The organism is Bradyrhizobium sp. CIR18, assembly GCF_014198295.1.
In the GTDB taxonomy this organism is placed as follows: domain Bacteria; phylum Pseudomonadota; class Alphaproteobacteria; order Rhizobiales; family Xanthobacteraceae; genus Bradyrhizobium.
In genome coordinates, this window is sequence record NZ_JACIHF010000015.1 from 1 (window position 1) to 114,344 (window position 114,344).

Annotated in this window: 103 protein-coding genes and 2 pseudogenes (1 of these 105 running past the window's edge); 65 read left to right on the forward strand and 40 right to left on the reverse strand. The window is 64.4% G+C overall.

The features are described 5' to 3' along the window. Window positions 1–129 precede the first annotated feature (129 nt). The gene (locus GGD65_RS32230; RefSeq protein ID WP_183237887.1) at window positions 130–930 is read right to left on the reverse strand and encodes an SDR family NAD(P)-dependent oxidoreductase; all 801 of its coding nucleotides are present in this window, start codon (window positions 928–930) and stop codon (window positions 130–132) included. A 249-nt stretch (window positions 931–1,179) separates the two neighbouring features. Here GGD65_RS32230 and GGD65_RS32235 point away from each other — a divergent pair, with 249 nt between their 5' ends. The 4 genes from GGD65_RS32235 to cyoD are packed head-to-tail and all read left to right on the forward strand — an operon-like array spanning window position 1,180 to window position 5,027. Continuing rightward, a complete protein-coding gene (locus GGD65_RS32235) occupies window positions 1,180–2,013 on the forward strand; it encodes a cytochrome ubiquinol oxidase subunit II (RefSeq protein WP_183237888.1) in 834 nt (277 codons plus the stop codon). After that, window positions 2,003–4,003 (forward strand): cytochrome o ubiquinol oxidase subunit I, encoded by a 2,001-nt coding sequence (gene cyoB, locus GGD65_RS32240; RefSeq protein WP_183237988.1) that lies wholly within the window; start codon window positions 2,003–2,005, stop codon window positions 4,001–4,003. Before GGD65_RS32235 ends, cyoB begins: the two co-directional genes overlap by 11 nt. Then, a complete protein-coding gene (locus GGD65_RS32245; RefSeq protein WP_018322692.1) occupies window positions 4,003–4,644 on the forward strand; it encodes a cytochrome (ubi)quinol oxidase subunit III in 642 nt (213 codons plus the stop codon). The genes cyoB and GGD65_RS32245 overlap by 1 nt, the downstream gene beginning before the upstream one ends. Next, complete coding sequence (gene cyoD / locus GGD65_RS32250; RefSeq protein ID WP_018322693.1) at window positions 4,641–5,027, forward strand: cytochrome o ubiquinol oxidase subunit IV; 387 nt, start codon at window positions 4,641–4,643, stop codon at window positions 5,025–5,027. The genes GGD65_RS32245 and cyoD overlap by 4 nt, the downstream gene beginning before the upstream one ends. 219 nt (window positions 5,028–5,246) lie before the next feature. Here the strand turns inward: cyoD and GGD65_RS32255 are convergent, their stop codons facing one another. Next, complete coding sequence (locus tag GGD65_RS32255) at window positions 5,247–6,035, reverse strand: thermonuclease family protein (RefSeq protein WP_179735506.1); 789 nt, start codon at window positions 6,033–6,035, stop codon at window positions 5,247–5,249. 200 nt (window positions 6,036–6,235) lie between these two features. Between GGD65_RS32255 and GGD65_RS32260 the strand changes: the two genes are divergently transcribed. From GGD65_RS32260 to GGD65_RS32275, 4 genes are all read left to right on the forward strand, one after another. Continuing rightward, a complete protein-coding gene (locus tag GGD65_RS32260) occupies window positions 6,236–7,834 on the forward strand; it encodes a GMC family oxidoreductase (protein ID WP_018322695.1) in 1,599 nt (532 codons plus the stop codon). A 7-nt stretch (window positions 7,835–7,841) separates the two neighbouring features. Continuing rightward, window positions 7,842–8,288 carry a hypothetical protein gene (locus GGD65_RS32265; RefSeq protein WP_092259814.1) on the forward strand — a complete coding sequence of 149 codons (447 nt, stop codon included), beginning with the start codon at window positions 7,842–7,844 and terminating at the stop codon, window positions 8,286–8,288. Between the two features lie 92 nt (window positions 8,289–8,380). Continuing rightward, on the forward strand, window positions 8,381–9,400 hold the full coding sequence (locus GGD65_RS32270) for a S1C family serine protease (protein ID WP_183237889.1): 1,020 nt from the start codon (window positions 8,381–8,383) through the stop codon (window positions 9,398–9,400). 59 nt (window positions 9,401–9,459) lie between these two features. Beyond that, a complete protein-coding gene (locus GGD65_RS32275) occupies window positions 9,460–11,190 on the forward strand; it encodes an FAD-dependent oxidoreductase (protein WP_183237890.1) in 1,731 nt (576 codons plus the stop codon). A gap of 202 nt (window positions 11,191–11,392) precedes the next feature. On the opposite strand, the gene GGD65_RS32280 is transcribed toward GGD65_RS32275, so the two are convergent. Then, window positions 11,393–14,869 carry an indolepyruvate ferredoxin oxidoreductase family protein gene (locus tag GGD65_RS32280; RefSeq protein WP_183237891.1) on the reverse strand — a complete coding sequence of 1,159 codons (3,477 nt, stop codon included), beginning with the start codon at window positions 14,867–14,869 and terminating at the stop codon, window positions 11,393–11,395. Window positions 14,870–15,033: 164 nt separating this feature from the next. Between GGD65_RS32280 and GGD65_RS32285 the strand changes: the two genes are divergently transcribed. From GGD65_RS32285 to GGD65_RS32295, 3 genes are all read left to right on the forward strand, one after another. Next, a complete protein-coding gene (locus GGD65_RS32285) occupies window positions 15,034–15,981 on the forward strand; it encodes a hypothetical protein (RefSeq protein WP_177237265.1) in 948 nt (315 codons plus the stop codon). Window positions 15,982–16,228: 247 nt separating this feature from the next. After that, window positions 16,229–16,927 carry a cysteine hydrolase family protein gene (locus GGD65_RS32290; protein ID WP_018322701.1) on the forward strand — a complete coding sequence of 233 codons (699 nt, stop codon included), beginning with the start codon at window positions 16,229–16,231 and terminating at the stop codon, window positions 16,925–16,927. Window positions 16,928–16,937: 10 nt separating this feature from the next. Further along, the gene (locus GGD65_RS32295; RefSeq protein WP_179735519.1) at window positions 16,938–18,605 is read left to right on the forward strand and encodes a regulator; all 1,668 of its coding nucleotides are present in this window, start codon (window positions 16,938–16,940) and stop codon (window positions 18,603–18,605) included. Between the two features lie 78 nt (window positions 18,606–18,683). Here GGD65_RS32295 and GGD65_RS32300 read toward each other — a convergent pair whose 3' ends face one another. Beyond that, entirely contained in the window at window positions 18,684–19,688 is a 1,005-nt protein-coding gene (locus tag GGD65_RS32300; RefSeq protein ID WP_179735521.1) for a helix-turn-helix domain-containing protein, read from the reverse strand. A gap of 260 nt (window positions 19,689–19,948) precedes the next feature. Between GGD65_RS32300 and GGD65_RS32305 the strand changes: the two genes are divergently transcribed. Beyond that, a complete protein-coding gene (locus GGD65_RS32305; protein WP_183237892.1) occupies window positions 19,949–21,511 on the forward strand; it encodes a hypothetical protein in 1,563 nt (520 codons plus the stop codon). Between the two features lie 34 nt (window positions 21,512–21,545). Beyond that, complete coding sequence (locus GGD65_RS32310; protein ID WP_246783486.1) at window positions 21,546–22,070, forward strand: hypothetical protein; 525 nt, start codon at window positions 21,546–21,548, stop codon at window positions 22,068–22,070. A 2-nt stretch (window positions 22,071–22,072) separates the two neighbouring features. Here GGD65_RS32310 and soxA read toward each other — a convergent pair whose 3' ends face one another. The 7 genes from soxA to GGD65_RS32345 all read right to left on the reverse strand — a co-directional run bounded on the left by soxA (window position 22,073) and on the right by GGD65_RS32345 (window position 28,251). Then, a complete protein-coding gene (gene soxA, locus GGD65_RS32315) occupies window positions 22,073–22,852 on the reverse strand; it encodes a sulfur oxidation c-type cytochrome SoxA (RefSeq protein WP_183237893.1) in 780 nt (259 codons plus the stop codon). After that, window positions 22,849–23,166, reverse strand: a complete 318-nt coding sequence (gene soxZ, locus GGD65_RS32320) for a thiosulfate oxidation carrier complex protein SoxZ (protein ID WP_179735525.1) — start codon at window positions 23,164–23,166, stop codon at window positions 22,849–22,851. The genes soxA and soxZ overlap by 4 nt, the downstream gene beginning before the upstream one ends. Beyond that, window positions 23,166–23,633, reverse strand: coding sequence for a SoxY-related AACIE arm protein (locus GGD65_RS32325; protein WP_183237894.1), 468 nt, complete (start codon window positions 23,631–23,633; stop codon window positions 23,166–23,168). The genes soxZ and GGD65_RS32325 overlap by 1 nt, the downstream gene beginning before the upstream one ends. Before the next feature lie 8 nt (window positions 23,634–23,641). Beyond that, window positions 23,642–24,082, reverse strand: coding sequence for a sulfur oxidation c-type cytochrome SoxX (gene soxX / locus GGD65_RS32330; RefSeq protein ID WP_183237989.1), 441 nt, complete (start codon window positions 24,080–24,082; stop codon window positions 23,642–23,644). Window positions 24,083–24,278: 196 nt separating this feature from the next. Then, window positions 24,279–25,550 (reverse strand): NAD(P)/FAD-dependent oxidoreductase, encoded by a 1,272-nt coding sequence (locus tag GGD65_RS32335; RefSeq protein ID WP_183237895.1) that lies wholly within the window; start codon window positions 25,548–25,550, stop codon window positions 24,279–24,281. A gap of 52 nt (window positions 25,551–25,602) precedes the next feature. Then, window positions 25,603–27,789 (reverse strand): xanthine dehydrogenase family protein molybdopterin-binding subunit, encoded by a 2,187-nt coding sequence (locus GGD65_RS32340; RefSeq protein ID WP_183237896.1) that lies wholly within the window; start codon window positions 27,787–27,789, stop codon window positions 25,603–25,605. 12 nt (window positions 27,790–27,801) lie between these two features. Further along, window positions 27,802–28,251, reverse strand: coding sequence for a (2Fe-2S)-binding protein (locus tag GGD65_RS32345; protein ID WP_183237897.1), 450 nt, complete (start codon window positions 28,249–28,251; stop codon window positions 27,802–27,804). A gap of 324 nt (window positions 28,252–28,575) precedes the next feature. On the opposite strand from GGD65_RS32345, the gene GGD65_RS32350 reads away from it, so the two are divergent. Together GGD65_RS32350 and GGD65_RS32355 are read left to right on the forward strand one after the other, a co-directional pair. Then, window positions 28,576–30,192: a B12-binding domain-containing radical SAM protein gene (locus GGD65_RS32350; protein WP_018322713.1), complete on the forward strand. Its 1,617-nt coding sequence runs from the start codon at window positions 28,576–28,578 to the stop codon at window positions 30,190–30,192. Between the two features lie 263 nt (window positions 30,193–30,455). Next, window positions 30,456–32,651, forward strand: coding sequence for a hypothetical protein (locus tag GGD65_RS32355; protein WP_183237898.1), 2,196 nt, complete (start codon window positions 30,456–30,458; stop codon window positions 32,649–32,651). 39 nt (window positions 32,652–32,690) lie between these two features. Here the strand turns inward: GGD65_RS32355 and GGD65_RS32360 are convergent. Continuing rightward, window positions 32,691–34,078, reverse strand: a pseudogene (locus tag GGD65_RS32360) (MFS transporter). Between the two features lie 173 nt (window positions 34,079–34,251). On the opposite strand from GGD65_RS32360, the gene GGD65_RS32365 reads away from it, so the two are divergent. Beyond that, entirely contained in the window at window positions 34,252–35,313 is a 1,062-nt protein-coding gene (locus tag GGD65_RS32365) for an isocitrate/isopropylmalate dehydrogenase family protein (protein ID WP_183237899.1), read from the forward strand. Between the two features lie 190 nt (window positions 35,314–35,503). After that, on the forward strand, window positions 35,504–35,683 hold the full coding sequence (locus tag GGD65_RS32370; RefSeq protein ID WP_183237900.1) for a hypothetical protein: 180 nt from the start codon (window positions 35,504–35,506) through the stop codon (window positions 35,681–35,683). 11 nt (window positions 35,684–35,694) lie between these two features. Here the strand turns inward: GGD65_RS32370 and GGD65_RS41240 are convergent, their stop codons facing one another. From GGD65_RS41240 to GGD65_RS32385, 3 genes are all read right to left on the reverse strand, one after another. Next, window positions 35,695–35,979: a hypothetical protein gene (locus GGD65_RS41240; RefSeq protein ID WP_092259778.1), complete on the reverse strand. Its 285-nt coding sequence runs from the start codon at window positions 35,977–35,979 to the stop codon at window positions 35,695–35,697. Further along, complete coding sequence (locus GGD65_RS32380) at window positions 35,979–36,410, reverse strand: pyridoxamine 5'-phosphate oxidase family protein (RefSeq protein ID WP_183237901.1); 432 nt, start codon at window positions 36,408–36,410, stop codon at window positions 35,979–35,981. Before GGD65_RS32380 ends, GGD65_RS41240 begins: the two co-directional genes overlap by 1 nt. A 124-nt stretch (window positions 36,411–36,534) precedes the next feature. After that, on the reverse strand, window positions 36,535–36,711 hold the full coding sequence (locus GGD65_RS32385; RefSeq protein WP_183237902.1) for a hypothetical protein: 177 nt from the start codon (window positions 36,709–36,711) through the stop codon (window positions 36,535–36,537). 131 nt (window positions 36,712–36,842) lie between these two features. On the opposite strand from GGD65_RS32385, the gene GGD65_RS32390 reads away from it, so the two are divergent. From GGD65_RS32390 to GGD65_RS32410, 5 genes are all read left to right on the forward strand, one after another. After that, window positions 36,843–37,121, forward strand: coding sequence for a hypothetical protein (locus GGD65_RS32390; RefSeq protein WP_183237903.1), 279 nt, complete (start codon window positions 36,843–36,845; stop codon window positions 37,119–37,121). A gap of 699 nt (window positions 37,122–37,820) precedes the next feature. After that, complete coding sequence (locus GGD65_RS32395; RefSeq protein WP_183237904.1) at window positions 37,821–39,455, forward strand: hypothetical protein; 1,635 nt, start codon at window positions 37,821–37,823, stop codon at window positions 39,453–39,455. A gap of 62 nt (window positions 39,456–39,517) precedes the next feature. Continuing rightward, on the forward strand, window positions 39,518–40,561 hold the full coding sequence (locus GGD65_RS32400; RefSeq protein WP_183237905.1) for a TAXI family TRAP transporter solute-binding subunit: 1,044 nt from the start codon (window positions 39,518–39,520) through the stop codon (window positions 40,559–40,561). Next, on the forward strand, window positions 40,558–41,187 hold the full coding sequence (locus GGD65_RS32405; protein ID WP_246783487.1) for a hypothetical protein: 630 nt from the start codon (window positions 40,558–40,560) through the stop codon (window positions 41,185–41,187). The genes GGD65_RS32400 and GGD65_RS32405 overlap by 4 nt, the downstream gene beginning before the upstream one ends. A gap of 24 nt (window positions 41,188–41,211) precedes the next feature. Further along, on the forward strand, window positions 41,212–41,829 hold the full coding sequence (locus tag GGD65_RS32410) for a hypothetical protein (RefSeq protein ID WP_246783488.1): 618 nt from the start codon (window positions 41,212–41,214) through the stop codon (window positions 41,827–41,829). Between the two features lie 57 nt (window positions 41,830–41,886). On the opposite strand, the gene GGD65_RS32415 is transcribed toward GGD65_RS32410, so the two are convergent. Then, the gene (locus tag GGD65_RS32415) at window positions 41,887–42,630 is read right to left on the reverse strand and encodes an SDR family NAD(P)-dependent oxidoreductase (RefSeq protein WP_183237991.1); all 744 of its coding nucleotides are present in this window, start codon (window positions 42,628–42,630) and stop codon (window positions 41,887–41,889) included. Window positions 42,631–42,775: 145 nt separating this feature from the next. Here GGD65_RS32415 and GGD65_RS32420 point away from each other — a divergent pair, with 145 nt between their 5' ends. From GGD65_RS32420 to GGD65_RS32435, 5 genes and pseudogenes are all read left to right on the forward strand, one after another. Beyond that, window positions 42,776–43,546 carry a methyltransferase domain-containing protein gene (locus GGD65_RS32420; RefSeq protein WP_183237906.1) on the forward strand — a complete coding sequence of 257 codons (771 nt, stop codon included), beginning with the start codon at window positions 42,776–42,778 and terminating at the stop codon, window positions 43,544–43,546. A 198-nt stretch (window positions 43,547–43,744) separates the two neighbouring features. Next, complete coding sequence (locus GGD65_RS32425; protein ID WP_183237907.1) at window positions 43,745–44,746, forward strand: DctP family TRAP transporter solute-binding subunit; 1,002 nt, start codon at window positions 43,745–43,747, stop codon at window positions 44,744–44,746. A gap of 153 nt (window positions 44,747–44,899) precedes the next feature. Continuing rightward, window positions 44,900–45,376: pseudogene (locus GGD65_RS41035) on the forward strand (TRAP transporter small permease); the annotation flags it as partial. Between the two features lie 219 nt (window positions 45,377–45,595). Then, window positions 45,596–46,876, forward strand: coding sequence for a TRAP transporter large permease subunit (locus GGD65_RS41040; protein WP_246783491.1), 1,281 nt, complete (start codon window positions 45,596–45,598; stop codon window positions 46,874–46,876). A gap of 199 nt (window positions 46,877–47,075) precedes the next feature. Next, complete coding sequence (locus GGD65_RS32435) at window positions 47,076–49,004, forward strand: alkyl/aryl-sulfatase (protein ID WP_183237909.1); 1,929 nt, start codon at window positions 47,076–47,078, stop codon at window positions 49,002–49,004. 103 nt (window positions 49,005–49,107) lie between these two features. On the opposite strand, the gene GGD65_RS32440 is transcribed toward GGD65_RS32435, so the two are convergent. After that, window positions 49,108–50,178: a glycosyltransferase family 4 protein gene (locus GGD65_RS32440; protein ID WP_018322729.1), complete on the reverse strand. Its 1,071-nt coding sequence runs from the start codon at window positions 50,176–50,178 to the stop codon at window positions 49,108–49,110. A 273-nt stretch (window positions 50,179–50,451) separates the two neighbouring features. Between GGD65_RS32440 and GGD65_RS32445 the strand changes: the two genes are divergently transcribed. The 4 genes from GGD65_RS32445 to GGD65_RS32460 are packed head-to-tail and all read left to right on the forward strand — an operon-like array spanning window position 50,452 to window position 56,327. Continuing rightward, window positions 50,452–52,215, forward strand: a complete 1,764-nt coding sequence (locus GGD65_RS32445; RefSeq protein WP_018322730.1) for an ABC transporter ATP-binding protein — start codon at window positions 50,452–50,454, stop codon at window positions 52,213–52,215. A gap of 58 nt (window positions 52,216–52,273) precedes the next feature. Continuing rightward, window positions 52,274–54,478 (forward strand): amylo-alpha-1,6-glucosidase, encoded by a 2,205-nt coding sequence (locus GGD65_RS32450; protein ID WP_183237910.1) that lies wholly within the window; start codon window positions 52,274–52,276, stop codon window positions 54,476–54,478. A gap of 20 nt (window positions 54,479–54,498) precedes the next feature. Further along, window positions 54,499–55,017, forward strand: coding sequence for a PRC-barrel domain-containing protein (locus GGD65_RS32455; protein ID WP_183237911.1), 519 nt, complete (start codon window positions 54,499–54,501; stop codon window positions 55,015–55,017). 23 nt (window positions 55,018–55,040) lie between these two features. Then, complete coding sequence (locus GGD65_RS32460) at window positions 55,041–56,327, forward strand: MFS transporter (protein WP_018322733.1); 1,287 nt, start codon at window positions 55,041–55,043, stop codon at window positions 56,325–56,327. Between the two features lie 78 nt (window positions 56,328–56,405). Here the strand turns inward: GGD65_RS32460 and GGD65_RS32465 are convergent, their stop codons facing one another. The 4 genes from GGD65_RS32465 to fixL form a co-directional block, all read right to left on the reverse strand. Next, on the reverse strand, window positions 56,406–57,104 hold the full coding sequence (locus tag GGD65_RS32465) for a helix-turn-helix domain-containing protein (protein WP_026202804.1): 699 nt from the start codon (window positions 57,102–57,104) through the stop codon (window positions 56,406–56,408). 103 nt (window positions 57,105–57,207) lie between these two features. Further along, entirely contained in the window at window positions 57,208–57,624 is a 417-nt protein-coding gene (locus GGD65_RS32470; RefSeq protein ID WP_183237912.1) for a response regulator transcription factor, read from the reverse strand. 73 nt (window positions 57,625–57,697) lie between these two features. Then, window positions 57,698–58,315 carry a response regulator FixJ gene (gene fixJ / locus GGD65_RS32475; RefSeq protein ID WP_018322736.1) on the reverse strand — a complete coding sequence of 206 codons (618 nt, stop codon included), beginning with the start codon at window positions 58,313–58,315 and terminating at the stop codon, window positions 57,698–57,700. Between the two features lie 17 nt (window positions 58,316–58,332). Further along, the gene (gene fixL, locus GGD65_RS32480; protein WP_018322737.1) at window positions 58,333–59,850 is read right to left on the reverse strand and encodes a sensor protein FixL; all 1,518 of its coding nucleotides are present in this window, start codon (window positions 59,848–59,850) and stop codon (window positions 58,333–58,335) included. A 200-nt stretch (window positions 59,851–60,050) separates the two neighbouring features. On the opposite strand from fixL, the gene GGD65_RS32485 reads away from it, so the two are divergent. The 10 genes from GGD65_RS32485 (at window position 60,051) to ccoS (ending at window position 69,474) form a co-directional block, all read left to right on the forward strand. Continuing rightward, window positions 60,051–60,884: a universal stress protein gene (locus tag GGD65_RS32485; protein ID WP_179739622.1), complete on the forward strand. Its 834-nt coding sequence runs from the start codon at window positions 60,051–60,053 to the stop codon at window positions 60,882–60,884. Window positions 60,885–60,918: 34 nt separating this feature from the next. Then, a complete protein-coding gene (locus GGD65_RS32490) occupies window positions 60,919–61,344 on the forward strand; it encodes an HPP family protein (protein ID WP_092259746.1) in 426 nt (141 codons plus the stop codon). Window positions 61,345–61,564: 220 nt separating this feature from the next. Continuing rightward, window positions 61,565–63,214, forward strand: a complete 1,650-nt coding sequence (gene ccoN, locus GGD65_RS32495) for a cytochrome-c oxidase, cbb3-type subunit I (RefSeq protein ID WP_183237913.1) — start codon at window positions 61,565–61,567, stop codon at window positions 63,212–63,214. An 11-nt stretch (window positions 63,215–63,225) separates the two neighbouring features. Then, complete coding sequence (gene ccoO, locus GGD65_RS32500; RefSeq protein WP_018322741.1) at window positions 63,226–63,960, forward strand: cytochrome-c oxidase, cbb3-type subunit II; 735 nt, start codon at window positions 63,226–63,228, stop codon at window positions 63,958–63,960. A gap of 13 nt (window positions 63,961–63,973) precedes the next feature. After that, entirely contained in the window at window positions 63,974–64,138 is a 165-nt protein-coding gene (locus tag GGD65_RS32505) for a cbb3-type cytochrome c oxidase subunit 3 (protein WP_018322742.1), read from the forward strand. 6 nt (window positions 64,139–64,144) lie between these two features. Beyond that, on the forward strand, window positions 64,145–65,020 hold the full coding sequence (ccoP, locus tag GGD65_RS32510; RefSeq protein WP_018322743.1) for a cytochrome-c oxidase, cbb3-type subunit III: 876 nt from the start codon (window positions 64,145–64,147) through the stop codon (window positions 65,018–65,020). A 112-nt stretch (window positions 65,021–65,132) separates the two neighbouring features. Further along, complete coding sequence (ccoG, locus tag GGD65_RS32515) at window positions 65,133–66,599, forward strand: cytochrome c oxidase accessory protein CcoG (RefSeq protein WP_183237914.1); 1,467 nt, start codon at window positions 65,133–65,135, stop codon at window positions 66,597–66,599. Between the two features lie 15 nt (window positions 66,600–66,614). Beyond that, window positions 66,615–67,106 (forward strand): FixH family protein, encoded by a 492-nt coding sequence (locus tag GGD65_RS32520; RefSeq protein ID WP_183237915.1) that lies wholly within the window; start codon window positions 66,615–66,617, stop codon window positions 67,104–67,106. Between the two features lie 11 nt (window positions 67,107–67,117). Continuing rightward, window positions 67,118–69,307, forward strand: a complete 2,190-nt coding sequence (locus tag GGD65_RS32525; protein ID WP_183237916.1) for a cation-translocating P-type ATPase — start codon at window positions 67,118–67,120, stop codon at window positions 69,305–69,307. Then, a complete protein-coding gene (gene ccoS, locus GGD65_RS32530) occupies window positions 69,307–69,474 on the forward strand; it encodes a cbb3-type cytochrome oxidase assembly protein CcoS (RefSeq protein ID WP_018322747.1) in 168 nt (55 codons plus the stop codon). Before GGD65_RS32525 ends, ccoS begins: the two co-directional genes overlap by 1 nt. Here the strand turns inward: ccoS and GGD65_RS32535 are convergent. Together GGD65_RS32535 and GGD65_RS32540 are read right to left on the reverse strand one after the other, a co-directional pair. Beyond that, on the reverse strand, window positions 69,471–70,673 hold the full coding sequence (locus tag GGD65_RS32535) for an MFS transporter (protein ID WP_183237917.1): 1,203 nt from the start codon (window positions 70,671–70,673) through the stop codon (window positions 69,471–69,473). The genes ccoS and GGD65_RS32535 overlap by 4 nt on opposite strands. An 87-nt stretch (window positions 70,674–70,760) precedes the next feature. Then, window positions 70,761–71,243 carry a cupin domain-containing protein gene (locus tag GGD65_RS32540; RefSeq protein WP_026202806.1) on the reverse strand — a complete coding sequence of 161 codons (483 nt, stop codon included), beginning with the start codon at window positions 71,241–71,243 and terminating at the stop codon, window positions 70,761–70,763. Between the two features lie 238 nt (window positions 71,244–71,481). On the opposite strand from GGD65_RS32540, the gene GGD65_RS32545 reads away from it, so the two are divergent. Together GGD65_RS32545 and GGD65_RS32550 are read left to right on the forward strand one after the other, a co-directional pair. After that, on the forward strand, window positions 71,482–71,766 hold the full coding sequence (locus GGD65_RS32545) for a hypothetical protein (protein ID WP_026202807.1): 285 nt from the start codon (window positions 71,482–71,484) through the stop codon (window positions 71,764–71,766). An 85-nt stretch (window positions 71,767–71,851) separates the two neighbouring features. Then, the gene (locus GGD65_RS32550; protein ID WP_183237918.1) at window positions 71,852–72,568 is read left to right on the forward strand and encodes a peroxiredoxin-like family protein; all 717 of its coding nucleotides are present in this window, start codon (window positions 71,852–71,854) and stop codon (window positions 72,566–72,568) included. A gap of 17 nt (window positions 72,569–72,585) precedes the next feature. Here GGD65_RS32550 and GGD65_RS32555 read toward each other — a convergent pair whose 3' ends face one another. Continuing rightward, window positions 72,586–73,467, reverse strand: coding sequence for a LysR family transcriptional regulator (locus tag GGD65_RS32555; protein WP_183237919.1), 882 nt, complete (start codon window positions 73,465–73,467; stop codon window positions 72,586–72,588). A 180-nt stretch (window positions 73,468–73,647) separates the two neighbouring features. Here GGD65_RS32555 and GGD65_RS32560 point away from each other — a divergent pair, with 180 nt between their 5' ends. From GGD65_RS32560 to GGD65_RS32570, 3 genes are all read left to right on the forward strand, one after another. Next, the gene (locus GGD65_RS32560) at window positions 73,648–74,472 is read left to right on the forward strand and encodes a 3-hydroxybutyrate dehydrogenase (protein ID WP_183237920.1); all 825 of its coding nucleotides are present in this window, start codon (window positions 73,648–73,650) and stop codon (window positions 74,470–74,472) included. Between the two features lie 58 nt (window positions 74,473–74,530). After that, window positions 74,531–75,679, forward strand: coding sequence for a patatin-like phospholipase family protein (locus GGD65_RS32565; protein ID WP_092259969.1), 1,149 nt, complete (start codon window positions 74,531–74,533; stop codon window positions 75,677–75,679). A 91-nt stretch (window positions 75,680–75,770) separates the two neighbouring features. After that, the gene (locus GGD65_RS32570; RefSeq protein WP_183237921.1) at window positions 75,771–76,721 is read left to right on the forward strand and encodes an oxygenase MpaB family protein; all 951 of its coding nucleotides are present in this window, start codon (window positions 75,771–75,773) and stop codon (window positions 76,719–76,721) included. A gap of 200 nt (window positions 76,722–76,921) precedes the next feature. On the opposite strand, the gene glgA is transcribed toward GGD65_RS32570, so the two are convergent. Then, window positions 76,922–78,337 (reverse strand): glycogen synthase GlgA, encoded by a 1,416-nt coding sequence (glgA, locus tag GGD65_RS32575; RefSeq protein WP_183237922.1) that lies wholly within the window; start codon window positions 78,335–78,337, stop codon window positions 76,922–76,924. Between the two features lie 192 nt (window positions 78,338–78,529). Here glgA and GGD65_RS32580 point away from each other — a divergent pair, with 192 nt between their 5' ends. The 8 genes from GGD65_RS32580 to GGD65_RS32615 all read left to right on the forward strand — a co-directional run bounded on the left by GGD65_RS32580 (window position 78,530) and on the right by GGD65_RS32615 (window position 87,533). Next, window positions 78,530–79,726, forward strand: coding sequence for a CaiB/BaiF CoA-transferase family protein (locus GGD65_RS32580; protein ID WP_183237923.1), 1,197 nt, complete (start codon window positions 78,530–78,532; stop codon window positions 79,724–79,726). 131 nt (window positions 79,727–79,857) lie between these two features. Continuing rightward, window positions 79,858–81,402 (forward strand): ABC transporter substrate-binding protein, encoded by a 1,545-nt coding sequence (locus GGD65_RS32585; protein ID WP_183237924.1) that lies wholly within the window; start codon window positions 79,858–79,860, stop codon window positions 81,400–81,402. A 7-nt stretch (window positions 81,403–81,409) separates the two neighbouring features. Continuing rightward, window positions 81,410–82,360, forward strand: coding sequence for an ABC transporter permease (locus GGD65_RS32590; RefSeq protein WP_183237925.1), 951 nt, complete (start codon window positions 81,410–81,412; stop codon window positions 82,358–82,360). Next, the gene (locus GGD65_RS32595) at window positions 82,347–83,219 is read left to right on the forward strand and encodes an ABC transporter permease (RefSeq protein WP_183237926.1); all 873 of its coding nucleotides are present in this window, start codon (window positions 82,347–82,349) and stop codon (window positions 83,217–83,219) included. The genes GGD65_RS32590 and GGD65_RS32595 overlap by 14 nt, the downstream gene beginning before the upstream one ends. Further along, window positions 83,216–84,208 (forward strand): ABC transporter ATP-binding protein, encoded by a 993-nt coding sequence (locus tag GGD65_RS32600; RefSeq protein ID WP_018322760.1) that lies wholly within the window; start codon window positions 83,216–83,218, stop codon window positions 84,206–84,208. The genes GGD65_RS32595 and GGD65_RS32600 overlap by 4 nt, the downstream gene beginning before the upstream one ends. Continuing rightward, window positions 84,205–85,176, forward strand: coding sequence for an ABC transporter ATP-binding protein (locus GGD65_RS32605; RefSeq protein ID WP_183237927.1), 972 nt, complete (start codon window positions 84,205–84,207; stop codon window positions 85,174–85,176). Before GGD65_RS32600 ends, GGD65_RS32605 begins: the two co-directional genes overlap by 4 nt. A 75-nt stretch (window positions 85,177–85,251) precedes the next feature. Then, on the forward strand, window positions 85,252–86,319 hold the full coding sequence (locus GGD65_RS32610) for an alcohol dehydrogenase (RefSeq protein ID WP_018322762.1): 1,068 nt from the start codon (window positions 85,252–85,254) through the stop codon (window positions 86,317–86,319). A gap of 134 nt (window positions 86,320–86,453) precedes the next feature. Then, on the forward strand, window positions 86,454–87,533 hold the full coding sequence (locus tag GGD65_RS32615; RefSeq protein ID WP_183237928.1) for an isocitrate/isopropylmalate dehydrogenase family protein: 1,080 nt from the start codon (window positions 86,454–86,456) through the stop codon (window positions 87,531–87,533). Between the two features lie 66 nt (window positions 87,534–87,599). Here the strand turns inward: GGD65_RS32615 and GGD65_RS32620 are convergent, their stop codons facing one another. The 4 genes from GGD65_RS32620 to GGD65_RS32635 form a co-directional block, all read right to left on the reverse strand. Beyond that, entirely contained in the window at window positions 87,600–87,887 is a 288-nt protein-coding gene (locus GGD65_RS32620) for a hypothetical protein (protein ID WP_018322764.1), read from the reverse strand. Window positions 87,888–87,990: 103 nt separating this feature from the next. After that, window positions 87,991–88,812 (reverse strand): enoyl-CoA hydratase, encoded by an 822-nt coding sequence (locus tag GGD65_RS32625; RefSeq protein WP_183237929.1) that lies wholly within the window; start codon window positions 88,810–88,812, stop codon window positions 87,991–87,993. 271 nt (window positions 88,813–89,083) lie between these two features. Then, the gene (locus GGD65_RS32630) at window positions 89,084–89,455 is read right to left on the reverse strand and encodes a helix-turn-helix domain-containing protein (protein WP_020608151.1); all 372 of its coding nucleotides are present in this window, start codon (window positions 89,453–89,455) and stop codon (window positions 89,084–89,086) included. A gap of 29 nt (window positions 89,456–89,484) precedes the next feature. After that, on the reverse strand, window positions 89,485–90,534 hold the full coding sequence (locus GGD65_RS32635) for a LysR family transcriptional regulator (protein WP_183237930.1): 1,050 nt from the start codon (window positions 90,532–90,534) through the stop codon (window positions 89,485–89,487). Window positions 90,535–91,015: 481 nt separating this feature from the next. Between GGD65_RS32635 and GGD65_RS32640 the strand changes: the two genes are divergently transcribed. Then, window positions 91,016–91,282, forward strand: a complete 267-nt coding sequence (locus tag GGD65_RS32640; RefSeq protein ID WP_018322768.1) for a hypothetical protein — start codon at window positions 91,016–91,018, stop codon at window positions 91,280–91,282. Window positions 91,283–91,488: 206 nt separating this feature from the next. After that, entirely contained in the window at window positions 91,489–92,220 is a 732-nt protein-coding gene (locus GGD65_RS32645) for a cytochrome c biogenesis CcdA family protein (protein ID WP_183237931.1), read from the forward strand. Between the two features lie 58 nt (window positions 92,221–92,278). Here the strand turns inward: GGD65_RS32645 and GGD65_RS32650 are convergent, their stop codons facing one another. The 8 genes from GGD65_RS32650 to GGD65_RS40480 form a co-directional block, all read right to left on the reverse strand. Then, window positions 92,279–93,334 carry an ABC transporter substrate-binding protein gene (locus GGD65_RS32650; protein WP_091965682.1) on the reverse strand — a complete coding sequence of 352 codons (1,056 nt, stop codon included), beginning with the start codon at window positions 93,332–93,334 and terminating at the stop codon, window positions 92,279–92,281. 4 nt (window positions 93,335–93,338) lie between these two features. After that, a complete protein-coding gene (locus GGD65_RS32655) occupies window positions 93,339–93,584 on the reverse strand; it encodes a hypothetical protein (protein ID WP_246783489.1) in 246 nt (81 codons plus the stop codon). 81 nt (window positions 93,585–93,665) lie between these two features. After that, window positions 93,666–94,424 carry an ABC transporter ATP-binding protein gene (locus tag GGD65_RS32660; protein WP_183237932.1) on the reverse strand — a complete coding sequence of 253 codons (759 nt, stop codon included), beginning with the start codon at window positions 94,422–94,424 and terminating at the stop codon, window positions 93,666–93,668. Next, entirely contained in the window at window positions 94,421–95,227 is an 807-nt protein-coding gene (locus GGD65_RS32665) for an ABC transporter permease (RefSeq protein ID WP_183237933.1), read from the reverse strand. Before GGD65_RS32665 ends, GGD65_RS32660 begins: the two co-directional genes overlap by 4 nt. Further along, window positions 95,224–96,045 (reverse strand): ABC transporter permease, encoded by an 822-nt coding sequence (locus GGD65_RS32670; RefSeq protein ID WP_038947001.1) that lies wholly within the window; start codon window positions 96,043–96,045, stop codon window positions 95,224–95,226. The genes GGD65_RS32665 and GGD65_RS32670 overlap by 4 nt, the downstream gene beginning before the upstream one ends. Before the next feature lie 151 nt (window positions 96,046–96,196). After that, window positions 96,197–97,018 (reverse strand): FadR/GntR family transcriptional regulator, encoded by an 822-nt coding sequence (locus tag GGD65_RS32675; RefSeq protein WP_018322775.1) that lies wholly within the window; start codon window positions 97,016–97,018, stop codon window positions 96,197–96,199. Window positions 97,019–97,184: 166 nt separating this feature from the next. Then, entirely contained in the window at window positions 97,185–98,642 is a 1,458-nt protein-coding gene (locus GGD65_RS32680; RefSeq protein ID WP_183237992.1) for a sensor histidine kinase, read from the reverse strand. 292 nt (window positions 98,643–98,934) lie between these two features. Further along, a complete protein-coding gene (locus GGD65_RS40480) occupies window positions 98,935–99,207 on the reverse strand; it encodes a DUF1236 domain-containing protein (RefSeq protein ID WP_312017756.1) in 273 nt (90 codons plus the stop codon). A gap of 359 nt (window positions 99,208–99,566) precedes the next feature. Between GGD65_RS40480 and GGD65_RS32690 the strand changes: the two genes are divergently transcribed. The 3 genes from GGD65_RS32690 to GGD65_RS32700 all read left to right on the forward strand — a co-directional run bounded on the left by GGD65_RS32690 (window position 99,567) and on the right by GGD65_RS32700 (window position 102,481). Next, window positions 99,567–100,565 (forward strand): TRAP transporter substrate-binding protein, encoded by a 999-nt coding sequence (locus GGD65_RS32690; protein WP_092259690.1) that lies wholly within the window; start codon window positions 99,567–99,569, stop codon window positions 100,563–100,565. 84 nt (window positions 100,566–100,649) lie between these two features. Beyond that, window positions 100,650–101,165, forward strand: a complete 516-nt coding sequence (locus GGD65_RS32695; RefSeq protein WP_018322779.1) for a TRAP transporter small permease — start codon at window positions 100,650–100,652, stop codon at window positions 101,163–101,165. Continuing rightward, complete coding sequence (locus GGD65_RS32700) at window positions 101,162–102,481, forward strand: TRAP transporter large permease (RefSeq protein ID WP_092259688.1); 1,320 nt, start codon at window positions 101,162–101,164, stop codon at window positions 102,479–102,481. The genes GGD65_RS32695 and GGD65_RS32700 overlap by 4 nt, the downstream gene beginning before the upstream one ends. A 52-nt stretch (window positions 102,482–102,533) precedes the next feature. Here GGD65_RS32700 and GGD65_RS32705 read toward each other — a convergent pair whose 3' ends face one another. Then, on the reverse strand, window positions 102,534–103,808 hold the full coding sequence (locus GGD65_RS32705) for a serine hydrolase (protein ID WP_183237934.1): 1,275 nt from the start codon (window positions 103,806–103,808) through the stop codon (window positions 102,534–102,536). A 159-nt stretch (window positions 103,809–103,967) separates the two neighbouring features. Here GGD65_RS32705 and GGD65_RS32710 point away from each other — a divergent pair, with 159 nt between their 5' ends. Together GGD65_RS32710 and GGD65_RS32715 are read left to right on the forward strand one after the other, a co-directional pair. Beyond that, window positions 103,968–104,885 carry an intradiol ring-cleavage dioxygenase gene (locus GGD65_RS32710; protein ID WP_018322782.1) on the forward strand — a complete coding sequence of 306 codons (918 nt, stop codon included), beginning with the start codon at window positions 103,968–103,970 and terminating at the stop codon, window positions 104,883–104,885. Window positions 104,886–105,274: 389 nt separating this feature from the next. Beyond that, entirely contained in the window at window positions 105,275–105,424 is a 150-nt protein-coding gene (locus tag GGD65_RS32715; RefSeq protein ID WP_177237258.1) for a hypothetical protein, read from the forward strand. An 834-nt stretch (window positions 105,425–106,258) separates the two neighbouring features. On the opposite strand, the gene GGD65_RS32720 is transcribed toward GGD65_RS32715, so the two are convergent. Both GGD65_RS32720 and GGD65_RS32725 read right to left on the reverse strand, forming a co-directional pair. Continuing rightward, the gene (locus GGD65_RS32720) at window positions 106,259–107,995 is read right to left on the reverse strand and encodes a bifunctional protein-serine/threonine kinase/phosphatase (protein ID WP_183237993.1); all 1,737 of its coding nucleotides are present in this window, start codon (window positions 107,993–107,995) and stop codon (window positions 106,259–106,261) included. Between the two features lie 60 nt (window positions 107,996–108,055). Continuing rightward, the gene (locus GGD65_RS32725; RefSeq protein WP_026202814.1) at window positions 108,056–108,895 is read right to left on the reverse strand and encodes a formate/nitrite transporter family protein; all 840 of its coding nucleotides are present in this window, start codon (window positions 108,893–108,895) and stop codon (window positions 108,056–108,058) included. A gap of 673 nt (window positions 108,896–109,568) precedes the next feature. Here GGD65_RS32725 and GGD65_RS32730 point away from each other — a divergent pair. From GGD65_RS32730 to GGD65_RS32745, 4 genes are all read left to right on the forward strand, one after another. Continuing rightward, window positions 109,569–110,888 carry a CmpA/NrtA family ABC transporter substrate-binding protein gene (locus GGD65_RS32730; RefSeq protein ID WP_179739543.1) on the forward strand — a complete coding sequence of 440 codons (1,320 nt, stop codon included), beginning with the start codon at window positions 109,569–109,571 and terminating at the stop codon, window positions 110,886–110,888. A gap of 61 nt (window positions 110,889–110,949) precedes the next feature. Next, window positions 110,950–111,846 (forward strand): nitrate ABC transporter permease, encoded by an 897-nt coding sequence (gene ntrB, locus GGD65_RS32735; RefSeq protein WP_179739540.1) that lies wholly within the window; start codon window positions 110,950–110,952, stop codon window positions 111,844–111,846. A 13-nt stretch (window positions 111,847–111,859) separates the two neighbouring features. Next, window positions 111,860–112,654, forward strand: coding sequence for an ABC transporter ATP-binding protein (locus GGD65_RS32740; RefSeq protein ID WP_018322789.1), 795 nt, complete (start codon window positions 111,860–111,862; stop codon window positions 112,652–112,654). 336 nt (window positions 112,655–112,990) lie between these two features. Then, window positions 112,991–114,344 carry the 5' portion of an MFS transporter gene (locus GGD65_RS32745; RefSeq protein WP_018322790.1) on the forward strand. 26 nt of this gene lie beyond the right edge of the window, so 1,354 of the gene's 1,380 nt are visible here — the first part of the coding sequence; it begins with the start codon at window positions 112,991–112,993; its stop codon lies beyond the right edge, outside the window.

The following is a 114,344-nucleotide window of genomic DNA, read 5'->3' on the forward strand; positions in this document are numbered from 1 at the left end:
GGGCGAACACTACAGACTTGGCTGGCAATTGCCGTGACCGCGCCCCTCTCTCCTCATGTCCTCAGCCTCCAAGACCGATAACGCAACAGGCCCCTTGCGGGAGAGGGTGGCGCACCGCACCGGCAGCTTCTAACCCCGTCTCACGCTGGCCCCACCATCCACCGGTAGCGTCACGCCCGTAATGAAGTTTGCCTCATCCGACGCCAAAAACAGCGCAGCGTTCGCGACGTCCCATCCGGTGCCCATTTTCTTGCGCAGCGGCACCTTGCTGTCGCGTTCGGCCTCGACCTCGGCGCGGGTCTTGTGCCATTCGCGGGCGCGGGTGTCGACGGCCATCGGGGTGTTCATCAGGCCGGGCAGGATGACGTTGGCGCGGATGCCGTATTCGGCGTTCTGGTAGGCGAGCTGTTCGGTGAAGGCGATCATCGCCGACTTCGTCGCCTTGTAGGCGACGTAAGGATAATTCGTGATCGCCGCCATCGAGGAGATGTTGATGATGGCGCCGCTTCCTTGCGCGCGCATGATCGGGATCACTTCTTTTGCCGCCAGAATGCAGCTTTTCAGATTGATGGCGACGACGCGGTCGAACACTTCCTCGGTCAGTTGCAGCAGCTCGGCATCGCCGCCGGACAGGCTGACACCGACATTGTTGTGCAGCACGTCGATCCGGCCCCAGCGCGACTGGGCGTCCTTGACCATCGCCTTGATGTCGGCCGACTTCGTGACGTCGGCCTTGAAGGCCGCGGCGGTGCCATGTTTCGCGGTGATCATCGCCACCGTTTCCTGCGCCGATTCCAGATGATGATCGACGCACAAGACCTTTGCGCCTTCGCGCGCGAAGGTCAGCGCGGTGGCGCGGCCATTGCCCATGCCTTCGCCGGGGCTTTGCCCGGCTCCGACGACGATGGCGACCTTGTCCTTCAAGCGCATCTCGGTTCACTCCCTGATCCCGTATTTCTCATTATTTTCGTGCAGATTAGCAATCCTCCCGACCGGGGAGAAGGGCGCGGCTTCTGCGTTCATGTCATTGACATCGCATGGAATTGCATGTTGCGCGGGCCCAACGCGCATGGCTGGCCCTTGCGGTTCAGGAACCGTTCTGAGGCCGCCGCGTTTGTTGCGGAGCCTTTCCCGCGCTAGGCTCTGTCCCGGGGCTTCCCAACCGCCAGTGGCTTGCCGATGAATCTGCTCGACCCACAAGGGCCCGTGGCTGCGGCCAACAGCACCATTCTGGTCGATTCCGTCTTCATCATGCTCGTGATCGTGGTGCCGACCATTTTCGCGATTCTCGGCTTTGCGTTCTGGTTTCGCGCCTCGAATCCAAAAGCGCGCTACCAGCCCGACTTCGTCTATTCCGGCCGCGTCGAGATGGTGGTGTGGGCGATCCCTGCGCTCACCGTCATCCTGCTCGGCGGCGTCGCCTGGATCGGCTCGCATCAACTCGATCCCGCAGCACCGGTGCCGGGGACCGGAAGCCCGGTGCGGATCCAAGCGGTTTCGCTCGACTGGAAATGGCTGTTCATCTATCCGGACCAGCGCATCGCCACCGTCAACACGCTGACCGTGCCGGCCGGCGCCGAGCTGAACTTTCAGCTGACGTCGTCGAGCGTGATGAACACGTTCTTCATCCCGCAGCTCGGCAGCATGATCTACACCATGAACGGCATGGTGACGAAGCTGAACCTGCGCGCCGACAACGAAGGCAAGCTGCAGGGGTTGTCCGCGCATTTCTCCGGCGACGGCTTTCCCGACATGATGTTCGACGTCAACGTCGTCTCGCCGCTCGCCTTTCCTGAATGGGTGGCGACCACGGCGAAGACCGATGCCGTGCTGAATGAGGACAGCTACAAGAAGCTGATGCAGCAGGGCGTCGAGAAGGGCAGGCCAATCTATCGCCTGGAAGATCCCCGCCTGTTCGACCTGATCGCGACTCAGCACATTCCGCCGGCACCGGGGCCGGAGCTGCTCTCCGATGCAGGCCGTCCGCACAGTGGAGGCCATGATGCTCGGTAAGCTCGATTGGTCGGCCATTCCGTTCGATCAGCCCATCCCGCTGGTCGCGGGCGCAGTGGTGCTGGTCGCGATCCTCGGCGTGCTGACCTGGGTCGTGGTGAAGGGGCATCTGCCCTATCTCTGGAGCGAATGGATCACCAGCGTCGATCACAAGCGCATCGGCGTCATGTACATCCTGCTGGCCTCGGTGATGCTGCTGCGCGGCGGCAGCGACGCCATCATGATGCGGATCCAGCAGGCCGTCGCCTACCAGTCGCAGGGCTACCTGCCGCCGGAGCACTACAACCAGATCTTCTCGGCGCACGGCACCATCATGATCTTTTTCGTGGCGATGCCGTTCGTGATCGGGCTGATGAACCTGATCGTGCCGCTGCAGCTCGGCGTGCGCGACGTCGCTTTCCCGACGCTCAATTCGGTCGGGTTCTGGCTGACCGCGACCGGTGCGCTGCTGGTCAATCTCTCGCTCGTGATCGGCGAGTTCGCGCGCACCGGCTGGCTCGCCTTTCCGCCGCTGTCGGAGCTGTCCTATTCGCCGGGCGTCGGCGTCGACTATTACGCCTGGTCGCTGCAGATATCCGGCGTCGGCACGCTGGTCGCCGGCATCAACCTTGTCACCACGGTGCTGAAGCTGCGCACCAGGGGCATGAATTATTTGCGCATGCCGATGTTCTGCTGGACCACGCTGGCCTCGAACCTCCTCATCGTCGCGGCCTTCCCGATCCTCACCGCCACGCTCGCGATGCTGCTGCTCGACCGCTACCTCGGCTTCCACTTCTTCACCAACGAGGCCGGCGGCAACGTCATGATGTTCATGAACCTGATCTGGGCCTGGGGACATCCGGAGGTCTACATCCTGGTGCTGCCGGCGTTCGGCATCTTCTCCGAGGTGGTCTCGACCTTCTCCGGCAAGGCGCTGTTCGGTTATCGCTCGATGGTGCTTGCGACCATGGCCATCTGCGTCATCTCCTTCATGGTCTGGCTGCATCATTTCTTCACGATGGGGGCAGGGCCGGACGTCAACGCCATCTTCGGCATCGCCAGCATGATCATCGCGGTGCCGACCGGCGTGAAGATCTACAATTGGCTGTTCACGATGTATGGCGGCCGCATCCGCTTCGCGACGCCGATGCTGTGGGCGGTCGGCTTCATGGTGACATTCATCATCGGTGGATTGACCGGCGTCCTGCTCGCGGTGCCACCCGCAGACTTCATGCTTCACAACAGCATGTTCCTGGTGGCGCACTTCCACAACGTTATCATCGGCGGCGTGTTGTTCGGCGCCTTCGCCGGCTTCGAATACTGGTTTCCCAAGGCGTTTGGTTTCCGCCTCGACGAGCGCTGGGGCAAGCTGGCGTTCTGGTTCACCTTTCTCGGCTTCTTCATCACCTTCATCCCGCTCTACATCGCCGGCATGCTCGGCATGACCCGGCGGATGCAGCATTATGACGTCGCGGCGTGGCGGCCCTGGATGATCGTTGCAGCAATTGGCATGGCCGTGCTCACGATCGGGGTGATCTGCCAGATCATGCAGCTCGTGGTCAGCATCCGCAACCGCGAGGCGCTGCGCGACCGTACCGGCGATCCCTGGGACGGCCGCTCGCTGGAATGGGCGACCTCGTCGCCGCCGCCGGTGTTCAACTTCGCCTTCAATCCCGATGTGCGCGGCGAGGACGCCTATTGGGACATGAAAGTCCATGCCCAGCAGCAATCGCTCGAACGCGACAGGCCGGAATATCAGGACATCGAGATGCCCCGGAATTCCCCGACCGGCTTCGTCTGCGCGTTCTTCGCCACCGTCATGGGCTTTGCAGTGATCTGGCACATCTGGTGGATGGTGATTTTGGGCGGTCTCGGCGCGTTCGCGACCTTCGTCGTTTTCGCCTGGCGCGACCATGACGAATACGTCATTCCCGCGGAGGAGGTCGCAGCGATCGACCGCATCAATCTCGAGGAACGACGCAGCCTTGTCAGCATGGCGGGGGCGGTCTGATGACGATGACTGCGACCGCCGGCCACGCGCATGCCGATCCCCATCACATCGGGCTCGTCATCGAGCATCCCGGACCCGCTTCGAAGCGGATCGTGACCGCCTACGGCTTCTGGATTTTCCTGCTCTCCGACATCGTGATGTTCTCCTGCTTCTTCGCGGCCTACGCGGTGCTGTCCGGGCAGACGGCCGGCGGCCCGAAGGGCTCGGAGATTTTCGAGCAGAGGAACGTCGCGATCGAGACCGTGTGCCTGCTGTTGTCGAGCTTTACCTGCGGCATGGCCAGCATTGCGGCCGATGTACGCAACCGGTTCTGGTTCTATCTCGGGATGACCGTGACCTGCGTGCTCGGGCTGATATTCCTCGTCATCGAGTTCCGCGAATTCGCCGATCTCGTCGCGCGCGGCTACGGCCCGTCGCGCAGCGCGTTCCTTACGGCGTTTTTCTCGCTGGTCGGCTGCCACGGCCTGCATGTCTCGGCCGGCGTGCTGTGGCTCCTCACCATGATGGCCCAGGTGTTTGCCAAGGGCTTCCGCGCCGACGTCCTGCGCCGGATGATGTGCTTTGCGCTGTTCTGGCACGCGCTCGACATCGTCTGGGTCGGGGTGTTCTCCGTCGTCTATTTGCTTGGGAGTGCCGCATGAGCGATCAGAGCCACGCGCGGAGCGACCACGACCTCGCGCCGGGCGAGGAAGAGCAACACAGTGTCGGCACCCGTATTCTCGGCTACGTCGTCGGCCTTGTCCTGGCTCTGCTGCTCACGGCGACGTCGTTCTTCATCGCCGGCACCGATCTGGTCTGGCAGCCCTCCATCCCGGTCGCGTTGATCGTGCTGGCGATCGCGCAGATGGGGGTGCATCTGGTGTTCTTCCTGCACATCACGACCGGTCCCGACAACACCAACAACGTGCTGGCGCTGGCCTTCGGCCTGCTGGTGGTCTTCCTGGTGGTGGGCGGCACGGTCTGGATCATGGCGCATCTGAACGCGAACATGCCGCCGATGGACCAGATCATGCGGATGCAGTGATAGCACCGCCCAAAAAAGAAGAGCCGCTTGTTGTGACAAGCGGCCCAAGTCTAGGGAGGAAACGCCCAAGCAAGGCAATCAGGCCGGAGCCGGATTGCTGCCAAGGAAACGCCCGCGCAAGCGCTTGCGTACCTTTATCAGTGCAGCAACTCGCGAAGGGGTTCAATTCCGGATCAATACGGTCATGGACTACTACTCACGGATGCGTGAGGGAATTTTTCACTTCGGCCGGCGGCAATTGTAGGCCTTGCGGAAGCCGGCCGCCTGGGCATCGTCCTCCGAGCAGAACCAGCGGTCCGGCTTGGTGGTCGCGGGGTAGCTCGGGCAACCCCGCAGATGATAGATGCCGATGTTGCCGGTGACGCGTGCGCGCACCGCGAGCTTTCCCTTGATGCTGCAACTCGGCGGCATCGTCAGCTCCTCCGGGAACAGCACGGCGCGAATTTCCTTGTCGCGGTCCGGACGGCAGGCGGCGCCCAGCAGTGCGCCGTCCTTCTTGCCCGCGCGGAAGTCTTGCGGCGCAACAAAACAGCCCTTCCAGATCCCGGCGGCGGCCGACTTGGCCTCGGCCACGGCCGGCTTGACGTTCGCCTTGATCGGCTCGCGGGCGACGGCAAAGCCGAGCTTGACCAGCTGCTCGTTCAGGCTGGCCTTGTCGCCCTCGGCCGTGCAGATCGCCCGGTGCCGTTTGCCAAAGCTCTTCTCCGGCCCGACATCGTCACAGCGCACGGAGCGCTTGTTGATCAGCTTCGCCAACTGGTCGCGAGCCTCGATGCCGCAGGTCCAGGAATCGGCGTGGTCGTCGATGCAGACCTGGTCGAGCTCGGGCGCGTCGACGCCGTCAAGCCGGTAGGTGACGTCGCCAAGCTGGATGGAGTTGCCGTCGCGGACTGTCGCGGCGGCGGTCAGCGCGGAAGCCGGCTCGGAAGACGCCAGGACTCCGGACAAGGCGAAAAACAAAACGAGCGCAAAAGCGCGGGCGGCGGCAAAGACATTTCGGAAGGACATGCGGTCTCGCTATCGATTGCTCGTGCGCCTGTTCCTAGCATCCGGATGTGGCGATACCAATGGTCTGCACCCTGCGAAGTGCGACATTCCGGCCCCGCGGCTTTACTCCCCGCCCGCTCTGACCCTATCGTTCGCAGGCCTTGCGGACCGTGCAGGCCGAATCGCCCGGGAAGCGGCGAGGGCGGGAGGAAAAGGTTGCGATGAAAGACCCCGTGGACGTCCTGATCATCGGCGCCGGCGCTTCGGGCGCGGCGGTGGCGTGGTCGCTGGCCGAGACCAAGATGCACATTCTCTGCCTGGAGCAGGGCGGCTGGATGAACCCGGCGGAATATCCCAGCACGGGCCGGGACTGGGAGGCCAAGTTCTACGGCGAGTGGTCGTCGAGCCCGAACGTGCGCGGCCGGCCCGAGGACTATCCGATCAACGACGACAATTCGCCGATCAAGGTCGTGAACTACAACGCGGTCGGCGGCTCCACGGTGATGTACACCGCGCACTGGCCGCGGCTGCATCCCTCCGATTTCAAGGTGAGGACGCTGGACGGCGTCGCCGACGACTGGCCGATCGATTACGACGCGCTGACCCCGTTCTTCGAGGAGAACGATCGGATCATGGGCACGTCGGGCTTGTCAGGCGATCCGCTCTCGCCGCTGACGCATCCGCCGATGCCGCAACAGCCGCTCGGATTGTCCGGCGCCATCATCGGCAAGGCCATGAACAAGCTCGGCTGGCACTGGTGGCCGTCGGATACGACGGTCGCGACGATGGACTATGAGGGCCGGGCGCGCTGCATCAATCTCGGCCATTGCACGCCGGCCTGCGCGCAAGGCGCCAAATCTTCCACCGACATCACCTATTGGCCACAGGCGATCCGTGCCGGCGTCGAGCTGCGCACCCATTGCCGGGTACGTGAGATCACCACCGACGAGAGTGGCATGGCCTCCGGCGTGGTCTATTACGACAAGGACGGCGTCGAGCAGTTCCAGCCCGCGCATGTCGTCATCATCGCCTGCAACGGCGTCGGCACGCCGCGGCTTTTGCTGAATTCGGCGTCAAACCGCTTTCCGAACGGCCTTGCCAATTCGTCGGGCCTCGTCGGCAAGAATTTGATGTTCCATCCCTATGCGCAGATCTACGGCTATGTGAAGGAGCCGACCGATAGCAACCGCGCGCCGCCGACCTGCCTGTGGAGCAAGCAGTGGTACGACACCGACCCTTCGCGCGGCTTCGTGCGCGGCTATGGCGTTCAGTTCGTGCGCGGGGCCGGACCGGTGTTCGAGGCTGTCGTCAGCGAGCAGAAGGGCATTCTGCCCTGGGGCGAGGATCATCACCGCGTCTTCCGCAAGCTGAACGGCCACCGGCTCGGATTTTCCGCGATCTGCGAGGATCTGCCGGAGGAGCATAATCGCGTCACGCTCGACCCGGTCCTGAAAGACAGTCACGGCATTCCCGCGCCGAAGATCGACTACACGATCAGCGAGAACAGCCGGAAGATGATGGAGCATGCGTTGGCGCGCGGCCGGGAGATTTTGGAGACCGCGGGCGCCACCGACATCTGCATCAATTCGCCGATCCCCTGGGGCGGCTGGCACCTGCTCGGTACCGCGCGGATGGGCACCGACCCGGAGCGCTCCGTGGTCAATGAATGGGGCCGCACGCACGACGTCAAGAATCTCTTCATCGTCGACGGCAGCATCTTCGTCACGTCGGGCGGCGTGAACCCGACCTCCACCATCCAGGCCCTCGCGCTCTACATCGCCGACCAGATGAAGCAGCGCCTCGCCAATTTGTTTGATTAAGGCCGCCATGTCCGCAGACAATCTCACGCGCACCCAACGCGACGACCTCCGCAGCATCGCCGCGATGATCGTTCCCGCCAGCGACGAGTACAAGGTGCCCGGCGCGGACGATCCCGCGATCCAGGCAGATATGCTCGCAACGCTTGGCCGCGATACCAAATTGGTCGCGGCCGCGCTGGATGATCTGGCGCGGCTGGCAGGAGCGCCGCTCGCCGAGCTCGATGCCACCAGACGCGATGCGGTGGCGCAGGAGTTTCGCAAGCACGGCGGCGTCGCCGCCGCGACGCTCGTCCGTGTCGTGCTGCAATGCTACTACCGCGACGACCGCGTGCTGGGTTCGCTGGGGATCGAGCTACGGGCGCCATTCCCGAAGGGCCATGTGCTTCCGGATGGGGACTGGTCGCTGCTCGATCCGGTGAAGGCGAGGGCAGGCACGCTGCGGCGGGCGCCCTAGCCATCTGGGCAGTCCAGCCCTGCGCGCCCGACGGGCACCTTGCGCGGCCGGGCACAGGCCACCATCTGTGTGAGCCTTCAAGGACTCTTGCCATGCTGGATTTCACCTCTGATATCGTCGATGACGCCGCGTCATCGCGAACGACAGCATCTGCGCCGGCCGATGACCGGGCGTTGCTGGACGCCTATTCCAATGCCGTGATCGATGTGACCGACCGGGTCGGCCCCGCGGTCGTGCGTGTCGAGACCGGGCCAAAAGTGCCGAACGGCCGTGAGCGCGGCGGGCTCGGCTCGGGCATCGTGATCTCGCCTGATGGCCTCGTCCTCACCAACAGCCACGTGGTCGGCATGTCGAAGGAGATCCGGCTGCGCGACGTCGAGGGCCATGTCGGCGAAGCCCAGGTGCTCGGCGTCGATCCCGATACCGATCTTGCGCTGCTGCGCGCCAACGGCGTGCGCCATTTGCCCTATGCCGCGCTCGGCAATTCCAAGACGCTGCGCCGCGGCCAGCTCGTGATCGCGATCGGCAATCCGCTCGGTTTCGAATCGACCGTGACCGCCGGCGTGGTCTCGGCGCTCGGCCGCTCGATCCGCTCGGTGAGCGGGCGCACCATCGAGGACGTGATCCAGACCGACGCCGCGCTCAACCCTGGCAATTCCGGCGGCCCGCTGCTGTCGTCGAATGCCGAGGTGATCGGCATCAACACTGCCATCATCAACGGCGCTCAAGGCATCTGCTTCGCGGTTGCCAGCAACACCGCGCAATTCGTGCTGTCGGAGATCATCCGTCACGGCTATGTCCGTCGCGCCTATATCGGCGTCGCCGGACAGACCGCGCCGATCCCACGGCGGCATGCGGTGCTGGCCGGCATCGAAAACAAGATGGGCGCATTGCTCGCGCAGATCGAGCCGGAGGGTCCGGCGGCGAAGGCGGGCCTGTTGCCTGGCGACGTCGTCATCAGGCTCGACGGCGTTGAGATCAACGGCGTCGACGATTTGATCCGCGTGCTCGACCGCGACCGCATCGGCCGGCGGCTCGCCATGAACGTGCTGCGGCTCGGCCGCCTGCGGGCGATCGATATCGACCCGATCGAGCGCAAGCCGCAGCGCTAGCGCCGAAGGGGCGAGGCGAGGTATGACGGTGTCATGCCTCGCCTTCGGAAACCCGCCGCATGATGCCGGCGCATGAGACCTACGACGTCATTGTCATCGGCGCCGGTGCCGGCGGCATGACGGCGGCGGCCGTGGCCGCTGCGCAAGGCCTGCGCGTGCTGGTGATCGAGAAGACCGCGTTCGTCGGCGGCACCACCGCCTGGTCCGGCGGGATGGTCTGGATTCCGGCCAATGCCAGGATGAGGGAGGCCGGGCTCTCCGACAGCGTCGCGGATGCCGTCCAGTATCTGTCGAGCACGGTGCCCGAGCCCGCCAATGCCGGCCTGCGCGCCGCCTTCCTCGCACGCGGGCCCGAGGCGATCGCCTATCTCGAAGCCAACACGGAAGTTCGCCTCCAGCCGGTGAAGGCCTGTCCGGATTGTTATCCGGAGCGGCTGGGCGCAACCGCTGGCGGCCGCGTGCTGGAGTCGGTCGGTTTCGACGGCAGGCGGCTCGGCGGCGCTTTTGCGCGATTGCGGCCACCGTTGCCGGAGTTCACGCTGTTCGGCGGGATGATGGTCGATCCTCGCGACGTTTCGCATTTGCGCAGTGTTGGAACATCGCTGCGCTCGACCCTGCGTGCGGCGCGGCTGATCTCTCGATATGCGCTGCAGCGGCTGCGGAGCCGGCGCGGCACGTCGCTGTATCTCGGCAACGCACTTGCCGCGCAGCTCTATGCTTCGCTGCTGGCGCGGCAAGTTGAAGTTCTCTTCAGCGCCGACGTCGAAGACCTCTCGATGCAGGGCGACCGCGTCAGTGGCGTGGTGATCCGTCACGGCTCGCGCGACCGGCCGATCGCAGCGCGCCGCGGCGTGGTGCTGGCAACCGGCGGGTTCTCGCACGACGCCGTATTGCGCAAGCGCTTTTTCCCGGCGGCGGCTGGATTCGTCTCGGCGACCAGCCCTTCCAGCACCGGCGACGGACTTCGGCTGGCGGCAGCGACTGGTGCCGCGCTCAATGCGGATGCGACCAGCCCGGCCTATTGGGTGCCGGCCTCGCTATTCCGCCGCGCCGACGGCAGCCGCGGCGTGTTCCCGCACCTTGTGACCGACCGCGCCAAGCCCGGCGTGATCGCCGTCAATGCCGCGGGCCGGCGTTTCGTCAACGAGGCGCTGTCTTACCACGAATTCGTGCTGGCCATGCTGCGCGACGGCAATGCCGAGCCGGACCGGCCGTTCTATTTGATTTGCGATCGCCGGTTCCTGTGGGCTTACGGCCTCGGCCGGATCAGGCCGGCCACGCGGGGCTATCGGCGCTATGTGGCGAGCGGCGAGTTGATCGAGGCGCCTGATATCGCGGGGCTCGCGGCGAAGATCGGCATCAAGCCGCGGGTGCTGGCGGCGACGATCGCGAGCTACAACGAAGGCGCGAAGGAGGGGCGCGATGGCGAATTCGGCCGCGGCAGCACCATCTATCAGCGCCACCTCGGCGATATCAGCCACAAGCCTAATCCCTGCGTCGCGCCCATCCTCCGCGCCCCGTACCTCGCGATGCGCATCCATCCGGCCGATCTCGGCACGGCCGTCGGCATGAAGGTCGATCCGCAAGCCCGGGTGCTGCGCGCGGACGGCACGCCGATTGCGGGCCTTTATGCCTGTGGCAATGACATGGGTTCGATCATGAACGGGAATTATCCGGGACCGGGCATCACGCTGGGGCCGGCACTGGTGTTTGGATATATCGCAGGAAGGCATCTGGCGGAGGGAAGCGTCACACGTGAGACCGCTGCAGGCGTGTCGGCGTCGGTTTAGCTATTTCCACCGCTGCCATGCTCCGCGAAAGCGGGGCATGCAGTACGCCGCGGCCCATCGGTTCAATCACAACCGCCTCGGAGCTGGATCGCCCGGTCTATACATCAAGCCGGGCGATGACACTGAGTATGCGGCGAGACTCTGGATTGCTTCGTCGCATGGCTCCTCGCAATGACGGGGAGAGAGCCTGCGTTCTTAGCCGCTACTCCGCCGCCGCCGCAAAACGGCTGTTCTCCAGTTCCGCCTCCAGCCGTGCCGTCTCGGCCGCCGCCAGCTTGATGTTGGTCTCCTTGACGTGGCCGAAGCCTCGGATCGTCTCGGGCACGCGCGCGAGGCGTGCCAGCAGCGGGATCTGCTCTGCCTTCAGCCCGGCCATCCGCTGATCAATCATCGCCAGATAATCCTCAACCAGCTTGCGCTCGGTCCGGCGCTCCTCGGTGCGGCCAAACGGATCGAGGGCGCTGCCGCGCAGGAACTTGAGCTTGGCGAGAACGCGGAAGGCATGGATCATCCAGCCGCCGAACTCCTGCTTCTGCAGCCGGCCCGTCGACTTGTCGCGCTTGGCGAAGATCGGTGGTGCCAAATGGTATTTCAGGGTGAAGTCGCCGTCGAATCTCTCCGAGACCTTCTTCGCGAAGCTGCCGTCGGTGTAGAGCCGGGCGACCTCGTACTCGTCCTTGTAGGACATCAGCTTGAACAGATTTTTCGCGACGGCCTCGGTCAGCTCGGTTGACGCGGGAGAGGCGAATGTTTCCGCCTTGCGTACCTTGGCGACGGCCGCGAGATAGCGGTCGGCATAGGCCTTGTCCTGATAGCTGGTCAAAAACTCCGTGCGCGTCGCGACGATGTCGTCGAGCGACTTCGTCGCCGCCGACGCTCGGCTCTTGAACTGCAGCACGCTGCGCACTCGCGACATGTCGTGGGCGGCCTGGCGGCCCCAGGTGAAGGCGAGCTTGTTCATCTCGATCGCGGCGCCGTTGATTTCGATGGCGCGCAGCAGCGCTTCCAGCGACAGCGGGATCGCGCCCTTCTGGAAGGCAAAACCGAGCATGAAGGGGTTGGTCGCGATGCTGTCGCCCATCAGCGCGGCGGCAATGCCCGTGGCGTCGATGATGTCGAGGTTCTTGTCGCCGACGGCGTCGCGCAGCACGGTCTGCATCGTGCCCATCTCGAAGTCGAGATCGGGGTTTTGCACAAAGCTCGCGGTCGGCTGCAGATCGGCGTTGATGTAGGCTTTGGTCACGCCACGTTCGGCGCGGCTGAGCGCGGTGGGGCCGGCCGAGACGATCATGTCGCAACCGAGAATGACGTCGGCGCCGCCCGTGGTGATGCGGACCGCGGCGATATCCTCCGGCTTCGGGGCGATGCGGACATGGCTCATCACGGCGCCGTTCTTCTGCGACAGGCCGGTGAAGTCGAGCGCCGAGCAGCCGCGGCCGTCGACATGGGCCGCCATGCCGAGCAGGGCGCCGATGGTGATGACGCCGGTGCCGCCGATGCCGGTGACGAGGATGTTGTAGGGCGCGTCCAGCTCGCGTGCGGGCGGCAGCGGCAAATCGGCGAACAGCTGGCCGGAATCGACGGCCGAAGTCTTCATGCGCTTGAGCGAACCGCCATGGACGGTCACAAAACTCGGGCAAAAGCCCTCGACGCAAGAAAAGTCCTTGTTGCAGTTCGACTGGTCGATCTGGCGCTTGCGGCCGAACTCGGTCTCCAGCGGCTGCACCGAGACGCAGTTGGAGGCCTGCGAGCAGTCGCCGCAACCTTCACAGACCAGCTCGTTGATGAAGGCGCGCTTGGCGGGATCGGGATAAAGCCCGCGCTTGCGGCGTCGGCGCTTCTCCGCGGCGCAGGTCTGGTCGTAGATCACGACGGTGAGACCCTTGATGTCGCGCAGCTCGCGCTGCACGGCATCGAGCTCGCGGCGGTGATGGATGGTCGCGCCTTGCGGGAAGTAGTTCCCTTGCGGATACTTGCCCGGATCGTCCGAGACGATTGCCAGGCGCTTGATGCCCTCGGCCCAGACCTGATGCGCGATCTGCGCGACGTTAAATGCGCCTTCGGCGGGCTGGCCGCCGGTCATCGCGACGGCGTCGTTATAGAGGATCTTGTAGGTGATGTTGATGCCGGCGGCCGATGCCGCGCGGAGCGCCAACAGCCCGGAATGGGTGTAGGTGCCGTCGCCGAGATTCTGGAAGATGTGCGTCTCGCTCGTGAAGGGCGACTGGCCGATCCAGTTCACGCCCTCGGCGCCCATATGCGAGATCAGATCGGTGCGGCGGGTCGGCATGCTCAGGGCCATGCCGTGGCAGCCAATGCCAGCCATGGCGCGGCTGCCTTCAGGCACGCGGGTCGAGGTGTTGTGCGGACAACCCGAGCAGAAGAACGGCGTGCGAGCCAGCTTGATCTGCGTGCCGGTGGTGACCGGATTGTCGAAGGCCTCGAGCCGCGCGAGGCGCTGCTCCAGCACCGGGCTGTGATGGCCGAGCTTGCGCAAGCGCGCGACCAGCGCGCCGGCGACGATGGTCGGCGTCAGCTCGCCCTCGCTCGGGAGCAGCGGCGCGCCGCTTTCGTCGCGCTTGCCCGTGATCGTCGGGCGCCGCGATGCATCGATGTTGTAGAGGATGCGCATCAGCTGGTCTTCGATGAAGCCGCGCTTCTCCTCGACCACGAGCACGTCTTGCAGACCCTCGGCGAAACGCTTGGCGCCGCTTTCTTCCAGCGGCCAAGTCAGGGCAACCTTGTAGATGCGAAGACCGAGGTCCTGCGCGTCCTTGTCGGTGATGCCGAGATCAGCCAGCGCCTGGCGCAGATCGAGATAGGCCTTGCCGGTCGCGACGATGCCGAGCCGCGCAGGCTTGGAATCGAGCACGATGCGGTCGAGCTGGTTGGCGCGGGCGAAGGCCTGCACCGCCGCCATTTTCGGGCCGAACAGGCGCCGCTCCGCTTCCAGCGGCGGATCGGGCCAGCGGATGTTGAGGCCGCCGGGCGGCATCTCGAAATCGTCAGGGAGCACGATCTTGATGCGTTCAGGGTCGCTGTCGATCGACGCCGAACTCTCCACGGTTTCGCTGATCGCCTTGAAGCCGACCCAGCAGCCGGAGAAGCGCGACAGCGCAAAACCGTAGAGGCCGAGATCGAGATAGTCCTGCAGCGTCGCCGGATTGATCACCGGGATCAGCGCAGCTGCGAACACCTGCTCGCTCTGATGCGCCAGCGTCGAGGACTGGCAGCCGTGGTCGTCGCCGGCCAGCGCAAGCACGCCGCCGTTGAGCGAGGTGCCGGCGGCGTTGGCGTGCTTGAGGGCATCGACCGAGCGGTCGACGCCTGGGCCCTTGCCGTACCAGATGCCGAATACGCCATCGACCTTGGCGCCCGGAAACAAGCCGACCTGCTGGCTGCCCCAGACCGCAGTCGCCGCCAGATCCTCGTTCAGGCCAGGGACGAAGGCGATGTCATGCTGCTGGAGGTGCGACTTCGCGCGCCACAGCGCGTGGTCGTACATGCCGAGCGGGGAACCGCGATAGCCGGAGATGAATCCGCCGGTGTTGAGGCCCTGGAGCCGGTCGCGTTCGCGCTGCAACATGGGCAAGCGAACCAGAGCCTGTGTGCCGGACAGGAAGATCCGCTTCGATTCGAGCCGGTATTTGTCGTCCAGCTCGACCTGCAACAGCGTCATTTCGGCAGTCCTTGTGTGGTAGTCCGGCGAGGGATTTTGCGCCGCGGGAGGCTTGCGGCTTTGCGAAGCGAGAGATGCCAGTCAAGAGCATGGGCCGGCGAAGTCAATATCGCTGGCCGCATCCGTGGCGCTCCTGCTAGTCATGGCTTCCAGTGGAGAACATCATGGCTGCAAACGCATTCGACACCGAGATCACAGCGACGGCCGAGGCCCTGATTGGACCGTGGCGCCAGCCGCGTCAGATGCTGCAAGCGCAAACCTACGACGCGCACGCGTCCATTCACGACGACGCCACCGCGCAGAAGCTCGGCTTCAAGGGCGGCACCATCGAAGGCCCGACGCATTTCAGCCAGTTCGCTCCGCTCTGCGCGCAGCTGTGGGGACACACCTGGTTCGAAACCGGCTGCCTGTCCGCGCATTATCGCAGCGTCTGCTATGAGGGCGAGGAGGTGCAGGCGATTCTGTCGAAGCCACTGCCCGGGACAAGCCAGTGCCAGATCCAGATGGTCAAGCGCGACGGCACCGAGGTGCTGCGCGGCACGGCTTCGGTCGGTGAACCGCACGCAGCGACTGCGCTGGAGGCGCGCCTCGCCGAGCTCAAGCCGCTCGCCGATCCCGTCATCCTGCGCGACGTCAAGGTGGCGCAGACCGGCAAGCGACAGACGGTCCGCATGGCGTTCGATCAGACCATGGGCGACCTCTACCCGTTCTCGCTGCGGCAGAAGCTCGCCGTCATCACCGAGAATTCGCCGTACTATTCCGGCGCCGACAACCCCTGGGGCAGACCGATCATCCCGATGGAGATGCTGAGCGTGCTGTTCCAGTATCGCTCGAAGGACGATCCGCTCCCGGCCAAGGGCCCGGCCGTCGGCCTGTTCGCCGATCAGGAGATCCGGCTGATCAAGGGCCCGCTCTTCGAGGGCGAGGAGTACGAAGTCGAGCGCGAGGTGGTCGCGCTCTCCGGCAGCCGCCGCACCGAAAGCGCCTGGGTCAGGACACGCGTGTTCGACAAGGCGGGCACCATGGTGGCCACCATGCTGCTGAACATGGCGACGATGAAGGACTCCTATGCGCCGTACGAGGAAGAGTATCGGCAGCTGTATGGGGCGTAGGAGCGATGGCTGCACCCTCTCCCCTTGTGAGGGGAGAAGGGAAGAATGCTGCCAATCGGCCGCCCATCCTTTAAGCAGATGCACGCGGCGAAGCCGTCGCACAGGGAATATGCAGACGCCGATCGCTTGCGTAACCTTCTGACTACACAACGAATTCCCTCGCGTCCGGCGCTCCACCGCAATTGTACACAATGGCACGGCGCTTGCAGAACTCCGGCAAAGAGAGTTCTCGCGAGGGGCGGGCGTCATGCTGGACTCGAGCAAGTCGACATTGGGCGTCATCAGCGCCGAGCCCGAGCCGATCAGGCTCGACTGGCCGAGCACCGCGCTTCTCATCATCGACATGCAGCGCGACTTCATGGAGCCCGGCGGCTTCGGCGAGACGCTCGGCAACGACGTCAGCCAGCTTGCGCGCGCGGTGAAGCCGATCGGCACCGTGCTGACGGCGGCGCGCGACACCGGCATGCTGGTGATCCACACCCGCGAGGGCCATCTGCCCGATCTCTCCGACGCGCCGCCGGCGAAAGTCGAGCGCGGCGCGCCGTCTTTGCGCATTGGCGACCCCGGTCCGATGGGCCGCATCCTCATTCGCGGCGAGGCCGGTCACGACATCATTCCCGAGCTCTATCCGCTCGACAGCGAGATCGTGATCGATAAGCCCGGCAAGGGCGCGTTCTACGCCACCGAGCTCGGCGACGTGCTGGAGAAATACGGCATCGAGAATCTGCTGGTGTGCGGCGTCACCACCGAAGTGTGCGTCAACACCACAGTGCGCGAGGCCAATGACCGCGGCTACCGCTGCGTCGTCATGTCGGACGGCTGCGCATCCTACTTCCCCGAGTTTCACGAGATGGGCCTGAAGATGATCAAGGCCCAGGGCGGCATCTTCGGCTGGGTCGCAACCTCAGCCGCAGTTCTGGAGGCAATGAAGGTTTCGACCACATAGGGGTATTGTCATGAGCACATTGACGGGGACGGCCGGCAAATCTGACTTGAACAAGTCCGAGTTCAAGCCGGCGCTATGGACATCGGGCGACTGGAACGCGTTTTTCGGCTTCGGCACCAACATCCTCGTCAACATGCTGGTGCTCACGGGGCTGCTGCGCTTCGTCTTGAAGATGCCGGACAGTCTGGTGTTCGGCCGCATCCTGCCCGCGCTAGGGCTGATGATGTGCCTCTCGACCTTCTACTACGCCTACCTCGCCTACCGTTTGGCGCAGAAGACCGGCCGCAACGACGTCTGCGCGTTGCCCTCGGGCGTCAGCGTGCCGCACATGTTCATCGTCACCTTCGTGATCATGCTGCCGATCACGCTGAAGACCGGTGACCCGCTCAAGGGCTGGTCGGCCGGCCTCGTCTGGGTGTTCTTCCAGAGCTTCATTCTCATGATCGGCGGTTTCATAGCGCCGTTCATCCGCAAGATCACGCCGCGCGCGGCGCTGCTCGGCACGCTTGCCGGCGTCTCTGTCACCTTCATCTCGATGCGGCCGGCGCTTGAGATGTATATGACGCCGCAGATTGGTCTCGTCTGCTTCGCCATCATCCTGGTGAGCTGGTTCGGTGGCGTGAAATATCCGCGCGGCATTCCCGCAGGCCTCGTCGCGATCGCAGTCGGCATGATCATCGCCTGGGGTTCGAACCTGTTCGGTCTTGGCCTCGGTGGACTTAGCGTCAAGGGTGTCGGCGATGCCTTCGCCAATTTCGGCTTCTCGGTGCCGATTCCCGCCGTGGGCTACGTGTTCTCCGGCTTCGAATTCCTCGGCATCATCCTGGTCACCGCCATTCCGTTCGGCATCTATGACCTCGTCGAAGCCATGGACAATGTCGAGAGCGCGGAAGCCGCCGGCGACGAATATCCAACCACGCGGGTGCTCACGGCGGACGGCGTCGTCAGCCTGATCGGCTGCCTGATGGGCAATCCCTTCATCAACGCCGTCTATATCGGCCATCCCGGCTGGAAGGCGATGGGCGGCCGTATCGGTTACTCCGCCGCAACCGGCATCATGGTGATCGTGCTGGCCTGGTTCGGCATCATCTCGGTGCTGCTGGCCCTCGTGCCCGTGGTCGCGATCTCGCCGATCCTGCTCTACATCGGCATGCTGATCGGCGCCCAGGCGTTCCAGACCACGCCGGTCAAGCACGCGCCCGCGATCGTGCTGGCGCTGACGCCGCATCTGGCCGCCTGGGCCAAGCTGCAGATCGACACGATGCTGGGCTCGACCATGAATGCGGCGGCAACCGTCGGCGGCATGGCCGCCGACAAGGCCGACGCGGTGAAGGCTGCCGCGATCGCCGCGCTGCCGCAGCAGGGCGTGTTCTACCACGGACTGGAGGTGATGGGCGGCGGCTCCATCCTCGGCGGCCTCATCCTGGGCGCGATCGGCGTCTTCATCCTCGAGCGCGACTTCGAGAAGGCATCAGGCTTCGCGCTGGTCGGTGCGGTCCTGACCTATTTCGGCTTCATGCATGGCGAGGCCGTCGGCATCGGCGGCGGATTCGGTGTCACGCCCGCCGTTGCGCTGGCCTACGCCGCGATGGCCGCCGGCCTGTTCGCGGCCAGCAAGCTTGGCGCCGGCGGACACTATGCCGCCCATCCGGAGATGTCGGCCGCGCCGGCGGAATAGGAGAAGCGAAGCGGAGATTGCGGCCGGGCGGCGATATGCTGCCCGGCCGTTTCCTTTCAAGCCGCACGACAAGGCAAGTCAACCGAGCTGGTTGATCCACTCGCGGAATAGCTCCGGGCCAGCGTCGACGGCAGCTGCGAGATCGCGGGAGTCGCGCGCTGCGCGCGGCGAGTAGCCGAAGCGTTGCCGGAAGCTGCGGCTGAAATGGGCCTGGCTCACGAAGCCGAATTCAGCTGCGATCTCCGCATTCCAGCGGTCTTCGTCGGCGTCATCCAGCAGCACATGGATCGCCTCGAGCCGCCGTCCGCGGATGTAATCGGCGACGCCCGCCAGCGGCGTGAAGACCCGATAGAGCACCGAGCGCGACACGCCGATCTCGCGGCAGATGGTTGCCACCGAGAGATCGGGGTGACCGAGGTTCTGATCGATGAAACGGCTGGCGCGATGAAGGATGGCGATGTCGCGCCGGGCGAGCCCTTGCTCGCGCGGCCGCGCGGCCATGCCGAAACATCCGCGCAGCAGCCCGAGCGTCGTCTGGACCGCCTCGGGCGCCTCGTTCCCGTCCATCGCCGGAAGCCGTCGTCGCAGCAGTCCCATCTGATCGGCGAGCACGCGGCCGGCGGCGCCGTCGAGGACGAGCCCGTGCAGGTCGAGACCATCGGGCGCGGCGTTGACGATTGCATCGCGCTCGACGTCGAGGCTGATCGTGTCGGTCGCCGTGGCGATGCCGTCGAAGCGCCGGGTCAGGTCGAGCACTAGCACCTGGCCGGGGCCGGCCGAGATCGGCTCGCCGTCGACCTCGCCGCTCCAGGCGCCGCGACGGAGCAGCAGCAGCGCGAATGAGTTGCGGCCATCGGCCTTTGCCAGCGCGGCGGTGCGGGTGAAGCGCACGGGCCCCATCCTGGTGGATGCGGTCACCAGGCCGCCCAGCAGCCAGGCCTCGGCCAGAACCTCGAAGTCGTCGCTGGACGTGCCTTCGGGGACCGACACCTCGTAATGGGTGAGAATCGCGCGGTAGCGATCGAGCCGCTCGGCGGCGGGTAGCTCCGCTGTATCGAACCGCAGATACGGAATTTTCGTCATGCCAGGCCGCTCCCTCCGGCAGTTGGTCTGCAAATTGGGACGATCAGGCAAGTTTCCACGCCGTCGAACCGCAGTCTCCGGACATGAATATTCATATTATCGCGCGCGGGCCAGACGTGAGTGTTTGCCGGCCCGCGCAATTTGCAATGACGTGAAGGTGAGCGATGGATAGGCGAGGGGCGGGTCTTGCGGTGCGGTTGGCCGAAGGGCGGACCGGCGAGACAGCGGGACGAACGCGGGGGGAAGCGACGCGGCGGCAAATGTGGCCGGCTGCGATCTGTGTCGTGGTGGCGCTCGCGCTGGCCGCGGTCGTCGACGTGTCATCCGCGCAGGCACAGTTCGTCTGTACCGACGCCAGCAACAGCACCGGCGGCGCTGTCGCCGTTGCCGCCGGAAGCACGGCGTGCGGTGCCAGCAGCACGGCGGGCGGTGCATCCGGCACGGCCTATGGCGCCTCCAGCACTGCCTCTGGCTATAATGCTCTCGCCGTCGGCGCTTCTAGTCAGGCGACCAACGTGCAGACCACCGCGATGGGATTTGGCGCCCTCGCGATCGGTCAGCACGCCTCCGCCGCCGGCGCGCAGAGCGCGGCGACCGGCTACGAGAGTACCGCCTACGGCTATGTGAGCAGTGCGACCGGCAATCAAACCGTGGCCGTTGGCGCCAACAGCAGTGCACCCGGCTGGTACTCGACGGCGGTGGGTGCCGCCTCCCGGGCGTCCGGCGACTTCGCAACTGCGACCGGTGGCCGGAGCACCGCGACTGGCCTCGCCAGCTCAGCTTACGGCGCGGACAGCTACGCGTATGCCGACAGTTCGGTGGCGGTCGGATCGTGGGCGGTCGTCAACGCCGGCAGCACGAGCGGAACGGCTGTCGGCAACAACACCACGGTGACCGGCGTCAACAGCACCGCGGTCGGTGCGTTCAACACCGTCACCGGCACCAACAGCGGTGCATTCGGCACGGGTCAAACCGTGCGCGGCAATGGCAGCTACGCCATCGGCGACCCCAATACGCTGAACGGCAATGGCAGCTTCGTGCTCGGCGACAACAACACCGTCAACGGCACCAACCAGACCGGCCGGGGCGACAACGTCAATGTGGTCGGCTCCAACAACGCGGTGGCCGGCACGGCGAGCGCTGCCGGATCCTCCGTGTTCGGCTCCGGCAACACCGTCAATGCGTCCAATGCGCTGGTGATGGCGAACGCGGGGACCGTAACCGGCGCGGGCGGCATCGCAATCGGCAACACCGTTTCGGTCACTGGGGCCAATGCCTTCGCTGTCGGCAACAATTCCAGCGCCGGCTTTGCCAATTCCGCCGCCTTCGGCAATGGCGCCACAGTGACCCGCGCCAACCAGCAGACGTTCGGGACGACCGGCAACACCTACACCATGGCCGGCATCACCTCGTCGGCCAGCAAGGCTGCGCAGAGCGGCACGACCCAGCTTGTCACTTCCGATGGCGCCGGCAATCTCGCGACCACGACGCTTGCCAATCTCGGCATCGCCTCGGCCAGCGATCTCAGCGCCATCAATGGCCAGCTCGCCAGCATCAACGGCCGCCTCGACGACCTCAGCAGCCGGACCAGCAAGGTGACCAGCGGCGTCGCTATGGCCTTTGCCATGGCCGGCGTGCCGACGCTGCTGCCGAATGAGAGTTTTGCCGTGACCATGAACTACGGGACCTTCGAGCGGGCCAACGGTCTCGCGTTCAACGCGGCACTACGTCTCAATCAGAACATGCAGTTCAACGGCGGAATAGGTTACGGACCCGACCAGCGGGTCGCCGGCGGACGCGTCGGCTTGCGCATGGGCTGGTGAGTGTATGGTCGTATCGCCACGATTGATCGTAGGCATGATCCTCATCGCAGCCTGCGCACCCATGCGTGCGGAGACGCAATCACCGCCTTCCGGCTTTGCGGATCGTTGGGCGGTTCAGCCCGCCGCGGCCCCGACACGACAGGGCGGGCCGCAGGTCACCGTCGAGCAGGCACTCTATCTGATCCGCTCCTCGCTCCTGACGTTGAATGACGCCAATCGCTCCGGCAATTATTCGGTGTTGCGCGACCTTGCCGCACCTGAATTCCAGGCCAGGAATAGTGCCGCCGATCTCGCGCTTGCGTTCTCCGACCTGCGGGCCCGCAAGTTCGACCTGTTTGGAGCCGCACTTCTCGCCCCGCGATTGTCGGCGGCACCCAACGTCAATGGCCGCGGCATGCTGCGGCTCAGCGGCACCATTCCGACGAGGCCGTTGCAGATCGATTTCGATCTGATGTTTCAGGATGTCGGCGGCAGCTGGAGGCTCCATGGACTATCGGTCGCGACACCCGCGGCTGCGGCCGAAGCCACCTCGCCGCAAGCGGAAGCCTCAAAGCACTAGTCTCAGGGCCGGACGGCCGGCGTCTCCATCGGCAAGCCGCGCGCCCGCGACATCAGATAAAGCTCGAGCGCGACCAGCTCGGGCGAGCCGTAATCATAGGCCTGGGCGCGGACGCCGCTCATGCAGCTGCGCAGCCGTCGCTCCAGCGATCCCAGCGTTTGCCATTCGAGGCGGTAGAGCGGATAGCCGGTCGGCTGTCCCTGCGTGATCGGCGCGCCCGCAAGGCGCTTGTCGAAATTGTCGTCGTGGCAATTGGTGCAGGCGAGGTTGAGCTGGCCCTCGCGCTGCATGAAGAGGTCGCGGCCTTGCTCCACGAAGGGCTTTGCTTGCGGATCGTCGCCGGCAGTGATCGCGACACCGCGCGATTGATGGGCGACGAAGGCGGACAGCGCCAGGAGCTCGCGGCTCTCGTAGGGCAGTGGCGACGCCTGCTGATTATTGGAGCGGCAGAGATTGATGCGCTGGTCGAGCGTGACGGGGCGACTGAGCGCCTTGTCGAAGGCCGGGTAGCGTGCGGCAACACCCTTCATGCTGGTGCGTGCATCGCCATGACAATCCGCGCAGGCTTTCTCGGCTCTGCCGGTCTTCTTGTCCCATAGCTGTTCGCCATCGAGCACGAACAGCATGCCGGGATTGGAGGTGTCGTCATCCTGCATGGCGCGCGTGTCCGGGCCCATGAAGGAGTAGCCGGATCGGCGCGCATCGGGCAGGATCTCACCGGCGAGCAGGGCAGGCGCTGCGGCGAACAATGCGGCCGCTGCTATCGCGCGCCAAACGCTCATTCGACAATGATCGATGCCGACGCGGTGGAGGAATAGCCGTTGTCGCCGATCCACTCGAACTCGAACTTGCCGCTTTCCCTGGCGACCGTGAAGAACGACAGATAAGGATTGGCCGCGATCGCCGGAAACAGATCGGCGCGGAAGATCTCGGCGCCGTTGTAGCGGCAGGAGAAGCTCGTGATGATGTCGCGCGGCACCAGCTTGCCGTCTGTGGTATGGCGGAAGCCTGTTTCCATGATGTGCGAGGTCAGCGTGCGGATCTCGATGACGTCGCCGCGCTTCGCCTTCGCGGGAACGTTGATGAGCGCGGCCATCAGTTCATCTCCTCGGTGCAGGCGGCCAGCGTCACGACCACGTCGGCGGCGACCTGCCAGAACGTGTCGTCGGACAGGCGGGCGATCGCCACCACCTTCTGGGTGTCGGCGAGGCGGATGCGTGTCGCGACCTGAGCGCGGCCGGTGGAGGGGCCGAAATAGAAATTGCCGATGTTCGGCTGCGGGTTCTTCTCGTTGAAGACGTGGATGCTCTTGACGTGGTCGTCCGCCGTCATCGGGCTTGCAACGCTCACCGTCATCGGCACGGTGTTGCCGTTCTCGACCAGCGGCGGAATGTCGAGCTTCACCCTGCCGGTGCGAATTGGTGCTTCGCCGACGACATTGCGGATTGCGGTGTTGAGCATCGCGGGCGTCGCGTGAAGCGGACGCAGGGTCACGATCGGGATCGTCCCGGCGGCCGTCACGCCTCCGGCGAGGCTCAGAAATTGTCGTCGCGTGGTTGGCATGAACAGTCCTAGTCGCGAAGCGTTGCAAGAAAAGCCACGATGTCCTCGATCTCCGCCGCCGATAAGATCGGCCTGCCGGCAAAATTGCGTCCGACTCGCACGAGGTCGCCGTTGCGATAATAGGACGGCATGATGGTGTCCGGGTTGAAGCGCGCCGCATCGACCAGCCGAAGCCGTAACTGGCTCGCCGACCATCGGTTCCCGACCCCGGTGAGGTCGGGCGCGAGATCTCCCTGGAACCGCGTTTCGGGGAAGGGGCCGGAATGGCAGAGGATGCATGTCGTGGTGCGCGCCAGCACCAGCGCGCGACCGCGCACGGCATCGCCTGGCGCGCCCGTGAGAGAAGCCGGGATGCCTTCGCCTACGATCTTGTAGGGCGCGAGTTCGTCTGCCTTGGCAAGCGAGGACAGGGCGAGGCTCGCCGCGATGAACGCAGCAACCGCAGAAATCGGACTGGGTGCACGGTGCCGCCGCGAACTCCGCTTACCTCTCCCGCTTGCGGGAGAGGTCGCCGCGCAGCGGCGGGTGAGGGCTTTTTCCTCTTGGGGAGTCTCGCGAGTGGAGACACCCTCTCCCCAACCCTCCCCCGCAAGCGGGGGAGGGAGCGCACCTAGCTCGTGGCGGCAACTTGGTCCCATCATCGCTCTAACCAAAGACGTCCGCCGTGATGATTTGAAACCAGCGCTCGGCTTCGGTCGCCTCGCGGGCGCGCAATTCGCGCGGGGCATCGACTGGGCTCGTCGCGCCGCCCTCGACCTCGGCAAAGATGTCGCCTTTCGGCTGATAATTGCCTGCAAGCAAAAATCCATAGCCTGGCGCGACGGTGTTGTAGCAGACGCCGGTCAGCCGTGGCGTCTCGGGTGCTCGGCCCGCGAGCAAAGCGACGATGGCAGCGGCGCAAGCCTTGCCTTGCCCGCTTGCGGCCGAGGCCGATTTGGGAATGCCGCCGCCGAGGCAGGCGTCGCCGATGACGTGGATGTTCTTGACGAGCTTCGACTCGAAGGTCACGGGATCGATCGGACACCAGCCGGTGTGGTCCGCCACGCCTGCGATCTCGGCAATGCGTCCCGCGCGTTGCGGCGGAATGACATTGGCGACATCTGGCGTGTAGTTGCCGAACTCGGTGACAATGGTCATGGTCGCCGGATCGACCGAGGTCACGCGGCCGCCTTGTGACAGCGCGATGCGCTCGATCATGTCGCCATAGAGTTCCTTCCACGCCCTCTCGAACAGCCGCTGCTGGGAGAAATTGTCCTTGGCGTCGAGGATCAGAACTTTCGAGCGTGGCTTGTTCGTCTTCAGGTAATGCGCGATCAGGCTGGCGCGCTCGTATGGCGCGGGCGGGCAACGCGAGGGATTAGCGGGGATTGCGATCGCGACGGTGCCGCCGTCAGCCATTGCCTCCAACTGCCTGCGCAGCAACAGCGTTTGCGCGCCGGCCTTCCAGGCGTGCGGCATCTTCTCCGATGCGGCGTCGTCATAGCCGGGCAGGGCTTCAAAGTGGAAGTCGATGCCGGGCGAGAGCACGAGGCGGTCATAGGCAAACGTGGCGCCATCGGCGGCCGTCACGCTGCGCTTTTGCGCATCGACGGCCGTCGCGGCCTGAGCAGCGACGGTGACGCCCTCGGCGGCGAGCCTGTCATAGCCGAACTGCTGCGCGTCGATCTCGCGCAAGCCGGCGATCACCTCGTTGCTGAAGGGGCACGACGTGAAGGTCCTGTTCGGCTCGATCAGCGTCACCTGCAAGCCCGCCTGCGCGCGCTTGAGCGCCCGCGCGCAGGCCGCTCCACCAAAGCCGCCGCCGACCACGACGATGCGGCCTGCGGATTGCGCGCGCAGGATCGAGGGGACGACGAACGATGTGGCCGCGGCGGTGATGCCGAGAACGGCATTCCGCCGTGTCACCGGCGCATTCATGAATCTTGTCCGCAAAATGCCGCGGCGGCCGTCGTGGCCGCCGCGGCTGTGCTTAGGCGAAGGTGATATTCTGGTCCCGCAGCGGCACGGAGCGGATGCGCTTGCCGGTCGCGGCGAAGTACGCATTGAGCACCGCCGGCGCTGCGACGCCGATGGTGGGCTCGCCGACGCCGCCCCAGAACCCGCCGCTTGGCACCATCACCGATTCAACCTTCGGCATCTCGTTGATGCGCATCGAGTTGTAGGTGTCGAAGTTGGTTTGCTCGATCTTGCCGTCCTTGACGGTGCAGCCGCCGTAGAACAGCGCGGAGAGGCCATAGACGAAGGACCCCGCGATCTGCCGCTCCACCTGCGCCGGATTGACGACGTAGCCGGGATCGGTGGAGGCGACGATGCGATGCACCTTGATCTTGCTGCCGTCAGTCACCGAGATTTCGGCGGCGCCGGCGACATAGCTGCCATAGCCCATGACCTGGGCGATGCCGCGATAAACGCCCTGCGGCGCCGGCGTCGTCCAGCCGATCTTCTCGGCGACCGCGTTGAGCACCGCCAGATGCTTGGGATGGTTGCCCATCAACTTGCGGCGGAATTCGAGCGGGTCCTGGCCTGCGGCCTGGGCCAGCTCGTCCATGAAGCATTCCATGTAGATGGCGTTGTGATTGACGTTGACGCCGCGCCAGAAGCCGGGCGGAACGTGCGGGTTGCGCATCGCATGCTCGACCAGCAGGTTCGGCACCGAATAGCCGAACGCCGCTTCGCCGGATTGGGCGACGCCCTGGAAGGCGGCCGGATCCATGCCGTTCTGCAGCGCTTCGGGGCGCAGCGAGAACAGGATTGATTGCCCGGACAGGCGGTAGTGCAGCGCGACCAGATTGTTGTTGGCATCGAACGCGCCGGTCATCTTGCACTGGGTGATCGGGTGGTACCGGCCGTGCGCCATGTCCTCTTCGCGCGACCACAACAGCTTGACCGGGGTGCCCGGCGTCTCTTTGGCGATCATCACGGCCTGGCGGACGTAGTCGGTCTGGCCGCGTCGGCCGAAACCGCCCCCTAACATCACCTTGTGCACGTCGCACTTGTCGGCCGGCAGGCCGGAAGCTTCGAGCACCGCCGCGAACGCCGCCTCGCCATTCTGCGTGCCGCACCAGACCTCGCATTTGTCCGCGGTGTAGAGCGCGGTGGCGTTCATCGGCTCCATCGTGGCGTGGTTCTGGTAGGGATAGGAGTAGACGGCCTCGACCTTCTTGGCGGCGCCGGCAATCGCGGCCTTCGCATCGCCGTTCTTGTTGCCGACATAGGCCGGCTGGTCGTTGTTGAGGCCTTCGGCCAGCCACTTCGCAATCGACTCACTCGAGACCTTTGCGTTGTCGCCCTCGTCCCAGACGATCGGCAGCGCCTCCAGCGCGGTCTTGGCGTGCCACCAGGTGTCGGCAACGACCGCGACCGCGGTATCGCCGACCTTGACGACTTTCTTGACGCCTTTCATGCTGGCGATCTTGGCTTCGTCAAAGCTCTTCAGCTTGCCGCCGAACACCGGGCAATCCTTGATCGCGGCATTCAGCATGCCCGGCAGCTTGATGTCGGCGCCGTAGATCATGGCGCCGGTGGTCTTGTCGACGGTGTCGAGCCGCTTCACGCCCTTGCCGATCAGCTTCCAGTCCTTCGGATCCTTCAGCTTGACGTCCGCCGGCGGCGACAGCTTGGCGGCGGCCTCGGCGACCTTGCCGTAGGTCGTGGTCCGGCCCGACGGCGTATGGGTGATGACGCTGTTCGCGGCCGCGCATTCGGAGGCCGGCACCTTCCATGCATCGGCGGCGGCCTGGATCAGCATCACCCGCGCGGTGGCGCCGCCCTTGCGGACATAGTCCTGCGAGGAGCGGATGCCGCGGCTGCCGCCGGTCGAAAAATCGCCCCAGACGCGCTTGCGGGCGACGCTCTGGCCGGGTGTTGGATATTCGGTCGTGACCTTGGTCCAGTCGCATTCGAGCTCCTCGGCGACGAGCTGGGCGAGGCCGGTGAGTGAGCCCTGGCCCATTTCGGAGCGGGCGATACGGATCACGACGGTGTCGTCGGGCCTGACCACGACCCAGGCGCCGATCTCCGGCGAGCCGTCGGCGGCACGGACCACGGCGGGCCCGCCGAAGGGGAGGTCGAGGCCGATCGCAAGGCCGGCGCCGAGCGTGGCGCTGCCGATGACGAAGGCGCGGCGGTTGAGCCGCGGCGAGATATGCTTATTCATGTGGGGATTTCCTTACGCGCTTGCGATCGTGTGGATCGCTTCGCGCACCTGCTGGAAGGTGCCGCAGCGGCAGATATTGGTGATGGCCTCGTCGATATCGGCGTCGGTCGGCTTCGGCTTCTCGCTCAGCAGCGCCGCCACCGCCATGATCATGCCGCTCTGGCAATAGCCGCATTGCGGCACGTCCTGGGCGATCCAGGCCTCCTGCACCTTGTGCAGCGCATCGCCGGAGGCGAGCCCCTCGATGGTGGTGATCTTCTTGCCCTCGGCTTCGCTGACCGAGACGCCGCAGGAGCGGGTGGCGACGCCTTCGATGTGAACCGTGCAGGCGCCGCATTGTGCAATGCCGCAACCGTATTTGGTGCCGGTCAGGCCGGCATTCTCGCGAATCGCCCAGAGCAGCGGCGTATCCGGCTCGATGTCGAGAGTGAAGGTTTTTCCGTTGATTGTTAGGTTTGCCATCGCAGTCCCCTGATTGGCCCAATCCACCGATTGAACTCAGGGGCGCAATGTGTCCGGCAAACTGGAACTGTTCAAATCAACAGTCCGAGGGGTGAAATGCGAAAATTACGCCGCTGAGGGAAGATTGTGGGGAGGGTGGTGTTTTGTCTCGCCCTCCATCATGGTTGATTCGGTCGTCCTTCCGCGGGCGCCAATCCATGGGTCTGAGGCGACGCCAGCTGTGAACGCCGGTTCCACTCGAGGCCATGGCGACAGTTTGTCCCTTTTGCCGGGGTGCAAGACGCAGGCGCTTTGGTACACTGCGCCGACGCCAGAAGGAGTTCCATGAACGTGCCGAGTCCCAACGTACTGATGCTGTACCCGCTGTTCTCGGCAGAGTCCTTCTGGACCTTTGGCGAATCCTGCAAGGTATTGGGCGTAAAGCGCCCGGCCGCTCCTTTAGGCCTGATCACCGTTGCCGCGATGCTGCCCGAAAGCTGGACGGTCCGGCTGATCGATTGCAACACGGCGCCCTTCAATGACGAGGATCTCGCCTGGGCCGATGTCGTCTTCACCGGCGGGATGATGCCGCAGCAGGCCGACACGCTGCGCCTGATCGAGCTCTGCCGCGCGGCCGGCAAGCCGGTGGTCGTGGGCGGTCCCGACCCGACTTCAAGCCCCCACATCTATGAGCGGGCCGACTTCCGGGTGCTCGGTGAGGCCGAGAGCGTCATCGACGAATTCATTGCGGCCTGGGAGGGTGGCGCGCGGAGCGGCACCTTCACCGCACCGAAATTCCAGGCGGACGTGACCAAGACGCCGGTGCCGCGTTTCGACTTGCTCAAGTTCGAGGACTATCTCTATCTCGGTGTGCAGTATTCGCGCGGTTGTCCGTTCACCTGCGAGTTCTGCGACATCATCGAGCTCTACGGCCGCGTGCCGCGGACCAAGACGATCGAGCAGATGTTCGTCGAGCTCGATAGGCTCTATCAGATGGGCTACCGCGGCCATCTCGACTTCGTCGACGATAATTTCATCGGCAACAAGAAGTCGCTGCGGCAATTCCTGCCTAAGCTCGCCGAATGGCAGCGGACCCACGGCTATCCGTTCGAATTGTCGACCGAAGCCTCGGTCAACCTGGCCGATGATCCCGAGCTGTTGGAGTTGATGGGGGCGGCGAATTTCTTCGCCATCTTCGTCGGTATCGAGAGTCCGGATCCGGCAACGCTGGTCGCGATGCGGAAGAAGCAGAATACGCGGCGCAACATCGCCGAGAGCATCCACAAGATCTACGCCGCCGGCATGCTCGTCACCGCTGGCTTCATCGTCGGTTTCGACAATGAGAAGGTCTCCATGGCGGACGCCATGATCGATTTCATCGAGGAAGCGGCGATTCCCGTCAGCATGGTCGGGCTGCTCTATGCCTTGCCGAACACGCAGCTGACGCGCCGCCTGGAGCGCGAAGGCCGGCTCCACGCGGGCCACGATGTGGCGCCGACCATCGGCGCCGATCAGTGCACGGCTGGAATCAATTTCGATCCGGTGCGCCCGCTCCGCGACATCCTGACGGACTACAAGCGGGTGCTGGAGCACGTCTACAGCCCGGCTGCCTATTCAGGACGCGTCGACCGCCTCATGACGCTGCTCGACCGGTCCCGGCAGCGCCACGAGCTCGCCGAAGGCGATATCCGCGCCAAGCTCGGTGCGATGGAGACGGTGCACAAGGTGGTCACCGCCCTTCCCGAGGCGCGTGGACCGTTGTGGCAAACTTTCATGAACTGCGCCAAGCGCGACACGACATCCGCGCGCATTGCCGTGCAGATGATCGCAGCCTATGCCCATCTCGGACCGTTCTCGCGCAAGGTCATCGCCGCCATTGACGCGCGCCTGGCGGCGCTGGACGAGCAAATCCCGAGTCCAGCCGTAGCTGTGGGCGCGACCGAGGCTCGACATCTGGCCTGACATCCGGAGAGCGATGGAACCGCCCACGACGCTTTGATGCGCTGCCCGGCGTGCCGTCGGCGATCAAACTGGCTGTCATGTGTGAGATCCCGGCTTGACAGCAGGACAACCTCAAGCTGATCGTCGTCAGGACGACCCGGGCCCGCCGCGATTTCGGCGTCTGGACGTTCCGCGCGGGCATTTTGAGTTGGCCCGCGAGGCTCAGTGCTCGTCTGCCATTGCGACCGACGTCATTGCCGGAAAAGCTCTAGCGGGGTTGGGCCATGTTCAGGAAGGTGATCCGCTGGTCGGTTGCGCTGATTGTCGTGGCGGTGCTGGTCTTCGCATATCTGCCTTCCTTCATCGCCGATTCCATCTACAAGAACGTCGACGACATCACCGATGGCGAGATGCCCGCCACCGTTACGGCCTTTCAATCGGGGCCGGACGTCGTCAGTACCATCGGTGGCAGTGGCGAGGGCCTGAACTGCAGCCTGCCGCCCTGGGCTAACATATTTTTCGACGGCGGCAGGGATTCCAACCAGAAGCGCCATCTCGTCCTGCAGCGCTTCAGGCAGGCGTGCGTCTTTCACGACCTGTGCTATCGCCACGGCCTTGCGACCTACGGCTATAACCAGAACGATTGCGACCGCATTCTGCAGAACGCGGCTTTTCGACTCTGTCTCTACATACGAAACGGCAGCCAGGAGAGCAGCGCGGCGCGCTGTCAGACCGACTCCAAGATGGTTCTGGCCGGCGTGAGCATCGGCGGATACGACGCCTATCGCGGCTGGGACCGATCGACCTATTTCGAGTTCGATTCGGACCCGTCGCGGTCGAACGGATTTCTGGTCAGCCGTGTGGTGAATCATCCGTTCAAGGCGGCCGCGCCGGCCAAATACGGCAGCGACCCCGATCAGGTCATTCTCATGTTCGAGAACGTCCGCTCCAATCTTGCGGTGACCTGCATTACCTGCGCGAGTGTTCCCGTTCTCGAGTGGACGACCGATCCCAACGCCGTCAGCGCCGAGTTGCGCTCGGTCGGCGTGACGCGGTTGCCGGAAGCGCTGCTCAAGCGCGAGCCCATGCTGTCCGAAACCATGCCGGTCTGGTTGCCGCCGCGCCGTCGACACGCGGCGCCGCATCTACTGGTCGACGGAGCGGGCAAGGACCATCTGATCTGGATGAGCCGGAACAACCCGCAGGACAGCATGTCCTGTATCGTCGGCGCCGATCCGGCGCGCCTCCTCACCAATACCCTGCCGGTCCGGGATCTCTGCTCCGTCGATGCGGGCCCGTCGCTCAGCAGGGTTGAGGTCGACATGTTCGCGACCTCTCCGCTTCCGATGGAAGTGCCCGGAAGTCCGGATCTCGTCTACGCGACGTCGATCAGCACACAGAAGACAAAGGAGCAGCATCTGAGCTTCTGCTCCCGCTCTGCGTCCAGGAAGGTCGAGGAGTCCGGAGGCGACGACCGGTCCAAATGCGTCACCTTCCCCGAAACGGAGGTTCGCAAGGGCGCGGCGCTCGGTGCATTCCAGAACTTTCCGCTGGTTCGCGCCGGACAGCAGATCTATTTCGCGCGGGACATCGATCAGCGGACGGATTCGCTGTTGACCGCCGCCTGGCAGCGCGCCTTCGGCAACAGCTTCTCGCCCGACGGTGCCTTGCTTGTGATTGACGTTGCGCCGCCGCTCGCCGCCAAAGGGCCTCTCTCGGCCAAGCTGAAGAAGATCGTCCGGTTCAACATCGACGATCGCTTCGATCCGATGATGCCGATCACGCGCAAGGCGGATGATTTGCGATTCCTGAGCCTCGAGGCGTCGAAGTCGAGTGTGCACCTTCGCACGATCGATTTCGCCAGGGACAACCCTTCCGTTGGCAATGCGCGGCTGACGATGGGCGACGGGGACGTGGACCTGGACCGCTCGTGGGCGGAGAGGCCCATGCTGGTGCTGGAGACCAGGGAGGCGCGACCGAGGACCAAGCTGGTGTTCTCCCGTGGGGAAATAGCGATCGAACCGGGCAAGCCCGACGTGTCCCGCGCGACGACCGAAGTGTTGACGCTGCAGACCCTGGTTTTCGAACGCGATGCCGCCGCGCCGTCGGATGCGCCGTTCGTGAAATCGGCCGGAGCTGCTTGCCGGGTCGTCTATGAGTTCGAAGCGAACCACACCGATTGGCCGTGCTATCGCGCTTTCGACCCCGACCGCGCGATGCGAGCCTCGCCAGCGACGCGGATGCAGGCCTCCCAGACGCTGGTTGGGCGGTTCAGCCAAGGCGGCGGCCATGGCCTCGCATTTCCCGATCTCTGCCTGAAGTCGGAGCCGATCATCCTGACGCCGCAAGGAGGCACGTTTGCGCCCCTGAGCGAGACCGCGGGCTGGAAAGGCCCGCCAAAGCTGACACGGACGATCAAATGCGAGCCGCTCGATGCCGCGGCAATCGTGAGCCGTCCCATCGCGCAGAAGGCTCCGTGAAGGCGGGTCGGCCGATTGAGGCGCGCCAACGCGTCCGGTCTACTTCACCGCCAGCCGCAGGAAGCTCATCACGCTGCCGAGTGCGGGAAAGCCGGCGCCGAGCGCCAGCGCGACGGTTGCGCCGTCGTGACCGGCCAGCGCGAAGCAGAGCGCCGCGAGGGCCGCCCCCTTGTCTGTCCCGTCAGGCGCGCGGTCGCGACGATGCCCGAGGCGCTGCCGCTGCGGTGCGGCGGCGCACTTGACATCACCGCCTTCATGTTCGGCGCCTGGAAGAAACCGAAGCCCATGCCGCAGATCACCATCCGCCAGATGATGTCGGCAATGGCGGGGTTGGCCGGAAGGGTCGCGAGCAGCGCCATGCCAAGGCCGAGCAGCACCAGGCCGATGCCGCCGAGCAGGCCGACCGCGTGGCGGTCGGACAGGCGTCCCGCGATCGGCGCCATGATGCCGACCACCAGCGGCCACGGTGTCATGAAGAAGCCGGTCTCGACCTGCGAGCGGCCGAGCACGTCCTCGAAATAGAACGGTAGCGAGACGAAGGCGAGGCCCTGCACGGCGAAGGAGCACACTGCGGTCGCGGCCGACAACGCGAACATCGGCCGGCTGAACAGGTCGATCGGCAGCATCGGCGCCGGATGGTCGGCGTGGCGGCGCGTCAGGATAAAGCCGAGCGCGAGGGCCGTGACCAGCTCGATGATCACGACCACCGGCGACAGATTATGCGCGGCACTGCCGATGCCTGTGATGAACAGGCCGAGGCAGGCCGACGCCAGGATTGCGCCGAGAAAGTCGAACCCGTGATCGGCGCGCGGCGTCTTCGGCAGCATCGCAACGCCGATGCCGATCGCGACGAGGCCGAACGGGATGTTGACGGCGAACAGCCACGGCCACGGGCCGAGGGCCAGGATGGCGGAGGCGATCGTTGGCCCGAAGGTGAAGGCGGTCGCGACCACAAGCGCGTTGTGGCCAAAACCGCGGCCCAGCATCCGGCCGGGATAGACGAAGCGCACCAGCGCGGTGTTGACGCTCATGATGCCGCTGGCACCCAGCCCCTGCAGCATGCGTGCGACCAGCAAACTGTCCAGCGACCACGCCACCGCGCAGAGCAGCGAGGCGATGGTGAACAGGATGAGGCCGCCGAGATAGATGCGCTGGTGTCCGACGATCTCGCCGAGCGCACCCAGCGGCAAGAGCGTTGCCACCAGCGCGATCTGGTAGACGTTGACCACCCAGACCGACTGCTCCGGCGAGACATGCAGATCGGCAGCAATGGCGGGCAGGGCGATGTTGGCGATCGCGGTGTCGAGCGAGGCCATCGCCAGCGCGGTGAAGATCGCGGCGATCGCCCAGCGCCGCTGCGCGGCGGGGAGGCCGTCAGAGATGGTGTGGTCGGGCTCGCGCGCGGCGGCAGGTAACGTGATCGTCATTGCGTTGGCGCGTGGCTCCGGCGGCGCGGCTCAAATCGGTCATTTCGCATGTACTACGGCGGGGCCGCCTACCACAGGCATATGCTTGCATGCTGTGTATGCGCGAAGGTGAGGCGATGACGGCTCGCGCTGGCGTATGATCGCGCCGCGGCTGCAAAAGTCAGGGGATCGCCATGCAAATCGTCGTTCTGCCCGGTGACGGCATCGGACCCGAGATCACGACCGCGACATCGGGCGTGCTGCGCGCGGCCTCAGAGCGCTTCCAGCTCAATTTGCGTCTGGAGGAGCAGGCGGTCGGGCATGCGAGCCTGAAGCTATCAGGCACGACCGTGCGCCCCGAGCTGCTCGACATCGTCCGCGCCGCCGACGGCCTGATCCTGGGTCCGACAGCGACCTTCGACTTCAAGGACGAGGCTCATGGCGAGATCAATCCGTCGAGGTACTTCCGCAAGAACCTCGACCTCTACGCCAATATCAGGCCCGCGCGCACCTATGCGGGGCGGCCCGGGCGCCTCGGTGATTTCGACCTCGTCGTGGTCCGCGAGAACACCGAGGGGTTCTACGCCGACCGCAACCTGGAGCAGGGCAATGGCGAGATGCTGGTCACGCCCGACGTGGTGATCTCGCTGCGAAGGATCACACGCCTCTGCTGTGAGCGCATCGCGCATGCCGCATGCCGCCTCGCGATCAAGCGGCGCAGGCACCTCACCATCGTGCACAAGGCCAATGTGCTCAAGATCGGTGACGGCATGTTTCTCGAGATCTGCCGCGCGGCGGCGAAGGCCTATCCAGGACTGAGCGTCGACGACATTCTGGTCGATGCCATGATGGCGCATGTGGTGCGCAGTCCTGATCGTTTCGACGTCATCGTGTCCACCAACATGTTCGGCGACATTCTGTCCGATCTTACCGCCGAACTTTCGGGGAGCCTCGGCCTCGGCGGCTCACTGAATGTCGGCGAGCGCTACGCGATGGCGCAGGCCGCGCACGGCTCGGCGCCCGACATTGCCGGACAGGACGTCGCCAATCCCGTCTCGTTGATCCTGTCGACCGCGCTGCTGCTGGCCTGGCACGGCGAGAAGACTGGTGCGGTCCGCTATGAAGAGGCCGGGCACGCGATCGAGGCGGCGGTGGCGAAGGCGATTGGCGAGGGCAGGGCGACGCGGGACATCGGCGGCAAGCTCGGCACGATCGCGGCAGGAGCGGCGATTGCGGAGATTCTGCAGGCGGAGTGAGCGGTGCTTGCACACTTTCCTCGGGGCCCAAGACAAAAAGTCGAAAAACAACCCCATGCACAGTAGAAGTCGCCTTGATTGATAAGGGATTTTCGAACCGCCTTGCGACGGCAGTCGCGGCTGCGATCAAGTTGACCCGTCGGGCAAAACACTGGCAGGATGCTAACGTGCTAGCGATCCCGAAAAAGACGTGGACGCCGGTGAACGTGCGACGCCGCCTATCAAGGCGGGCCACGTATCGGCTTGGCAAGCGCTGACCTACGATATCGCGCGCCGATCGCGGTGCCGCTGCCCGGGCCGGCCCGCCAAGGCTCTTGACCTCGTGATCTCCGAAAGTTTTCTGACCGGTGCCGATCAGGTGATGGACTGAAGTACGTGGGTTCACGGCAGAAGCGTCATGAACTCGTAGACGACTACGGCAGCGCCGAGACAGCGCCGCCAGGGATTCACGCCGCGGAAGACCTCGTCGGCGCCCCAGACGACGAGTCCGCCCTTCATGACGATCGTCAAGCCGACGCTGACTTTGCCTGCGGCAGGCCAGATCCAGAGCAGAACGCCGGCAACGAGGACGATCCAAAGAAGAAGATTCGGCCACTGCGCGATGGTGATGGCACCTGTTTCGCGGCTCCGGAAGAACCAATCAGCGAATCGCCGTACCGAGCCGATCAGAGCGCAACCTCACCCTCTTCACGGCCCTTCCAGTAAGTGATGCGGTTGGCTTTGACCTTGATCAGCACGATGCCCGGCGTATCAATGCCGTCGTCGAACCATTTGTCGAGATCGCTCGTCCAATGCTGTTGGAATGCCGCCTTGTCCCGGATCAGTTCGGCCGTCCCCTCGACGGCGACATAGATCCCCTTCGAGAACAGGCCCGCTTCCGACGAAAAGCCGAGCGCGACTTTCGGATTTCGCCTGATGTCCGAGACGGTGCGGGTCCGGTCATGGGCAAAGTAGTAAGACGTGCCGTCGTAGGCGACATCGCCGTTGTTGCTCATGGGGCGGTTGGCGATTTCGCCGTTCTCGGTGTGGGTCGAAAGAATGGCGATGTCGATGTCGGCCATTTCCTTCGCGATCTCGGCGAGCGATGTCTTGGACATGAATTTTTCCTCCAGTGGGGCTGGAGCAACGGCGGGATGAGGCTACGCGTTCCTCGCGTTCTACTCGTTGGAAACGCAAAACCGCCCCCGACATCAGTCGGAGGCGGTTTCGAATTGAATCGGATCAGTGGCCCGTGCCGGGCTTGGTGGTCTTCGGGAGCTTGCCGTCTTCCATGCGGCCCTCATTGCGAAGATCGCGCCCCTCTTGAGCCTTGCGCTGGCTCTCGGGATCCTTGCCGTGCTCGTTCATCTCTTCCTTGATGTAACCGGCGCCTTCCTTGATCTTGCCTTCAACGCTCATGATCTTCTCCTTCCATACAGGCGATAACGCGTTGGCGGACTTGGCGTTCCGGTATCATAACGGCGCAGATTGCGGGGAACCGAGTTGTGCCTTCGAACGCGCAGAATGGTAGAGCGCTTGCGAAACTCATCGTGCTGAGTGCTGAACGTTCGTCAACGGTGTCGCTGCGCATTGATGGCGTGGCTCGGACTTTCCGAGCTGTGGCGCTGGTGCACGACAGGCGCACTGCTCACTTATTTCCGCTGCACGGATCACGTCATCAGATGGCAGCTCATGAGAGCCATCCGTTCAATTTCGTTTCGCTCTTCATCGTCCACGGAGTGGTTGCTGCCATGGGAGTGACGATTTGCGCCATGCAGTGGCTGTTGATCCGCAGGTGGTGGTTGAAGAAGCCGGCGGCGGATCAGTGATCGTGCGCGCGCCTCTTACGAGCATCATCGGCCGCTTTTGAAGGCAAGGAAGATGCTCGGCGCGCTGTCGCCGACATTGTTGTCGGTGCCTCCTGCACGCACTCCCGCACTGTATTGCCTTAGCAGGCTCGCCCAGGCTGGGCCGGGAGATCGGGTAGTTCCGAATGATGAATTGCGCGAGGTCGCGACAAGACGGCTAGTAAGAAATCGGCGGAATAAGCGATGTGGAGGTCAACGCTCGGGGTGGAAAACCGTCACTCGAACGCAAGCCCCAACGCCAACCAGGTCGCAAGAGACAAACAGACGCCAATTCCCAAATAGGGCAATGCAAGGCGCATCGGTCACTCCTCAGCTCCGAGACGCGAAAACGCCGTCAGCTTCGCATGTTCGCCGTGCACTGCCCATATTCCATACGATGTACGAGGGTTGGTTTGCCGTGGACGACAACGTACCCGACCGCGCAATGAAGACGATGCCAACAGGAAGCAGACGTGCCTGATTTGACGCCCCTTTCAGGCCGGACCCGGCTGATTTAATTTGACTCCGCATTTGGTTCAAAATATATAATTTATTTAATTATTTAATTGTGGGGCTGATGCCTGCCAAGTCCTTTCGATCTCAGGATTTTCTTCCATGCCGAACCGCGAAACAGGCGGAGCAATCGCGCCGCTCTAGCCTTTATCTAAAGAGGCGTGATCGATGCGCCGACCGATTGATACTGCACCCAGGGACGGAGAAGACATCTGGGTGGAAGATGCGACCGGGGTCGTTGACGTCGCTCGCTGGTCGCCTCAAGCAGGCAAATGGGTCTCCAAAGACGGTGCTCCAATCAACGCCGAGCCGACCCATTGGTATCCCGAAGCTGAGGACATTGACCCAGAGGGCGAACCATCGGGCAATCCGCTCGCGGCGGCTGTCATTTTGCTTCCCGCGATCCTGGTTGGAGCGGCCTTACTGGGTGTGTTCGATACTTTCAGCGCACGAACGATGCCGGAAATGGCGCAAATCGGCGGCGAGAATGCCCTCCGCGTCGACCGACGGCCGGAAATAGGGGCGAGGTCGCAAGCGCTCCTTCAGCGCGAAGCGAACGGAGACCTAACGTACACGGTGCCGGCGGGCATGGTGCAGCCTGAGCCATGGCCCGATCGAGATGCTCTGCACAGTCATGCGCGCGCCAGTGAACCGGACGGGGCGCGCAGGGAACTTGAGGAGGCGGTCCAGCAGGCGCACGCGGAAAAAATTGCGGCGGACGAGTTGCGGCAGTCGCTGCAACAGGAGCAAGCGCGCAACGCTGCGCTTGCGAACGAAGTTGCCGAATTCCGCCGGCAGGTCGATGCCCGCGACGCAGAATCGCGGAAGGCGGAGGATGTGGCCGCGCAACAAAGAGAAGCGGCGCAACGGCAGATCGCGGAACTAGAGCAGTCTCTGCAGCGCGAGCGGGAAAATAGCGCCGTCCGCGCAAGGCAGCTGAACGCCGCACAGTCAGCGGCGGCGAGCGCTGAGCAGGAACGCCACGAGGCGCAGTCGCGCGCCGCCGCGCTCGCGAGCGAACTCGCCGGAATGCCTCGCCGCTTGCCTGTGACGGAAGCTGCGACTGCGGAGGAAAGCCCGGCGGAGGGGCTGGAGATTGCGGAACTGCGGCAGTCCCTGCAGCAAGAGCAGGAAAAGAACGCCATTCTGGTCACGGAAGCCAAAGCAGCGCAGGCAGCAGCTGCCGATGCCGATCAACAACGCCGCGCTCTCGAAGCGGCTCAGGCGCACGCCGCTGCGCTGGAGAGCGAACTTGCCGAAGTGCGCCGGGAGATCGAAACCCGCAACGCGCAATTGCGCGATGCCGAAAATGCGGTCTTGCAGCAGAGACAGGCAGCGAAACGAGAGATCAGTGAGCTGCGACAGTCGCTGAAACAGGAGCTGAGCAAAACCGAGGCCAGGGAGAGAGATCTTGCATCGGGGTGGCGCTCCACCCATGAGCGCGCCCTTGCCGAGCAAGCAAATGACGCGCCGGTCCTGCCGGCGACGCGGAGCGTGGAAGTGGCGGAGCCACCGACCGCCGCAGTCCAGAACGAGGCGGAGGCCCGTTTGCTCCCGCGTGCCAGGGCGCTGCTCGATCAGGGAAATATTGGTGCAGCACGCATTGTCCTCGAGCTCGCAGCAGAGAAAGACATTGCGCAGGCAAGTTTCATGCTCGCCGAGACCTATGATCCGGCGGTTCTTTCCGCCTGGGGTACTTATGGGACTCGCGGCGAAGCGGCCAAGGCGCGCGAATTCTACGCGAAGGCACACAGGGGTGGTATTCGCGAAGCGAAGGAACGGCTGGATGCGCTCCGACCCTGAGAATGGGATTCTTGCAGTCCGAGACACGAAAGCTTGCGGCGGCTGAGCCGGAAGGGAACGACATGAACAATGCGCCAAAGTCACGCTCGTTGCTCCTGCTCGCTTGGTTGGTGCCGGTCGCTATGATGCTTCAAACGGCCTGCCTGGAAGCGCAAACGGCGAGAAATGCCAAGGCCGATGCACAGCTCGACCGACGGCCGCTTCCGAAAGAGAACGAAAAGGACCGGATGAACGCCTGGACGGTCGGGCTCGCCGGGGGCCTGCTCGAGGGCGCGCCGATCCGCCTCGCCGCAGAAATGGCTCGCGTCGTCGACGACGGAGCAGACCTGCATCTTCTGCCGATCGTCACCCGGGGGGCCACCGACAATCTGAACGCGCTGCTCTATTTGCGCGGCGTCGATACTGCCATCATCAACTCCGACGCGCTCGAGGAGTATAAGATTCAGGTACCGCAGATCCGGAGCCGCATCACCTATCTGCTCAATCTCTTCCCATCCGAGCTGCACATCTTTGTGCGGCCTGAGATCACAAGCCTGCAGGATCTTGTCGGCAAGAGGGTGAACTTCAACACCCTGGGCACCGCGGCCGCCTATTCAGGGCCACTGATCTTCAGCCGCCTCGGGATCGATGTCGAAAAGACATTCATCCCACATCAGGTTGCCCTGGAGCAGATGCGCAAAGGCGAAATGTCGGCCGTTGTGTTCATCACGTCGAAACCCGTCGATGCCTTCGTAAAGGGCCGCTGGGAGGCCGGATACAAGTTCCTCCCGATCCGTTACGACAAGAAATTCGAGGACTATTATCTGCCCGCGACCTTGGACGCCAATGAGTATCCTAATCTGATCAAGCAGGGTGAGCGGGTCTCGACCATCGCGGTCCCGACAGCGCTTGTCGCTTTCAACTGGCCGCCAGGCTCCAATCGCTACCAACGCGTGGCTCGCCTTGTCGAGTGCCTGTTCTCGCGCATCGACCGGCTGCAGGCACCAGGCTTCGATCCGAAATGGCAGTCGATCAATCTTGCGGCATCCGTCCCGGGTCTTACCCGCTTCCAGGCCGCGCAGGAATGGCTGGATCGCAAAGCGCGCAGCGTACAGGCGAGGCCATGAAGACTGCCGCTCCGCCGCTCGCTGTCGCCTTCAACGTCGCCTGCGGTATCGCCTACGCGCAAAGTACGAGCGATCCCATGGAAACACTGAGGGCTTGTTCGGCGATGGAGGGACAAGCCCGGCTGGAATGTCTGCAAGGCTTATCGCGCAAGATTCCGCCGTCCAGCCGGAGTAGCCGGGATGCCGGCTGGATCGTCAGCGAGACGACTTCGCCAGTCGATTATCTGCCGGTCGTCACTGCCACGGCCACTTCTGTCGGCCGCTCGGACGGTGCCGCGATGCAGCTCGCAATCCACTGCCGCAGAGGCCGCACGGAAGTCATCGTCGCCGGACCGGCGCTGTCACGCAGCGCCAACGAATACGTGATCTCCTTTCGGCTGAATGCGGATACTCCAATGCAACTCGCAGCAGCGTCGCCGTCATTCGGCTCCGGCGTCGCTTTCGGGGGCGACGTCGTAAAATTGTTGAGCTCACTACCCGACGACGGTCACATCGTCGTGAGCCTTTTCACCCGCACTGGCCCGGCGCAAGACGGACAATTCCTGCTCAGCGGATTCGAAAACGTGCGCAAGAAAATGGCGGCTGCATGCAAATGGCCACATGTCGTCACCAGGCCAGGTAGGTGATGGTCAGGATATGGGAGACACGAGATGATCAATCCAAAATTGGCGCTGGCAGTCATAGGCGGCTTGACGATAGGGCTTCTGGTCGGACCAGGCGCGCAGGCGCAGCAGGACAACCAGTGGTTCCCGCAGGCGCGCGAGAAGAGCCAAGCGAGCAACGCGAAGCATCCGGGTGGACAGAAGCAGGTGAGCAAGCCGCGGCAGATTCACGCGATCAGGCAGGATCATCCCAACAACACGAAGATGGCTCAGGCTACAAAAACCGAGAGCGCGAAAAAGTCGCACCGGCTGGTGCTGCAGGTCAATTCCAACGAACCTGCGATGATGAACCTCACGCTCAACAATGCGAGCAACGTCGCGCAATATTATCGCGATCTCGGTGAACCAGTGTCGATCGAGGTCGTCACCTTTGGTCCCGGCCTTCACATGCTGCGCGATGACACCTCGCCGGTAAAGCCGCGCATCGAGGTGCTCGCGATGAGCCATCCCGAGATCTCCTTTAAAGCTTGCGGCAACACGCAGGAAAACATGCGCAAGGCAGAGAACAAGGACATCAACCTGATCCCACAGGCAACGGTCGTGAAATCCGGCGTTGTCCGCGTCATGGAGCTGCAGGAGCAGGGCTGGAGCTACGTCAAACCGTGAGGTCTGGCAAACCGGACATGGCGAGCGTTCGCGGGTCGTGGATACAGGAGCCCAGCCCTAGAACTGATACCGCCGCAGCCCCCCGTCCACCGGGATCACCGTCCCGGTGATGTACCGCGCCACCGGCGAGGCCAGGAACACCGCCAGCGCGGCCAGATCTTCCGGCTCGCCCCAATAGCCGACCGGGATTTCCTCCTCGGCAAAACGCTCCCGATAATCCGGCGGATAGTTGCGGCGGATCTGCTCGCTCATGATGCGGCCGGGAGGGATGCAGTTGATGGTGATGCCGTGCTCGCCGATCTCGCGCGACAGGCCCTTGGCCCAGGCGTGCACGGCGGCCTTGGCGGCGAACGCCGCGTTGAGCCCCTCGGGCTCGGACTTGCCGGTGATGTTGACGATGCGGCCCCATTTGCGCTCGATCATCTGCGGCAGCAATGCATGCGCGATGCGGCGGTAGCTGGTGAAGTTCAGCGCGATCGCCTCGTCCCATTTGCTGTCGGGTGCATCGACCGGCAGCGGCCGGCTGCCGCCGGCATTGTTGATGAGGATGTCGACATGGCCGAGCTCCTTCACCGCAAAGGCCGCGATCCGCTCTGCCGCGTCCTTCGCCATCACGTCCTGCTCGAGCGGCGTGATCAGCCCGGAGCCTTCCTCCTTCACCAGCTCGGCGAGCAGATCGGTGCGCCGCGCCACGCCGACCACACGCACGCCTTCGGCGGCGAGGCCCTTGGCGATGGCGCGGCCGATGCCGATGCTCGCGCCGGTGACGACTGCGGTTTTCGATCTGAGCCCGAGGTCCATGGTCACACGCTCTCTTGTTTGGTTCTTGCTTATTGCCGTTCGTTTCCTGCCCGTCCCGCGGGCCTTGCGAATTGCCTGAGCGGGACGAGCAGTGGTAACCAACAGCGACCTTGAAGGAAACACGAAAAAGAAAAGGCGCTGAGCGATGGCCTGGGATCCGCAGCAATACTTAAAATTCTCCGGCCACCGGCTCCGGCCCGCCGTTGATCTCTTGATGCGGATCCCGGATTTTGGCCCGCGCAAGATTGCCGATCTCGGCGCCGGCGCCGGCAACGTGACAAAACTCATCAAGGAGCGCTGGCCGGAGGCGAGCGTGACCGGCGTCGAGGGCTCCGCCGAGATGGTTGCCGCCGGCCGCAAGGCTGCACCCGATGTCGAATGGTCCCACGAGGACCTCGGCCAATGGCGCCCCGCCAGGCAATACGACTTGATCTACTCCAATGCCGCACTGCACTGGCTGCCCAATCATGCGGCGCTGTTTCCATCGGTCATGGAGAAGGTGAAGCCTAGCGGCATGCTTGCGGTGCAGATGCCGCGCAACTTTCTGGCGCCGTCGCATGTGCTGATCGGCGAGACCGCGCTCGATGGTCCGTGGCGATCCAAGCTCGAGCATCTCGTGACGCCGCCGCCGGTCGAGGGGCCGGCCTTCTATCACGATCTTCTTGCGCCGATGTCGGCCGACATCGACATCTGGGAGACCGAATATCTGCAGGTGCTCGAAGGCGAGAACCCCGTCAAGGAATGGACCAAGGGGACCTGGCTGACGCGCTGTCTCGACGTGCTCGCAGGCGAGGAGAAGATCGCATTCGAAGCCGCCTATGGCGCGCGGGTTGCGAAGGCCTATCCGAAGAATGCGGCGGGGCAGACCCTGTTCCCGTTCCGCCGCCTTTTCATGGTTGCGCAGCGCAAGAGCTGATGCTCTGCCGCAATGCGACATAAGCGCTCGTTCCCCTGGACAGAAGCAGGTGCCGGGTTGCGTAGACAGCGCTCGTCAAGATAGCTTGGCTGCGGCAAATTGGGCTTAGGTCTAGTTGTTCGGCCTGCGGATTGCTGCCACTACTCAAACCGGAAAACAAAAAAGCACCCGGTTTGTCGAGGTTGTTGGGAGGTCTTCATGCGCAAACTGCTTCTTGCGGTCGCGGCGGCCGCGCTGATTCTGGCCCCTGCCGCTGCGCTGGCCCAAACTCCGATCGTCATCAAGTTCAGCCACGTCGTCGCCAACGACACCCCGAAGGGGAAGGGCGCACTGAAGTTCAAGGAGCTCGCCGAGAAATACACCGACGGCAAGGTCAAGGTTGAAGTCTACCCGAACTCCACGCTCTACAAGGACAAGGAGGAGATCGAGGCGCTGCAGCTCGGCTCCGTGCACATGCTTGCCCCTTCGACCGCGAAATTCGCGCCCCTCGGCATCAAGGAGTTCGAGGCGCTCGACCTGCCCTGGCTGTTCAAGGACGAGCAGACCTATTCCAACGCGATGAAGGGCACGGTCGGCAAGTGGCTGTTCCAGAAGCTCGAGACCAAGGGCATCACCGGGCTCGCTTACTGGGACAATGGTTTCCACATGGTCTCTTCGAATCGCCCGCTGATGAAGCCGACTGACTTCCAGGGACTGAAGTTCCGCATCTCCGGATCGAAGGTTGCCGACCAATATTTTCGCCTCGTCGGCTCGATCCCGCAGATCATGGCGTTCTCCGAAGTTTACCAGGCGCTGCAGACCGGCGTGGTCGACGGCTGCGAGAACACCGCATCCAACTATCTGACGCAGAAGTTCTACGAGGTGCAGAAGGACATCACTGTCTCCTATCATGCACACCTGCAGTATGCTGTGATCGTCAACTCGAAGTTCTGGTCGGGCCTCCCGCCCGATATCCGCACCCAGCTCGACAAGGCGATGGCGGAGGCGACTGACTACACCAACTCGATCGCCCGCCAGGAGAACGAGGACGCGCTGGCCGAGATCAAGAAAACGGGAAAGACCAATCTGCATTACCTCACCGATGCCGATCGCAAGGCCTGGCAGGAGGCGATGCAGCCGACTTATAAATGGGCAAAGGGACGGGTCGGGCAGGAGGTGCTCGATCTCATCGCCAAGGAACTCGACGTCAAGATGAACTGACGGCTGCGGCCCAATAAGAACAACACCAACGGTCGGGGGTGATCGCACTCCCGGCCGTTTCGCTCTTGAATGACGACCTGATGCTGGGGGACCAAGTTGTTGCGTGTGCTGAATCGTTTTCTCGACCATCTCGAGGAATGGCTGATCGCGACGATGATCGCGGCTGCGACGTCGCTCATCTTCGTCGCCGTGCTGCACCGTTACGGCGCCGGGCTGTCGATCGATATCGCCAAATGGGCGGAAGCCCGAAACCTGACCTTCCTGGCCGTTCCGGCGCGGGCGACGTTCACCTGGCTTGCTGCGCTCGACTTGTCCTGGGCGCAGGAGCTCTGCATCTACATGTTCATCTGGATGGCCAAGTTCGGCGCCGCTTATGGCGTGCGGACCGGCATCCATGTCGGCGTCGACGTGCTCGTCAACATCCTTCCGGGCGGATCCCGCCGGCGCGTCATCACCTTCGGTCTGTTGTGCGGCGCGCTGTTCACCGCCATTGTCGCCTATTTCGGGGCCGCGTTCGTCGGCCAGATGTGGCAGACCGGCCAGCAGTCCAATGATCTGGAAGCACCGATGTGGATGGTGTATCTCACCATCCCGCTCGGCTCCGGCCTGATGTGCTTCCGCTTCCTGCAGGTCGCCTGGTCGTTCCACCGCACCGGCGAGCTGCCGCATCACGACATGGCGGGCGTCGAGGGTGTCGAGGCGGATCCGGTGCATCCGGCGCCGGTCACGCATAGTCAGGTCGTCCGGGACGAGCGCAGCCCGCTCGGCTGGATCCTGATGCTGCTGCCGGTCCTGATCGTCGCGCTGTGCTTCGCGCATGCGGGTCACGTCATCACGCTGCCGCAGGGCTTGCGCGTCCTCATCGTGTTCGCGCTTCTGCTCTCCTTGATGCTGACGGGCATGCCGATCTCGATCGCGCTCGGTCTCACCGTGCTCAGCTTCATGTTCACACTGACCGACGTGCGAACGGAATCGGTGGCGCTGAAGCTGTTCACCGGCATCGAGAATTTCGAGATCATGGCGATCCCGTTCTTCATCCTCGCCGGCAACTTCCTGACCCATGGCGGGGTGGCGCGACGGATGATCACCTTCGCGACCTCGCTGGTCGGCCATTGGTACGGCGGTCTGGCGCTGTCGGGGGTGGTCGCCTGCGCGCTGTTTGCCGCCATTTCCGGCTCGTCGCCGGCGACCGTCGTGGCGATCGGCTCGGTGATCCTGCCGGCGATGGTCGCGCAAGGTTTCCCGAAGCGGTTCGGCGCGGGCGTGATTACGACGTCGGGCTCGCTCGGAATTCTGATTCCGCCGTCGATCCCGATGGTTCTCTACGCCGTCTCCACCAACAGCTCGGTCGGCAAACTTTTCATCGCCGGCATCGTGCCGGGATTGGTCCTGGCCACGCTGCTCGGCGCCACCACATTTTACCGGGCCTGGCGCAACGACTATCCGCGGATGCCGAAGGCAACGCTGTTCGAGCGCTTCGATGCCTTCCGCAAGTCGATCTGGGGCATCCTGCTGATCGTGATCGTGATCGGCGGCATCTACAGCGGCCTGTTCACGCCGACCGAAGCTGCCGCCGTCAGTGCGGTCTACGCCTTCATCGTCGCGGTGTTCATCTATAAAGACCTGAAGCTGAGCGACGTGCCGCGGGTGCTGCTGTCGTCGGCGAATCTTTCGGCGATGCTGCTCTACATCATCACCAACGCCGTCCTGTTCTCGTTCCTGATGACCTACGAGAATGTGCCGCAAGCGCTGGCGCAATGGATGATCGACCAGGGCCTGGGGTGGATCGGCTTCCTGCTCCTCGTCAACCTGCTGCTGCTGCTGGCGGGCAACGTGATGGAGCCGTCCTCGATCATCCTCATCATGGCTCCGATCCTGTTCCCGGTCGCGATCAAGCTCGGCATCGACCCGATCCATTTCGGCATCCTGATGACAGTCAACATGGAGGTTGGCCTCTGCCATCCGCCTGTCGGCCTCAACCTCTACGTGGCGTCCGGCATCGCCAAGATGGGCATCACCGAGCTCACGGTCGCGGTGTGGCCATGGCTGCTGACGATGCTGGGATTCCTGGTGGTGGTGACGTACTGGCCGGGCCTGTCGTTGTGGCTGCCGCGGCTGCTGGGGATGTAGCATTCGCCGTCCCCTTTCCCTTGTGGAAGAGGGACGCGTCGTAGCCCGGATGGAGCGCAGCGCAATCCGGGGCCTCCGTATCAGCGGATAGATTCCCGGATTGCGCTTCGCTCCATCCGGGCTACGCGTCCTCCATCGCCGATAGTAATCGCCTGCCAGATGCGGTTAGATGCCGCGCAACCGGCGGGGAGGAGCAAGCATGACAGAACCCAGCAGCGAGCCAAAGGACGCGACGCCGTCCGTCATCGCCCAGCAAGCGGCGATGCTGAACGCGCTGCCGTTTTCCGACACGCGGGATTTCGACGACGCCGCGCGCGGCTTCCTCGGCACGATCGAGAATGCGACGATCACGAACCCGCAAGGGCGGACGGTCTGGAGTCTCGCGCCTTACGGCTTCCTGTCCACCGAAGAGGCGCCACCCACGGTCAATCCGAGCCTGTGGCGGCAGTCGCGTCTCAACATGCAGCACGGCCTGTTCGAGGTCGTGCCCGGTGTCTACCAGGTGCGCGGGCTCGACATCGCCAACATGACGCTGATCGAAGGCGACAGCGGCGTCATTGTCGTCGACACGCTGACCTCGATCGAAGGTGCCCGCGCCGCGCTCGATCTCTATTTCAGGCATCGCGGCCTAAAGCCCGTCGCGGCCGTCATCTTTACCCACACCCACACCGATCATTGGGGCGGCGCGCGCGGCGTGCTGGAGGAAGACGCACTCGCCACTGGCCGCGTGCCGATCATCGCGCCGAACCTGTTCATGGAGCACGCCGTCTCCGAGAACATCATCGCGGGCCCCGCGATGCTGCGCCGAGCGCAGTACCAGTTCGGGCCGCTGCTCGCCAAGGGGACGCGGGGGCAGGTCGATTGCGGGCTCGGCAAGTCGATGGCGGCAGGCTCCGTCGCGCTGCTGCGCCCGACCGATTTGATCATGGCGACCGGCGACAGGCGCGTCATCGACGGCGTCGAATTCGAATTCCAGATGGCGCCGAACAGCGAAGCGCCGGCGGAGATGCATTTCTTCATCCCGCGCTACAAGCTGTTGAACCTTGCCGAGAACTGCACGCACAATTTCCACAATCTGCTGCCGTTCCGCGGTGCCGACGTGCGCGACGCGCTGGCCTGGTCAAAATATCTGGGCGAGGCCTTGCAGCTCTGGGACGGCAAGGCGGAGGCGATGTGCGGCCAGCATCATTGGCCGGTGTGGGGAGCTGAGCGCATCGGCACGATGATCCGGCAGCAGCGTGACCTCTACAAATTCGCGCATGACCAGACCATCCGCCTGATGAATCACGGCCTCACCGCGGCCGAGATCGCCGAGACGATCCAGCTGCCGAAGAGCCTGGAAGGCGCCTGGCACGGCCGCGGCTATTACGGCCACATCCGGCACAATGTGAAGGCGATCTACCAGAAATATCTCGGCTGGTACGATGCCAACCCGGTCAATCTCGATCCGCTGCCGCCGGTGGAGTCAGGCAGGAAATACGTCGAGTATATGGGCGGGGCGGATGCGATCCTGGCGCGGGCACGTGCGGATTTCGACAAGGGTGAATTCCGCTTCGTCGCCCAAGTGCTCGGCCATCTCGTCTTCGCCGAGCCTGACAATGCGGCGGCGCGCGCGTTGCTCGCCGACACGCTGGAGCAGCTCGGCTACGCCGCCGAAAGCGCGACCTGGCGCAACGCCTATCTGTTCGGTGCGCAGGAATTGCGCCAGGGCATGCCGAAGGTGCCGGCGCGCCCGCCGATGCCGCGCGAGACGCTGGCGGCGCTGCGCACCTCGCAGCTCTGGGACGTGCTCGGCATCCGCCTCAACGGCCCCAAGGCCGAGGGCAAGCACATCGTGCTGAACTGGAGTTTTTCCGATACCGGCGAGACCTTCGTGCTCAATCTGGAGAACTGCGCGCTGACCTACACCGAGGGCGTGCAGGTGGAGGGCGCCAATGCCAGCTTCACGTTGACGCGCGCAACGCTCGACGAGGTGATCGCCAAGCTGACGAGCTTTCCGGAAGCCGTCGCTGCAGGGAGGGTCAAGCTGTCGGGCAACCCGATGAAACTCGCCGAGCTGATGGACCTGATGGACGAGTTTCCCAGGATGTTCGAGATCGTGGAGCCGAAGCGGGCGGTGGTGAGGTAGGGAAGGCCGTGTTGACGCGCCGAGGACGTCACACTCCGCCGTCGTCCCCGCGAACGCGGGGACGACACTGTTGGTTGGTCTGCGACGCCGTTGGTTGGCTAGCTTACTCCGCGCTGCTCACCAGCTTGATCCGCGGCGACTGTTCCTCGGCGAGGCTGCGGTAGGCGGCGAGGTAATCCAGCGCCATTCGCCGCGCCGTGAAACGCGTCTCGAACTGTTTGCGGATCGCGGTGCGGTCGAGTTGCGGAAGGCGATTGACGACGCCGGCTGCGCTGAGGATGTCCTCGACGACGAAGCCGGTCAGCCCCTCGTCGATGATCTCCGGCACCGAGCCGCGGTTGAAGGCGACCACCGGCGTTCCGCAGGCCATGGCTTCGATCATCACGAGGCCGAACGGCTCCGGCCAGTCGATCGGCAGCAGAAGGCCGAGCGCGCCGCTCAAAAAGTCCGACTTCTCGTGATCGCTGATCTCGCCGATGAACTCCACCAGGGGATTGTTCTCGATCATCGGCCGGATCAGCTCGTCGTAGTAATCCTGGTCGGCACGATCGACCTTGGCCGCGATCTTCAGCGGAATGCCGCAATGGGTCGCGATCTTGATGGCGCGGTCGACGCCCTTCTCGGGCGCGATGCGGCCGAGCACGGCGAGATATTCCTGTTTCGCCGGCTTCGGCGTCAGCAAATTCTCCGGAAGACCGTGATGAATCGTCGTCACCCAGTTCGCCTGCGGCACCGGCCGTCGCTGCGCATTGGAGATCGAAATGACGGGCATCTTGGAGAAGGTGTTGAACACCGGCTGATGCTCCGGCAGGTCGAGCCGGCCGTGCAGCGTGGTCAGGAACGGCGTCGGCTGGCGGTGGAACAACGACCACGGATAATAGTCGAGATGGAAGTGGAGGAAGTCGAACTCCTCGTCGTCACATTTTTGCCGCACGCGCTCCAGCAGCACCATGTGGAGGGCGTTTGGATCGCGCACGGAACCGTCGAGACGGAGCGCCCTCGGCCACAGTGCATCCAGCTTGGCCGAGGTCTGTGAATCGCCGCTGGCGAACAAAGTCACGTCGTGCCCAAGGGCCACCAACTCTTCCGTCAACCAATGCACCACCCGCTCGGTGCCGCCATACAGCTTGGGTGGAACAGCCTCCGTCAACGGAGCTACCTGCGCGATGCGCATCTCACCATCTCCTTGCGATCATAAAGGTTGAAACCCCCCGCCAGTACGGCACCGGCATGCCAGACAAGGGAACGTTCCCGCACTTGCGAAGTTCCTTCCTCCGAACGTTACATCTTCGACACGTCCGCGGGTCGTCTCGATGCTGCCACGACATCTTCTCAGATCGTCCGCATCCGCATGTCGTGATCGCCCGGCCCGGGAACCGAGGCGACGAGGTCGATGTTCAGTCGATCAGTAACAAAACGAAAATCAGCATAACGGGGCGATAGCCATATGGATCATCTTTCTGGATACGCGCGCAGGCCATTTGCCTTTGTCTTGCGCTATCTTCGGATGCGAATCGCATCGCATCTGGTGATCCTGGCCGCGGTCGTTGCAGCGGTTGCCTGCTCCGTAGGCACCCAATACGGGGTCAAATCGCTCGTCGACGCCTTGTCAGCGGGTCCTTCGCAAGGCGGCGGCGTATGGCTGGCATTCATTTTACTCATGTCGCTGATCGCCGCCGACAACTTCCTGTGGCGGATCGCGAGCTGGACGGCGAGTTTCACCTTCGTTCGTGTCACGGGCGATTTACGGCGTGACATATTTCGTCATCTGACCGGACACGCGCCCAGCTACTTCTCGGACCGGATGCCCGGCATGCTGACGAGCCGCATCACCGCGACGTCGAACGCGGTGTTCACGGTCGAGAACATGTTCGTCTGGAACGTGTTGCCGCCCTGCATTGCCACAATTGCGGCAATCGCCCTGATTGGAACCGTCAGTCCTTACATGGCGCTTGGCCTGATCGTGATTGCTGGCGGCATGGTGGTTGCGATGTTCCGTCTCGCCGCCGCGGGCAAGCCGCTGCACGACGACTTCGCCGACAAGGCCGCCGTGGTCGACGGCGAGATGATCGACGTCATCAGCAACATGCCGCTGGTCCGTGCCTTCTGCGGTATCGGCCACGAGCACGAGCGGTTCGACGCGACGGTGAACCGGGAACTGACCGCGCGGAGCCGCAGCCTGCGTTATCTGGAAAAGCTGCGGCTGCTGCATGCCGCAGTGACCGTGCTTCTGACGATCGCGCTGATGGCCTGGGCAGTCACGCTCTGGCAGCAGGGCGAGGCGACGACCGGCGACGTGGTGCTGGTCTGTACGCTCGGTATCTCCATCCTGAGCGCGACGCGCGACCTTGCGGTGGCGCTGGTCGATGTCACCCAGCACGTTGCGCGACTGACCGAGGCGATCGCCACGCTGCTGGTGCCGCACGATCTGCGCGATCACCCCGACGCCGAGCCGCTGGTGAAGAGCGGCGCGGCGATCGCGTACAATAACGTCACCTTCGGCTATCCCGGCGGCGAGAAGATCTTCGAGCGCTTCAGCCTGCGGCTCCAGCCCGGCCAGCGCGTCGGCCTGGTTGGTCAATCCGGCGGCGGCAAGTCTACGCTGTTCACGCTGCTGCAGCGCTTCTACGACACCGATGAAGGCAGCATCACGATCGACGGACAGGACATTTCGAAGGTCACGCAGCTCAGCCTGCGCGAGGCGATCTCCGTGGTGCCCCAGGATATTTCCCTGTTCCACCGTTCCATCCGCGAGAACATCCGCTATGGTAGGCCGAACGCGACCGATGACGAGGTACTGCGCGCGGCGATCGCGGCGCGCTGCGATTTCGTCGAGAGCCTGCCTGATGGCCTCGACACCATGGTCGGCGACCGCGGCGTCAAGATGTCCGGCGGGCAGCGCCAGCGCATCGCCATCGCGCGCGCGTTTTTGAAGGATGCGCCGATCCTGCTGTTGGACGAGGCGACCGCCGCGCTCGACAGCGAATCGGAGGAGGCCATCCGCGAGGCGCTGTCCCGCCTGATGCGCGGCCGCACGGTGATCGCGATCGCGCATCGGCTGGCGACGCTGCGCAATTTCGACCGCGTGGTGGTGTTGAGGGCCGGCAAGATCATCGAGGACGGCGCGCCCGACCGACTGATGCAGGGTCACGGTCCCTACCGTGAGCTGGTGACGCAGGAGATGAGCCGGCTCGCGAAGTTCGCCGCGTAAACCCAACAGTCGCGTTCGCGTTGGTTGCGTTTCGAAACAAGGCGCAGGGGAGCAGCTCATGGCAGCCGAAGCCGTAACCAAGATCATCTCCGTGTCGCAGACGGTGGAGGCCGTCGCGGAGCAGACGTTCTACATTCCGATGACGGGGCCCGCCGCGCGGCCGCGGCGGTCCCTGAAACATGACGACACCTTTATCGTGCTCGACAGCCATGGCGACATCGGCGCGTCGGCCGGCGGGCCGGACGGCTTGTTTCACTACGACACCCGCTATCTGGCGCGGCTGGAGCTCGTGCTCGACGATCTCCAGCCGCTGTTGCTCGGCTCCAACCTGCGCGACGACAATTCGGCGCTCACCGTCGATCTCACCAATCCCGACATCTACCGGCAGGGCCGCCTCGTCTTCCAGAAGGACCTGCTGCACATCGTGCGCACGATTTTCCTGTGGCGCGGCACGGCCTATCAGCGCATCGGCGTGCAGAACCACGGCGACGGCCGCGCCAGTTTCGAGCTGACGCTGCTGTTCGACAACGACTTTGCCGATCTGTTCGAGGTCCGCGGCGAGCGCCGTCCGCGCCGCGGGACCGGCACGAGCAAATTGCTCGGGCCGACCGACGTGCTGTTCGAATATCGCGGCCTCGACGACACCGAGCGCACTACGGGCCTGCATTTCGACCCGCGTCCGACGCGGCTGTCGGTGAATGCCGCGACCTGGCAGCTCGAGCTTGACCCTCATGAATCGAAATCGCTGTTCGTAGCCGTATCCTGCAACCGTCCGGTCGCCGAGAAGCCCGCACGCTTCTTCAGGGGCTTGCTCGCCCATCGCCGCGAGATGCGCCGGTCCACGATGGGCGCCGCCAGCATCGAGACCTCTAATAACATCTTCAACGAGGTGCTGTGCCAGGCCATGGCCGACCTCAACATGCTGATGACGGAGACGCCGCAGGGGCGTTATCCCTATGCCGGCATTCCCTGGTACTCGACGACGTTCGGCCGCGACGGCCTGATCACCGCGCTCCAGATGCTGTGGGTCGATCCGCGCGTCGCCAAGGGCGTCTTGCGCCGGCTCGCGCATTTCCAGGCCAAGGCGACAGATCCGCTCGCCGATGCCGCGCCGGGCAAGATCCTGCATGAGATGCGCGGCGGCGAGATGGCGGCGCTGCGCGAGGTGCCGTTCGCGCAATATTACGGCAGCGTCGATTCGACCGGGCTGTTCGTCCTGCTCGCCGGGAGCTATTTCGAACGGACCGGCGACGAGAAGACCTTGATCGAATTATGGCCGGCGATCGAGGCGGGGCTGGCCTGGATCGACGGTCCCGGCGATCCCGACCAGGACGGCTTCGTCGAATACCAGCGCGCGACCGAGAAGGGGCTCGCCAACCAGGGCTGGAAGGACTCCTACGACGCGATCTTCCATGCCGACGGCCAGCTTGCGGAAGGCAACATCGCGCTCGCCGAAGTCCAGGGCTACGTCTATGCCGCCAAGCTGCTCGCCGCGCGTTGCGCGCTGCGGCTCGGCAAGCCGGACCGCGTGCGCAAGCTCGAGACCGAAGCCAGGACGCTGGCCGAGCGCTTCGAGAAGGCATTCTGGTGCGAGGAGCTCGGCACCTACGCGCTCGCCCTCGACGGCAGGAAGCGGCCCTGCAAGGTGCGGACTTCGAACGCCGGCCAGGTGCTGTTCAGCGGCATGATCCGCGAGGACCGTGCCCGCCTCGTCGCCGCCGATCTGATGCGGCCGCATTTCTTCTCGGGCTGGGGTATCCGCACCGTCGCGCAGGGCGCAGTGCGCTACAACCCGATGTCATATCATGATGGGTCGATCTGGCCGCACGACAACGCGCTGATCGCGCTCGGGCTCGCGCGCTACGGCCTCAAGCATTCGGTCGCTCATGTCTTCAAGGGGCTGTTCGACGCCGCCACCTATATGGACCTGCGCCGGCTACCCGAATTGTTCTGCGGTTTCCGGCGCGAGAAGCGGCGCGGCCCGACGCTCTATCCGGTCGCCTGCGCGCCGCAGGCCTGGGCCAGCGCGACGCCGTTCACGCTGCTGGAGGCGGCGCTCGGCATCGAGTTCGACGTGGCGCGCAGCGAGATTCGCCTGCGCAACCCGCATCTGCCGGCGTTCCTCAACGAGGTGATCCTGCGCGATCTCAGGCTCGGCGAATCCAGCGTCGATCTTCGCGTCAGCCGCCACGGCGACGACGTGGCGCTGGAAGTCTTGCGCACGCGCGGCCAGATCCAGGTGTCGATCGTGCTGGCGCGCTAGCGGCGCGCGGGGAGAGTGTCATGCGTGCGGTCGGAGCGTTGTTCCTTGGCATAGCCATCGTCGCGGGCCTGGCGGCGGCCACGTCGCGCGCCGCAGAGGAGCCGCCTGCAGGGCAGAGCGAGGCGAAAGCGCCGACGGCACCGTCGCCGACCTCGGCCGTCCCTGTCACGCCGAAGGACGCAGCGCCGCCGCCGTCGGTGACCATCATCGGCGCGAGCGAGGCCCATGGCGTGCTCGGCCGCGACGTGCGTAGCGCCGCGGATGAAGACATGGGCCGCATCGTCGACGTCATCGTCGACCGCGGCGGCCATGTCCGCGCCGCAGCCATCGATTTCGGCGGATTTCTCGGCGTCGGCAGCCGCAAGATCGTGGTGGATTGGAACGCATTGCGCTTCGGCAAGATTGCCAACAAGAAAGACAGCATCACGCTGGAACTGACCAAGGCGCAGGTCGCGGCCGCGCCCGAATACAAGGAAGACACGCCGATCGTCGTGCTCGGCGCATCCGGCAGCCTTCAACCGCTGCAAGCGATCCAGTGAGGTGCCGGGAGGGCTGACCGCCTGTGCTGTTGTCGAGGAAGCCGAACCATGCAGATCGTGACGGCCGCGCCGAGCAGGACAACGTCGCCGCGCCATCGGCCGCGGGCATTCCTGCGCCGTCGCGCCAGAGCCTGCGCGGCCTCGACTGGTTCATCTTCTTCCTCGCCGACGTGCAGACCGGATTCGGTCCCTTCATCGCGGTCTATCTGACGACCCAGAAATGGACCCAGGTCGAGATCGGCCTCGTGCTGTCAATCGGTGGTATCGTCGCGTTGATCGGGCAAATGCCGGGCGGGGCGATCATCGATGCCGCGAAATCGGAGCGACTGGTCGCCGCCCTCGCGATCGCGACCATCGGCGCTTGCGCGCTGGCCTATGCGGCGATGCCGATCTTTCCTGTGGTGGTGGCCGCGGCCACCTTGCACGCGGCGGCGAGCTGCGTGCTGGGGCCGGCGATTGCGGCGATCAGCCTTGGTCTGGTCGGCCCGTTCGCGATCGGCGAGCGGCTCGGCCGCAACGCGCGCTTTGCCTCCCTCGGTAATGGCGTTGCCGCGGCGGTGATGGGTACCGCGGGCTATCTGTTGTCGAGCCGCTCGGTCTTCCTGGTCACCTTCCTGCTCGCGATCCCCACCCTGATCGCGCTCTCGCGCATCCGTGAGAATGAGGTCGATATCGCCCGCTGTCATGGCGAGATGCCGCGCGAATCGGCGGATCGCGGCGACACCAACATCTGGCACCTGATCCGGCAGCGTCCGCTCATCGTCTTCGCGCTCAGCGTGCTGCTGCTGCAACTCGCGAATGCCGCGATGATGCCGCTGATGGCGAGTGCAGTGACGGCGCGGTCCGCCCAATGGGCGACAGTGCTCGTCGCCTTTTGCATCGTCGTTCCGCAAGCGATCGTGGCGCTGCTGTCACCGACGGTCGGCCGCAAGGCGCAAGCGTGGGGCAGGCGGCCGCTGCTGCTGATCGGGTTCGGTGCGCTGGCGATTCGCGGCCTGTTGTTTGCGACCGTGCGCGATCCGTATCTGCTGGTCGCCGTGCAGGTGTTTGACGGCATCACCGCGGCGGTGTTCGCGGTGATGATTCCGCTGATCGTGGCCGACGTCGCCTTTGGCAGCGGCCATTTCAACCTGGCGCAGGGCATCGTCGGCACCGCAACCGGCATCGGCGCGTCGCTGAGCACGGTGCTCGGAGGCTATGTCAGCGACAAGTTCGGCAATGCGACCGCCTTCATCGGGCTGTCGGGTGTGGCCGCGACCGGGCTCTTGCTGATTCTCTTCGTGATGCCGGAGACGCGGCGCACGGCATGACTCGAGGCCGAAAGAAAAAGGCCGGCCGAAACGCGTTCGGCCGGCCAAGTGGGTAGGAGGAGGAAGATCAGGCGAAGCTCAGGCGTCGAGATGTTGCAGGCGCTGGCGGTTGCGCAGCACGATCTGGCGGGCGCCGGAGAAGCCCAGAATGCCCTGGGCGTGGAGCTGCGACAGCGCGCGAGACACGGTTTCGAGGGTGAGGCCGAGATAGTCGCCGATGTCGCGGCGGCACATCGGCAGCGCCATCATGCCGGCAACGGCGAGGCGGCGGTCCATTTCGAGCAGGAAGGTCGCAACGCGCTCCATCGCGGTCTTGCGCCCCAGCAGCAGCATGTGGTCCTCGGCATGGCGCAGCTCGGAGGCGGTCATGGCCCAGAGCTTGCGGGCGACCTGGACATCGGTGCCTGCGGCCTTCTCGAGGCTGGCGCGCTTCACGAGACGCACGGTGGTGTCGATGATGGCTTCGGCAGCAAGGCGGTGAGCGGGACCGGATTCGAGGCCGAACACGTCGCCGGGAAGATGGAAGGCGCCGATCTGGCGGCGGCCGTCGGACAGGAGCTTGTAGCTGCTCACTGCGCCGGACACGACCTGGTAGACATATTCGGCCGGCTCGTCCTCGCCATAGATCTCCTCGTCCTTGCGATAGGAGAACTCGGTGGCGACGAGGCCGACATGGCCGGTGATGGCGCCGAACTGGTCGGTGACGGGATGGCCGGGGGCGATCTTGCCAACAATCTGGGTGTTGATCGCCTGGGTGTTGAGGGTCTGGGTGAGCATCTGCGCCATCTCCGTTGTGATGACGCTTTGGTACGCGGTATCGGGGGCTTCGAAAATTTCGAGCGATATCTTAAGGGGGTCTACCTACGTAGAATCCCGTAGGTCACGCGCGGGGGCGGTCCTGAATGGCGCGGCGAATGCGCTTGATCAGGGTTTCGTCGAGAAGCGGCTTCAAAACCACGTCTTTGACGCCCGCCGCAGCCGCACGGGTCGAGATGTTCTCGTCCGGATAGCCGGTGATCAGGATCACGGGGGCGCCGCGGTCGGCCTCGCGCAGGCGGCCCGCAAGCTCGATGCCGTTGATGTCGGGCATCTTGTAGTCGATCACGTAGCAGTCCGCCCCGCGCGCGCCGCCGGCGTTGAGCAGCGCGGTGCCGCTCCTGAAGGTCCGCACGGCAAAGCCGTCGGTTTCCAGCAGGAACCGCAGAGAGCCCAGGACGGCGGCATCATCATCGACCACGTAGACGGTGGGGAGCGCTGAGGACGACGGCCGCTCGTAATGTGAACCGACCTCGATCATGCTGCTTGGCTAGCACGGCGCCGGGAAGGGGCCTTGACTTGGCTCAATCCCGTTTGCCCCTATCCGACGTGCCTCAATCGTTGAGCATGCCGGCGCGCATTGCGAGGCGGACCAGCTCCGACAGGCTGTTGGCCTGCATCTTGGTCATGACGTTGGCGCGGTAGACCTCGATGGTGCGCGGGCTGATGTCGTATTCGCGGGCGATCAGCTTGTTGGACAGGCCCGCGATCAGCCCCTCCATGACCTGGCGCTCCCGGGGGCTCAAGGAGGCGACGCGGGCGGCGATGTCCTGCGTGACGGCGTCGCTCTTGGCGGCGGGCTCGGCCTGGCGGATCGCCGATTCGATCATGGTGGTGAGGCGGTCGTCCTCGAACGGCTTTTCCAGGAAGTCGACCGCCCCAAGCTTCATCGCCTCGACCGCGAGCGGCACGTCGCCATGACCGGTCATGATCAGGATCGGAAACGGGCTCTGCTGCGCCTTCATCCGCTTGAGCAGCTCGATCCCGTCGAGTCCCGGCATGCGCACGTCGGAGACGACGCAGCCGAAGGCGAGGCCGGGCAGGGCGTCGATGAAGCTCTGCGCATTGTCGAACAGCGTGACGCCGAAGCCGGCCGAATCCAGCAGGAAGTTCAGCGAATCCCGCATCGCCGCATCGTCGTCGATGACGTAGATATGTCCCTTGGTGGTCATGAATTGGTTCTCGTCAGTCAGTTCTCGGCGGTCGCCGGCAAGGTGAAGCGGAATGTCGCGCCGCCCGATGCATTGCTCTCGGCCCACATGCGGCCGCCGTGAGCCTCGATGATCGAGCGGCTGATCGACAGTCCCACGCCCATGCCGGTTTCCTTTGTGGTGAAGAAGGTCTGAAACAGGTTTGGAATGACGTCGCCCTGGAAGCCGGAGCCGGTGTCGGAGACCTCCACCTCGATCATGTCGTCGGCGACGCGGGTGTTGGCCACGACGAGCTCGCGGCGCGACGACTGCGCCATCGCCTCCAGCGCGTTGCGGAACAGATTGACCAGCACCTGCTGGATCTGCACCCGGTCTGCGAGGACGAGATCGGCGTCGGGATCGAGGCTGAAGCGGAGCTGCACGTTCTGCTCGCGCGCGCCGGCGAGCCCGAGCGCGCCGGCCTCCTCGATCAGCTTGGACAGGCTCTCGACCCGCTTCTCCGACTCGCCGCGCGAGACGAAGTCGCGCAGGCGCCGGATGATCTGGCCGGCGCGCAAGGCCTGCTCCGCCGCGCGATCCAGCGCGCTTTCGATCTTCGGCGTGTTCGCGTCGGTGCTGCCGGCGAGCAGCCGCCGCGATCCCTTCATGTAATTGCTGATCGCAGCCAGCGGCTGGTTGAGCTCGTGGGCGAGCGCGGAGGCCATTTCGCCCATCGCGGTCAGTCGCGAGACGTGGACCAGCTCGGATTGCAATTCCTGGAGCCGGGCCTGGGTCTGCTGGTGCTCGGTGAGGTCGCGGACGAATCCGGTGAAATAGGGCTCGCCGGCGGATTCCATCTCGCCGATCGACAGGTGCATCGGAAAGGTCGTGCCGTCGCGGCGCTTGCCGGTCACGATGCGGCCGATGCCGATGATGTGCGGATCGTTCGTGGAGCGGTAGCGGGCGATGTAGCCGTCATGGCGGGTGCGATCGGGCTCCGGCATCAGAATGCTGACGTTCTGACCGATTGCCTCGTGCTCGGACCAGCCGAACAGGCGCTCCGCAGCCGTGCTGAACAGCTGCATGATGCCGTGGCCGTCGATGACGATCATGGCGTCGGGAATAGTATGGAGAATCGAGCGGAGGTGGGTCTCGCGCGTGCGTAGCGCCTCCTCGACCTGCTTTTCCTCGTCGATGTCGAGAAAGATGCCGCTGAGATGACGCGCCGTGCCGGCTTCGTCCCGAATGAGTCCGGCCCGGGCGCGGATCCATTGCCCGTTGCCTGAGGTGTTCGCGACCTTGAAAGACACGTCGAAGCTGCCGCCACGCTCGGAAACGCGCTTGATTGCGCTCTCGACCCGCTCCCTGTCCGTCGGTTGAAGCCGCGACAGGAAGAGATCGTAGCTCGCCGGCTGCCCCGGTTCGACGCCGAGCAGGGCTCTGGCGGTATCGGACCAATCCAATTCCCGTGTCGCGAGGTCGAGATCCCAGGTGCCGACGCCAAATCCTTCGATCCGAACGCGAAAACGTTCGCCCCCACCGTCGTCCTGCGAGTGCGTTACGCGGGTCGGCGACAAATGATGTTCCTCATCCTGATGCGGCGGCTCCGGACGCGGTTACCGCTCCCCTAATGTCGCCTAAGGCCGGGCCGGAGGCAAGTTCTGTCGGCTTGCCGATTGACGGCAAGTCGGGCGCCGGCGCCCTCCTTGATCTATCTCATCCCGATGTGCGGAGGCAGGCGTAAATTTTACCAAAGTCTTTGCACGGGAGAATACCGATGACATACGCGACGGTGATGGTCAGCCTGGCGCTCGACCAGTCCAACGAAGCGCGTCTTCAGGTCGCGGGCGAACTCGCCGAACGATTCGAGGCCACGCTCGTCGGGGTTGCTGCAGCCCGGTTTACGCCGCCGCTTTATTTCACCGACGGTGCGGAGGCCCAGCGCCTGATCGATCAGGAGGAGGCCTCAGTCAAGCGGTGTCTGGGCGATCTGGAGGCGGAATTCCGCGCCGCGACCCGGACTCGCGGCGGGCGCGTGGAATGGCGCTGCGCCACGGATTTTCCCACGCGGTTCGTCCTGGCTCAGGCGCGCTGCGCCGACATCATCGTCAGCGGCGGGCAGAGTCCGGCCTTCTCCGATGCCTTTTCGCTCGCAAGCCCCAGGGACTTGGTGATGCAGGTCGGCCGACCGTTGCTGGTGGTGCCTGATCGAATCAACTGGCTCGATCTGCGGAATGTGCTGGTGGCGTGGAAGGACACGCCGGAGGCGCGGCGGGCGGTGGCCGATGCGCTGCCGATGCTGCGCAAGGCGAGGGACGTCACCATCGCCACAATTCCGGAGCGCGACGACGACCGTTCGGTCGTCATGGCCGGCGTCACCGACGTTGCCGCCTGGCTCGCCCGCCACGGCGTCACCGCGGCCGCGCGGATCTGCGAAGGCGCCCGGAACGAAACCGCCGCCGCGCAATTGGAGAAGGTCGCCGGCGACGTCGATGCCGGACTGATCGTTGCGGGTGCCTATGGTCATTCGAGGTTTCGTGAATTGATCCTGGGAGGCGTCACCCAATATCTGGTCACGCAGACCGCCCGCAGCGTGCTGCTGTCGCACTGACGGCCGGCCGGAATCGAATCGAGGAGGACGCGCCGTGTACAGATTTCTTGAACAGACCGTCGACGGCTACATGACACGCAACGTCAAGGCGGTGCAGCGCGACCGTGACCTGCTCGAGCTCAGCCAGATGTTCGAAACCGACGATTTCAACTCCTATCCGGTCGAGGACGATGGGCAGGTGGTCGGCATCGTCACCAAATTCGACATCCTGAAGTGCTTCGCCTTCACGCCGAGCCAGATGCTGCCGCGCTATCACGACCTGATGAGCCGCAAGATCGGCGACGTCATGACGCCCGAGTTCATCTATGTCAGCCCCGACACGCGGCTGACGCGCGTGCTCCAGATCATGGTGGAGCACCGCATCAGGAGCATCATCGTGCTCGATGGTGCGCAGAAGCTGGTCGGAATCATCGCCCGTGAGGATGTCATCGCGGCGCTGAAGGCGACGGCGCGCGACTGACGCACTATCCCTGATCGATTTCATTGTCGCCTCCGTGATCATACGGAGGTTATTCCCGCTTGCGGCGTCACGCCGGGCGGCCTGCTCGTGCGTCGAGATTTTGAAGGGAACCAGCGGGATCGCCTGCTCCGAAGAACTTAAATGCCGCTCTTGATTTCAATCAATTCCGAGTGAGGATGAATGTGGTTTCTGGCGCTGTGTTCTTTCAGAGAGAATCCGCATGAGCCAGCCCTCCATCTCCAAATCCATGACCATCGGTGAAAGCGGCCTGGCTGTCGTGTTCGCAGTCACCGCTTTCCTCTGCGTGGTCGCTTCGGCCAAGGCGCTCGATGCGCCGTTCGCCTTCCACGCCGCGCTCAGCGCGGCGGCGAGCCTTGCTGCGGTGTTCGTCATCGTCAACCGCTACCTCGACCGTCCGGTGGCGCTGCCGCCACAGGAGACCAACGGGCGCCCGAACTACAACATGGGCCCGATCAAATTCTCCTCCTTCATGGCGATGTTCTGGGGCATTGCCGGCTTCCTCGTCGGCCTCATCATCGCCTCGCAGCTGGCATGGCCTGCGCTGAACTTCGACCTGCCCTGGACCAGCTTCGGCCGCCTGCGGCCGCTGCACACCTCCGCCGTGATCTTCGCCTTCGGCGGCAACGTGCTGATCGCGACCTCCTTCTACGTGGTGCAGAAGTCCTGCCGCGCGCGTCTCGCCGGCGACCTCGCGCCTTGGTTCGTCGTGGTGGGCTACAATTTCTTCATTTTGATCGCCGGCACCGGCTATCTGCTCGGCGTCACTCAATCGAAGGAATATGCCGAGCCGGAATGGTATGCCGACCTGTGGCTGACCATCGTCTGGGTCGTCTATCTGCTCGTCTTCCTTGCCACCGTCATCAAGCGCAAGGAGCCGCACATCTTCGTCGCGAACTGGTTCTATCTCGCCTTCATCGTGACGATCGCGGTGCTGCATCTCGGCAACAACCCCGCGCTTCCCGTCTCGGTGTTCGGCTCGAAGTCCTACGTCGCCTGGGGCGGCATCCAGGACGCCATGTTCCAGTGGTGGTACGGCCACAACGCGGTCGGCTTCTTCCTGACCGCCGGCTTCCTCGCCATCATGTACTACTTCATCCCGAAGCGCGCCGAGCGGCCGATCTATTCCTACCGGCTGTCGATCATCCATTTCTGGGCGCTGATCTTCCTCTACATCTGGGCAGGTCCCCACCATCTGCACTACACGGCGCTGCCGGACTGGACGCAGACGTTGGGCATGACCTTCTCGATCATGCTGTGGATGCCCTCCTGGGGCGGCATGATCAACGGCCTGATGACGCTGTCGGGTGCCTGGGACAAGCTGCGCACCGATCCCGTGCTGCGCATGCTCGTGGTCTCCGTCGCCTTCTACGGCATGTCGACCTTCGAAGGCCCGATGATGTCGATCAAGGTGGTCAACTCGCTCAGCCACTACACCGACTGGACCATCGGCCACGTGCACTCCGGCGCGCTCGGCTGGGTCGGCTTCGTGTCCTTCGGCGCGCTCTACTGCCTGGTGCCGTGGGCCTGGAATCGCAAGGGGCTCTACAGCCTGAAGCTCGTCAACTGGCACTTCTGGGTCGCGACCCTCGGCATCGTCCTCTACATCTCGGCGATGTGGGTGTCCGGCATCCTCCAGGGCCTGATGTGGCGCGCCTACACCTCGCTCGGCTTCCTCGAATATTCCTTCATCGAGACCGTCGAGGCGATGCATCCCTTCTACATCATCCGCGCCGCCGGCGGCGGGCTGTTCCTGATCGGCTCGTTGATCATGGCCTATAACCTCTGGATGACCGTTCGCGTCGGCGAGGCGGAAGTCCAGATGCCCGTCGCTCTTCAGCCGGCGGAATGAGGAGCTCCACCATGTCGTTCTGGACACGCCACCAAATCTTCGAAAAGAACTCGATCATCCTGATCGTCGGCATCCTGCTGGTGATCGCGATCGGTGGTCTCGTCGAGATCACCCCGCTGTTCTACCTCAAGAGCACGATCGAGAAGGTCGACGGGGTCAGGCCCTACACGCCGCTGGAGCTGGCGGGCCGCAACGTCTACGTTCGCGAGGGCTGCTATCTCTGCCACTCGCAGATGGTCCGCCCGCTGCGCGACGAGGTCGAGCGCTACGGCCACTTCTCGCTCGCCGCGGAGAGCATGTACGACCATCCGTTCCAGTGGGGCTCGAAGCGCACCGGTCCCGACCTCGCCCGCGTCGGCGCAAAGTATTCCGACGACTGGCACGTCACCCATCTGACCAACCCGCGCGCGATCGTGCCGCAGTCGGTGATGCCGGGCTATCCGTTCCTCAGCCAGACCGAGGTCGATCCGGATACGATCGCCGACCACATGCGCACGCTGAAGGCCGTCGGCACGCCTTACACGGACGACCAGATCGCCAACGCGGGCGCCGACATGAAGGCCCAGGCCGACCCGGACAATTCCGGCGGCGACGCCTTCAACAAGCGCTACGCCAAAGCCGTCGTGCGCAATTTCGACGGCAAGGCCGGCACGCCGACCGAGATGGACGCGCTGGTCGCGTACCTGCAGATGCTCGGCACGCTGGTCGACTTCAAGATCTACAACGAGAAAGCCAATCTTCGCTGAGAAGGCATGAACGATGAAAGCTATCCTGTCAGTCCATAATCTAGCGTCCGAGCTCGTGACGACGATCTGGACCCCGGTGTTCGTCGCGATCTTTCTCGCGATCATCGCCTACGCATTTTGGCCCCGTAACAAGGCTGTCTTCGACGAAGCAGCGCACCTGCCGTTGCGGGAGGAGTGAGAGACCATGACCGATCATCATAGCGACATCGACTCCGTCTCCGGCAAGTCCACGACTGGACACGAGTGGGACGGTATCAAGGAGCTCAACACACCGCTGCCGCGCTGGTGGGTGATCTCGTTCTACCTCACCATCATCTGGTCGATCGGCTACTGGATCGTCTATCCGGCCTGGCCGCTGATCTCCAGCAATACCACGGGCATGTTCGGCTACTCCTCGCGCGCCGACGTCGCGGTCGAGCTCGCCAACCTCGAGAAGATCCGAGGTGACAAGATGGCGGCGCTGGGCGTCGCCTCGCTCGCCGACATCGAGAAGGACCCAGCCTTGCTGGCGCTCGCCCGCGCCAAGGGCAAGACCGTGTTCGGCGACAATTGCGCGCCTTGCCACGGCTCCGGCGCCGCCGGCGCCAAGGGCTATCCGAACCTGAACGACGACGACTGGCTGTGGGGCGGCACGCTCGACCAGATCATGCAGACCATCCAGTTCGGCGCGCGCTCCGGTCATGCCAAGACCCATGAGGGCCAGATGCTCGCCTTCGGCAAGGACGGCGTGCTGAAGGCCGACGAGATCGTCACGGTCGCCAATTACGTGCGGTCGCTGTCGGGCCTTTCGACCCGCAACGGCTTTGATGCCGCCAAGGGCGAGAAGATCTTTGCGGAGAATTGCGTCGCCTGCCACGGCGACGGCGGCAAGGGCAATTTGGAAATGGGCGCCCCGAACCTCACCGACAAGATCTGGCTCTACGGCTCCGACGAAGCGGCTCTGATCGAGACCATCAGCCAGGGCCGCGCCGGCGTGATGCCGGCCTGGGAAGGGCGGCTCGATCCCGCCACCATCAAGGCAATGGCGGTCTACGTCCATTCGCTGGGCGGTGGAAAATAGCAGATCTCGCTGCAGACGGGGGTGAACAAAAATGCCCCCGTTTGCGCTGGATCAACTGACGCGGCGGTGTCGGGTCTAGGTTCAATCGCACCTTTTCGAGAAGCTCCAGGCGATGAACAAGACCGTGAACCCCAAAGACCTCACATTGGACGATGACAACGGGCCGCTCTACGCAGCCCACAAGAAAGTCTATCCCCAGAGCGTCTCCGGCACGTTCCGCCGGATCAAATGGAGCCTGATGGCGATCTGCCTCGGCGTCTATTATTTCCTGCCGTTCGTGCGCTGGAACCGCGGACTCGGCGCCCCCAGCCAGGCGGTGCTGATCGATCTCCCCAATAGCCGCTTCTACTTCTTCTTCATCGAGCTGTGGCCGCAGGAGGTCTACTACTTTACCGGCCTGTTGATCGTGGCCGCGGTGGCGCTGTTCCTGATGAACTCGGTCGGTGGTCGCATCTGGTGCGGCTATCTCTGTCCGCAGACGGTGTGGACCGACCTGTTCTATGCCGTCGAACGCCTGGTCGAGGGTGACCGGCGCGAGCGGATGAAGAAGGACAAATCGTCCGACCCGTTGAAGCTCGAACGGATCTCCGAGATCGTGCTCAAGCATTCGATCTGGCTCATGATCGCCTGGTGGACCGGCGGCGCCTGGGTGCTCTACTTCAACGACGCGCCAACCCTGGTGAAGGAGCTCGTCACCTTCCAGGGCCCGATGATTGCCTATGTCTGGATCGGAATCCTCACGGCGACGACCTATCTGCTCGCCGGCTACATGCGCGAGCAGGTCTGTACCTATATGTGCCCGTGGCCGCGCATCCAGGCCGCGCTCACCGACGAATGGGCGCTGAATGTCACCTACCGCTACGATCGCGGCGAGAAGCGCACCTCGGTCAAGAAGGCCGCCGAACTGCGCGCGCTCGGCGAGCAGGTTGGCGATTGCGTCGATTGCTACCAATGCGTCGCGGTTTGCCCGACCGGCATCGATATCCGCAACGGACCGCAGATGGAATGCATCCAGTGCGGCCTGTGCATCGACGCTTGCGACAACGTCATGACCAAGATCGGCCGGCCGAAGCGACTGATCGGTTACGACAACGACATCAACATCCATCGCCGCCAGGAGGGCAAGGCGCCGATCTACCGGATCGTCCGGCCCCGCACCATCGTCTACAGCGCGATCATCGCGGCCATCGGCGGCTTCATGGTCTACACGCTGGCGACGCGCCGCCTGCTCGACGTCAACGTGCTGCACGATCGCAATCCGGTTGCGGTCAAGCTCAGCGACGGCTCGATCCGCAACGCCTACACGGTGCGCCTGCTGAACAAGAGCGGCTACGACCGCGCTATCGCCATCGACGTGGAGGGGCCAGCCAACCCCACGATGCATGTCGTCGGCGTCGATTCGGTGACGCCTGATAGGCCGATCATCGTGATTCCGCGCGACTCCACCAGTGAGCTGCGGCTGCTCGTCACCGCGCCAGCCGAGAACAATCCGGAGAAGTCGATTCCCGTCCGCTTTCACGTCATGGACATCGGCCTCGGCGTCGCCGCGAGCGCCGTCGACAATTTCGTCGCGCCGTAGATCCAGGAGACTATCATGGCATCCGCCCCGAAGCCGCTGACCGGAACGAAAGTCTTCCTGATGCTGGTCGCCTTTTTCGGCCTCGTGATCGGCGTCAACGTCACCATGATGAAGCTCGCGATCGCGACGCTGCCCGGCACCGAGGTCGACAGCCCCTATGCCGCGGGACTGACCTATGATCGCGAGATCTCGGCAGCGCAGGACCAGACCGCGCGCAAATGGAAGGTCAACGCCCATATCGAGCGCCGCAACGACGGCGGTGCCTTGCTTCAGGTCGAAGCACGCGATGCCGGCGGCCAGCCGATCGCCGGACTTAAATTCGGCGGCCGGCTGGAGCGGCCGACCGACAAGCGCGCCGATCTCGCCGTCGAGCTCACCGAAGCCGGCATCGGCCTCTATCGCGGCAATGCCGCCTCCGTCGCGCCCGGGCAATGGGATCTGGTGATCGAGGGCGAGGCGCGGGGGACGCGCGTGTTCCTGTCGCGTAACCGCGTGATCCTGAACTGAAGGATTTTGTCATGCAGGTCACGCGCGATTTCTCCCATTATGTCCGCGAGGCGGGCGAGGGCGTCCAGCACATCGATCTCGCGGTCGAAGGCGTTCATTGCGCTGGATGCATGGCCAAGATCGAACGCGGCCTGTCCGCCATTCCTGACGTCACGCTGGCGCGCGTCAACCTCACCGACCGCCGCGTCGCGCTGGAATGGAAGGCGGGCACGCTCGACCCCGGCCGCTTCATCGATCGTCTCGAGGAGCTCGGCTACAAGGCCTATCCGTTCGAGACCGAGAGCGCGGAAGCGTCCGAGGTCGCCGAATCGCGTTTCCTGCTGCGCTGCCTCGGGGTCGCCGCCTTTGCCACCATGAACGTGATGATGCTGTCGATCCCGGTGTGGTCGGGCAACGTCTCGGACATGCTGCCCGAGCAGCGCGACTTCTTCCACTGGCTGTCGGCGCTGATCGCATTGCCGGCGGCGGCCTATGCCGGCCAGCCGTTCTTTCGCTCGGCCTGGCGTGCGCTGTCGGCGAAGACGACCAACATGGACGTGCCGATCTCGATCGGCGTGATCCTCGCGCTCGGCATGTCCGTAGTCGAGACCATCCACCACGCCGAGCACGCCTATTTCGACGCGGCGATCATGCTGCTGACCTTCCTGCTCGTCGGCCGCTTCCTCGACCAGAACATGCGGCGGCGGACCCGCGCGGTCGCCGGCAATCTCGCGGCGCTGAAGGCGGAGACGGCCGCGAAGTTCGTCGGCTCCGACGAGATCTCGCAGGTGCCGGTGGCCGCGATCCATCCGGGCGATATCGTGCTGCTCAGGCCCGGCGAACGCTGTGCGGTCGACGGCACCGTGATCGAGGGCCGTTCGGAGATCGACCAGAGCCTGATCACCGGCGAGACGCTCTATGTCACGGCCGGGCAGGGCACGCCGGTCTATGCGGGCTCGATGAACATCTCTGGCACGTTGCGGGTGCGGGTCTCGGCGGCGTCCGAGGCGACGCTGCTCGCCGAGATCACGCGGCTGCTCGACAACGCGCTGCAGGCGCGCTCGCGCTACATGCGGCTCGCCGACCGTGCTTCGCGTCTCTACGCGCCGGTGGTGCATGCCACCGCGCTTCTGACCATCCTCGGTTGGGTCATCGCCGGCGCGTCCTGGCATGATGCGATCGTGACAGGCGTTGCCGTGCTGATCATCACCTGTCCCTGCGCGCTGGGGCTCGCCATTCCGACCGTGCAGACGGTCGCCTCCGGCGCGATGTTCAAATCCGGCGTGCTGCTGAATTCCGGCGATGCGATCGAGCGGCTGGCCGAAGCCGACCATGTCATCTTCGACAAGACCGGCACGCTGACGCTGCCCGATCTCGAAGTGATGAATGCCGCCAACATCCCCGCCGACATCTTCGAACTCGCCGGCCGACTCGCGCTGTCGAGCCATCATCCGGTCGCCGCCGCCGTGGCGCAGGCGGCCGGCGCCAGATCGCCTGTTGTCGGTGCGGTCGAAGAGGCCGGGCAGGGCGTCCGTGCGACCGTGGAGGGTGTCGAGCTTCGCCTCGGCCGCCCCTCCTTCTGCGGCGCCGAGGCGCTGGTTGGGAGCGCCGTTGTCGATCCCGAAGCTTCCATCGTCGCTTTCAGCAAGGGCAGCGAAAGGTTCATCCTCTCGGTCCGCCAGGGCCTGCGTCCGGATGCGCAGGCCGTGATCGCGGCGCTGAAGGCGCGCAACATCGGCATCGAGATTCTCTCCGGCGATCGGGAGCCGGCAGTGATCGCGGCGGCCCATGCGTTGGGCATCGCGGAATGGCGTGCCGGCGTCACGCCGGCCGACAAGATCGCACGGATCGAGGAATTGAAGCGGCGCGGCGCCAAGGTGCTGATGGTTGGCGACGGCATGAACGACGCGCCTTCGCTGGCGGCAGCCCATGTTTCGATGTCGCCGATTTCGGCGGCGCATTTGAGCCAGGCCACCGCCGATCTCGTCTTCCTCGGCCGGCCGCTGGCACCGGTGGTTGCCGCCATCGACGCCTCGCGCAAGGCGCTGCATCTGATGCGGCAGAATCTCTGGCTTGCGATCGGCTACAATGTGCTCGCGGTGCCGGTTGCGATCAGCGGCGTCGTGACGCCCCTGATCGCGGCTGCGGCCATGAGCGGATCGTCGATCCTGGTGATGCTGAATTCGCTGCGCGCGCGTAGCGCCTCGCGGGAGATCTTGTGATGGAGATCCTGGTCATCCTGGTCCCGCTGGCGCTGATGCTCGGCGGCGCCGGTCTCGTCGCCTTCCTGTGGTCACTCAGAAGCGGCCAGTACGATGATCTCGACGGCGCCGCCTGGCGCGCCATCGCCGACGACGAACCGCCGCAGGAAGTGCCGGCCAAGCGCTAGCGCTTCAAGTTCAGTGCGAGCAGGCCAGCGGCCGCAAGGGCTATGCCCACGCCAGTCACGCAAGCGTGCCAGCCGAAGGCATCGAACAGTCGGCCGAGCACGGCGGTGCCGACGAGCCCTCCACAGAAGTAGCACGCTAGATAGGTGCCACTGGCGACGCCGCGGTGCTCGGTCGCGGTCCGCCCGACGAAGCCGGTCGCTGCCGCCTGTGCAAAGAAGGTCCCGGCCGCGACCAGCACCATTCCGGTGAGCACTTCAGGCAGCCGCCCAGTCAGCATCAGCGGCAGGCCGATGCCGGCAACGGCGAGCGAGCCCCAGATCGTCGGGCGTGCTCCGATGCGTGAGGTAACCCGCCCCGCCAGCAAGGTCGTGACGACCGAGGGCAGGAACACCAGGTAGACGAGGCCGAGATCCATCATCCCGAGCGACAGCGGCGGCCGGACCAGAACGAAATTGACGAAGGTGAAGGTGCCGATGAAGGCGAACAGAATGCAGAAGCCGATGCCGTAGGCCGCGCGCAATCGCGGATTGCGCCAATGCGCCATCGTGGCGGCCAGCGGCGATGCCGCCGGCGCCGCCGCATGCATCGGCGGCACGCGCCTGATCGTGAAGTAAACCAGCGCCGCACCGGCGAGATTGAGCGCTGCGAACAGATAGAAATTCCAGGCAAGGCCGAGGCTTTCGGCAACAGCCGCCGAGATCAGCCGGCCGACAAGATTGCTCGCGACATTGCCGGTGATATAGGCGGCGAAGGCGCCGCCGGCGTCCATCGCGCTGCATTGCTCGCCGAGATGAGCCAGTGTCAGCGCGAAGGCGGAGGCCATGCACAGGCCCTGCGCGACGCGCAGGGCGGTGAAGACGGCGAGATTTGGCGCGATCGCCAGCAGGCCGGTCGGGAGCGCCAGCAGCATCAGGCTGAGCAGGATGCCGGTGCGGCGGTCGATATGCGGGCTGAGAAAGCCAACCACGAGGCTGGCTGTGGCCATGCCGAACGTGCTGGCGTTGACGGCAAAGCCCATCGCTGCTGGCGTGACGCCGTAATGGCGCGTCAGCGAGGGCAGGATCGCCTGCGTCGCGAAGAGATCGACGACGGTCAGGAACGCGGTGAGGCCGATCACGAGCGAGCGCAGCGCCAGACCCGGCGCCTGCGCCTCCATCATCATGGCGGCCGGTTTGATCGGCGCGGAAAGATCGGTCATGGCGATTGTCCTGTAGGGATGCGGCGCCCGGGGAAAGTCCGGGCGCCACCTCTCGTAACGAAATGCGATGGGGCCGGGGGCACTCGGTTACATGTGGTGGTCGTTGGGATCCTTGCGGACATCGCCGACATAGAGAATGACGGTCTCCTTGCCGAGGTTCTTCCACCAATGCGAGGTGCCGTGAACCTCGGGGCGGATGTCGCCGGCCTTGTGCACGATCGGATCGACGCAGTTGGAGGCGTATTCGACGATCTCGCCCTGTTGCACGAAAATGAGAGCGGGGCGGTCGTCATGGCTATGCCAGGGCACGATGCCGCCGGGCTCGATGGTCAGCTTGCGGAAGCGCAGCTCGCGGCCCTCGATATGCGCCGGCTGCTTGCCGAGGTCGATCGCGCCCAGCGTGACGTCGGTCACTCCGACGGGTTTGTAGTCGACCATCTGCTGGGCGTTCGGCTTGATCTTGCCGGCCGGACATTCGCCGGCAACGACCGGCTGCGCCGAGAGCGTCAGCGCGCCGACGATGGCAAGGCCCGGCCAGATCAGACGCGACAAGGCATGGCTCTTGGACATGGAAAGGTCTCCTGTGTTGGCCGCAACCCCGCTGGTCGCCGGCGATGACGGGAGCTTCATCGAGATCGCGTCCATCCTGAAATGCCCGCTTGCTCTCGATGCGATAGCGGCGCGCTATGTCGATGCGCAGCGGCTATCGATCCGATTGGGCAATGGCATTTCCGCTTTCGTAGCATCCGGCGTTCGATGACAGGGCGCCCCATTGGCGGGCGTTCACGTCAATCCGGAGGAGCACCTCATGCCGAAATTGTCCAAGACCCTGATCGCCACCGCCGCGTTTGCGGTCATCGCCACGTCGGCCTTTTCGGAGGCCGCCTGGGACTTCAAGGCCGGGATGGCCTATGTCTATGGCGGCCCCGGCAAGATGTCGGCGATGGCCATGGCGCCGGCCGAGAAGAACCACGAGGCGATGATGAAGAACGCCAAGAAGGTGCCCGACAACACCGTCTTCTTCATGAGCAATGGGTCGATGTACACCACCTCGGGACGGCTCGATCCGACCGGCAATTTCTACGTGAACTGAACGGGCCCTGGCATCGTGGCCGCCCCCTTGCGGGCGGCCGAACCGGGAAACTAATATTCGCCGAAGGGAATGCCGGAGCAGAAAGATGACAGCTCTCTCGCCAGCCGACGCGGAACAGCTCAGGCTTGCCTTCCAGCGCTGCCGCGACATGGACGGTACGCTGAACGATCAGCTCCGCGCCTATGCCGATGCCAGCCGTGAGGTCTTTCCGGCGTATGGTGAGGCCGTCGATCGACTGGTGGCGAGATTGGGCGGGAACGGCGGTGGTGAAACCGCGCCGCGCCCGGGCGATGCGATGCCGCCGTTCATGCTGCCGGACGAGTCCGGGCGTCTCGTCACGTTGCCGTCGCTGCTGGAGCGCGGTCCGCTCGCCGTGATGTTCTTCCGCGGCCATTGGTGTCCCTATTGCCGGCTCAATGTCCGCGCGGTGGTTCAGGCGCTCGATCGCATCGAGGCCATGGGTGCGCAGATCGTTGCAGTGATGCCGGAGACGCAGGAATACACGAGGCAGCTCAAGGCTGAATCCGGCGCGCCGTTTCCGATCCTGACCGATCTCGATAACGGCTATGCGCTGTCGCTCAATCTCGCGATCTGGCTCGGCGCCGAGATCCAGGACCTGTTGTCCTACCAGGACATGGCGAAGTTCCACGGCAATGACGGCTGGATGCTGCCGATCCCGGCCGTGTTCGTGGTCGGCCGCGACGGAATCGTGAAGGCCCGCTTCGTCGATCCCGATTTCCGCAAGCGCATGGAGATCGATGATCTGCTCGCAGCGCTGGAGAGCGCGGGCAGGGAGAACTGAGCGCTCGCGACACGGGCTTATCCCGCAATCTCCCGCCAGTCGGCGCCGCGCAGCATGCGCATCACAGCGTTGGCGACCGCCGTGCGCTGCCGCCCGGCGACCCCGTAAAGGCTGACGGTGCGGCGGGCGTCGAGCCCGGCGACCGTGGCGCGCGTCAGCGTCTGCGGCAGGGGCGAGGTGTGCGGCATCATGGCGACGCCGATGTCGGCCTCGACCAGCTCGATCAGGTCGCGCTCGCTCGAAATCTCGTGGCCATGCTCGATGCCGTGCTCGCGCAGGCTGGCGGAGATGCGGCGCGAGTGCTCGCAGAAGGTCCGGCCCAGCAATTGCTCCGAGCGCAGATCGTCCAGTTCGATGCTGCTGCGCCCGGCCAGCCGATGCCCGTCGCCAACGACGAGCTCGAAGCTCTCAGTGAACAGCGGCCAGGCGTCGAGCCGGTCCCAGGCCTCGTCGATCTCGGCGGCGATGCCGAGCTCGGCCTCGCCCTTCTTCAGGAATTCACCGACCTCACGGCTCGTCCCGCGCAGGAAGCGAAGCTCGAGCCGGTTGAACTGTCGCCTGATCTCGTTGAGGTGGGGAATGAGCAATGCCAGATCGATCGAATGCGTCAGAGCGATACGGAGCGCGCCGACCTCTCCGCTTCTAAACGAAGAGGCGAGCGAGCGCGCGCCGGCGGCGGCGTCGAAGCATTGCTTCAGGAGCGGATGCATGCGCTGGCCGAGTTCGGTCAGTTGCGCCGCCGGCCGCTCGCGGCGGAAGAGGTCGCCGCCGAGCTCGGCCTCGAGCTGCTTGATTGCGCGTGTCAGCGAGGGCTGCGTGACGTTGCACTCCTCCGCCGCGCGCGTGAAATTGAGCAGCTGCGCCACCGCGAGGAAATAGCGGACCTGGTGCATTTCCATGGATCGGCTCCCGGCGAAATCGGCCCCAAATCTAACCGATCGGAGCGGGAAATGACATCCCGGCGGCGATAGCGCGGACGTATGGAGTCGGAAGCCAACTGGCATTTCCGTGAAAGGGGATGATCCCGCAGATTTCGCTCCAATCACGGCGCGGTATCGCTCCCAGAAGAGGTCTGGATCATGAATATCCCCATCAAGACGCAGGCGCCCGCTTCGTCACGCGTGCTAGCCGGCAAGGTGGCGCTCGTCACGGGCTCGACCAGCGGCATCGGTCTCGGCATCGCACGTGCGCTGGCGGCGGCCGGCGCCGACATCGTGCTGAACGGCCTCGGGGTTGCCAGTGAGATCGGCCGGACGCGCGAGCAGATCGCCGCCGAGTTCGGCGTCAAAGCAAGCTACTCGCCGGCCGACATGACGAGGCCGAATTCGATCGCCGAGATGGTCGCTGCGACGATCGCCCAATCCGGTCGGCTCGACATCCTCGTCAACAATGCCGGCGTCCAGCATGTCGCGCCGCTGGACCAGTTTCCGGTCGAGAAATGGGACCAGATCCTGGCGATCAACCTGTCCTCGGCGTTCCACACCACGCGGCTCGCGCTGCCGGCGATGCGCCAGAACGGTTTTGGCCGGATCATCAACATCGCCTCGGCGCATGGCCTGGTCGGCTCGCCGTTCAAGGCCGCCTATGTCGCGGCCAAGCACGGCATCGTCGGCCTGACCAAGGTGACGGCGCTGGAGACCGCGGAGGAGGGCATCACCTGCAATGCGGTCTGTCCCGGCTACGTCTATACGCCCCTTGTCGAAGCGCAGATCGACGGGCAGGCCAAGGCGCACGGCATCTCCCGCGGTCAGGTGATCCGCGACGTGCTGCTGGCGCAGCAGCCGAACAAGCGTTTTGCCACGGTCGATGAACTCGGCGCGCTCGCGGTGTTCCTGTCGACGGATGCGGCGGCTTCGATCACCGGCGTTGCGCTGCCAGTCGACGGCGGCTGGACCGCCCATTGACATGAGCCAGCGCAACAAGTCGAATCTTCGGCCAATGCAAGCTCATCAGGAGCGAGATATGAACGGCACACAGGACAACGCACGAGGCGAGAGCCACGACCTGCCGGGTCAGGTCGTCCTCGTGCTGCAAGGCGGCGGTGCGCTCGGCTCCTATCAGGCGGGTGTCTACCAGGCGCTGCATGAGGCCGGCATCGAGCCGGACTGGGTCATCGGCACCTCGATCGGAGCCATCAATGCGAGCCTCATCGCAGGCAACGCGCCGGAGCATCGGGTCGCTCGCTTGAGGGAATTCTGGAAGCGGATGGAGCAGAATCCAGTCTGGGACTGGCGCGCCGCGTTTCCAGGCTTCAATGAGAAGCTGGCTTATTGGTCGACGGTCACTCACGGCATTCCAGGTTTCTTTCGGCCCAATCCGCTGGCGCATGCCGGCGATTCCTATCCGCTCGGTGCCGACAATGCGGGCTATTATTCGACCGTACCGCTGGAGAAGACTCTGAGCGAGCTGGTCGATTTCGACCTCGCCAATCGCTGCGCGCCGCGCCTGACGGTCGGTGCGGCCCATGTCGGGACCAGTGAAATGCGCTATTTCGACAGCCGCGACGGCGAACTGACGGTCAAGCATATAATGGCGTCGGGCGCGTTGCCGCCGGCTTTCCCGGCGGTGCGCATCGACGGCGAGCTCTACTGGGACGGCGGCATCCTGTCGAACACGCCGACGGAAGCGGTGTTCGATGACAACCCGCGCAGGGATTCGCTGATCTTCTCGGTGCATTTGTGGAATCCCGTCGGGGCCGAGCCGAGCACCATGGCGGAGGTGCTGAACCGGCACAAGGACGTGCAATATTCCAGCCGCATTTCGAGCCAGATTGCGCGCCAGCAGCAGGCCCATCGTCTGCGTCATGTCATCAACCAGCTCGCGGCACGGCTTTCGGAGGTCGAGCGCAACGATCCTGCTGTGAGGGAGTTGACGAGCTACGGCTGTCCGACCCGCATGCACGTGGTGCGGCTGCTCGCGCCGCAGCTCGAGCGCGAGACCCATACCAAGGATATCGACTTCAGCCCGTCGGGAATCACGCGGCGTTGGCACGCTGGTTATGCGCACACGAAGTCGGTGCTTGCGCGCAAGCCTTGGATCGGCGAATTCGACCCGCTCGCCGGCGTGGTGCTGCACGAGCATATGGAGGAGATGCCGATTGCGGCGGAGTGAGGGCCTTGCGCGTTGTTGTCTGGCGCAGTGACGATTTCCCGGCGGAGCGGTCTGGGCTATTGTTGCGCCGTCTTGGTCGCGAGGCTTGCAATTGGTTGCTGAAAAGGATCTCGAGGCAACGCTCGATCTGGTCCGCGCCAACGCGGCGGGGCCGGTGGCGGGCGTGTTCGGTCCTGATACGCTGACCTGGCGGATCGACCGGGAGGCCGTCATCTTTCTCGGCGCCGGCCGCGCGTTGTTGCTGCAACTGGCGCATCCCTGGGTCGCCGCCGCCATCGCCGAGCATTCGAAAACCCTGGCCGACCCGATCGGCCGCTTCCATCGCACCTTCGATATCGTCTTTGCCATGGTGTTCGGCTCGCTCGACCGTGCCTTGCGCTCGTCCCGGCAGCTGCACCGGCGGCACGGCATGATCGTCGGAGAGATGCCCGAGACGGTCGGCCCCTTTGCGGCAGGCTCGCGCTACTGCGCCAACGATATCCCCTCGCTGCGTTGGGTCCATGCGACGCTGGTCGAGACGGCACTGATGGCGCACGAGCTGGTTCTACCGCCGTTCTCGGTGGAGGAGCGCGAGCGCTACTGGACCGAGAGCCGGATGTTCGGTGCGTTGTTTGGATTGACGGCGGATGATCTGCCCGCGGACTGGGCCGGTTTTACGGCCTACACCGCGGCGATGGCGCAGTCGGATACGCTGACCGTGAGCCCGGCGGCGCGCGAGATCGCGGCGCGGATTTTTGACGGCGCGCGTCCGTGGTTGCGGCCGCCGCGATGGTATCGCGCGCTGACGGCGAGCCTGTTGCCGGAACGATTGCGCGCCGGCTTCGGGTTTGAGCTCGGCGAGCGGGAGCTCAGATCGGCCGACAACGCGCTGCGATGGATCCGGCGCATCTATCCGACATTGCCGGACCGGCTGCGCTATGTCGGCCCCTATCAGGAAGCCCAGGCGCGGCTGCGAGGCGAAGCGCAGCCGGACTGGATGACGCGCTGCCTCAACAGGGCGTGGATCGGGCGGCCGCAAATGGATGTGCGCGGGAGAGGGTGAGGTTCGCTGCCTTTAGCCCCGTCATCCTGAGGTGCGAATGGCGCGATGCAAAAGCATCGCGCCGGGAGCCTCGAAGGATGCACGGCCCCGCTGCTGCAGCCGGGCCGTCGCCCTTCGAGGGCCGCTGAAGAAGCGGCCACCTCAGGGTGACGGGGAGAGATAAGCCTCGCAATGACCGAGCGTGCGGAAGCGCCTCTGCCTCACACCGAAGCCAGCTTCCGGTACAGCGCGCTGTAGCTCCCCGCCGAGATGCTCCAGGAGAACGACCGTCCCATGGCGCTGCGGCGCATGGTGTCGAGCTGGTCCTGGGCCATGAAAGCGGAGAAAGCCCGGCGGACACCGCCAAGGAAGGACTCGCGCGAGGGCCTCGAGAACAGGAAGCCGGTCTCGCCGTCGGTGATGGTTTCGGCAAGGCCGCCGGTCTGGTGACCGATCGGCAGCGAGCCGAAGCGCTGGGCGTACATCTGGCTGAGCCCGCACGGCTCGAAGCGCGAGGGCATCAGGGTGAAATCGCTGCCGGCAAAGATACGGCGGGCCTGGGCGTCGTTGAAGCCGATCACCACGCCGATGGCATCTGGTCGGCGACGATGCGCGTCGATCAGAGCCTGCTCCAGCGCCGGCTCGCCGGAGCCGGTGACCACGATCTGCCCGCCGGCATCGACGATCTCGTCGGCCGCCGACAGCACGAGGTCGATGCCCTTCTGATGCACGAGACGCGCGACGATGCCGAACATGGGGCCGCGCGACACCGCTAAGCCGAACTGCTTGCGGACGTAATCCGCATTGGCCCTCTTGCCGACCCAGTCGCCGGCGCCGAACTGCTGGGCAAGCTGGGCGCAGGAGCGCGGGTCCCAGCTCTCGTCGATGCCGTTGAGGATGCCGGTGAGCTCGGATGCGTCCGAGCGCAGGCGGAGCAGGCCCTCCAGGCCGCAGCCGAACTCGGCCGTGGTGATCTCGCGCGCATAGGTGCCGCTCACGGTGGTGAGGTGCGAGGCGTAGACGAGGCCGGCCTTGAGGAAGGAGAGCTGGTCGTAGAACTCGACGCCGTCGATGTGGAAAGAGCTTTCCGGTGCGCCGATCCGCCGCAACGAGTCCTTCGGGAAGAGGCCCTGGTAGGCGAGGTTGTGAATGGTCAGGATCGAGGGCAGCTTGGAGCCGCGCCAGGCGAGATAGGCCGGCACGAGCGAGGCCTGCCAGTCATTGGCATGGATCAGGTCTGCTGCCCAATTCTTGTCCAGCTTGCCCACGGCCAGCTCAGCGGCGGCCGAGGCAAAGCGCGCGAAGCGGATGTCGTTGTCGGGCCAGTCACGCCCGGACTCGTCGCCATAGGGGTTACCGGGCCTGTCGTAGAGTTGCGAGCAGAGCAGCACGTAGACCGGCAGGCCGTCCTTGGTCGCGGCCCGTCCGAGCGAGCAGGCCGGCATCTCCGCGAAGGCCGGGCAGCGCCCAACGATCTGAATATGCGTGAGTTGCTCGATGATGTCGCGATAGCCGGGCAGCATGATCCGGATATCGGCAAAGGAGCGAAGGGCGCGGGGCAGCGCAGCGGACACGGCTCCAAGGCCGCCGACGCGGACGAAGTCGTCCAACTCCGTGGTGACGAACAAGACCCTCAAGAACAGCTGCCCTCTGTCGATCCCGTTCGCTGCTATGCAAGAACGGGTCCAGTTGTCCGGGAATTCTTAAAGCCCGCCTACGCGGCGCGTCGGTTCGGTAAACACTTTCCTACTCGGCCGCCGCCCTCTAGGGTCGCCGCATCAACAACAAAGAACTTCGAGAGTTCCTGAGACCCAAGGACGTGAGCAGGCATGCAGCTAGCAGATAAGCATGAGGGGACGACGACAAAAGCCTTCGCGGGCCTCAGGGTCCTGGATTTTTCGACCACCATCGCCGGTCCTCACTGCGCGCGGATGCTTGCCGACATGGGCGCTGAGGTCATCAAGATCGAGACCGACGGCGGGGAGACGATGCGGACCCGGCCGCCGCTGCGCAAGGGGTGCAGCACCGCGTTCGGCCAGCTCAATGTCGGCAAGAAGAGCGTCGTGCTCGACCTCAAGTCCGAGGACGGCAAGGAGGCGGTGCGCCGTCTGGCCGCGACATCAGACATCCTGGTCGAGAACTTTCGTCCCGGCGTGATGCACAGGCTACGCCTCGACTACGACAGCCTGCGCATCGTCAACCCGAGGCTGATCTATTGCTCGATCTCAGGCTACGGCCAGACCGGCCCCTCGGCCGAGCTGCCGGCTTATGCTCCGGTGATCCATGCGGCCTCCGGCTATGACATGGCGCATCTGGCCTACCAGCCTGGCCGCAATCGCCCTGATTATTGCGGCATCTATCACGCCGACGTCGTCACCGGCACCTATGGCTTCGGCGCGATCGCGTCCGCGCTCTATCAGCGGACCGTGACCGGCCTCGGCCAGCACATCGACGTGTCGATGCTGGAATCGATGCTGTCACTGACGCTGACCGAATTGCAGACCGCGCAATTCGCCGTGAAGCCGCCGCCGCGCCCGATGTTCGGCCCGACCGAGACGGCAAGCGGCTATGTCATGATCACGGTCGCCAGCGAGAAGACGTTCCAGGGATTGATGGGCGTTATCGGTCACCCCGAATGGATCTCCGATCCGCGCTTTGCGACCTATGCCGCGCGCCGCGAGAATTGGGCGGAGGTGATGGACGGCGTCGAAGCCTGGTCGCGGGAACTCACGACCGATGCGTGTCTCGCAGCGCTAGGGGCTGCCGGCGTGCCGGCGTCGGCCTATCGCACCGTGTCGGAGGCGCTGGCCGATCCGCAGCTCGCGCACCGGCAGGCGCTTTCCGAGGTGCGGGACGAGGGCGGCTCCTTTCAGGTGCTCAACCTGCCATTCCGGATGTCGGGTGCCGATACCACGCCGGCCAAGACGATGGCCGTGCTCGGCGAGCATACGGATGCGCTGCGCGAGGAGATCAGCCTCGGCGATGATGCATCAATTCCGACAGGCAAAACTGCCGCGACAGGCTGAGCACCATTACGCCGCACGTGCGGCGTGTGATCTGTCGCGCGTTCCTCTTGCCGTGGCGAGCTTTTGTCGCCAATCTCGTCCTCAGTCATTCAACGATCCGAAACATCGGACGAGGGATCCCGGGAGGAACCATGACGAACATCGCTGCCGCAGCGCGCAAGCACGCGCCGATTTTCCTTGTTGCGGCATTTGCCCTCCTTCCGCTGGCCGGGCCGGCGCAGGCACAGAAGCCGGGCGGCAGCATCACAGTCGGCCAGGAGCTGGAGATTGCGGGCTTCGATCCGCTCAAGGTCGGTGTCTACGACACCTCCACCTTCACCGCGGCCGCCGCGATCTTCGATACGCTGACCACGCTCGACGACAAGGGCGAAGCCGCGCCAAAGCTCGCGATGTCCTGGACTCATTCCGACGATTACAAGAGCTGGACCTTCAAGCTGCGCCAGGGCGTGACATTCCACGACGGCACGCCGTTCAATGCGCAGGCCTTCAAGGAGAATTTCGACCGACAGAAGGACCCCGCCAACAAGTGCCGCTGTGCCTTCTACATCACCAACGTCAAGGAGGTGCTGGCGCCGGACGAAACCACCGTTGTCTTCAATCTGACCGATCCCTCGGTGAACTGGCCGGCGGTGATCACAATCCAGAGCTCCAACAACGTCATTCATTCGCCGACCGCGTGGAAGACCAAGGGTGACGACTACAATCGCAATCCCGTCGGCACTGGTCCCTACATCCTGAAATCATGGACCGCAGGCGACCGCATGGTGCTGGAGAAGAATCCCAATTACTGGGACGAGGGCCGGCCCTATCTCGATCGCATCATCCTGAAGCCGTTGCCTGACGCGCAATCGCGCTTCGCCTCGCTGCAATCGGGCGAGGCCGACATCATCTGGGACGACGAGAACGACGCCGACAACATCATGAGGGCGCAGAAGGACTCCAAGCTCACTGTGCACACCTACAAGGGCTCGGGCGCCCAGGTCTACGCCTTCAACACCAAGGTCGCGCCGTTCGACGATGTCCGCGTGCGTCAGGCGCTGGTGATGGCGCTCGACCGCCCGAAAATGTCGCAGGCCATCAGCAACGGCTTGAGCCGGCCCGCGACCAATCCCTATGGCGATGGCTCCTGGGTCAAATGCAAGGACGACGGCGCGCTGCCGTTCGACGTCGAGAAGGCCAAGGCGCTGATCAAGGATTACGGCAAGCCGGTCGAGTTCAAGATGCTGGTGACCGCGACGCCGCGCGGCCGCATGATCGGCCAGGTGCTCCAGCAATTCTGGAAGCGCGTCGGCGCCAACATGGAGATCGAGCAGGTCGATCAGGCCACCATTCCCTCGCGCGCCTTTACACGCCAGTTCCAGATGACGCCATGGCGCATCGTCGATCTCGCCGATCCCGACCCGCAGATGTACGCGAATTTTCGCAGCGGCAGCCCGCTGGCACTGGCCGGTTTCTCGAATCCCGAGCTCGACAAGCTGCTGGACCACGCGCGCGTCACCGCCGACCTCGGCCAACGCACCGAGGATTACTGCGCCATCAGCCGCCTGATCAACATGGAGGCAATCTGGTTCTGGACCTTCCAGAATACTTACTACGCGCTATCTAGCGCTAAGCTGAAGGGCTTCCCGAAGATCTACAATGGCGTGATCGACGTTTCGACGACCTGGCTGGAATGATGGCGCGATGCTGAACTTCGTCGTTCGGCGGCTGCTTGCCATGCTGCCGGTGCTGCTCGCCGTCTCGCTGCTGACATTCCTGATCGCCTCGCTGCTGCCGGGCGATCTCGCTCTCGTCATCCTCGGCGATCAGGCGACGCCGGAGAATGTCGCGGCGCTACGCTGGGACATGGGGCTCGACCAGCCGCTGTGGTGGCGTTACCTGAGCTGGCTCGGTCACGTCTTGCAGGGCGATCTCGGCCGCTCGTTCCGTACCGGGCAGACGGTGCTTCAGGCGGTCGCCGAGCGCATTCCGGTCTCGCTGCAATTGATGCTGATGGCCGAGTTCATCGGCCTCTTGATCGGCGTCCCGGTTGCGATCGCCTGCGCCGCGCGCGCCGGCGGCGCGTTCGACCGCTTCATGACCGGCAGTGCGTTTGCGATGCTGTCGATGCCGTCCTTCCTGGTGGCGATCCTGCTGATCTATCTGTTCGCGGTCGAGCTGCACTGGCTGCCGGCGACCGGCTACGTGCCGTTCACCGAGGCGCCGCTGGCGAATTTACGCTTCTTCGTGCTGCCGGCACTGACGCTGGCACTGGCGGAATGGCCGGGAATCATGCGGGTGCTGCGCTCCGACATGATCGCGACCTTGCAGGAGGATTATATCGCGCTCGCCAAGGCCAAGGGTCTCAAGCCCGCGCGTATCCTGTTCGTGCATGCGCTCAAGCCCTCGTCGCTGACGCTGGTGACGGTCACAGGCATCAATATCGGCCGCCTGCTCGGCGGCACGCTGATCGTGGAATCGATCTTCGCGCTACCGGGCATCGGCCGGCTTCTAGTCGGGGCGATCTACACCCGCGATCTCGTCATCCTCCAGGGCGTGGTGCTGCTGGTCGCCTGCGGCTTCGTCATCGTGAATTTCATCGTCGACATGCTCTACGCCGTGCTCGACCCCAGGATCCGCCATGGCCACGCTTGAGCTCTCGATGCAGGACGAGGCGGCGCCCGTGCCGGTCGGCCGCAAGCGCAGGCTCGGCCTGTTGTTCTGGCTCGCGAGTGCCTGGCTCGCGATCATCCTGACGCTCGCGATCCTCGCTCCGGTGCTGCCGCTGCAGAACCCTGTAGATATGGACATGCTGGAGCGCCGTGCGGCGTTTTCTTCCGAGCACTGGCTCGGCACCGATGGGCTCGGCCGCGACGAGCTCTCCCGCCTGATTTTCGGGGCGCGGGTGTCGCTGACTGTCGGGCTGATCGCGCCGATGATCGGCCTTACGCTCGGCGGCGCGCTTGGGCTGCTCGCCGGCTATTTCCGTGGCCGGTTCGAGACATTGGTGGTGGGCAGCATGGACGTGCTGCTCGCTTTTCCGCCGCTGATCTTCGCGCTCGCCGTGACCGCCTATCTCGGCCAGTCCGTTCCCAACCTCACCTTGATTCTCGGTGTGCTCGGCATTCCCGCGTTTATGCGCGTGGCGCGCGCGGCGACGCTGAGCTTGGCTCGCCGCGAGTTCGTGATCGCGGCCGAGGCATTAGGTGCCAGCCATGCGCGCATCCTCATGCGCGAGCTGTTGCCGAACGTGATCCTGCCGCTGCTGGCCTTCTTCCTGCTCGGCGTCGCCGTCACCGTCGTGGTCGAGGGTGCGCTGTCCTTCCTCGGTCTCGGCGTGCCGCCGCCGATGGCGAGCTGGGGCAGCATGATCGGCGAGGGGCGCGACAGCCTCGACGTCGCGCCGCGGCTGGCGTTCCTGCCGGCGGCCGGACTGTTCCTCACCGTGCTGGCCTTCAATCTGGTCGGCGACACCTTGCGGGCACTGACCGACCCGCGTCAGGGGGCGCTGTGAGCGCTGCGCTGCTGACCATCGAGGACGTTGCAGTCGAGCTACCGACGCCTCGCGGCAATCTGCGCGCCGTGGATCATGTCGACCTGTCGCTGGAGGCGGGCCGCACGCTCGGGATCGTCGGCGAATCCGGTTGCGGCAAGACCATGCTGTCGCGCGCGGTGCTTCAACTGCTGCCGAAAAAAGCAAGGCTCACGGGACGCGTGATGTTCGACGGCCAGGACCTGGTGCGACTCGATGCGGAACGCTTGCGTCGCTTGCGCGGGCGCGATCTCGCAGTCGTGTTCCAGGACCCCATGACCTCGCTCAACCCGGTGCTGACCATCGGCACGCAGTTGATGGAGACGATCCAGGAGCATCTCGAGCTTGACGTCTCCGCGGCAAGGAAGCGCAGCATCGAGCTGCTGGCGGCCGTCGGCATTCCCGCGCCGGAGCAGCGGCTCGCGCAATATCCGCATCAATGTTCCGGCGGCATGCGCCAGCGCATTGCGATTGCGATCGCGCTGTCCTGCGAGCCGAAGCTCTTGATTGCGGACGAGCCGACCACGGCGCTCGACGTCACCATCCAGGCGCAGATCCTCGATCTGCTCGCGCGCGAGCAGCGCCGCCGCCACATGGCCATGATCATCATCACCCACGATCTCGGCGTCGTCGCCGGCCGGGCCGACGAGGTCGCGGTGATGTACGCGGGCAGGGTGGTGGAGCGCGCGCCGACGCAAGCCTTGTTCAAGCGTATGCACATGCCCTACACCGAAGCGCTGCTGGCGGCGATCCCGAAGCTGGATGCCGCGCCGCATACGCCGCTGCCGGCGATCTCCGGCCGTCCGCCCGATCCGACACGACCGCCCAAGGGCTGCTCCTTCGCGCCGCGCTGCCGCTATGCCGCTAGCCGCTGTCATGAGGCCAAGCCCGACCTGAAAAGCGCTGAGAGGCCCGATCATCTCTATGCCTGCTTCCATCCGATCCAGATGGCGGAAGGAATCGGCGCATGATGCAGCTTGCCGCGCGCGTCGAGCCGCTGCTGAACGTCGACAATCTCGTCGTCGAATATGGCCTCGGCAACAAGACGGTGCACGCCGTCTCCGGCGTCAGCCTCCAGGTCGCGCGCGGCGAGACGCTCGGGCTGGTCGGAGAATCCGGCTGCGGCAAGTCGACGCTGGGGCGCGCCGTGCTGCAATTGCGCCGCGCCAAATCCGGCCGGGTGCTGTTCGACGGCGAGGACATGACCGCGATGGAGGGCGAGGCGCTGCGCAAGATGCGGCGCCGCGTGCAACTGATTTTCCAGGATCCGATCGCCTCGCTCAATCCGCGCCGTCGCATCGGCGACATCGTGGCCGAACCGCTGATCATCGCCGGCGTCAGGGATGCCGCCGAGCGCAAGCGCAGGGTTTACGAGGTGCTCTCTGCGGTCGGGCTCGATCCTGATCTCGTCGCGGGCCGCCTGCCGCATGAGTTCTCCGGCGGGCAGTGCCAGCGCATCTGCATCGCGCGATCGCTGGTGCTTAACCCCGAGTTCATTGTCTGCGACGAGCCGGTCTCGGCGCTGGACGTCTCCATCCGCGCGCAGATCCTCAATTTGCTGGAGGAGATGAAGGCGCGCTTCGGCCTGACGCTGTTGTTCATCGCGCATGATCTCGCGGTGGTCAAAGCGGTCAGCGACCGCGTCGCGGTGATGTATCTCGGCCGGCTTTGCGAGGTCGGTCCGTCGGAGCAATTGTTTGCAAATCCGGCGCATCCCTATACCGGGCTCTTGTTGCAGGCGATCCCGGTGCCCGATCCGGATATGCGTCCCGCCGAGAGTGTGGCAGCGGGTGAGCCACCATCGCCGATTGCGCCGCCGTCCGGCTGCCGCTTCCGCACCCGTTGCCCGCGGGCCGACCAGCGATGCAGCGCTGAGATACCGGAGTTGCGCGAAATCGCACCCGGCCAGTTCGCGGCTTGCCATCATCCGCTGGCCTGAACTAAGACCGGTTTGTCTCGCCTTGCCGGCCATGGCATGGTGGCGCGGCGACAAGAAGAATGCGGGAGGACGCCGATGAAGAGTTTCAAGGTTGCCGATTTCAAGGCGCCGCTGCAGGAGTTCGACGAGGCGACGCCGCAGCCGTCGGGCACGCAGGTGCTGATCAAGGTAAAGGCCGCCGGCGTCTGCCACAGCGACCTCCACATCTGGGAGGGCGGCTACGATCTCGGCCACGGCCGCAAGCCGCTGTCGCTGAAGGACCGCGGCATCAACCTGCCGCTGACCATGGGTCACGAGACGGTCGGCGAAATCCTGGCCTTCGGCCCCGACGTGAAACCGACCGACCAGGGCGACCTCAAGCTCGGCGAAGTCGGCCTGGTCTATCCCTGGATCGGCTGCGGCAAATGCGCGACGTGCCTGGCCGGTGACGAGAACATGTGCCTGACGCCGCGCTCGCTCGGCGTCTATTGCGACGGCGGCTATTCCGATCACATGCTGGTGCCGCATCCGCGCTACCTGCTCAATCTGAAAGGGCTCGACCCGGCGACGACCGCGCCCTATGCCTGCTCGGGCGTCACCACCTACAGCGCGCTCAAGAAGGTCGAGCAGCATTTCGACACCCCGATCGTGATGTTCGGCGCGGGCGGGCTCGGCCTGATGGCGCTGTCGCTGCTGAAGGCGATGGGCGGCAAGGGCGCTATCATGGTCGATATCGATGCCAGGAAGCGCGAGGCGGCGGAGAAGGCCGGAGCGCTCGCCACCGTCGACCCCAAGGCGCCGGATGCGCTGGAGCAGCTTGCCAAGAAGGCGGGCGGGCCGATCCGCGCCGTGATCGACCTCGTCGGCAATGCCGCGACGACGCAGCTTGGATTCGACTGCCTGACCAAGGGCGGCAAGCTCGTGATCGTTGGCCTGTTCGGCGGCGGCGCGACCTGGGCGCTGCCGCTGATTCCGATCAAGGCAGTGACGATCCAGGGCAGCTATGTCGGAAACCTGCGCGAGACGCAGGAATTGCTCGATCTCGTCCGCACCAAGAAGGTGCCGCCGATCCCGGTGACGACGGCACCGCTCGCCAAGGCCAACGACGCGCTGGTGCAATTGCAGCAGGGCGCGGTGGTCGGGCGCACAGTGCTGACGCCGTAGTGAACACTCTCTCCTCCGTCATTGCGAGGAGCGAAGCGACGAAGCAATCCAGACTGCCTCTGCGGATGGATTTCTGGATTGCTTCGCTTCGCTCGCAATGACGACTTGGCTAGCTCCTTTCCTTGAGGCCCTAAATGTCCGCAAACAACGCCTTCCACATTGCCGTGCTCGCCGGTGACGGCATCGGTCCCGAAGTCATGGCGCCGGCCCTCGAGGTGCTGCGCAAGATCGAGCAGAAATCGGATTTGCGCTTTCGCTTCACCGAGGCAGCCGGCGGCGCCAACCATTATCTTGCCACCGGCAAGTCGATGCCTGACTCGACCATCAAGCTGTGCGAGGAGGCGGATGCGATCCTGCTCGGCGCCTGCGGCCTGCCGTCGGTGCGCTACCCCGACAATACCGAGATCGCGCCGCAGATCGAGCTGCGCTTCATCTTCGATCTCTATGCCGGCGTGCGGCCGGCGCGCCTCATTCCGGGCGTGCCGAGCCCGATCGTCGGCGCTGATGCGCGCGGCATCGATCTCGTCGTGATCCGGGAATCGACCGAAGGCCTGTTCGCCTCGATGGGCAAGGGCGTCGTCACCCATGAGGACGCGCGCGAGACCATGGTGATCACACGCAGGACATCCGAGCGCCTGTTCGACTTCTCGTTTCGCCTCGCCGAGCGGCGCAAGGCGCGCGGCAAGCCCGGCGCGCTTGCCTGCGTCGACAAGGCGAACGTGTTCAAGGCGTTCGCGTTCTTTCGCGGCATTTTCGACGAGATCGCGAAGAAGCATCCGGAGGTGAAGACCGACCGGCTCTATGTCGATGCCTGCTCGGCGATGCTGGTGAAGCGGCCCTGGGATTTCGACGTGATGGTGATGGAGAACATGTTCGGCGACATCGTCTCCGACATCACCGCGAGCCTGATCGGCGGCCTCGGCATGGCGCCGTCGGCGGACATCGGCGACAAATATGCCGTGTTCCAGCCCTGCCACGGCACCGCGCCCGACATCATGGGGCAGGGCAAGGCCAATCCCACCGGCATGATCCTGTCGGCAGCGATGATGCTGGACTGGCTCGCCGACAAGCACGGCGTCGAGAGTGCGGCGGAAGCCGGCGAGACGATCGAGCGTGCGGTGGATCAGATCTATGCCGGCGGCATCAAGCCGATGGAGTTCGGCGGCAACAACGGCACCGCCGATATCACCAAGGCGGTGCTAGGGGCGCTCTGAGAAGCAGCCGAGTCGCGGCGCCAGTTCATCTCAAAAGAAAAAGGGGCCTCGCGGCCCCTTTGTCGTTCACCAGCGGCGCCAATGATGGTGGCGATGGCCCCAGCCCCACGGGCGCGGGCCGTAGAAGCGTCGCGGGCCGCCGTAATAGCCGTAGGCGCCGTAATAGTTCGGACGCCAGAAGCAGCGGCCCCAGGGGTTGCATACCCAGCGCACCTGATCGACGTCAGCGGCCGGACCGCTTGCAATCTTGTCCGCCTGCGGGATGCCATTCGGCATGGCTGCGAACGCCTCGCCCGACGCGAGCGTCACACCGCCGATGGCAACCAGAGCAAGAACAGCAGATTTCAGTGTCATCGCGATCTCCCTCGTTGTGACGGGAGAACTTTCGTCAGATCAACTGGTTGCAACCGCGCGGAGTTGCACGAGGAATTTAATCTTCCTGAACGTCGGTTCAGCTTCAACGCCCCTGGAACTGCGGTTTGCGCTTTTCCATGAAGGCCTGCCGGCCCTCGCGAAAATCCCGGGAATCCATGCAGGCGTTGCCGATCGCCTTGATCGCGTCCACGTCGCGCTGGCTCTCATCCTTCAGCACCTGTGCGATGGTGATCTTGGCGGCCTTGATCGCGAGCGGGGCGTTCTGCGAGATCGTCTCGGCAATCGTCATGGTCTCGCCCCAGAGCTCGTCGACCGGGAACACGCGCTCGATAAGGCCAATGCGCAGCGCTTCGGCGGAATCGATGCGCATGCCCGTGTACATCAGGAGCCGCGCCCAGGACGGGCCGACCAGCGACACCAGGTGGCGGAGGCCGTCAAAGCCATAGGCGATGCCGAGCTTGGCAGCGGGAATGCCGAACTGGCTGCCGTGCGCGGCGATGCGGATGTCGGCGAGCATCGCGAGCTGCATGCCGCCGCCGAGGCAAAAACCCTCGATGCAGGCAATCGTCGGCTTGGGATAGTCTGCGAGCAGTGCGCGCTGGGCGGCGCTGCGCCTGGCATATTCCTCGGAGGCCGCCGCGTTGTGCCGGGTCTTCTCGAACTGGCTGATGTCGGCGCCGGAGACGAAGGCCTTACCGCCGGCTCCGCGCAGGACCACGACGCGCACCGTCTCGTCGTCGCGCAAGGCGGTCAGCGCCTCGCCAAATCCCTCCCACATCTCCAGCGACATCGCGTTGCGCTTGTCGGGATTGTTGAAGGTGATCACGCCGACGCCGTCGGTGGTGTGCTGGAAAATCTTGCCGTCCGCGTAGGGGGTACCGGTCGTGCTGAATATGTCGGACATCGCGCGCTCGCTCGTCATGTGCGAGGGGCAATGTGCTGCGGTGGCGCTTCCGGGGTCAACCGGGCAGGGTGGGCGAGTCTGCATCCGCCTGTACCGGGATTGCATGGCGCGTCGTCCCGAGTGTCGCGCGTGCAAAGAAAAGGGGCGGTCGTGCCGCCCCGCAAAGGCCGCGCGCAAGCGCGCGAGCCGGAATATGATCGTTCAATCCGGCCGCGTCCCCGCGACGCGGCGGATTGAAGATCGGCCGTAAAGGCCAGACCGTCGACCGGTCTCAGCTCTCGTTCGCCGCAATCGATTCCATCAGCGAGACCAGCTGACGCTGCACGGTCTGGTCCTTGATCTTGCTGTACGCGCGCAGCAAGCGGAGGCTGAAGGCCGAATCGAGGAACAGCAGGCTCTCGACTTCGCGCGCCTTGTTGTCACCGTCGTAGAAGAAGGTCACGGGCACGTCGAGGGCAGAAGCGATCTGCTGCAGACGAGCCGCGCCGACGCGATTGACGCCCTTCTCGTATTTCTGGACCTGCTGGAAGCTGACGCCAAGCTTCTCGCCGAGCTCGGCCTGCGAGATCTTCATCTCGACGCGCCGCAGACGAATCCGCTTGCCAAGCTCGATGTCCGGCTTGCCAGCGCTGCGCTGCTTCATTCTTTTCGCCGCTGCTTTCATCTTCGTTTTCACCTTTGTTCTTCGGTTGAAAATCCCCCGAAGAGCTGGGTCAGGGGTTCGCCCATATACGAGTCCTTGAATTCATGCGGATGCACGAACTCTTCCTTAAACCACGGGAAGCGAGCCGGACTGAAAGCTTCGATCAGCCAATCAATCATGTGCCGCACGCGCGGAATACGGCCGCTACCGGGATGGTAGGACAACCAGATATCCAGCGGTCGGTTCAACTCGACCTCCAGTGGAATCAACTTCCCGCCAAGCGCAATGGCGTAGCTCGGAAAGACGCCGATGCCGGCGCCATTCGCGACCGCCCAGTAGTTGGCGCTCGAGACGTTGGTCTTCATGACCAGAAGGTCACGTTCCGACACGCCCGGGAAGAAGCTCTCGAAGGATTCCTTGGCGGCAAGCTGGTCGGCGAATTGCAGCACCAGGCGATGCTTGATCAATTCCGCCGCCGTGCGCGGCGCGCCATGCTTCTCGATGTATTTCTCGGAGGCCCAGAACATCAGATGCATGCGGCCGAGCCGCACCAGTTTGATGTCGAGCGCGGAGGGACGCGACAGATGGATGGCGACGTCGGCCTCGTGGCGCGAGACGTCCGCCGAGCGCATCGCGCAATGCAGGTCGACCAGGATCTTCGGATAGGCCTGCTGGAATTCAACCAGGCGCGGGGCGAGCCAGAACGTGCCGAGCCCCTCGGTGACGGCGACGCGCACCTCGCCGGACAGGGCGTTGGCCATCGAATCGCTGGCGCGCAGCACGTCGAAGGTGGCGGCCTCCATGCGCTCGACGGCGGAGACCACCAGCGCGCCTTCATCGGTCAGATGGGTGCCGTGGACGTCACGCGTGAACAGTGTGGTGCCGGTCTGGCGTTCGAAATCGTCGATTCGCCGGCGCACGGCGTTGATCGACAGCGACAGGCGCTCAGCCGCCGATCGGAAACTTCCGCATCGGACGACTTCAAGGAATATGCGAGCGGCGTCCCAATCAGAGAGGCCGCTGAGATTTGTCCTTGGGCGTTCCGCCACAGGAACGCCCCTTTCCGCCAAGGAGTGCATACAATTTCCTTCGGGTGGCTAAACTGGCAGAATCTGGCGCAAACCACAACTACTGCGAGTTGGGGGATGATGAGTTTTGAACGTCATCCTTACTACGTCGTGGGTGGTATCTGAATGCTGCCAAGGCTGGGAATCGGGCGGACCATCGCCCGGATGAGGGGTGTGGCGTGAGTTCCGTTGCGAGCCGTGAAATGGCTGCGGGATTGCAGGCGCTGTCCGTAATGAACGTGCTTGCGCGAAAGCCGGCGCCGTCTCCTTCAATGGATCAATCACAGCGGGCCGGGCGTTTGCTCTCGGACTGCTTCGATCGCGGCCAACGACGCAGCGCGGCGAAGTTAGCCAGAACCGCTGTTCCGCGGCAGAAACCCACTGAAATCAGGTTCAGAGGCGCTGTGGCCTCGTGCTATCCTCCGTATTCCATGGGGGCCGAAGGGGTCGTCACCAACACGTCTCGCAGGCCGAATTAACGGAAAGAACGCCGGTGTCGCATTCAGACGAACAATTGCAGTCGGTGCTGGAAACGCTCGAGGGGTGCCGCAGGGTTCTCAACGCGTGCGACAGCCGTGAGTCGGCCGAGCTGCTGTCGATTGTCATCCTCGACGTCAGGATGAAACTCAAAGGAATTGACAGTGCCGAACTCAAGGCACTGTGCGACGAAATGTTGCGGAGCGCTGCGAGCGAGCCGCCGTCCCCTTCCAAGCAGACGCAGGACCAGCCCCGGCGTCCGCTGCTCCGCGTGGTGAAGTAGCCACGCCGCCGAATCTCGCTTTTTGGCGAGGTTTGTGCGCGTCCCGATGCCGCACCTGTGATCGCAGGCGGCATCGGGAGGAGCCCCGGTTTGGTGCGCCTCTGTTGCGCATTCTCCGGCATCGGTTACACCAGAGCCGGTTCGGCTCCTGGCCGCGCGCATTCCCGGCGCGCCGCACCGGTGCCTGAGATGGCTCAGACGGCATCATGCAAAATGTTTCGATCCCGGCGGCGCTGATTGCCGGCCTCGTCAGCTTCCTCTCGCCCTGCGTCCTGCCCCTGGTCCCGCCCTATCTGATCTACCTGACGGGCGCCACGATCGAGCATGTCGAGAGCGACGAGCCGGGCTCGGCCTCCAAGCGCGCGATCATGATGTCGGCGCTCCTGTTCGTGCTCGGCTTCTCCACGGTGTTCGTCGCCCTCGGCGCCAGCGCCTCGCTGATCGGCGGGCTGATCCGTGCCTGGTCGGCGGAGCTGTCGATCCTCGCCGGCATCGTCATCATCATCATGGGCCTGCACTTCCTCGGACTGACCCGCATCGGCCTGTTGATGCGCGAGGGACGGCTGCCGATCCCCAAGCCGGTCGGCCTGTGGGGCGCCTATATCATGGGGCTCGCCTTCGCCTTCGGCTGGACGCCCTGCATCGGCCCGATCCTCGCTGCGATCCTGTCGATCGCCGCCGCTGAGGCAACGGTAACAAAGGGTGCCGGCCTACTCGCGGTCTATTCCGCTGGCCTCGGCATTCCCTTCCTGATCGCTGCGCTGATGATCGAGCAGTTCTCCGCGCTGTTCGCGCGCATGAAGGGCCATCTCGTCAATGTCGAGCGCGCCATGGGCGTCCTGATGGTGATCACCGGCATCGGCTTTCTCACCGGCGCGGTCTCGAATGTGAGCATCTGGCTGCTGGAGACGTTTCCGGCGCTGCAGACCATCGGGTAGGGCGCAATCCGGAAAATGCCGGCGCGCTGATCGCGCCGGCCTCGTCGTGTGCAACCGCTCAGGGTTTGAACACGTAGCCCGGCGAGATCGCCGCCGTCTCCGGGATCGGCGGCAGATCGGCGAACAGTTCGGGACGATCCTTCATGACCTTGAGAATGTGCTTCGGCTCGATATGCGCATTAACGTCGAAGGTCGATTTGAGGATGCCGAGGCGGGAGAGCCGATCCTCGGCGCTCCACAGCGCGCGGTAATTGTTCGCCGACAGCCGGCGGTCCGCCTGCTGGATGTTGAACTGCATCGCAGCCTCGGCGACGTCCTGCTTCAGCCCCGGAATCCAGCGCGTGGCGACTTGCGCCGCCTGCTTCGGGTTCTTGCGCATCCATTGATCGGCTTCGGAGACCGCGGCGAGGAATTTCTCGATGGTCTCGCCGTTGGCCTGCACCCAGGGGCGAAGCGCGACGTTGAATCCGATATAGGAGATCACGTCGCCGCCCCTGATGATCTCGACCGCGCCGGGCACATCCTTGCCTGCAACGATCGGCCAGGGATCCCAGCCCGAGAACGCGTCGATGCCCTTGGCGAGCAGGGCGACGGTCATGTCCGGCGGCGGCGTGTTGACCAGCGTCACGTCATCCGGCTTCAGCCCGGCCTTCTCCAGCGTCGCCAGGATGTAGAGGTGATTGATCGTGCCGAAGGAGGCCGCGATCTTCTTGCCCTTGAGCGTCGACAGGTCACCCTTGACGATGCCTGAACCTTCACGCGCGATGATCGCCATGGTGGCGTCGGAGCCGGCCTTGGTGGCGTTGCCGCTGTAATTGCCGAGTGCGACAAGGTCCATGCCGCGCAGCACGGCGCCGATCATGGGCACGCCGACCTGCACGATCTCGCTCTCGCCGGCCTGCAATGCGTTCAGCGCGTCGACGCCGGTCGCGTAGGGGCGTGCGATCGTGACATCGAGCCCATACTTCTCGAAGAAGCCGCGCTCGAGTGCGATCGGCAGGCCGATCTGGTCGATGCCGGTGACCATGCCGGCCTTGAGTTTCGTCGGGGTCTGGGCGCTCGCCGGCACCATGCCGGCCAAGAGCGCGATTCCGAGCAGCAAGAGTCGTTTCATATTCTCAGCCTCCCTCTTTTATCGGCCCCACCGCCGTCACCCAATAGGGGCGGGCGACGGCGTTGAGGTCCGTTCGTTTGACACCGCGTAGTTCGATCGAATGCTCGTCCGTTCCCGAGACGCGTCCATATTGCTGGAATGCGAGCACGTGGAAGCGCTCCGGCGTGAACGGCAGCTCGATCTGCACGTTCACTTTTTCCGAGGTTCCCGTGAGCTCCGGCGAGATCTTTCCCGGCGCGGCGACCGTCAACCAGAGTTGACAGCGCCCATGCGGCAATCGCGCCGAGCACGATGCGGCCCCTGGGCGAGCGCAGGGCGTCGGAAGCGATGCTCATGCCGCGCGCACCATCTGAAGCACGCGCGTCGAGAGCTGCTTGAAGTGGTCGTCCTTGACGAGGTCGTCCCAGACGCGGGGACGCGGCAGGTCGACCGCGATCTCGTCGAGCACGCGTCCCTTCGACAGCACGACCACGCGGTTGGCGAGAAACACCGCTTCCGGCACGTCATGGGTGATGAAGATCACCGTCGGCTTGCGCTCCTGCCAGATCCGGGTCAGCTCTTCCTGGAGCGTCATGCGCGTCTGCGCGTCGACGCTGGCGAACGGTTCGTCCATCAGCAGGACGTCGGGATTGTTGGCGAGCGCGCGCACCACGCCGACGCGCTGCTGCATGCCGCCGGAGAGCTCGTTGGGATAGCGGTGCGCCGCATGCGACAGCCCCGCCAGCGCGAGATATTCGCGCGCGATGCGGTCGCGCTCGGCCTTCGGAACGCCCCGCATCTTCGGGCCGAAGCCGACATTGTCGAGCACCGTCTTCCAGGGAAACAGCGCGAACGACTGGAACACGACGCCACGCTCGGGGCCGGGCCCGTGCACCGGCTTGCCGTCGAGCAGGATGTCCCCCTTCGAATAGGGGATGAAGCCGGCGATCATGTTGAGGATCGTCGTCTTGCCGCAGCCGGACGGGCCGACCACCGAGATGAACTCGCCGGGTTCGACGTCCAGCGAGACGTCGTGAACGGCGGTGACATGCGCGCCTGCGTAAGGATCGAAATAAGTCTTGCCGAGATTGCGCAGCGAAAGCGTCTTCATGATGTCACCAATCCCCAGCGTTGGCCGGTCACGCGCTCGAGCGGCGCGAGGACCCAGGCGTCCACGATGTACCAGAGCAATCCGAGAATGATCATGCCAAGCAGAATCTCGACGGTGGAGCCGGCGCGGCGGGCATCGAACATCATGAAGCCGATGCCCGATGTGCCGACGATCATCTCGACTGCAATCAGCGCGCGCCAGCCATAACCGAGGCCGTTGCGCAGGCCCGTGATGATGTTGGGCAGCGCGCCCGGCAGCGTCACCTCCCAGAGCACCCGTGCGCGCGAGGCACCGAGGCTCAGGGCGGCGCGCGCGAGGTCGCGCGGCACGGATTCGACCCCGAGCACGGTGTTGAGCACGACCGGGAACAGCACAGTGTAGACGATGACGAAGGTCATCGTCGTCAGTCCGAAGCCGAACCAGATCAAGAGGATCGGCAGCCAGGCGATGTCGCCGATCGCCTGGAAGAACAGCAGCACCGGCCAGCAGATCCGGTGCGCCCAGCGGCTCGTGCCGATCAGGATGCCCAAGGGAATGCCGAGCGCCATGCCGAGGGCGGCGCCGGTCGCGAGCCGGATCAGGCTGTCCTGGAGATAGTCGGGCAGGATCCCCTTGTAGGTGAGCTTGAAGAACGCGCGTACTACGTCGGCGGGGCCCGGGAAGAACGCGCGCGGAAACACCCCGGCCTCGCTGACCGCGGTCCACAGCGCGAGCACCGGGATGAAGGGAATGATGGCGGCGATCCCCGGCCAGCGCCGGGTCAGGCGGGTGTAGCCGCCCCAGATTTGCAGCAGCAGGTTCATGCGCGCCTCACCAAGCCCCAGCGTTCGATGGTCGCCCGTTCCAGCGGGACCAGCAGCAGACGGTCGATCAGTAGCCAGAGCACGCCGATCACGATCATGCCGAACACGATCACCTCGGTGCGGTAGAAGTCGCGCGCCACGAACAGCATGTAGCCGAGCCCGACATTGGTCGCGATCATCTCGGCGGCGATCAGGCCGCGCCACGCAAAGCCCAGGCCGGTGCGGATGCCGGTGACGATGTTGGGCAGCGCGCCCGGCAGCAGCACTTCGGTCAGTAGCGCCCAGCGGCCGGCGCCGAGCGAGGCGGCAGCATTGCGCAGCGTGTGTGGAATGGTCCTGACGCCGAGCAGGGTGTTGTAGGCGACGACGAAGAACACGGCGTTGAAGATCACGAAGACGATCGCGCCGAAGCCGTAGCCGAACCACAAGGTTGCGATCGGGATCCAGGCGATGCCGGCGAGCACCGAGAAGAAGCGGAATAATGGCGTGAGAAAAGCCGCCACCGTCGGGCTCACGCCCATGGCGATGCCGAGCGGTACGGCGGTGGCGATGCCAATCAGCGTGCCGAGGCCGACGCGAAGCAGGCTGGCGCCGACATGGGCGAACAGCGTGCCGTCGCGGATCGACTCCATGGCGGCCGCGCCGACCGCACCGACCGAGGGAAACACGCGCGGATTGACGTTGAACAGCGGGACCACGATCGCCCAGATCGCCACCAGCGCAAGCAGCGGTGCGACGAACATCGCAGCGCCCGCCAGCGAATTGACGCTGCGGATCAATCGCGACGATCGACCTTTCAGACTGCCCGTCACCTGCATTTGACCTCCCTGACGTTCAGCTATGCCTGTGCCGGCATTTCACGCTGATCATTCCTAACATCGTCGCCGTGTCTCGCGCGATCGCGGTTGCCCGTCGGTTGCCACGACCGCGACCTCGGGCGGAGCGAGGATGTGGGACGAGCCCTTCCTGTCATGGTCCACGACGTTGCCTCCTGCTCTTGACGCTCGACGTCCTGGTCGCGCGCACGGCCGATCCGTCCGTTTTCCGAGTTGCCGCGGCGATGACTGTCTTCCGGTTCGAGAGCTTCAACCGGGTGTAGCCGAGCAGGCGTTCCATCGCGGCGCGCGCCTTCTCCGGGTTGGCGCTCTCGATGGCCCGCGCCGCCGCCACGTGGTTCGGCAAATTGTCCTTGAACCAGCCGCCGGGGCTTCCGACGGCAACGGTGAAGACGGTGCTCAGGATGGTGTCGATCGCGCTGCGAAAGCCCTGCAGTACCGGGTTGTGGGTCGCATCCAGGATGGCAAGATGAAAGGCCTTGTCGGCCGCCAGGGCACTGGCCTGGTCCTTTGCGGTCTGCATGGCGGCCAAGGCCGTATCGATCCGCCAGCGGTCGTTCCTGGTCGCGCGTTCGGCCGCAAGCGCTGCGGCTGCAGGCTCGATGATCGAGCGCACCTCCTGGATTGCCAGCAGGAGGTCGCGATCCGGTTCGTCCTGGCCGACGAGCCAGCTCAGCACGTCGCGATCGAGCAGGCTCCATTCGTGGCGCGGCAGCACTTGCGTGCCGTGGCGCGGCCGCACGCTGACGAGGCCCTTTGCGGCGAGCGTCTTGATCGCCTCGCGCACCACGCCGCGCCCGACGCCGAAACGGGCTTCGAGTTCCGGCTCCGGCGGCAGGGTGGTGCCGACGGGAATGAGATCCTGGGCGATCTCGCGGCCAAGCGTCGTCAGCACGGCGCGGATGCGGCCGGGCTTGATCAGTTTGTCGGCTGGGCTCGGCCGCGCTCTTGCCACCGGTTTGTTTCTCCCCGCCGGCCTGTCCCGGCCGGTTCATTTGTCCTGGCTGCCGCCGGCAGCTTCACATTCATCCGATGTTTAACATCGGATGATTGCGTGGGGCGAGCGCAATTGTCGCAGGATGCGTCGTATTGCGCTGCGATATGGCCCGGGCCCGGAGCGGCTACCGCGCCTCGTCCAACGTACAGACCACCGTGCAGACCACGCCGCGCGGCAGGAAGTCGACGGTGGCCTCGCCGCCGAGCTGGTCGCGTGCGCTGCGCTCGATCAGGCGCGAGCCGAAGCCGCGCTGTACCGGCGCGGTCACCGGCGGTCCGCCGATCTCGGTCCAGATCAGGCGCAGCCGCGGTTTCGGAGCATCGGCGACGATCTCCCAGTCCAGCGTCACCCGGCCGGTCTCGTTGGACAGCGCGCCATATTTCGCGGCGTTGGTGGCGATCTCGTGCACGATCATCGACAGCACGACGGCGAGCCGCGGCGACAGCGGTACGGCGGGTCCGGCCATGCGGATGCGGTCGGGACTGTTCATCAGGAACGGCTGAAGCGCGCGGGCGATCACCTCCCGCAGCTCGGAGCCCGCCCATTTCTCCTGGCTCAGCAAATTATGCGCTTCGGCCAGTGCGCCAAGCCGTCCCTCGAATTTCATCCGCTCGTCCCGGCTGGCGCTGCGGAAGGTCTGCACGGCGATCGCCTGCATCAAGGCAAGCGTGTTCTTGACGCGATGGTTGAGCTCATCGATCAGGAGATTGTGCAGCATCTCGCCGCGCGCGATCGTGGTCGCCATCCTGACCGCGAAGGTCAGGCCGGTCAGCAGCAGGATGCCGCCGATCAGGCTGGTGATCGCGATGTTGCGCCAGAGCGGCGCGATCAGCGAGCTTTCGTCGACGCCGGCGGCGATCGTCCAGCCCGTCAGCCGCGAGCGTGTGTAGGCCGCGGCCAGAGCGACGCCGTCGAGTGACACCGTCGGGAGCGATGCCTCGCTGCGGCGAAACATCTCGGCATAGAGCGAGGGCGAGGCGCGCTTGCCAAAAGTCTCGCTGGGGTTCGGCGCGCGCGCAAACACGATGCCCTTGGTGTCGAGCAGAGTCACGGTCCAGAGCGGGTCGGGCCGTTGCTTCTCCACCAGCTCCTGAAAGATACTGATCGGCGGGCTGAAGCAGAGGTCGTAGATCACCTCGCCGTCGCGGAACACCGGAACCTCGACGGTGAGCACCTGCCGCCCGTTGATCGCGCCGGTGAACAGGTCGGAATATTGCGGCGACCTGGTCGCAAAGACCTTTTCGATGATCTCGAGATGGCCGCGTGGCGGCAGGCTTGCGGTGTCTTCCGTTGCGGAGGAGAACAGCAGCCGGCCCTTGCGATCGGAGATCAGCACCAACCCGCCCTTGCCATATTGGTCGACGAAGCCGAGCGCGATGCGGCGGAAGTTCTGGAAGTCGTCGTTACGCAGCGAATTCGTCAGTGCAAGGACTTGCAAGCCGCCGGTCATCCGCTGCACCTCGGAGTCGAGCACGAGGCGCATGCTACGCACGTTCTCCAGCACCCGGCGGGTCGCGTCGCTTCGATCCTGTTTGTAATTGTAGAGCACAATGCCAACCGCAAAGACGATCAGCGGCAACATCGTTCCCGTCACCAGAAGAGCGAGCCGGACCGGCAGGGTGAGCTTTGACAAACGCGGGCGTCCCGGTTCCGGCGCAGCGGCGCCGGATTATGATTTTGGGCAGACCATACGTGCGGGACTTGCGCGGCGCCATGTTTTTCGCAGATGGCGAGCAACGAGATGTTGCAGCGCAGTCCGGGATACCCGCACTTCAGCTCATGCGGAGTGCGGTCAGGAGTGGCGATCCGGGCCTCTCAATGCGGGTTAAGTCCGGGTTGGCGACCGCCTTCAAGACGGCCGCCTCACGACTTGATCAATCGATTTCCTGAACCACTGTGCGCGAGCCTGGGTCCACAAGCATCACGCGATCGCCGGAATACACGTAGCGATACTTGGTGAGCGAGGGACCCCAATCGGACGGCACGGCCTCCAGCTCGACGTCGCCCGGCACGGTCGCGCCGACGATGATCTTTTCCTTTGTCGTGATCGGGCGAAGGTGATGCTCGGTGACGTAGGATTTGATCCTGGTCCGGTATTGCGGCTCGATCTGAACCGTTGCCGCGTGATCGGTTCCGGTGGTGGTCACCACGGTGGATTGCGCGAAGTGAAGGTCTGCACGTCAAACTGAGGAGGATGACAAATGCCAGTATTGATCTTGTGGGCTGTGCGGGCGAGCGGGTCCGTGCGGGCAGCGCACAGGTCCGCTCTTGGTCCGCCTCCTCCGGGAGTGCGACTGTGCCCATACAGCCCGCCCGCGCCGGCAGGGGCGCGAGTTGCAGTGCAACAGGTGGTGGGCGCTTAGCCCTGCGACGAAGAGTACCTCCAGCGCGCGCGAAATGACTTCCGTCCCGCCGACGTTTTTCATACCCTTCCCCTTCGCAAGCCGGATACCGGCTGCGCTCACGGCCCGGCGACAGGGCCGGAGCATCAAAGGGAGGGGAGACGATGAAGCGAAGGTCATTTCTCGCTGGTATCGGTGCGACCACTGCGGCGGCTACGATTGGGATGCCGTCGATCCTCAGGGCGCAAGCGCCGATCTCGCTGAACGGCGCGGTCCAGTTCAACGACGACCACGCCTTCAACCGGGCACTGCTCCGGTTCGAGGAGCTGGTGAAGAAGTATTACGGCAAGCCCGTCAACTTCACCCTGCACAGGAACTCCTCGCTCGGCCTCGAGAAGCAGTATTTCGAGTACATGTCGCAGGGCAAGGCGGTCGATTACGGCATCGTCTCGCCGGCTCACATGTCGACCTTCGCCAAGGCGGCCCCCTTCATCGACGCGCCCTTCGTGTTCAAGGGCATCGAGCACATGAACAAGGTCGTCGAGGCCAACATCCTGGCGCCGATCGCTGACGAGGTCGCGGCGAAGGCCGAGGTCGTCCTGATCGGTTATGCCGGCGGCGGCATCCGCAACATCTTCGCCAACAAGCCGCTCAAGAATCTCGCCGATCTCAAGGGACTCAAGGTTCGCGTGCAGGGCGCGCCTATCTGGTCGAAGACCTTTGCGGCGGTCGGCATGAGCCCGACGGTGATCGCCTATAACGAGATCTACAACGCGATCCAGAACGGCGTGATATCGGCCGGCGAAAACGAGGCGGCCGGCGTCGAGGCGATGAAGTTCTACGAAGTCGCTCCGCATCTCAACCTGACCCAGCACGCCGTGTCGATCCGGCCGATCTGCTTCTCGGTGAAGACGCTGAAGACCCTGCCGAAGGAGTTGCAGGACGCGATCATGAAGGCCGGCAAGGAAGCCGGCGACTACGGCCGTCAGCTCGAGTCGAGCGAAGAGGTCGTCAAGCTCGACACGCTCGAGAAGGCCGGCAAGCTCAAGCGCGTTCCCTTCGAGGAGCGGGACGCCATGAAGAAGCTCGCCGACCCCGTGATGGCCACCTACGCCAAGGAAATCGGTGCGGAGGGCATTTTCGAGAAGATCAACGTCGTCTGAGGTCTTTGCGTCCGCCGACAGCATCTCCGGGCAAGCCCCGCTTCTTGCCCGGAGCTGGCGGATGAGCTGCTGCACGGAGCCCCAATGTCTGAAATGCCCGTCCCGTCCACACCGTCGCTGTGGCGTCGCGTCTCGGCGGCCTATGCGAAGCTGCTGGAATTCCTGCTGGCCGTCTGCGTCGGCGTCCTGGTTGTTCCGGTCACGCTGCAAATCATCTCACGCTACACTCCCTTCATTCCGTCCTACATCTGGACGGAGGAGATGGCCCGCTTCCTGTTCGTCTGGACGATCATGATCGGGGCCATGGTCGGCGTGCGCGAAGCGCAGCATTTCGAGGTCGATGTGTGGCCCGATTTGTCGCGGCGGTCGGAGGCTGCAGTGCGAATCCTCGCGCGGCTCGGCATACTGGCGCTGGCGCTGGTGTTCGTATCGGCCGGCCTCGAGTTCACTCGCTTCGCCTGGAACAGGACTTCGGAACTGGCCGATCTGCCGCTTTGGCTGATTCACGTCGCCTGGCCCGTTGCCGGAGTCACGTGGATCGTCTTCGCGGGTGAACAGATCGTCGATGAAATGCGCATTCTGGTTGGGGCAGGGCGATGAGCGGCAATGTACTCTCTGCCGGACAGGCCGCGATGGTGCTGTTCGGGGTTTTCATCGGCCTGCTCATCGTGCGCGTGCCGGTGGCCTTCGCGCTCGGCCTTGCCTGCGTGCCGATCCTGCTGATCGAGCCGCATCTGTCGCTGATGACGCTCGCGCAGGAGACCTTCAATGCGTACAATTCTTTCATCCTGCTGGCGGTGCCGTTCTTCCTGCTGACGGCGAACCTGATGAGCATCGGCGGCATCACCGACCGCCTGGTGGCGCTGTCGCGCTCGATGGTCGGTCACTGGCCGGGGTCGCTGGCGCAAATCAACGTCGTGCTGTCGGTGTTTTTTGCCGGCATCTCCGGCTCCTCGACCGCCGATGCGGCGAGCCAGTCAAAGATCTTCATCGATGCGCAGACCAAGGAGGGCTACGACCTCTCGTTCTCCATTGCCATCACGGCGGTGTCGGCGGTTCTGGCGGTAATCATCCCGCCGTCGATCCTGATGATCGTCTGGGGCGGGCTGATCTCGACCTCGATTGCGGCGATGTATCTGGCTGGCATCGTGCCGGGCCTGCTGATCGCGGGTGCGCAGATGGCGACGGTGCATGTCTACGCGGTGCGCCGCGGCTACCCGACCTATCCGAAGGCAAGCTGGGTCGAGATGCGATGCGCCATCTGGCGGTCGATACCGGCCATGATGACGCCGTTCATCATCGTTGGCGGCATCCTGCTCGGCTGGTTCACCGCGACCGAGTCCGCCTGTGTTGCGGTGCTCTATTCTGTCGTGCTCTCAGCATTCTTCTATCGCGAGACGGGTCTACGCGAATTGTACAAGGCGTTGCTCGATACCGGGCGCCTCGCCGGCGTGGCACTGTTCTGCGTCGGCACCGCAAGTGCGTTTGGCTGGCTGCTCGCCTACTACAAGATCCCTCAGGAACTGCTGGCCAATGTCTCGACATGGGGCATGGGCGCTGTTGCGGCCGGCTTCTTCATCTCCTTCTGCTTTCTGGTGGTCGGCTGCTTTCTCGACGCCATCCCTGCCATCATCATCGTCGGCACGGTGCTGGAGCCGCTCGCCAAGTCGGTCGATCTCCATCCGGTCCAATTCGCGATCATCTCCATCGTGTCGCTGGCCTTCGGACTGGTGACGCCGCCCTACGGTCTGTGTCTGATGATCGCCTGCTCGATCGCGGGCGTGCGGCTGCGCTATGCGCTGAAGGACACGGTCATCATGCTGATTCCGATGCTGCTCGTGCTCGCGGCAGTCATCGTCTGGCCCAGCGTGTCGCTGTTCCTGCCGCGTCTGATCGTGCCGGAGATGCTTAAATGAGCGTCTGATGGCGCGATCCCGCGGCGGTGGGCCGCGGGATCGGTTGGATTGGTTACAGATTGCTCTCGGTGATCGCGGCGTAGACCATGCTGCGCAGCTCGCGCCGGATCGGGTAGGCGCTCGACGGCAGCACCTGCGTCATGAAGATCGCGACCAGCTCTTCGGCCGGATCGATCCAGAACGAGGTCGTGGCCGCGCCGCCCCAATTGTATTCGCCGGGGCTGCCGGCGATCAGCGTTTCGGACGGGCGCATGGTCACCGCGAAGCCGAGGCCGAAGCCGATGCCGTTATAGGTGGCCTCGGAGAACAGCGAGCGCGACACTTCGGGCAGGGCGCCGCCGCCCGGAATGTGGTTGCTGGTCATCAGCGCCAGCGTCTTCGGCCCGATCAGCCTGACGCCGCCGAGCTCGCCGCCGTTGAGAAGCGCGCGGCAGAAGGTGAGATAGTCGGCGACCGTCGAACAGAGGCCGCCGCCGCCGGAGATGAACGAGGGCGGGGTGAGGAATGAGCTCGTTGCGGGGTCGTCCTGAAGCGTCAGGCCCTCGCGCCGCTGGCCGGCATGGAAGGTCATGCCGCCGCCGGGGTCGGCCGAGTAGCAGGCGGCGAACCGGTGGGCCTTGGAAGCAGGCACGTGGAAATCGGTGTCGGTCATGCCGAGCGGGTCGAGAATGCGTTGCTTCAGGAATTGCTCGAAGGGGATTCCGGAGATCTTGCCGATGAGATAGCCGAGCACGTCGGTCGAGACCGAATAGTTCCAGGCCTCGCCCGGCGAGAACTCCAGCGGGATTTTTGCGAGGCTCTCGATCATGGTCTGGAGCGTGCCTGACTTCTCGACCTCGCCGATTTTCTCGGCGCGGTAGGCGGCATCGACATTGGAGCGTTGCTGGAAGCCGTAGGTGAGGCCGGAGGTGTGGCGCAGGAGGTCGACGATCAGCATCGGCCGGGACGGCGGACGGGTCAGGAAGGCCGGCGAAGTGCCGGCGACGAACACGCCGAGATCCTTCCATTCCGGAATGAATTTGGCGACGGGTTCGTCGATCGCGACCAGGCCTTCCTCGACCAGCATCATGAAGGCGACGCTGGTGAGCGGCTTGGTCATGGAATAGATGCGGTAGATGGTGTCGTCCTTGACCGCCAGCTTGCGCTCGACGTCGGCAAAGCCTTGAACCGAGCTGTGCGCGACCTTGCCGCGGCGGTAGACCAGAAGATGCGTGCCCGGGAAGCGGCCGGCATCGATGTACCGGTTCTTCAGATGCGCATCGATGCGGTCGAGCGCGGCCTTGGACATGCCGACGGATTCGGGCGAGGCGGGGGTGGGGGCGAGCATCAGTTCCTCCGGGCAGTTTTGTCGGTCCGTTGATAGCCAAATGATGGCCCCATTCCAAGCCGCTCGCGCTTAACGCGAGCGGGCCGGCTGGTGTAGGCTGGCCCCTGGAACGCCTCCAGGCCCCCCCGGGGCCAATGAGAAAACGCAGGGCAAACCATCATGACCCAGTTCAACGAGACTGATCTCACCCAGGCCGTCGTCAAAAGCTTCGACAGCACGCCCGATCCGCGCGCGAAATTCCTGCTCCAGGAATTGGTGAAGTCGCTGCACGATTACGTGAGCAAGACGGGTCTCACTTTCGAAGAATGGGACTACGCCATCGATTTCCTGACCCGCACCGGGCAGAAATGCACCGACACCCGCCAGGAGTTCATCCTGCTGTCCGACGTGCTCGGTGTCTCCATGCTGGTCGACGCGGTCAACCATCGCGACCGCGAGGGCGCCACCCAGACAACCGTGCTCGGCCCGTTCTATGTCGGCGAGCACAAGGTGACCGCGCACGGCACCGACATCTCGCCGAACAATCAAACCGGCGAGCGGATGTTCGTGCAGAGCCGCGTTACCGATCTCAAGGGCAAGCCGCTGGCCAATGTCCCCGTCGACGTCTGGCATGCCGATGACGACGGCTTCTACGATTCCCAGAAGCCGAACTATGACGAGGTCGGCGCTTCGGCGCGGGCGCGCTTCATCACCGATGACGACGGCCGCTTCTTCTTCCGTACCATCTTGCCGTGCAGCTATCCGATCCCGACCGATGGCCCGGTCGGCGAGATGATCATGCAGACCAAGCGTCATCCGATGCGCCCGGCGCATGTGCACTTCCTGGTCAACGCGAAGGGATACGAGCCGCTGATCACGCACGTCTTCATGGACGGCGACAAATATCTGGATTCCGACGTGGTGTTCGGGGTCAAGGATGATCTCGTCGCCAAGGTCGAGCCGCGCAACGATCCCGCGATGCCTGACGGCTCCAAGGCGGACGGTCAGTGGCATTTGATGAGCTATGAATTCCACCTCAAGCCCGGTGGCGGCATGGCGCCGACGCCGCTTGGTGTGAAGGCTGTGGAGCGGGCCTGATGGCCCGCCGGGATGCTGCGGCACTCCGGGCGCGTACGACGTCCGCTGTGTTTCCGATAGCGGCACAATAACGGACCTCAGCGTTCGGAGTTGGGCCATCCACGGAAGTCGTCAACCTACCAGCGATTAAGCCGGCACTTGGTCGACTGATCCCGAGTCACCACCCAAGTCTACCTAGGTATGGTCACTTCATACCTGCGCGCGATGGCGCCGACCAGGTGCTTGGTGGTACCGATGCATCCAGAGTGAAAAGCAACGGAACCGGTCTGCGAGCCGGCAGTTGCGGGACAAGGCCGGCGGCGTAGCGCCCGCCGGCCCTTCTCCCGAACTAACCGGCGCTTTGCTGCTCAATTGCTGCTGATTGCCATGGTTGGTGCAGAGAGTACGCCATGAGAAACATCGCCGATCTCCTGATGCGGTTCTGGCAGGGAAGCCGACCCGCGTCCAATACTCAGATTGCGGCTATCGCTGAAAACCAGGATCGATCCAGCATGGCTGATTTTGTCAGGATCCTGCAGGCCTACGATCAAGCCCCGTAGGGCCGACCGCGTCTGTCCGTGATACGGATGTCAGGCAAACAAAACTCAAGACGCGGCCTCACCGCTAGATGGGCCCGTCAGCGACGCGGATCTTGAAGTCTCGGAATTCGGCCGGTGCGCGCACGATGCGTTGCACGATCACCGATCAGGGTTTGGGACCCATTCCTCCGCGGTTGAGTCCCAATGATGGGTGTCGTCGAACTGTTTCCAGAGTGGCCGCCTTGACTTACTCTCACCGCTCTGTCGGTTTGCATTCGGTGCGCGGAGTTGGACGACGAGCGCCCCGGCCTTCATCACCCATTCGCGAGCGTTATATCGGGAGTTCCATTTGATTGCCGCGAGCATTGGATGCCTCCTTCAAAGCAAGAAGCCTTCGTCACTTTAGCTCGAGCCAAGACCTAAGGATGTAAACCACTTCACAGTTGGTCAACATCTTCGACATAGCCGCGGCCCATCTCACTACGCGGCGACCGCAAACTACGTTCGCTCGTTATTCCGGCCCCGGCATGGGTCACGTTGCCGCGCGATCAAAAGGCACGCGACGAAACGCAGCATTGTACTTGCGCGCGAAGGCGCGTCCTTTTGAGAAAGTGTATTCTATCGCTGATGGGCGGCGCTCGATAGAGGTCAGCGCATGCTTGAGCTTTGGAACAGCTGGTACGACACCCTGGCGTCAGTGGAGGCGCTTGCTACGGTCATCATCATTGTCCTAGTGGCTGCAGGCGCTATCACGCTGGCGGATAGTCGGCGCCGATGGACGCGTCCGACAAAGGATTGATCTGGGGAGAGCTCGATAAAGTTCCCGCATGACCGTCAAGAGTCGACGCTTCGGCCCTAGCGGGCGTGCAGCAGCGCCAGCAGCACGACGACGGCGCAGGCGAGAGCGGCCGAGGTCAGCTTCCAGAACATCAGCGGGCTGCGCTCCAATAGCGGCGTGATCCGCGTGTCCAGATAGGCCGGATTGGGCGTACGAAGCTCGAAGACGAATTCGGACAGGTCCTCGTGCCGCTTGTAGGGATCGGGATGAAGCGCGCGGCGGAGCGCGCCGTCGATCCAGGCCGGCACGCTGCGGTCGTCGTCCGCGGAGCGATATTTGAGCTTCCGCACGTCCGCCTTACGCCGGATCCTGGCAATTTGGGCGCCGTAGGGAAGCTTTCCCGTCAGCATCTGGTAGCAGATCACCGCCAGCGAAAACATGTCGGAGCGCGGCGAGCCGCCTTGCCCGAGAAAATACTCCGGCGCCGTATACTGGACCGTGCCCAGGATTTCGTCGGCCTCGTCCCGTGGCGCGGCCTCCGCGACGCCCGCGACCCTGACCGATCCGAAGTCGATGATCTTCGCGGTGCCGGTCTTGTCGATCAGGATGTTGTCGGGCCTGAGATCCTGATGCAGCATCTCCATGCGGTGGAAGGCGCGCAGGCCCGCGGCGATCTGCTCAATGATGCCACGCACCGTCTCGAGATCGGGGCGCGGATTGTCGGTCATCCACTGTTTCAGGGTCTGCCCCTCGACGAACTCGGTCGCGACATAGAGATAATTGCGGCGCCGCGACTGTGACAGCGGCTTCAGCACGTGCGGGCTGTCGATCCGGCGCGCGATCCACTCCTCCATCAGGAAGCGCTTGAGATAGGCGGCATTGTCGCGCAAATCGACCGACGGCAGCTTGAGCGCGACCGGCTCCTCGGTCTCGACATCGACGGCGAGATAGATGTGGCTGCGGCTGCTGCCGTGGATCTCGCGGACGATGCGGTAGCCGTCGAACATCGCGCGCGGCTCTGGCAGCGGCGGCAGCGGCAATTGTGAGGTCTGATTGAAGATGCCGGCCGGCTCGCGCTGCGGCACCGCGTCGATGCGGATAATCTGGACGGTGATGTTGTCGTCGCTGCCGCGCCGGTAGGCCTCCTCGACGATCGCCTTGGCCGCTCCGTCGAGCTCGCTTGCGTGCTCGTTCAGCGCGCTCGTGATGAAGCGCGCGTCGACGAATTCGTAGGCGCCGTCGGTCGCCAGCAGGAACGTGTCGCCGGCCTCGACCTCGAACGCCAGGTAGTCGATCTCGAGCTGCGGATTGATGCCGAGCGCGCGGCCGAGATAGGTCTGCTCCGACGACACGATGATCCGGTGGTCGTCGGTCAGTTGCTCGAGCGCCTTGCCGGCGACGCGGTAGATGCGGCAGTCGCCGACATGGAAGATGTGCGCGGTGGTCGCCTTGATGACCATGGCGCTCAGCGTGCAGACATAGCCCTTGTCGCGGTCATAGGCGTATTGGCTCTTGCGCGTCTGCGCGTGCAGCCAGGAATTGGTCGCATCCAGCACGCGGCGGGCGGACGTCTTCACCGTCCAGGATTCCGACGTGCAGTAATAGTCCATCAGGAAGCTCTTGACCGCCGACTCGCTGGCGATCTGGCTCACCGTGCTAGAGGAGATGCCGTCGGCGAGGACCGCCGCGATGCCCTTCAGGCCGAGCAGCGGCTCCTCCGGAATCAGGACGCCGTGGAAATCCTGGTTGACCGGCTTGCGGCCCTTGTCGGAGTGCTGGCCGACCGAGATCAGTAGTCCGCGGGTCATCGTCATCACCAGGAGAGGGGAGCCTCACCCTGCTCGGGCGAGGCTCCCCTGTCGAGACGTGTTTGATCAGGCCGCAACGCGGGGCTTCGCGGCCTTGTCGGCCTGCCGCTTCGGCAGGGTCATGACGTGCGTGGCGTAAAGGGTCATGCCGGTGAAGGCGAGGCCGCCGACGAGGTTGCCGAGCACAGTCGGGATCTCGTTCCAGATCAGATAGTCCAGGATCGAGAACTTTGCGCCGAGCAGCAGGCCGGACGGGAACAGGAACATGTTCACGACGGAATGCTCGAACACCATGTAGAAGAACACCAGGATCGGCATCCACATCGCGATGACCTTGCCGGGGACCGAGGTCGAGATCATGGCGCCGACGACGCCGGTCGAGACCATCCAGTTGCAGAGCATGCCGCGCATGAACAGCGTGGCCATGCCGGCCGCACCGTGCGCGGCGTAGCCGAGCGTCCGGCTCTCGCCGATGATTCCGATGGCGGTGCCGACCTTGTCCGGCGGCTGCGTGAAGCCGAAGGTGGTGACGAAGGCCATCATGAAGGCGACCGTGAACGCGCCGGCGAAATTACCGATGAAGACGAGGCCCCAGTTGCGCAGCACGCCGCCGATCGTGACGCCAGGACGCTTGTCGATCAGGGCAAGCGGCGAGAGCACGAACACGCCGGTCAGGAGGTCGAAGCCGAGGAGGTACAACATGACGAAGCCGACGGGAAACAAGAGCGCGCCGACCAGCGGCTGACCCGTGTTGACGTTGATCGTGACGGCGAACCATGCGGCGAGCGTGAGGATGGCGCCGGCCATGTAGGCGCGGATGATGGTATCCCGGGTGGACATGAAGATCTTGGACTCGCCCGCATCCACCATCTTGGTGACGAATTCCGAAGGCGCGAGATACGACATCAATGGTTCCTTTTGCTTCGTAAGAGAGATCGACGCGCCCGGGAGCGCGGCTGCAACGTCATGGGCCGTGCCGGCTGGCCTGCCGCGCACGAGGGCTGTGGAATGTCTGGAAGCCTTGGGAATCGCGTCACGAGGACTAAAGCCAGGAACGGCCGCGAGGCAGTTGAGCTTCCGGATGCAGCCGCCAGAGGCTGCACAATGCGGCGAGCCGCAGTCTTCGTTGACGTTCATAGAGAAGCAAGTTGCGTGCCGCGCCGTCCGGCAAGAAAAATATAGTCACATCAATAACATGGATCCGGGCCCGATCCGGCGTCACAGCACTTGACGGCCTGTTGCTTGATCGGTTGCACAAGGTTTGTGCGCCGCACAAGAATTAAGCAGGCCGCAACTTTCGCATGCGGGTTGGACCTGCGACAGTCGCGTGCAGTCTCTTTAATGTACTGATATATAATAAGTTTTCGCTGTGACGGGCTTGGCATGAAGCTTGTATAGTTCCATGCCGACGCCATTGAAGCCGTCCCGCGAGACTTCTCATCCGACTTGCCGACGCCACCAGACGGGGGTCTCCCCGTCGTGCGTTCGCATGCGCCAAAGACGGCGCCGCCGGACGGACGGGCTGCTCGTGTGCACTGACGCCATCAATTCTGCAACGACGCAAAGGACGATACAGCCTATGACCAAGCGCACCCGCCGGCCCTCGGAGAGTGGCCTCAGCCGCCGTCAATTGTTGAAGGCCACCGGCTCGACCGCCGCACTTCTCGCCGCCGCAAAACTGAATTTCCCCGCCGGCGCTTTCGCGCAGGATTCAGGCCCCGAGGTAAAGGGTGCCAAGCTCGGCTTCATCGCGCTGAGCGATGCCGGCCCACTCTTCGTCGCCAAGGACAAGGGCCTGTTCGCCAAATACGGCATGCCCGACACCGACGTGCAGAAGCAGGCCTCCTGGGGCACCACGCGCGACAATCTCGTGCTCGGCTCCGAAGGCAACGGCATCGACGGCGCGCACATCCTGACCCCGATGCCTTACCTGATCTCGGCCGGCAAGGTGACGCAGAACAACCAGCCGACGCCGATGTACATACTGGCGCGGCTCAACCTCGACAGTCAGTGCATTTCGGTCGCCAACGAATATGCCGATCTCAAGCTCGGCGTCGACGCATCGCCGTTCAAGGCGGCGCTGGAGAAGAAGAAAGCCTCCGGCAAGGCCGTGAAGGCCGCGATGACCTTCCCCGGCGGCACGCATGATCTCTGGATCCGCTATTGGCTCGCCGCCGGTGGCATCGATCCCGACAAGGACATCGAGACCATCGTGGTGCCGCCGCCGCAGATGGTGGCCAACATGAAGGTCGGCACCATGGACTGCTTCTGCGTTGGCGAGCCCTGGAATCTGCAGCTGATCAATCAGAAGATCGGCTACACCGCGGTCAACACCGGCGAGCTCTGGAACAAGCATCCGGAAAAGTCCTTCGGCATGCGCGCCGCCTTCGTCGACAAATATCCGAAGGCCGCCAAGGCGCTGCTGATGGCGGTGATGGAAGCCCAGCAATGGGCCGACAAGGCCGAGAACAAGGCCGAGCTCGCCGCCATCATGGGCAAACGGCAGTGGATGAACTGCCCGGTCGAGGACGTGCTCGATCGCAGCGCCGGCAAGTTCGACTACGGCATCCCCGGCAAGGTGGTCGAAAACTCGCCGCACATCATGAAGTACTGGCGCGACTTCGCTTCTTACCCGTTCCAGAGCCACGACCTCTGGTTCCTCACCGAGGACATCCGCTGGGGCAAGTACGAGCCTGGCTTCGACACCAAGGCGCTGATCGCCAAGGTCAATCGCGAGGACATGTGGCGCGATGCGGCCAAGACTCTGGGCGTCGCCGCCGCGGAAATTCCAACCTCCACCTCGCGTGGCAAGGAGACCTTCTTCGACGGCAAGGTGTTCGATCCCGAAAATCCGGCAGCCTATCTGAAGTCGCTCGCGATCAAGCGCGTCGAAGTCTGATGGAGCCTGCGGCCGCCGTCAGGCGGCCGCTTCGTCCTTTGAAGTCGGAGAGGGATTTTCGATGAACATGCCTGCCACCAAGATTGAGCTTGAGATCGCGTCGCCTGCGGCCGTTGCCGCGCCGGTCGTCGCGCTGACGCCGAAGCGCCCGCCGCGCACGGAAGCCTATGCACGGATGGCGCGGGAAACTGCCGTGCGCGTGATCCCACCGCTGGTCGTGATCGCGCTTTTGACGCTGGTCTGGGAACTGGTCTGCCGCCGCGCCGGCTCGGCGCTGCCGCCGCCGTCGAAAGTATTCAAGGACACCAAGGAGCTGATCCTCGATCCGTTCTTCGACCATGGCGGCATCGACAAGGGCCTGTTCTGGCATCTGTCCGCCAGTCTGCAGCGCGTTGCCCTGGGCTATTCGCTCTCGGCGATCGCCGGCATCGCGCTCGGCGTCCTGGTCGGACAGTCGGTCTGGGCCATGCGCGGGCTCGATCCGCTATTCCAGGTGCTGCGCACGATTCCGCCGCTGGCCTGGTTGCCGCTGTCGCTCGCGGCCTTCCGCGACGGTCAGCCCTCGGCGATCTTCGTCATCTTCATCACCTCGATCTGGCCGATCATCATCAACACTGCGGTCGGCATCCGCAACATCCCGCAGGACTATCGCAACGTCGCCGCGGTGGTGCAGCTCAATCCGCTGGAATTCTTCGCCAAGATCATGATCCCGGCGGCCGCGCCCTACATCTTCACCGGCCTTCGCATCGGCATCGGCCTGTCGTGGCTGGCGATCGTTGCGGCGGAAATGCTGATCGGCGGTGTTGGCATCGGTTTCTTCATCTGGGACGCCTGGAACTCCTCGCATATCAGCGAGATCATCCTGGCGCTGTTCTATGTCGGCATCGTCGGCTTCGTGCTGGACCGCGTGATCGCGGGCCTCGGCAAGGTCGTCACCCGCGGCACCGCGCTGAACTGAGAGGAGAGGGTACATGACCGCCTATCTGAAGCTCGACCACATCGACAAGGTCTTCACCCGCGGTGCCGCCACCACGGAGGTGCTAAAGGAGATCAATCTCACGATCGAGAAGGGCGAATACGTCTCGATCATCGGCCATTCCGGCTGCGGCAAGTCGACCCTGCTCAACATCATCGCGGGGCTGACCAACGCCACCACCGGCGGCGTGCTGCTGGAGAATCGCGAGGTCAACTCGCCGGGGCCCGACCGCGCCGTGGTGTTCCAGAACCACAGCCTGCTGCCGTGGCTCACCGTGTACGAGAACGTCAGGCTCGGCGTCGACAAGGTCTTTGCCAGGACCAAGTCCCGTGCCGAGCGCGACGCCTGGGTCATGCACAATCTCAATCTGGTGCAGATGGCCCATGCCAAGGACAAGCGTCCTTCCGAAATCTCCGGCGGCATGAAACAGCGCGTCGGCATTGCGCGGGCGCTGGCGATGGAGCCGAAGGTGCTGCTGCTGGATGAGCCGTTCGGCGCGCTCGACGCACTGACCCGTGCTCACTTGCAGGACTCGGTGATGGCGCTGCATCAGAAGCTCGGCAACACCATTTTGATGATCACTCACGACGTCGACGAGGCCGTGCTGCTGTCCGACCGCATCGTGATGATGACCAATGGGCCGAGCGCGCGCATCGGCGAGGTGCTGGAGGTGCCGTTGGTGCGCCCGCGCAAGCGGCTCGAGCTCGCCACCAACACCACCTATCTGAAGTGCCGCCAGCGCGTGCTCGAATTCCTCTATGAGCGTCATCGCTTCGTCGAAGCCGCGTAACGAAGAGTTAACGCAAGCGGATGCCTGCGCACAAATAATCGACATCCCGCTCAATCCTTGTGCGTCGCACAAGGATTGAGCGAATCGCAAATTTTGCGTGCGAAAAAGCCCTGCAGAAATTTCTGGCAATACGAATAACGTCCTGAAATCCCTGTATTTCCAGCGTGCGCGCAACTGGCACGGAAATTGAAATGTCTTTGCGCGACGCCAACGACGACGTCCCTCAACATCATCAATCAGCATCGTGAACTCGCCACCGGGGTGAAGCCTCGGAGCGCGCCTCCATGTGAGGCAGAGCCTGCAACGACGCAGCGGTGAGCCTGGAAGGGATACTCAATGACGAAGAATCCTACTTGGATTTCAGACTGGCGCCCCGAAGATGAGGCGTTCTGGAATGCGACTGGCAAGACTATCGCGCGACGCAACCTGATCTGGTCGATCGTGGCCGAGCATATCGGCTTCTCGGTCTGGCTGATCTGGAGCATCGTCACCACCAAGCTGCCGCAGGCGGGCTTTCACTACTCGACCGACCAGCTGTTCCAGCTGATCGCGGTGCCGGGGCTGATCGGCGCCCTGATGCGCTTTCCCTACACTTTCGCGGTGACCACGTTCGGCGGCCGCAACTGGACCATCTTCAGCGCGGCGATCCTGTTCATTCCGACCTTGTCGCTTGCCTATTTCGTGAGCCAGCCCGATACGCCGTTCTGGCTGATGCTGCTGATCGCCTCGACCGCGGGTCTCGGCGGCGGCAACTTCGCCTCCAGCATGACCAACATCTCCTTCTTCTTCCCTGACCGGATGAAGGGCTGGGCGCTTGGCCTGAACGCGGCCGGCGGCAATATCGGCGTCTCCAGCGTGCAGCTCCTGACCCCGATCCTGATGACGCTCGCCGTCTTCAACCTGTTCCAGGCGACGCCGGTCGACGGCATCTTCCTGCAGAACGCCGGCCTGATGTGGGTGCTGCCGATCGCGATCGCGGTGTTCGGTGCCGTGTTCTTCATGAACAACCTGACCACGGCGAAGTCGTCGGTGAAGAACCAGCTTGCGATCGTCAAGCGCAAGCACACCTGGATCATGGCGTATCTCTATATTGGCACGTTCGGCTCGTTCATCGGCTATTCGGCTGCGTTTCCGCTGCTGATCAAGACCCAGTTCCCGCAAATCACGATTGCGATCGCGTTCCTGGGGCCGCTGGTCGGCTCGCTGTCGCGGCCGCTCGGCGGCTGGCTTGCCGACAAGATCGGTGGCTCGGTCATCACCTTCTGGAACTTCATCGTGATGGCGGGCGCAACGGTCGGCGTGCTCTACTTCGTCGGGCAGAAGGATTTCATCGGCTTCCTGTCGATGTTCCTGATCCTGTTCGTGACGACGGGCATCGGCAACGGGTCGACCTATCGCATGATCCCCTCGATCTTCCGCGAAGAGAACCTGTTTAAGGTGCGCGGCAAGGGCGATGCGGCGCGCGCGCTCGCGCTGAAGACAGCGAGCATCGAGAGTGGTGCGGCGGTCGGCTTCATCGGCGCGATCGGCGCCGTTGGCGGCTACCTGATCCCGACCGGTTTCGGCAAGTCGATCGCCCTGACCGGCGGCCCCCAGCTCGCGCTCGCGATCTATCTCGGCTTCTACGCCAGCTGCCTCGGCTTGACGTGGTGGTTCTACCTGCGTCGCGGCCCGCAGGGTGAGGGCGCGT

Bases quoted from the DNA above. Each gene is read 5' to 3' on its own strand.
- GGD65_RS32265 (WP_092259814.1), top strand. From the start codon at position 7,842: ATGTCCGCAGACAATCTCACGCGCACCCAACGCGACGACCTCCGCAGC.
- GGD65_RS32245 (WP_018322692.1), top strand. From the start codon at position 4,003: ATGACGATGACTGCGACCGCCGGCCACGCGCATGCCGATCCCCATCAC.
- GGD65_RS32365 (WP_183237899.1), top strand. From the start codon at position 34,252: ATGCAAATCGTCGTTCTGCCCGGTGACGGCATCGGACCCGAGATCACG.
- GGD65_RS32605 (WP_183237927.1), top strand. From the start codon at position 84,205: ATGATGCAGCTTGCCGCGCGCGTCGAGCCGCTGCTGAACGTCGACAAT.
- GGD65_RS32345 (WP_183237897.1), bottom strand. From the start codon at position 28,251: ATGGCAAACCTAACAATCAACGGAAAAACCTTCACTCTCGACATCGAG.
- GGD65_RS32705 (WP_183237934.1), bottom strand. From the start codon at position 103,808: ATGCTCGCCCCCACCCCCGCCTCGCCCGAATCCGTCGGCATGTCCAAG.
- ccoS (WP_018322747.1), top strand. From the start codon at position 69,307: ATGGAGATCCTGGTCATCCTGGTCCCGCTGGCGCTGATGCTCGGCGGC.
- GGD65_RS32610 (WP_018322762.1), top strand. From the start codon at position 85,252: ATGAAGAGTTTCAAGGTTGCCGATTTCAAGGCGCCGCTGCAGGAGTTC.
- GGD65_RS32535 (WP_183237917.1), bottom strand. From the start codon at position 70,673: ATGACCGATCTTTCCGCGCCGATCAAACCGGCCGCCATGATGATGGAG.
- GGD65_RS32425 (WP_183237907.1), top strand. From the start codon at position 43,745: ATGCGCAAACTGCTTCTTGCGGTCGCGGCGGCCGCGCTGATTCTGGCC.
- GGD65_RS32450 (WP_183237910.1), top strand. From the start codon at position 52,274: ATGGCAGCCGAAGCCGTAACCAAGATCATCTCCGTGTCGCAGACGGTG.
- GGD65_RS32670 (WP_038947001.1), bottom strand. From the start codon at position 96,045: ATGCAGGTGACGGGCAGTCTGAAAGGTCGATCGTCGCGATTGATCCGC.
- GGD65_RS32335 (WP_183237895.1), bottom strand. From the start codon at position 25,550: ATGAATGCGCCGGTGACACGGCGGAATGCCGTTCTCGGCATCACCGCC.
- cyoD (WP_018322693.1), top strand. From the start codon at position 4,641: ATGAGCGATCAGAGCCACGCGCGGAGCGACCACGACCTCGCGCCGGGC.
- GGD65_RS32715 (WP_177237258.1), top strand. From the start codon at position 105,275: ATGAGAAACATCGCCGATCTCCTGATGCGGTTCTGGCAGGGAAGCCGA.
- ntrB (WP_179739540.1), top strand. From the start codon at position 110,950: ATGAACATGCCTGCCACCAAGATTGAGCTTGAGATCGCGTCGCCTGCG.
- GGD65_RS32385 (WP_183237902.1), bottom strand. From the start codon at position 36,711: ATGAGCGTTGAAGGCAAGATCAAGGAAGGCGCCGGTTACATCAAGGAA.
- GGD65_RS32505 (WP_018322742.1), top strand. From the start codon at position 63,974: ATGAAAGCTATCCTGTCAGTCCATAATCTAGCGTCCGAGCTCGTGACG.
- ccoN (WP_183237913.1), top strand. From the start codon at position 61,565: ATGAGCCAGCCCTCCATCTCCAAATCCATGACCATCGGTGAAAGCGGC.
- GGD65_RS32545 (WP_026202807.1), top strand. From the start codon at position 71,482: ATGCCGAAATTGTCCAAGACCCTGATCGCCACCGCCGCGTTTGCGGTC.
- GGD65_RS32590 (WP_183237925.1), top strand. From the start codon at position 81,410: ATGCTGAACTTCGTCGTTCGGCGGCTGCTTGCCATGCTGCCGGTGCTG.
- GGD65_RS32550 (WP_183237918.1), top strand. From the start codon at position 71,852: ATGACAGCTCTCTCGCCAGCCGACGCGGAACAGCTCAGGCTTGCCTTC.
- GGD65_RS32275 (WP_183237890.1), top strand. From the start codon at position 9,460: ATGATGCCGGCGCATGAGACCTACGACGTCATTGTCATCGGCGCCGGT.
- GGD65_RS32650 (WP_091965682.1), bottom strand. From the start codon at position 93,334: ATGAAACGACTCTTGCTGCTCGGAATCGCGCTCTTGGCCGGCATGGTG.
- GGD65_RS32255 (WP_179735506.1), bottom strand. From the start codon at position 6,035: ATGTCCTTCCGAAATGTCTTTGCCGCCGCCCGCGCTTTTGCGCTCGTT.
- GGD65_RS32635 (WP_183237930.1), bottom strand. From the start codon at position 90,534: ATGCACTCCTTGGCGGAAAGGGGCGTTCCTGTGGCGGAACGCCCAAGG.
- GGD65_RS32710 (WP_018322782.1), top strand. From the start codon at position 103,968: ATGACCCAGTTCAACGAGACTGATCTCACCCAGGCCGTCGTCAAAAGC.
- GGD65_RS32400 (WP_183237905.1), top strand. From the start codon at position 39,518: ATGAACAATGCGCCAAAGTCACGCTCGTTGCTCCTGCTCGCTTGGTTG.
- GGD65_RS32420 (WP_183237906.1), top strand. From the start codon at position 42,776: ATGGCCTGGGATCCGCAGCAATACTTAAAATTCTCCGGCCACCGGCTC.
- GGD65_RS32230 (WP_183237887.1), bottom strand. From the start codon at position 930: ATGCGCTTGAAGGACAAGGTCGCCATCGTCGTCGGAGCCGGGCAAAGC.
- GGD65_RS32350 (WP_018322713.1), top strand. From the start codon at position 28,576: ATGAACGTGCCGAGTCCCAACGTACTGATGCTGTACCCGCTGTTCTCG.
- GGD65_RS32395 (WP_183237904.1), top strand. From the start codon at position 37,821: ATGCGCCGACCGATTGATACTGCACCCAGGGACGGAGAAGACATCTGG.
- GGD65_RS32585 (WP_183237924.1), top strand. From the start codon at position 79,858: ATGACGAACATCGCTGCCGCAGCGCGCAAGCACGCGCCGATTTTCCTT.
- GGD65_RS32300 (WP_179735521.1), bottom strand. From the start codon at position 19,688: ATGACGAAAATTCCGTATCTGCGGTTCGATACAGCGGAGCTACCCGCC.
- GGD65_RS32720 (WP_183237993.1), bottom strand. From the start codon at position 107,995: ATGACGATGACCCGCGGACTACTGATCTCGGTCGGCCAGCACTCCGAC.
- ccoG (WP_183237914.1), top strand. From the start codon at position 65,133: ATGAACAAGACCGTGAACCCCAAAGACCTCACATTGGACGATGACAAC.
- GGD65_RS32615 (WP_183237928.1), top strand. From the start codon at position 86,454: ATGTCCGCAAACAACGCCTTCCACATTGCCGTGCTCGCCGGTGACGGC.
- GGD65_RS32620 (WP_018322764.1), bottom strand. From the start codon at position 87,887: ATGACACTGAAATCTGCTGTTCTTGCTCTGGTTGCCATCGGCGGTGTG.
- GGD65_RS32665 (WP_183237933.1), bottom strand. From the start codon at position 95,227: ATGAACCTGCTGCTGCAAATCTGGGGCGGCTACACCCGCCTGACCCGG.
- GGD65_RS32595 (WP_183237926.1), top strand. From the start codon at position 82,347: ATGGCCACGCTTGAGCTCTCGATGCAGGACGAGGCGGCGCCCGTGCCG.
- ccoP (WP_018322743.1), top strand. From the start codon at position 64,145: ATGACCGATCATCATAGCGACATCGACTCCGTCTCCGGCAAGTCCACG.
- GGD65_RS32440 (WP_018322729.1), bottom strand. From the start codon at position 50,178: ATGCGCATCGCGCAGGTAGCTCCGTTGACGGAGGCTGTTCCACCCAAG.
- GGD65_RS32660 (WP_183237932.1), bottom strand. From the start codon at position 94,424: ATGAAGACGCTTTCGCTGCGCAATCTCGGCAAGACTTATTTCGATCCT.
- GGD65_RS32445 (WP_018322730.1), top strand. From the start codon at position 50,452: ATGGATCATCTTTCTGGATACGCGCGCAGGCCATTTGCCTTTGTCTTG.
- GGD65_RS32340 (WP_183237896.1), bottom strand. From the start codon at position 27,789: ATGAATAAGCATATCTCGCCGCGGCTCAACCGCCGCGCCTTCGTCATC.
- GGD65_RS32485 (WP_179739622.1), top strand. From the start codon at position 60,051: ATGACATACGCGACGGTGATGGTCAGCCTGGCGCTCGACCAGTCCAAC.
- GGD65_RS32740 (WP_018322789.1), top strand. From the start codon at position 111,860: ATGACCGCCTATCTGAAGCTCGACCACATCGACAAGGTCTTCACCCGC.
- GGD65_RS32295 (WP_179735519.1), top strand. From the start codon at position 16,938: ATGAGCACATTGACGGGGACGGCCGGCAAATCTGACTTGAACAAGTCC.
- GGD65_RS32565 (WP_092259969.1), top strand. From the start codon at position 74,531: ATGAACGGCACACAGGACAACGCACGAGGCGAGAGCCACGACCTGCCG.
- GGD65_RS32305 (WP_183237892.1), top strand. From the start codon at position 19,949: ATGTGGCCGGCTGCGATCTGTGTCGTGGTGGCGCTCGCGCTGGCCGCG.
- GGD65_RS32270 (WP_183237889.1), top strand. From the start codon at position 8,381: ATGCTGGATTTCACCTCTGATATCGTCGATGACGCCGCGTCATCGCGA.
- GGD65_RS32465 (WP_026202804.1), bottom strand. From the start codon at position 57,104: ATGCTCACCCAGACCCTCAACACCCAGGCGATCAACACCCAGATTGTT.
- GGD65_RS32695 (WP_018322779.1), top strand. From the start codon at position 100,650: ATGTCTGAAATGCCCGTCCCGTCCACACCGTCGCTGTGGCGTCGCGTC.
- GGD65_RS32470 (WP_183237912.1), bottom strand. From the start codon at position 57,624: ATGATCGAGGTCGGTTCACATTACGAGCGGCCGTCGTCCTCAGCGCTC.
- GGD65_RS32415 (WP_183237991.1), bottom strand. From the start codon at position 42,630: ATGGACCTCGGGCTCAGATCGAAAACCGCAGTCGTCACCGGCGCGAGC.
- GGD65_RS32455 (WP_183237911.1), top strand. From the start codon at position 54,499: ATGCGTGCGGTCGGAGCGTTGTTCCTTGGCATAGCCATCGTCGCGGGC.
- GGD65_RS32520 (WP_183237915.1), top strand. From the start codon at position 66,615: ATGGCATCCGCCCCGAAGCCGCTGACCGGAACGAAAGTCTTCCTGATG.
- GGD65_RS32730 (WP_179739543.1), top strand. From the start codon at position 109,569: ATGACCAAGCGCACCCGCCGGCCCTCGGAGAGTGGCCTCAGCCGCCGT.
- GGD65_RS32435 (WP_183237909.1), top strand. From the start codon at position 47,076: ATGACAGAACCCAGCAGCGAGCCAAAGGACGCGACGCCGTCCGTCATC.
- GGD65_RS32410 (WP_246783488.1), top strand. From the start codon at position 41,212: ATGATCAATCCAAAATTGGCGCTGGCAGTCATAGGCGGCTTGACGATA.
- GGD65_RS32235 (WP_183237888.1), top strand. From the start codon at position 1,180: ATGAATCTGCTCGACCCACAAGGGCCCGTGGCTGCGGCCAACAGCACC.
- GGD65_RS32310 (WP_246783486.1), top strand. From the start codon at position 21,546: ATGATCCTCATCGCAGCCTGCGCACCCATGCGTGCGGAGACGCAATCA.
- GGD65_RS32645 (WP_183237931.1), top strand. From the start codon at position 91,489: ATGCAAAATGTTTCGATCCCGGCGGCGCTGATTGCCGGCCTCGTCAGC.
- GGD65_RS32525 (WP_183237916.1), top strand. From the start codon at position 67,118: ATGCAGGTCACGCGCGATTTCTCCCATTATGTCCGCGAGGCGGGCGAG.
- cyoB (WP_183237988.1), top strand. From the start codon at position 2,003: ATGCTCGGTAAGCTCGATTGGTCGGCCATTCCGTTCGATCAGCCCATC.
- GGD65_RS32325 (WP_183237894.1), bottom strand. From the start codon at position 23,633: ATGCCAACCACGCGACGACAATTTCTGAGCCTCGCCGGAGGCGTGACG.
- GGD65_RS32625 (WP_183237929.1), bottom strand. From the start codon at position 88,812: ATGTCCGACATATTCAGCACGACCGGTACCCCCTACGCGGACGGCAAG.
- GGD65_RS32290 (WP_018322701.1), top strand. From the start codon at position 16,229: ATGCTGGACTCGAGCAAGTCGACATTGGGCGTCATCAGCGCCGAGCCC.
- GGD65_RS32560 (WP_183237920.1), top strand. From the start codon at position 73,648: ATGAATATCCCCATCAAGACGCAGGCGCCCGCTTCGTCACGCGTGCTA.
- ccoO (WP_018322741.1), top strand. From the start codon at position 63,226: ATGTCGTTCTGGACACGCCACCAAATCTTCGAAAAGAACTCGATCATC.
- GGD65_RS32555 (WP_183237919.1), bottom strand. From the start codon at position 73,467: ATGGAAATGCACCAGGTCCGCTATTTCCTCGCGGTGGCGCAGCTGCTC.
- GGD65_RS32680 (WP_183237992.1), bottom strand. From the start codon at position 98,642: ATGTTGCCGCTGATCGTCTTTGCGGTTGGCATTGTGCTCTACAATTAC.
- GGD65_RS32700 (WP_092259688.1), top strand. From the start codon at position 101,162: ATGAGCGGCAATGTACTCTCTGCCGGACAGGCCGCGATGGTGCTGTTC.
- soxA (WP_183237893.1), bottom strand. From the start codon at position 22,852: ATGAGCGTTTGGCGCGCGATAGCAGCGGCCGCATTGTTCGCCGCAGCG.
- GGD65_RS32260 (WP_018322695.1), top strand. From the start codon at position 6,236: ATGAAAGACCCCGTGGACGTCCTGATCATCGGCGCCGGCGCTTCGGGC.
- GGD65_RS32280 (WP_183237891.1), bottom strand. From the start codon at position 14,869: ATGACGCTGTTGCAGGTCGAGCTGGACGACAAATACCGGCTCGAATCG.
- fixJ (WP_018322736.1), bottom strand. From the start codon at position 58,315: ATGACCACCAAGGGACATATCTACGTCATCGACGACGATGCGGCGATG.
- GGD65_RS32285 (WP_177237265.1), top strand. From the start codon at position 15,034: ATGGCTGCAAACGCATTCGACACCGAGATCACAGCGACGGCCGAGGCC.
- GGD65_RS32355 (WP_183237898.1), top strand. From the start codon at position 30,456: ATGTTCAGGAAGGTGATCCGCTGGTCGGTTGCGCTGATTGTCGTGGCG.
- GGD65_RS32380 (WP_183237901.1), bottom strand. From the start codon at position 36,410: ATGTCCAAGACATCGCTCGCCGAGATCGCGAAGGAAATGGCCGACATC.
- GGD65_RS32540 (WP_026202806.1), bottom strand. From the start codon at position 71,243: ATGTCCAAGAGCCATGCCTTGTCGCGTCTGATCTGGCCGGGCCTTGCC.
- GGD65_RS32690 (WP_092259690.1), top strand. From the start codon at position 99,567: ATGAAGCGAAGGTCATTTCTCGCTGGTATCGGTGCGACCACTGCGGCG.
- GGD65_RS32405 (WP_246783487.1), top strand. From the start codon at position 40,558: ATGAAGACTGCCGCTCCGCCGCTCGCTGTCGCCTTCAACGTCGCCTGC.
- GGD65_RS32580 (WP_183237923.1), top strand. From the start codon at position 78,530: ATGCAGCTAGCAGATAAGCATGAGGGGACGACGACAAAAGCCTTCGCG.
- GGD65_RS32725 (WP_026202814.1), bottom strand. From the start codon at position 108,895: ATGTCGTATCTCGCGCCTTCGGAATTCGTCACCAAGATGGTGGATGCG.
- GGD65_RS32630 (WP_020608151.1), bottom strand. From the start codon at position 89,455: ATGAAGCAGCGCAGCGCTGGCAAGCCGGACATCGAGCTTGGCAAGCGG.
- soxZ (WP_179735525.1), bottom strand. From the start codon at position 23,166: ATGGCCGCGCTCATCAACGTTCCCGCGAAGGCGAAGCGCGGCGACGTC.